The 91,541-nt window shown below is 70.6% G+C and carries 83 protein-coding genes and 1 tRNA gene; 51 read left to right on the top strand and 33 right to left on the bottom strand.

All coding sequences use genetic code 11. The features are described from left to right. Positions 1–193: 193 nt before the first annotated feature. The gene (locus tag ASE56_RS16940; RefSeq protein WP_156371668.1) at positions 194–358 is read left to right on the top strand and encodes a hypothetical protein; all 165 of its coding nucleotides are present in this window, start codon (positions 194–196) and stop codon (positions 356–358) included. A gap of 9 nt (positions 359–367) precedes the next feature. Here ASE56_RS16940 and ASE56_RS10300 read toward each other — a convergent pair whose 3' ends face one another. Genes ASE56_RS10300 through ASE56_RS10285 form a run of 4 tightly spaced genes read right to left on the bottom strand, consistent with a single transcriptional unit; the run spans position 368 to position 3,655 of the window. After that, complete coding sequence (locus tag ASE56_RS10300) at positions 368–1,291, bottom strand: nucleoside hydrolase (RefSeq protein WP_056228815.1); 924 nt, start codon at positions 1,289–1,291, stop codon at positions 368–370. Then, positions 1,288–2,121, bottom strand: a complete 834-nt coding sequence (locus tag ASE56_RS10295) for a ribokinase (RefSeq protein WP_056228811.1) — start codon at positions 2,119–2,121, stop codon at positions 1,288–1,290. Before ASE56_RS10295 ends, ASE56_RS10300 begins: the two co-directional genes overlap by 4 nt. A 15-nt stretch (positions 2,122–2,136) precedes the next feature. Further along, the gene (locus ASE56_RS10290; protein ID WP_056228805.1) at positions 2,137–2,622 is read right to left on the bottom strand and encodes a hypothetical protein; all 486 of its coding nucleotides are present in this window, start codon (positions 2,620–2,622) and stop codon (positions 2,137–2,139) included. 7 nt (positions 2,623–2,629) lie between these two features. Further along, positions 2,630–3,655, bottom strand: a complete 1,026-nt coding sequence (locus ASE56_RS10285; RefSeq protein ID WP_056228802.1) for an FUSC family protein — start codon at positions 3,653–3,655, stop codon at positions 2,630–2,632. Positions 3,656–3,787: 132 nt separating this feature from the next. Between ASE56_RS10285 and ASE56_RS10280 the strand changes: the two genes are divergently transcribed. Next, the gene (locus tag ASE56_RS10280; RefSeq protein WP_056228798.1) at positions 3,788–4,252 is read left to right on the top strand and encodes a DUF3817 domain-containing protein; all 465 of its coding nucleotides are present in this window, start codon (positions 3,788–3,790) and stop codon (positions 4,250–4,252) included. Positions 4,253–4,268: 16 nt separating this feature from the next. Here the strand turns inward: ASE56_RS10280 and ASE56_RS10275 are convergent, their stop codons facing one another. The 4 genes from ASE56_RS10275 to ASE56_RS10265 all read right to left on the bottom strand — a co-directional run bounded on the left by ASE56_RS10275 (position 4,269) and on the right by ASE56_RS10265 (position 7,061). Continuing rightward, positions 4,269–4,838 (bottom strand): hypothetical protein, encoded by a 570-nt coding sequence (locus tag ASE56_RS10275; protein WP_056228795.1) that lies wholly within the window; start codon positions 4,836–4,838, stop codon positions 4,269–4,271. 76 nt (positions 4,839–4,914) lie between these two features. Then, positions 4,915–6,018 carry a class I SAM-dependent methyltransferase gene (locus ASE56_RS10270; RefSeq protein ID WP_056228794.1) on the bottom strand — a complete coding sequence of 368 codons (1,104 nt, stop codon included), beginning with the start codon at positions 6,016–6,018 and terminating at the stop codon, positions 4,915–4,917. Positions 6,019–6,071: 53 nt separating this feature from the next. Continuing rightward, positions 6,072–6,221 (bottom strand): hypothetical protein, encoded by a 150-nt coding sequence (locus ASE56_RS17320; RefSeq protein WP_164481596.1) that lies wholly within the window; start codon positions 6,219–6,221, stop codon positions 6,072–6,074. A gap of 24 nt (positions 6,222–6,245) precedes the next feature. After that, positions 6,246–7,061, bottom strand: a complete 816-nt coding sequence (locus tag ASE56_RS10265; RefSeq protein ID WP_056228793.1) for an EI24 domain-containing protein — start codon at positions 7,059–7,061, stop codon at positions 6,246–6,248. A gap of 103 nt (positions 7,062–7,164) precedes the next feature. Between ASE56_RS10265 and ASE56_RS10260 the strand changes: the two genes are divergently transcribed. From ASE56_RS10260 to ASE56_RS10245, 4 genes are all read left to right on the top strand, one after another. Further along, positions 7,165–7,995 (top strand): hypothetical protein, encoded by an 831-nt coding sequence (locus ASE56_RS10260; RefSeq protein ID WP_056228792.1) that lies wholly within the window; start codon positions 7,165–7,167, stop codon positions 7,993–7,995. An 87-nt stretch (positions 7,996–8,082) separates the two neighbouring features. Beyond that, on the top strand, positions 8,083–10,599 hold the full coding sequence (locus tag ASE56_RS10255; RefSeq protein ID WP_056228790.1) for an ATP-dependent Clp protease ATP-binding subunit: 2,517 nt from the start codon (positions 8,083–8,085) through the stop codon (positions 10,597–10,599). Between the two features lie 235 nt (positions 10,600–10,834). After that, a complete protein-coding gene (locus ASE56_RS10250) occupies positions 10,835–11,716 on the top strand; it encodes an LLM class flavin-dependent oxidoreductase (RefSeq protein WP_056228786.1) in 882 nt (293 codons plus the stop codon). Continuing rightward, positions 11,713–12,489 (top strand): LLM class flavin-dependent oxidoreductase, encoded by a 777-nt coding sequence (locus ASE56_RS10245; protein WP_056228784.1) that lies wholly within the window; start codon positions 11,713–11,715, stop codon positions 12,487–12,489. Before ASE56_RS10250 ends, ASE56_RS10245 begins: the two co-directional genes overlap by 4 nt. 22 nt (positions 12,490–12,511) lie before the next feature. Here the strand turns inward: ASE56_RS10245 and ASE56_RS10240 are convergent, their stop codons facing one another. Then, positions 12,512–13,003, bottom strand: coding sequence for a GNAT family N-acetyltransferase (locus tag ASE56_RS10240; RefSeq protein WP_056228781.1), 492 nt, complete (start codon positions 13,001–13,003; stop codon positions 12,512–12,514). A 63-nt stretch (positions 13,004–13,066) separates the two neighbouring features. On the opposite strand from ASE56_RS10240, the gene ASE56_RS10235 reads away from it, so the two are divergent. Continuing rightward, entirely contained in the window at positions 13,067–13,672 is a 606-nt protein-coding gene (locus ASE56_RS10235) for a DUF1349 domain-containing protein (RefSeq protein WP_056228779.1), read from the top strand. Positions 13,673–13,708: 36 nt separating this feature from the next. After that, positions 13,709–14,116 (top strand): hypothetical protein, encoded by a 408-nt coding sequence (locus ASE56_RS10230; RefSeq protein WP_056228775.1) that lies wholly within the window; start codon positions 13,709–13,711, stop codon positions 14,114–14,116. Between the two features lie 11 nt (positions 14,117–14,127). On the opposite strand, the gene ASE56_RS10225 is transcribed toward ASE56_RS10230, so the two are convergent. Further along, positions 14,128–15,777, bottom strand: a complete 1,650-nt coding sequence (locus tag ASE56_RS10225; protein WP_056228771.1) for an ATP-dependent DNA helicase RecQ — start codon at positions 15,775–15,777, stop codon at positions 14,128–14,130. A 203-nt stretch (positions 15,778–15,980) separates the two neighbouring features. On the opposite strand from ASE56_RS10225, the gene ASE56_RS10220 reads away from it, so the two are divergent. Both ASE56_RS10220 and ASE56_RS10215 read left to right on the top strand, forming a co-directional pair. Beyond that, a complete protein-coding gene (locus ASE56_RS10220; protein ID WP_056228766.1) occupies positions 15,981–17,528 on the top strand; it encodes an ATP-dependent DNA ligase in 1,548 nt (515 codons plus the stop codon). A gap of 4 nt (positions 17,529–17,532) precedes the next feature. After that, entirely contained in the window at positions 17,533–18,159 is a 627-nt protein-coding gene (locus ASE56_RS10215) for a hypothetical protein (protein WP_056228763.1), read from the top strand. 10 nt (positions 18,160–18,169) lie between these two features. Here ASE56_RS10215 and ASE56_RS10210 read toward each other — a convergent pair whose 3' ends face one another. Both ASE56_RS10210 and ASE56_RS10205 read right to left on the bottom strand, forming a co-directional pair. Then, positions 18,170–19,030, bottom strand: a complete 861-nt coding sequence (locus ASE56_RS10210) for an NYN domain-containing protein (RefSeq protein ID WP_056228758.1) — start codon at positions 19,028–19,030, stop codon at positions 18,170–18,172. Between the two features lie 47 nt (positions 19,031–19,077). Continuing rightward, complete coding sequence (locus ASE56_RS10205) at positions 19,078–20,061, bottom strand: Gfo/Idh/MocA family protein (RefSeq protein ID WP_056229793.1); 984 nt, start codon at positions 20,059–20,061, stop codon at positions 19,078–19,080. A gap of 110 nt (positions 20,062–20,171) precedes the next feature. Between ASE56_RS10205 and ASE56_RS10200 the strand changes: the two genes are divergently transcribed. The 8 genes from ASE56_RS10200 to ASE56_RS10165 all read left to right on the top strand — a co-directional run bounded on the left by ASE56_RS10200 (position 20,172) and on the right by ASE56_RS10165 (position 30,060). Next, a complete protein-coding gene (locus ASE56_RS10200) occupies positions 20,172–21,494 on the top strand; it encodes a M20/M25/M40 family metallo-hydrolase (RefSeq protein ID WP_056228755.1) in 1,323 nt (440 codons plus the stop codon). 152 nt (positions 21,495–21,646) lie between these two features. Further along, the gene (locus ASE56_RS10195) at positions 21,647–22,672 is read left to right on the top strand and encodes a LacI family DNA-binding transcriptional regulator (RefSeq protein WP_056229790.1); all 1,026 of its coding nucleotides are present in this window, start codon (positions 21,647–21,649) and stop codon (positions 22,670–22,672) included. A 329-nt stretch (positions 22,673–23,001) separates the two neighbouring features. After that, positions 23,002–24,105, top strand: a complete 1,104-nt coding sequence (chvE, locus tag ASE56_RS10190; RefSeq protein WP_081349887.1) for a multiple monosaccharide ABC transporter substrate-binding protein — start codon at positions 23,002–23,004, stop codon at positions 24,103–24,105. A 160-nt stretch (positions 24,106–24,265) separates the two neighbouring features. Further along, positions 24,266–25,792, top strand: a complete 1,527-nt coding sequence (mmsA, locus tag ASE56_RS10185; RefSeq protein WP_056229786.1) for a multiple monosaccharide ABC transporter ATP-binding protein — start codon at positions 24,266–24,268, stop codon at positions 25,790–25,792. Further along, positions 25,779–27,044 (top strand): multiple monosaccharide ABC transporter permease, encoded by a 1,266-nt coding sequence (gene mmsB, locus ASE56_RS10180; RefSeq protein ID WP_235556977.1) that lies wholly within the window; start codon positions 25,779–25,781, stop codon positions 27,042–27,044. Before mmsA ends, mmsB begins: the two co-directional genes overlap by 14 nt. Positions 27,045–27,257: 213 nt before the next feature. After that, on the top strand, positions 27,258–28,586 hold the full coding sequence (locus ASE56_RS10175) for a histidine kinase (RefSeq protein WP_081349880.1): 1,329 nt from the start codon (positions 27,258–27,260) through the stop codon (positions 28,584–28,586). After that, complete coding sequence (locus ASE56_RS10170) at positions 28,574–29,239, top strand: response regulator transcription factor (protein WP_056228746.1); 666 nt, start codon at positions 28,574–28,576, stop codon at positions 29,237–29,239. The genes ASE56_RS10175 and ASE56_RS10170 overlap by 13 nt, the downstream gene beginning before the upstream one ends. Next, complete coding sequence (locus ASE56_RS10165; protein WP_056228743.1) at positions 29,236–30,060, top strand: hypothetical protein; 825 nt, start codon at positions 29,236–29,238, stop codon at positions 30,058–30,060. The genes ASE56_RS10170 and ASE56_RS10165 overlap by 4 nt, the downstream gene beginning before the upstream one ends. A gap of 15 nt (positions 30,061–30,075) precedes the next feature. Here the strand turns inward: ASE56_RS10165 and ASE56_RS10160 are convergent, their stop codons facing one another. Next, entirely contained in the window at positions 30,076–30,963 is an 888-nt protein-coding gene (locus ASE56_RS10160) for a DMT family transporter (RefSeq protein WP_056228740.1), read from the bottom strand. A 39-nt stretch (positions 30,964–31,002) separates the two neighbouring features. Between ASE56_RS10160 and ASE56_RS10155 the strand changes: the two genes are divergently transcribed. Continuing rightward, positions 31,003–31,494 carry a MarR family winged helix-turn-helix transcriptional regulator gene (locus ASE56_RS10155; protein WP_056228737.1) on the top strand — a complete coding sequence of 164 codons (492 nt, stop codon included), beginning with the start codon at positions 31,003–31,005 and terminating at the stop codon, positions 31,492–31,494. 63 nt (positions 31,495–31,557) lie between these two features. Here ASE56_RS10155 and ASE56_RS10150 read toward each other — a convergent pair whose 3' ends face one another. The 3 genes from ASE56_RS10150 to ASE56_RS10140 form a co-directional block, all read right to left on the bottom strand. Continuing rightward, positions 31,558–35,823 (bottom strand): DUF3418 domain-containing protein, encoded by a 4,266-nt coding sequence (locus ASE56_RS10150; protein ID WP_056228734.1) that lies wholly within the window; start codon positions 35,821–35,823, stop codon positions 31,558–31,560. 158 nt (positions 35,824–35,981) lie between these two features. After that, a complete protein-coding gene (locus tag ASE56_RS10145; protein WP_156371667.1) occupies positions 35,982–37,133 on the bottom strand; it encodes a glycoside hydrolase family 3 N-terminal domain-containing protein in 1,152 nt (383 codons plus the stop codon). Positions 37,134–37,197: 64 nt separating this feature from the next. After that, positions 37,198–38,451, bottom strand: coding sequence for an LCP family protein (locus ASE56_RS10140; protein ID WP_056228731.1), 1,254 nt, complete (start codon positions 38,449–38,451; stop codon positions 37,198–37,200). A 104-nt stretch (positions 38,452–38,555) separates the two neighbouring features. Between ASE56_RS10140 and ASE56_RS10135 the strand changes: the two genes are divergently transcribed. Then, the gene (locus ASE56_RS10135; protein WP_056228728.1) at positions 38,556–39,392 is read left to right on the top strand and encodes an aldo/keto reductase; all 837 of its coding nucleotides are present in this window, start codon (positions 38,556–38,558) and stop codon (positions 39,390–39,392) included. 19 nt (positions 39,393–39,411) lie between these two features. Further along, positions 39,412–41,229: a thioredoxin domain-containing protein gene (locus tag ASE56_RS10130; RefSeq protein WP_056228725.1), complete on the top strand. Its 1,818-nt coding sequence runs from the start codon at positions 39,412–39,414 to the stop codon at positions 41,227–41,229. 6 nt (positions 41,230–41,235) lie between these two features. On the opposite strand, the gene ASE56_RS10125 is transcribed toward ASE56_RS10130, so the two are convergent. Both ASE56_RS10125 and ASE56_RS10120 read right to left on the bottom strand, forming a co-directional pair. Then, entirely contained in the window at positions 41,236–41,997 is a 762-nt protein-coding gene (locus tag ASE56_RS10125) for an AAA family ATPase (RefSeq protein WP_056228721.1), read from the bottom strand. A gap of 106 nt (positions 41,998–42,103) precedes the next feature. Beyond that, positions 42,104–43,675 carry a dolichyl-phosphate-mannose--protein mannosyltransferase gene (locus ASE56_RS10120; RefSeq protein ID WP_082450403.1) on the bottom strand — a complete coding sequence of 524 codons (1,572 nt, stop codon included), beginning with the start codon at positions 43,673–43,675 and terminating at the stop codon, positions 42,104–42,106. A 23-nt stretch (positions 43,676–43,698) separates the two neighbouring features. Here ASE56_RS10120 and rsmI point away from each other — a divergent pair, with 23 nt between their 5' ends. The 3 genes from rsmI (at position 43,699) to ASE56_RS10105 (ending at position 47,235) form a co-directional block, all read left to right on the top strand. Continuing rightward, the gene (gene rsmI / locus ASE56_RS10115) at positions 43,699–44,517 is read left to right on the top strand and encodes a 16S rRNA (cytidine(1402)-2'-O)-methyltransferase (protein ID WP_056228713.1); all 819 of its coding nucleotides are present in this window, start codon (positions 43,699–43,701) and stop codon (positions 44,515–44,517) included. A 145-nt stretch (positions 44,518–44,662) separates the two neighbouring features. Then, on the top strand, positions 44,663–46,237 hold the full coding sequence (gene metG / locus ASE56_RS10110) for a methionine--tRNA ligase (RefSeq protein ID WP_056228710.1): 1,575 nt from the start codon (positions 44,663–44,665) through the stop codon (positions 46,235–46,237). A gap of 107 nt (positions 46,238–46,344) precedes the next feature. Continuing rightward, the gene (locus ASE56_RS10105) at positions 46,345–47,235 is read left to right on the top strand and encodes a TatD family hydrolase (protein ID WP_056229775.1); all 891 of its coding nucleotides are present in this window, start codon (positions 46,345–46,347) and stop codon (positions 47,233–47,235) included. Between the two features lie 97 nt (positions 47,236–47,332). On the opposite strand, the gene ASE56_RS10100 is transcribed toward ASE56_RS10105, so the two are convergent. Further along, a complete protein-coding gene (locus ASE56_RS10100) occupies positions 47,333–48,793 on the bottom strand; it encodes a sugar porter family MFS transporter (protein ID WP_056228707.1) in 1,461 nt (486 codons plus the stop codon). Positions 48,794–48,860: 67 nt separating this feature from the next. Between ASE56_RS10100 and rsmA the strand changes: the two genes are divergently transcribed. Together rsmA and ASE56_RS10090 are read left to right on the top strand one after the other, a co-directional pair. Continuing rightward, positions 48,861–49,703 (top strand): 16S rRNA (adenine(1518)-N(6)/adenine(1519)-N(6))-dimethyltransferase RsmA, encoded by an 843-nt coding sequence (gene rsmA / locus ASE56_RS10095; RefSeq protein ID WP_056228703.1) that lies wholly within the window; start codon positions 48,861–48,863, stop codon positions 49,701–49,703. Between the two features lie 288 nt (positions 49,704–49,991). Further along, entirely contained in the window at positions 49,992–50,927 is a 936-nt protein-coding gene (locus ASE56_RS10090) for a phosphodiesterase (protein WP_056228699.1), read from the top strand. Here ASE56_RS10090 and ASE56_RS10085 read toward each other — a convergent pair. After that, positions 50,878–52,458: a stealth family protein gene (locus tag ASE56_RS10085; RefSeq protein WP_056228695.1), complete on the bottom strand. Its 1,581-nt coding sequence runs from the start codon at positions 52,456–52,458 to the stop codon at positions 50,878–50,880. The genes ASE56_RS10090 and ASE56_RS10085 overlap by 50 nt on opposite strands. 241 nt (positions 52,459–52,699) lie before the next feature. Between ASE56_RS10085 and ASE56_RS10080 the strand changes: the two genes are divergently transcribed. The 7 genes from ASE56_RS10080 (at position 52,700) to ASE56_RS10050 (ending at position 59,324) form a co-directional block, all read left to right on the top strand. Further along, the gene (locus tag ASE56_RS10080) at positions 52,700–53,632 is read left to right on the top strand and encodes a 4-(cytidine 5'-diphospho)-2-C-methyl-D-erythritol kinase (protein WP_056228692.1); all 933 of its coding nucleotides are present in this window, start codon (positions 52,700–52,702) and stop codon (positions 53,630–53,632) included. Between the two features lie 135 nt (positions 53,633–53,767). After that, a complete protein-coding gene (locus tag ASE56_RS10075; RefSeq protein ID WP_056228689.1) occupies positions 53,768–54,070 on the top strand; it encodes a DUF427 domain-containing protein in 303 nt (100 codons plus the stop codon). Positions 54,071–54,084: 14 nt separating this feature from the next. Then, the gene (locus ASE56_RS10070) at positions 54,085–54,909 is read left to right on the top strand and encodes an ABC transporter ATP-binding protein (protein ID WP_056228686.1); all 825 of its coding nucleotides are present in this window, start codon (positions 54,085–54,087) and stop codon (positions 54,907–54,909) included. Beyond that, complete coding sequence (locus ASE56_RS10065; protein WP_056228682.1) at positions 54,906–55,586, top strand: ABC transporter permease; 681 nt, start codon at positions 54,906–54,908, stop codon at positions 55,584–55,586. The genes ASE56_RS10070 and ASE56_RS10065 overlap by 4 nt, the downstream gene beginning before the upstream one ends. Then, the gene (locus ASE56_RS10060; RefSeq protein ID WP_056228679.1) at positions 55,583–56,344 is read left to right on the top strand and encodes an ABC transporter permease; all 762 of its coding nucleotides are present in this window, start codon (positions 55,583–55,585) and stop codon (positions 56,342–56,344) included. The genes ASE56_RS10065 and ASE56_RS10060 overlap by 4 nt, the downstream gene beginning before the upstream one ends. 38 nt (positions 56,345–56,382) lie before the next feature. Then, the gene (locus tag ASE56_RS10055; RefSeq protein WP_056228676.1) at positions 56,383–57,300 is read left to right on the top strand and encodes an ABC transporter substrate-binding protein; all 918 of its coding nucleotides are present in this window, start codon (positions 56,383–56,385) and stop codon (positions 57,298–57,300) included. A 230-nt stretch (positions 57,301–57,530) separates the two neighbouring features. Then, the gene (locus ASE56_RS10050; RefSeq protein ID WP_056228673.1) at positions 57,531–59,324 is read left to right on the top strand and encodes an ABC-F family ATP-binding cassette domain-containing protein; all 1,794 of its coding nucleotides are present in this window, start codon (positions 57,531–57,533) and stop codon (positions 59,322–59,324) included. A gap of 67 nt (positions 59,325–59,391) precedes the next feature. Here ASE56_RS10050 and ASE56_RS10045 read toward each other — a convergent pair whose 3' ends face one another. Beyond that, positions 59,392–61,059, bottom strand: a complete 1,668-nt coding sequence (locus tag ASE56_RS10045) for a PHP domain-containing protein (RefSeq protein ID WP_056228668.1) — start codon at positions 61,057–61,059, stop codon at positions 59,392–59,394. A gap of 154 nt (positions 61,060–61,213) precedes the next feature. On the opposite strand from ASE56_RS10045, the gene ASE56_RS10040 reads away from it, so the two are divergent. Then, positions 61,214–61,951: a hypothetical protein gene (locus ASE56_RS10040; RefSeq protein ID WP_056228666.1), complete on the top strand. Its 738-nt coding sequence runs from the start codon at positions 61,214–61,216 to the stop codon at positions 61,949–61,951. Positions 61,952–61,998: 47 nt separating this feature from the next. Here the strand turns inward: ASE56_RS10040 and ASE56_RS10035 are convergent, their stop codons facing one another. After that, the gene (locus ASE56_RS10035) at positions 61,999–62,511 is read right to left on the bottom strand and encodes a hypothetical protein (RefSeq protein WP_056228662.1); all 513 of its coding nucleotides are present in this window, start codon (positions 62,509–62,511) and stop codon (positions 61,999–62,001) included. Further along, positions 62,508–63,005, bottom strand: a complete 498-nt coding sequence (locus tag ASE56_RS10030; RefSeq protein ID WP_143017973.1) for a MarR family winged helix-turn-helix transcriptional regulator — start codon at positions 63,003–63,005, stop codon at positions 62,508–62,510. Before ASE56_RS10030 ends, ASE56_RS10035 begins: the two co-directional genes overlap by 4 nt. A gap of 103 nt (positions 63,006–63,108) precedes the next feature. Between ASE56_RS10030 and ASE56_RS10025 the strand changes: the two genes are divergently transcribed. From ASE56_RS10025 to ASE56_RS09995, 7 genes are all read left to right on the top strand, one after another. Further along, a tRNA-Gln gene (locus tag ASE56_RS10025) sits at positions 63,109–63,180 on the top strand. A gap of 1 nt (position 63,181) precedes the next feature. Continuing rightward, the gene (gene glmU, locus ASE56_RS10020; RefSeq protein WP_056228659.1) at positions 63,182–64,630 is read left to right on the top strand and encodes a bifunctional UDP-N-acetylglucosamine diphosphorylase/glucosamine-1-phosphate N-acetyltransferase GlmU; all 1,449 of its coding nucleotides are present in this window, start codon (positions 63,182–63,184) and stop codon (positions 64,628–64,630) included. Then, the gene (locus ASE56_RS10015; protein ID WP_056228656.1) at positions 64,620–65,654 is read left to right on the top strand and encodes a ribose-phosphate diphosphokinase; all 1,035 of its coding nucleotides are present in this window, start codon (positions 64,620–64,622) and stop codon (positions 65,652–65,654) included. Before glmU ends, ASE56_RS10015 begins: the two co-directional genes overlap by 11 nt. A 208-nt stretch (positions 65,655–65,862) precedes the next feature. Beyond that, on the top strand, positions 65,863–66,360 hold the full coding sequence (locus ASE56_RS10010; protein WP_056228651.1) for a hypothetical protein: 498 nt from the start codon (positions 65,863–65,865) through the stop codon (positions 66,358–66,360). A gap of 5 nt (positions 66,361–66,365) precedes the next feature. Then, entirely contained in the window at positions 66,366–67,244 is an 879-nt protein-coding gene (locus ASE56_RS10005; RefSeq protein WP_056228647.1) for an FAD:protein FMN transferase, read from the top strand. A gap of 48 nt (positions 67,245–67,292) precedes the next feature. After that, entirely contained in the window at positions 67,293–68,846 is a 1,554-nt protein-coding gene (locus ASE56_RS10000) for an FAD-dependent oxidoreductase (protein ID WP_056228643.1), read from the top strand. A 45-nt stretch (positions 68,847–68,891) separates the two neighbouring features. Further along, complete coding sequence (locus tag ASE56_RS09995; RefSeq protein WP_056228640.1) at positions 68,892–69,848, top strand: S41 family peptidase; 957 nt, start codon at positions 68,892–68,894, stop codon at positions 69,846–69,848. Positions 69,849–69,867: 19 nt separating this feature from the next. Here ASE56_RS09995 and ASE56_RS09990 read toward each other — a convergent pair whose 3' ends face one another. The 6 genes from ASE56_RS09990 to ASE56_RS09965 all read right to left on the bottom strand — a co-directional run bounded on the left by ASE56_RS09990 (position 69,868) and on the right by ASE56_RS09965 (position 75,644). Then, positions 69,868–71,490, bottom strand: coding sequence for an ATP-binding protein (locus ASE56_RS09990; protein ID WP_327037363.1), 1,623 nt, complete (start codon positions 71,488–71,490; stop codon positions 69,868–69,870). Continuing rightward, on the bottom strand, positions 71,487–72,221 hold the full coding sequence (locus ASE56_RS09985) for a response regulator transcription factor (RefSeq protein ID WP_056228637.1): 735 nt from the start codon (positions 72,219–72,221) through the stop codon (positions 71,487–71,489). Before ASE56_RS09985 ends, ASE56_RS09990 begins: the two co-directional genes overlap by 4 nt. A gap of 5 nt (positions 72,222–72,226) precedes the next feature. Beyond that, positions 72,227–72,694 carry a VanZ family protein gene (locus ASE56_RS09980; RefSeq protein WP_056228634.1) on the bottom strand — a complete coding sequence of 156 codons (468 nt, stop codon included), beginning with the start codon at positions 72,692–72,694 and terminating at the stop codon, positions 72,227–72,229. 16 nt (positions 72,695–72,710) lie between these two features. Next, positions 72,711–74,306: an NADP-dependent phosphogluconate dehydrogenase gene (gene gndA, locus ASE56_RS09975; protein ID WP_056228630.1), complete on the bottom strand. Its 1,596-nt coding sequence runs from the start codon at positions 74,304–74,306 to the stop codon at positions 72,711–72,713. Between the two features lie 88 nt (positions 74,307–74,394). Further along, on the bottom strand, positions 74,395–74,913 hold the full coding sequence (locus ASE56_RS09970) for a gluconokinase (RefSeq protein WP_056228625.1): 519 nt from the start codon (positions 74,911–74,913) through the stop codon (positions 74,395–74,397). Between the two features lie 35 nt (positions 74,914–74,948). Further along, entirely contained in the window at positions 74,949–75,644 is a 696-nt protein-coding gene (locus ASE56_RS09965; RefSeq protein ID WP_056228622.1) for a FadR/GntR family transcriptional regulator, read from the bottom strand. Between the two features lie 143 nt (positions 75,645–75,787). On the opposite strand from ASE56_RS09965, the gene ASE56_RS09960 reads away from it, so the two are divergent. From ASE56_RS09960 to ASE56_RS09950, 3 genes are read left to right on the top strand one after another with little or no spacing between them, the layout of a single operon-like run. Then, complete coding sequence (locus ASE56_RS09960) at positions 75,788–77,176, top strand: GntP family permease (RefSeq protein WP_056228618.1); 1,389 nt, start codon at positions 75,788–75,790, stop codon at positions 77,174–77,176. Continuing rightward, positions 77,173–77,952, top strand: coding sequence for an SDR family oxidoreductase (locus tag ASE56_RS09955; RefSeq protein ID WP_056228614.1), 780 nt, complete (start codon positions 77,173–77,175; stop codon positions 77,950–77,952). Before ASE56_RS09960 ends, ASE56_RS09955 begins: the two co-directional genes overlap by 4 nt. A 17-nt stretch (positions 77,953–77,969) precedes the next feature. Next, entirely contained in the window at positions 77,970–78,971 is a 1,002-nt protein-coding gene (locus ASE56_RS09950; RefSeq protein ID WP_056229763.1) for a zinc-binding dehydrogenase, read from the top strand. 66 nt (positions 78,972–79,037) lie between these two features. Here ASE56_RS09950 and ASE56_RS09945 read toward each other — a convergent pair whose 3' ends face one another. After that, positions 79,038–79,916, bottom strand: a complete 879-nt coding sequence (locus tag ASE56_RS09945) for an NAD(P)-dependent oxidoreductase (RefSeq protein ID WP_056228610.1) — start codon at positions 79,914–79,916, stop codon at positions 79,038–79,040. A gap of 101 nt (positions 79,917–80,017) precedes the next feature. Here ASE56_RS09945 and ASE56_RS09940 point away from each other — a divergent pair, with 101 nt between their 5' ends. The 4 genes from ASE56_RS09940 to ASE56_RS09925 all read left to right on the top strand — a co-directional run bounded on the left by ASE56_RS09940 (position 80,018) and on the right by ASE56_RS09925 (position 84,529). Then, complete coding sequence (locus ASE56_RS09940) at positions 80,018–81,082, top strand: D-2-hydroxyacid dehydrogenase (RefSeq protein WP_056228607.1); 1,065 nt, start codon at positions 80,018–80,020, stop codon at positions 81,080–81,082. Between the two features lie 41 nt (positions 81,083–81,123). Continuing rightward, positions 81,124–81,918, top strand: coding sequence for an IclR family transcriptional regulator (locus ASE56_RS09935; protein ID WP_056228602.1), 795 nt, complete (start codon positions 81,124–81,126; stop codon positions 81,916–81,918). Between the two features lie 363 nt (positions 81,919–82,281). After that, positions 82,282–83,691 (top strand): MFS transporter, encoded by a 1,410-nt coding sequence (locus ASE56_RS09930; protein ID WP_235556976.1) that lies wholly within the window; start codon positions 82,282–82,284, stop codon positions 83,689–83,691. A 121-nt stretch (positions 83,692–83,812) separates the two neighbouring features. Next, positions 83,813–84,529 (top strand): fumarylacetoacetate hydrolase family protein, encoded by a 717-nt coding sequence (locus ASE56_RS09925; protein WP_235556975.1) that lies wholly within the window; start codon positions 83,813–83,815, stop codon positions 84,527–84,529. 12 nt (positions 84,530–84,541) lie between these two features. On the opposite strand, the gene ASE56_RS17830 is transcribed toward ASE56_RS09925, so the two are convergent. Further along, a complete protein-coding gene (locus ASE56_RS17830; protein ID WP_256335604.1) occupies positions 84,542–84,667 on the bottom strand; it encodes a hypothetical protein in 126 nt (41 codons plus the stop codon). 293 nt (positions 84,668–84,960) lie between these two features. On the opposite strand from ASE56_RS17830, the gene ASE56_RS09920 reads away from it, so the two are divergent. Both ASE56_RS09920 and pth read left to right on the top strand, forming a co-directional pair. Beyond that, positions 84,961–85,599 carry a 50S ribosomal protein L25/general stress protein Ctc gene (locus tag ASE56_RS09920; protein ID WP_056228590.1) on the top strand — a complete coding sequence of 213 codons (639 nt, stop codon included), beginning with the start codon at positions 84,961–84,963 and terminating at the stop codon, positions 85,597–85,599. A gap of 151 nt (positions 85,600–85,750) precedes the next feature. Next, positions 85,751–86,335 carry an aminoacyl-tRNA hydrolase gene (gene pth / locus ASE56_RS09915; RefSeq protein ID WP_056228585.1) on the top strand — a complete coding sequence of 195 codons (585 nt, stop codon included), beginning with the start codon at positions 85,751–85,753 and terminating at the stop codon, positions 86,333–86,335. Positions 86,336–86,529: 194 nt separating this feature from the next. On the opposite strand, the gene ASE56_RS16935 is transcribed toward pth, so the two are convergent. Both ASE56_RS16935 and ASE56_RS09905 read right to left on the bottom strand, forming a co-directional pair. Then, positions 86,530–87,036, bottom strand: a complete 507-nt coding sequence (locus ASE56_RS16935; protein ID WP_056228581.1) for a hypothetical protein — start codon at positions 87,034–87,036, stop codon at positions 86,530–86,532. A 128-nt stretch (positions 87,037–87,164) separates the two neighbouring features. Next, a complete protein-coding gene (locus ASE56_RS09905; RefSeq protein ID WP_056228578.1) occupies positions 87,165–87,650 on the bottom strand; it encodes a hypothetical protein in 486 nt (161 codons plus the stop codon). An 81-nt stretch (positions 87,651–87,731) separates the two neighbouring features. Between ASE56_RS09905 and mfd the strand changes: the two genes are divergently transcribed. Further along, complete coding sequence (gene mfd / locus ASE56_RS09900; RefSeq protein WP_056228575.1) at positions 87,732–91,319, top strand: transcription-repair coupling factor; 3,588 nt, start codon at positions 87,732–87,734, stop codon at positions 91,317–91,319. Positions 91,320–91,541: the final 222 nt, after the last annotated feature.

Raw genomic sequence — 91,541 nt, 5'->3', positions numbered from 1 at the left:
AACCACGACTTCTTCAGTGGCTCGGGCTCGTCATACGTCATCGGCAAGGCTGAGGCGACCGAGGACGACGACTGGGACTTCTGAGTCCCGACGCCCACGACGAAGCCCGCCCCGCATCGCGCGAGGGCGGGCTTCGTCGTTCCCTCCGCCGTCGCCGGCGCTGACCCCGGCCGACGCTCGTACCCTGGACACCATGGCCGACGACGAGCACGACGATCAGGAACAGCGAGCCCTCCGCTCGATCGAGGCCATCAACGCGGGCGCCGACATCGGCGACGAGGCGTTCCGGCTCGCGAACGAGTTCACCGACCACCACACGTCGCGGTTCACGGCGTGGCTGAAACGCCGCCGCCGCTAGAGCGAAGCCTCAGGCGGGCCACTCCCGCGACTCGAGCCGCTCCAGCAGCACCTCGGCCGCCGAGCCCTCCATGGCGCGGACCCAGCGCTGCGTCTCGGATCCGCTGCTCGACACCGTCCGCCCGCGTTCGCCGCGTTCGAGCCGCACGTCGACGTGGCCCGACGCGACGCTGACGCCGCGCAGCGCCCCCGCGGCCACCATCGCGGCGAGCGGGTCGTGCAGCGCGCAGCGCCGGTCGGGGAAGACCCCGGCGTAGAAGTCGAGGTAGTGCGGCAGCATCCGCGCGAGCGCCTGCGGCACGGCACCCGGGATCGCCTCGAGACGCACGAGGTCGGCGGCATCCAGGGTCTGCGTCATCGTGACGTCGAGGGGGACGAGGGTGGTGTCCCAGTCCTGCGCGAAGACCACCGCCGCGGCCTCGGGGTCGTTGTGGATGTTCGCCTCTGCCCACGCCGTGACGTTCCCCGAGTGGGCGAAGGCGCCGCCCATGACGACGAGGCGGTCGAACAGGGCGACTCCCGGTGCCTCGGCGTAGGCCGCGAGGTTCGTCAGGGGCCCCAGGGCGAGGACGGTGAGGTCCGGATGCCGCGACGCCAGGTGGTCGATGAGCTCGACCGCCGCGCGGGCATCGTGCGCGCGGGCCGCGGCGCTCAGCGCGATGCCGCCGAGGCCGTCGTCCCCGTGCACGTGCGGCGCACCCCCGGCGTACGCGCGGGCGCGGAAATCATGGGCGCCGATCGCGACCGGGATGTCGTCCTCGCCGGCGAGCTCGAACAGCGACAGGGTGTTGGCGGCCGCGCGGGCGGCATCCGTGTTCCCCGAAACGGTCGTCACGCCCACGACCTCGACCGAGGGCTCGGCCAGCAGGTACGCGAGGGCGAGGGCGTCGTCGATGCCGGTATCGCAGTCGACGAGGATCGGGCGGCGGCTCATGCGGGGACTCCGTACGTGTCGAGGGCGGCGAGTGCCGGTTGCGAGGCGTCGTCGGCCACGGCGGCCGAGCCCACCGCGCAGGCGCGCGCGAGGGCATCGGCTTCGTCGTCGCCGCGAAGAAGCCCGACGACGAGGGCTGCGCAGAACGCGTCTCCTGCGCCGACGGTGTTGCGGACGGTGGTCGGCACCCCGGCCGCCGAGGCGACGAGCTCGCCCCGGCGGGAGAGTCGCGCGCCCTCGGCGCCCAGCGTGACGCACAGCAGGGGCGCGTCGTGCACCTCGGGCAGCTGCGCGTACTCGGTCTCGTTGACGATCACGAGATCACACCGCTCGAGGACGTCGGCCGGAAGCGCGCGGGCGGGGGCGGCATTGACCGCGAGGAACCCGGCTGCGCGTGCGGCGGCCGAGACCACGGCATCCGACACCTCCAGCTGCAGCAGCACCGCCGCTCCCGGTTCGATGCCGAGCGCGTCCGCGTCGATCGCGGCGTTCGCCCCGGCGCAGACGACGATCGAGTTCTCGCCCGTCGCGTCGACGACGATCAGGGCGGTGCCGGTCGCGGCATCCGCGGTCTGCACGCCCGAGGCATCGACTCCGATCGATGCGAAGCGGTCCCGGATGCCGTGGCCCTCGGCGTCATCGCCGACGGCGCCGATGAGCCGGACGTCGGCGCCGAGGCGGGCAGCGGCGACCGCCTGATTCGCGCCTTTGCCGCCCGGGCCGCGGTCGAGGACGCCGTCGGCGACCGTTTCGCCGGGGCCGGGGGAGCGCTGGACGCGAGCGGTGAGGTCGACGTTGATCGCGCCGACGACGGTGAGCTGAGCAGTGATGAGGAAGCCTTCCGGTCAGTGAAGCAGGAGCTTCGCGACGATGAGCAGCGCCGAGACGAGAGCCGCCCCCACGGCGGTGATCACGACGACGAGGGGAGAGTAGCCGCGCAGGCGCGCGCCGGCGGTGGCGACGACCACGAGGTAGGTCATGGCCACGCCCACGCCCCACAGCAGGGCGGTGGCGAGGCCCACTCCGAAGGCGACGAGCAGAACCACCACCAGCAGGGGCAGGAACGTGACCGACACCATGGGCGCGCTCACCCGCATGTGGTGTCGGAAGATCCTCGACGGCCGGTCGGCCGAGGTGTCGCCGAGCGTGTACGCGAAGACGTGGGTGGCAAGATACACGACGTTCGTCAGCGCGACGACGAGGATCACGTCGCTCAGGTCGGCTTCGCCGAGACCGATGAGGGTGGATGCCGAGACCAGGGCGCCGTAGCAGCCCGCGCTGATGCGTTCGGCGGTGTCGGTGGAGAGACGGCGCTGTCGATCGGTGTCCATGTCGGGCTCAGCTTCTCGCGGATCGGCGTCGCAGCCCCGCAGACACGATGGCGACGATCGTTCCGACGGCGACGCCGATGACCGTCTCGATCACGCGGTCGCGCAGCAGCATCTCGGGCGTCGCCGGTGAGGCGAGCGAGATCATCAGCAGAGCGAGCGGGGTGATGAAGATCATCGCGATGCCGTAGTTGCGGCCGACGTACAACTCCGAGGCCGCCTGCAGCGCCACGGCGATGATCAGGACGAGCCAGGGTGGAAGGTGCAGGGCGAGCAGACCCGCCGCGATCAGCACGCCGAGGAGCGTCCCGACGAGCCGCTGCACGCCTCGGATGAGGCGGGCCGTGACGTGCGCGCCGCCGACCGCGGCGACGGCTCCGACCATCGCCCAGTACCAGTGCGTACCGACCAGGAGCGCCCCCGCGATGCCCGCGAGCAGGGCGGCCGTGCCGACCGTCGCCGTCATCTCCCACGCGACGGGGCCGATCGCGGGCCGTGAACGCGTCGGGCGCGCCCACGATCCGCGGCGGACGATCACGAAGGTGACGGTGACGAGAAGGCTCCACGCCACGCTCGCGCCGCCGACGACGAGGACGAGCGGCAGCGATGACCATGTCGCGGGAAGGCTCGCGGTCGCGCCTCCGGCGAAGACCGCGAAGAGCGCTCCGGGCGGATGCCACTGAGCCCGGTAGGCGAAGAGGGTGACGGCGGCGGCGATCGCGGCGACAACGATGACGCCCACGACGGCGGGGCTGCCGAGTGCCGAGACGATCGTGCCGATGAGCATGGCCGAGACGAGGATCGCGCCCGCGGTCGCCTGCATGATGACGCGGGGACGCGGCGCGTCCATTCGGCCGTAGAGCGCCGCGAAGGCTCCGAAGCTGGCGTAGACGCTGAGGTCGAGGCGGCCGACCAGCAGCAGGGCGACGAGGGGCACCCCGACGCTGAGCACGGCGCGCAGGGCCACGCGGTGATCGCCCGCGCGGGGGCCGACGCGGATGACCCCGGTCCATACGCGCCCCCGGGATTCCGCCATCCCTCCAGCCTACGCGTCGCTCGACGCGGCCGATCTGCCGATCGGGTGTCGTCTCGACGTCGAACCGAGAAGCCCGGGTGGTCGCCGCGTCTTCCGTAGGGTGGGAAGCCCCCGACCCGAACGAGGAGAGACGTGTTCCGCACGCCCCTGACCCTGTTTCGCACCCTCGCGATCGCCGAGGCGATCTCGTGGACGCTTCTGATCGGCGGGTTGATTCTTCGCGCCGTCGCCGACCTTCCCATCGCGGTGTCGATCGGGGGTGGCATCCACGGCTTCGTGTTCCTCGCCTACGGGGCCACCGCCGTCCTCGTGGCGCTGAACCAGCGCTGGGGCCTCGGGCCGACCGCGCTCGCGGTGGTGAGCGCCGTCATCCCCTACGCCACGATCCCCACCGAGATCTGGCTGCACCGCACCGGACGCCTCCGCGGGGCGTGGCGGCTCGACGACAGCGGCGACCCGCGCGATCGACGGCCGCTCGACCGGTTGCTGCGGGTCTTCCTCCGCCGGCCCTGGGCGCTCGCGCTGGTGCTCGTCGCGGTGGTGGTGGTCGTGTTCGTCGTGCTTTTGGTCGTGGGTCCTCCCGGCGGCAAGGGCTGACACCGCACGATGAGCCTCAGCGCACGAGGATGCGCACGCTCGCCGGAACGATGCGGCACGTGGCGGTAAAGGTCTCGACCGACCCGGAGAGGGTGGCCGTGGCGCGGCCCACCCCGAGGAAAGCGACCGTCCCGTCGTGCGCATGCACGCTGGGCGAGCGGTCGGAGAAGTGGCGCATCTCTCCGCCCGCGTGGCTTGCGAACGCGAGGTCGAGTTCGACGGCGACGATCGGTCCCGTCTCGGAACTCACCCGCCAGTCGATCGCGGCCAGCCCGCCGCCGCGACTCGTCATCGTCAGCGTCGCCGAGCCGCATTCCTCGCCGCCGACGAGCTCGGTGCGCAGGGGCTGCGACGCGGGCGTCGAGTCGGCGCCGCACAGACCGATGCCGTGCAGTCGGGCGTAGCCGCGACCGTTGTCCGTGATGCTCGAGCAGTCCGCGAGCAGGGGCGCCGTGAGGGCGTCGGACAGGGGATCGGCGCGCACGGTCGGCGACGCGGGGGCTCCGGCCGCCGACGCTCCCGTCGCGAGCACCGCCGCGAGGGCAGCGACGAGGGCGAGCAGCGGAGCAGCGGTTCGGATCCGCACGGCGCACCTCCTTGTCGACGTCAGACGGAATCTACGCCGGGAACAGCGCGCTCGCCACGGGTCGACGGCGGGCGGGTCAGCGTTTGGTCGACACCGTGACCGTGAACTTGCGGTCGCGAGCGACCTGACGGGTCGGGCCCACGAGTCGCTCGAGAGCGGGGCGGTACTGCAGCGACGAGTTCCACACGGTCCAGAGCTCACCGCCGGGGGCGAGCACCCGAGCCGCGTCGGCGAACATCCGGGGAGCGAGACCCTCGTTGATGGCGGATCCGGCGTGGAACGGCGGATTCAGCGCGATGAACGACGCCGTGGCATCCGGCTGCCCCCTCAAGACGTCGTCGCGGACGACGCTCACGCGATCGGACACCCCGTTGGCCTCGGCGGTGGCCCGGGCGGACGAGACCGCGATCGCCGATTGATCGCACGCGATGACCCGGAGGGAGGGATGCCGCGTCGCCAGGGCCGCGGCGACCACTCCCGTCCCGCACGCCAGGTCGATCGCCTCACCGCCGCGCGGCGACGGGAGGTGGGCGAGCAGCAGCCGCGTGCCGATGTCGATCGATGCGCCCGCGAAGGCGCCGCCGAAAGCGCGGACCGCGATGCCGTCGACCTCGGCGCTCTCGGGGACGGGCTCGGCGCCGTCGTGGGGGCCGCGCGCGACGAGGACCCGCGACTTCTGCCGCGCATGCGTGACGTCGAGCCGGGAGAAGAACCGCCGCAGCACGTCGTTCATCGACGGGGTCATGTGCTTCAGGCGACCGCCGGCGTAGACGACGACCTCGGGGTGCGCATGAAGAGCGATCAGCCCGGCGATGTCCGAGAGAGCCTGGAGCGACCGGGGGAGACGCAGGAGGACGACCCGCGCCCCGGTGAGAAGCACGGCATCGAGCGGGTGCGAGACGAAGGAGTCCTCTAGCCCGGTGTCGCGGGCGTTGAGCGCCAGGGCTTCCTCGCCCAGCAGTTCGTCTTGATGGACCCGGATGCCGCGACCTCCGGCATCCGCTGACGCCAGCGTGAGCGCCCCGTAGGAGTCGCCGATCACGACGAGCTCGTCATCGTCGACCTGGGCTCGGGCGTCCGCTGACTCGTCGAGGATCAGGCGGTCGGCGGCGTCGACCGCCAGGAGATCGGGGCCCTCGAGATCGGGGCGGCGACGCAGGGCGTCGAACGAGAAAGGCACCGGTCCACGCTACCCGGGGGTGACGTGGGGCGGTGCCGATCCGAGTTGCGGGCTCAGCGGGTGCCGAAGTGGAACGGCAACGCCAGGGAGGCCGAGACGAGGATGATGCCGAGCGCGAAGAACAGCGCGGGGGCGGCAAGCGAGAACGAGATGCCGGTCAGCAGCATGCCGCCGACGAACAGGATGAGCGAGACGATGAACATGAGGATCCCTTCGGTCGCTCCAGGCTATCGTGCCGAGTCCGCGCGCCGGTTCGCCGGCGGGGTGGGTTGCGCCGTCGCGGGAACGGCGTCGCGAACGGCGGGATGCGGCCGTGGCGTGACTCCCAGGGCGGCGTGCGCCCACAGCGTGCTGCCGGCGACGGCCGCGGGCATGACCGCGACCGCCCCCAGCGGCACGAGGAAGCACAACTGCGTCGCCACCCCGAACCCGAGGGCACGCGCGCGATGGGTGCGCAGTAGTCGGCGGCGCGCCTGTCTGTCGAGGCCACGCGCCGAGAGCGCACGCGAGGTGAGCTCGTCGGCCAGCAGCCAACCGGTCAGGACCACGCCGGTGACGAAACCCAGGACGCCCCCGACGAAGGGGATGAGTCCGATGAGCCACGCGAGGGCGGCCGCCAGGATGCCGCGGAGGATGAGCCGGACGCTGTCGCCGACGGCCCTCCAGAACCCGTACTCCGCGTCGGGGACCGTGCCGGTCGCGCTCCTCTCGGTCGCCCGCCAGATGCGGTCGTAGAAGGGCTCGCCCACGGCGAGGGTGACGGCCGTGAACGACACGATCACCACGAGGACCGCGGCGCCGAACGAGGCCACGCCGATCGCGGTGCGCAGGGCGCCGGCCCAGAACGGCATCCAGGCGTCGGCGAACGGCGTCCAGTCGTCGACGAGGCCCGGGAGGACGAGACCCCACGTCACGAGGGCGGCGCCGAAGACCAGACCGACCAGGGTTCCCGGAATGAGCCCGAGCGCCATCGCGCCGGGCGTCCGGCGCCATTGACCGAGGCCGCGTGCCAGCAGGGCCGCTCCGGCGAGGAATTCGCGCATGCCGGGATTCTGGCAGACGCCTCCGACATCGGCGGAGGCGTCTGCGTCCGGTTCGCCGGCCCCGTCCCGTCGCGATGTCGGAGAGGGATGCCAGGATGCCGCTATGCGCATCCGCACCACCTCGACGCAGCGCACCTACCGGTACGTGCGATTGGGCCTGATCGGCGCGACGGCCCTTCTGGCAGTCGGGGTGGGGCTGGAACTGCCGAGCGGCGAGGGATTGCCGTCCGTCAGCGCGGCCTACTACACCCCCGCGGGTCCGATCTTCGTCGGCTCGTTGACCGCGATCGCCCTCGCGCTGCTCGCCCTGTCGGGTCGGAGCCTCGAGCAGGGCCTGCTCGACATCGCCGCGGTACTGGCCCTCGCGATCGCCTACGTGCCGACGACCGTCGCGTCGGGTGCCTGTCTCGACGCGGCGCGGTGCGTGCCGCCCGCGGTGCGGCCGACCGTGGCGAACAACGCCGTGGCGGTGGCATCCGTGGTCCTGCTCGGGGTGATCGCGGCGGCGATCCTCGCCCGGGTGCAGAGCACCGCGAGTGCCGGGGTGGCGGCGACGATCGGGGTGGTCGTCGTGATCGTCGCCGGAGGGGCGACGTGGGCGCTGATCGCGCCCGAGGCGTTCTTGGCGGGGGCGCACCAGATCGCGGCGGTCGCCTTCTTCGTGCTGATCGCAGCGGTGGCGGCGGTGGCGGCCTGGCGACCGCGGCGGACCGGGCGCCTTCGCCGAGGGGTGCGCATCGCGTATGCGACCGTGGCCGTCGGGATCGTGGTGACCCTCGTTCTGCTCCTGGTCGGCGTGATCTCGGGGCTCGAGCGCGCGGGTGTCCCGGTGGTGCTCGTGGGGGAGTCGGTGGCCCTGGCGCTCTTCGCGGTGTTCTGGCTCGTGCAGACGGTGGAGCTGTGGAACGAGGCCGACCCGACGCTGCGGGAATAGACCCGGGACCCCCGCGTTGAACTTGATACGACGGCGCTCAAGAAGCAAACTTGAGCGAACCGCACTCACGTATCTCAGGAGACGGAATTGCCCGAAGACTTCACCCCCGGCGACGGCGCCCAGTCGTTCGACGAGTTCCTCGCCCGCTACCTCGCGGGCGAGCAGGCGCGCGCCGAGCGCTCCATCGACCTCAGCCGATTCCTCAGCGCCCGCACCCAGGATGCCCTCCAAGAGGCCGGACGCTTCGCGCTCGGCCGCGGTCAGCGCGAGCTCGACGCCCTGCACGTGCTCCACGTCCTGGTCGGACGATCGCCCGCGAAAGAGGCCGTCGCCCGACTCGGCGCCGACCCAGCCGCCATCGCCCGCGCGGCCGAGAGCCGCCTCCCCGCGGCGGCGACCCCCGCGAACGTCGACGGCGCCGTCGTCGCCGGCTCCGTGCAGCGCGCGCTCTTCCACGCCTTCCAGGTCGCGCGTGCCGCGGGCTCGACCTACGTCGACCCCGACCACCTCTTCTTCGCGCTCGTACTCGCGCAGGACGCGCCCGCCGGGCAGATCCTCGCTCAAGCCGGCGTCACCGCCGAGGCCCTCACCCAGGGGGTGCGCGAGACCGTCATGGGCGGCGAGCAGGACGAGATGACCGGGGAGTCGGCATCCGTCACCCCGAACCTCGACCGTTTCGGCACCGACCTCACCGCCCGCGCGGCGGCCGGCGAACTCGACCCGGTCATCGGTCGCTCCGACGAGATCGAGCAGACCATCGAGATCCTCAGCCGTCGCACCAAGAACAACCCGGTGCTGATCGGCGAGGCCGGCGTCGGGAAGACCGCCGTCGTCGAGGGTCTCGCGCGCGCGATCGTCGCGAACGAGGTTCCCCAGCAGCTGCGCGAGACCCGCGTCGTCTCGCTCGACCTCGCCGCGATGCTCGCGGGCGCCCGCTACCGCGGCGACTTCGAAGAGCGCCTCACTCAGACGATGGACGAGATCGCGGCCTCCGACAAGCTCGTCGTCTTCATCGACGAGGTGCACACGCTCGTCGGCGCCGGTGGCAGTGGCGACGGATCGATGGACGCCGGCAACATCCTCAAGCCCCGCCTCGCCCGCGGCGACGTGCACCTGATCGGTGCGACGACCCTGCGCGAATACCGCACGATCGAGAAGGACCCCGCCCTCGAGCGGCGCCTGCAGCCCGTGCGTGTCGGTGAGCCGTCGATCCCGGATGCCGTGGAGATCCTGCGCGGACTCCGCTCGGCGTACGAGGAGCACCATGCCGTCACCTACACCGACGACGCCCTGCGCGCCGCGGTCGAGCTCAGCGACCGGTACCTGCCCGACCGCGTGCTGCCCGACAAGGCCATCGACCTGATCGACCAGGCCGGGGCGCGACTACGCCTGCGCCTCGGTGTGGCGGTCGACACCTCGTCGCTGCTCGAGCGTCTCGCGACCCTCGAGGCCGACAAGAACGCCGCCGTCTCGGCCGAGCACTACGAAGAAGCCTCGCGCCTGCGCGACGAGATGGTCACCGTGCAGCAGCGACTCGACGAGGCGACCAGCGGCCCGCGCGCCGCCGCCGTCGTCGACGAGCCCGAGATCGCCGCGGTGATCAGCCGGGCCACCGGCATCCCCGTCGCACGCCTCACCGCCACCGAGCGGGGCCGCCTCGCCGACCTCGAGGCCGAGCTGCACGCTCGCGTGATCGGTCAGGACGACGCGGTCGCCGCTGTTGCCAAGGCCGTCCGTCGCAACCGCACGGGCATGGGCGACGAGAACCGCCCGGTCGGGTCGTTCCTGTTCCTCGGCCCCACCGGCGTCGGCAAGACCGAGCTGGCGAAGGCCCTGGCCGGGTCGCTCTTCGACGACGACGGCGCCGTGATCCGCTTCGACATGAGCGAGTTCGGCGAGCGGCACACCGTGTCGCGCCTGATCGGCGCCCCTCCCGGATACGTCGGCTACGACGAGGCCGGCCAGCTCACGGAGCGCGTGCGCCGTAACCCCTACGCCGTCGTGCTGTTCGACGAGATCGAGAAGGCCCACCCCGATGTGTTCACCCTGCTGCTGCAGGTGCTCGACGACGGCCGCCTGACCGATGGCCAGGGCCGCACGGTCGACTTCCGGAACACCGTCATCGTGATGACGTCCAACCTGGGCGCCGAGTTCCTGGCATCCCGGTCGGGGGCCATCGGCTTCACCACCACGGGGCGCGAGTTCGCCGACGACGACCTGCGCGACCGCGTGATGGGCAAGCTGCGCGAGGCGATGCGGCCGGAGTTCCTCAACCGCATCGACGACATTGTGCTGTTCCGCAAGCTCGAGAAGGCTCAGCTGCGCCAGATCGTGCGTCTGCTGCTGAACGCGACCTCGCGCCGGCTCGCCTCTCGCGAGGTCACGCTCGAGGTGACGGATGCCGCGATCGACCGTCTCGCCGAGGTCGGCTACGAGCCCGAGTACGGCGCGCGGCCGCTGCGCCGCGTCATCCAGCGCGAGGTCGACGACCGCATCGCCGACCTGTTCGTCTCGGGTGAGTTGAGCGATGGGGGAGCGGTGACGGTGGATGCCACTGCCGCGGGCTTCAGCGTCTCGGCCGCCGTGCAGGCGCTCGCCGCGTAGAACGTCATGATGAACGCCCCGGGGCTTCGGCTCCGGGGCGTTCGCCGTGCGCGCGGACTGTTCGCCCTCGAGCGGACGCGCACGTGACGAGGACGTATAGGTTCGGCGAGGACGCACCCGGTCGGCCGCGCTCTTCTACGTCCTTGACGAACGAATGCGGTTTCGGCATGTGCGAGCACCTGCGACCCGCGTGCTGTCGCGCCCCGATGTCCGAGGTTGGCGGCAGAGTAGAACCATGAGTCGTATCGGCACGATCTTCAGCCCGTACCCGCATCCGCCCGAGCAGCTGCGCGACGCCGCGCGCGCGGCCGAAGACGCCGGTGTCGAAGAACTCTGGCTCTGGGAGGACTGCTTCCGCTCCTCGGCCTGGGCCGCGGCCGCCGCGGCGCTCGCCGTGACGGATCATCTGCGCATCGGCGTCGGTATCGCCCCGCTTCCGGTGCGCAACATCGCCGCTTCGGCCATGGAGGTCGCCACGATCGAGCGCATGTTCCCCGGTCGCCTTCTTCCCGGCTTCGGTCACGGTGTGCAGGACTGGATGCGACAGGTCGGGGCGAAAGCCGCGTCTCCCTTGACGCTCATGCGTGAGCACCTGCCCGCGCTGCGTTCCCTGCTCGCGGGCGAGACCGTCACCACGGAGGGACGTTACGTGAGACTCCGCGACGTCTCCCTCGACTGGCCGCCCGCCCAGGCTCCCCTCGTCTATGCCGCCGCCGAAGGGCCCAAGACTCTGAGCCTCGCCGGCGCCGTGGCCGACGGGGTGGTACTCGACAGTCGGCACACCGTCGCCGAGATCGCCACCGCCGTGCAGACCGTGCAGGCCGGGCGCGCAGAAGCCGGTCGAGAAGGCCGCGCCGACATCGTCGCGTACGTGCTGACCGCGTTCGGTCCCGATGCGCGAGAGCGCGCGACGGCGGTCATGTCCGATCGCGAGGACGCGACCGACCGCGTGCTCGCGGGATCGGTGGGCGAGGTCGCCGAGGGCGTTGCGCGCTTCCAAGCGGCGGGCGTCGACGACGTCGTGCTGCTGCCGACCGACGACGTCGATCTCGCCGCGTTCTTCTCGGCCGTCGGCCAGGTCGCTCAGGCAGTTCCCCACGCGGGAGGCGTGTCGTGACGCGCGGAACCGTTTCGCTGGGTCTCGCCGGCTCCCTGGGCCCCGACGCCGTCGCCCGGATCGCCCCGGTCGTCGAAAGCGCCGGCTTCGACACGCTGTGGATCAACGACACCCCCGACGGCGACGCCCTGGCGGCGCTGGCGGCCGCAGCGCGCGTGACCGACCGGCTCCGTCTCGCGACCGGGGTCGTGCCCGTCGACCGCAGACCCGCCGAGGCGATCGCCGCCGACGTGGCATCCCTGGCTCTTCCCCTCGACCGGCTCACGCTCGGCATCGGCTCGGGCATGGCGAAGCAGGGGGCTCTCGCCCGGGTGACCGAGGCCGTCTCGGTGCTGCACGAGGCCGGGGTGCCGCGCGTTCTCGTCGGGGCCTTGGGCCCCAAGATGCGACGAACGGGCGTCGAGTTCGCCGAGGGCGTCCTGCTCAACTGGGTGCCCCCGACCGAGGCCCGCGACCAGGCCGAGGCGCTGCACGCGATCGCGCCGGACGCGCACATCGCCGTCTACGTGCGCACGGCGATCGCCCCCGCGGCGCGCGAACGGCTCGAGGCGGAGACAGCCCGATACGCCTCGTTCCCGAATTACGCCGCGAACTTCGAGCGGATGGGGGTGGATGCCGCAGACACGACGATCCGCGACGTCACCGAGCTGGGGGATGCTCTCGAGGCCTACACCGCGGCCGCCGACGAGGTCGTGCTGCGGGCGATCGTGGCGGAGGACACCGTCGAGGCGTATGTCGACTTCGGGAGGAGGACGGCGCCGTCGCCGCGCTGAGCATGACCCGCGATCGACGCGGTCAGCGCACCAGGCGCACCGTGCGGGGGATCGGGCCGAACGACGACTCCGCGCCGTCGGGACGGAACCCGTTGCGGAGATAGAACGCGTGAGCGCGCGGGTTGTCCGCCGCGACCCACAGCGACGCGGGCCGTTCCCCGAGGACCGCGTCGAGCAGCGCCTGGCCCGCTCCGCTCCCGTGCGAGGACTCGACGGCGTAGAGCATCTGCAGTTCCTCGGGGCGGACCGCGTCCGCCCCCGGGGTGAGGTGCGTCGCGGCGAAGCCCACGATGGACCCGTCGGCGTCGGCGACGACGACGTTCAGCTCCTCTTCCTCGAGTGAGGAACGCCACATCCCGATCCGGCGCCCGACATCGAACCACGGGTTCGTGTCGGGATCGTCGACGAACCGTCCGTAGGTCTCGCGCCACGACTGGGCGTGCACGGTCGCGATCGCGACCGCGTCGGCCGGGATCGCGGGTCGGATCCGGAGGGTCGCGCGCGATCGTTCCATGACGCGAGTCTAGGAACACCGCCCGATGGGGTCCGCGCGAGGCGCGCTGGATAGTCTCCCCTCATGACGCTGTCGCTTCCCGACCTTCCCGACCTGCACTGGACCGGCGTCGAGGGCGACGCCCGCGTCGACGCTCGCGGCGCGTTGACGCTGACATCCCGGGGCGGGGTCGACTGGACGAACGACGCGACCGGCGGTCCGGCCCAGCACGCCGCGACCGCCTTGGCCTTCGCGGCTCCCGAGGGAGATTTCACCCTGTCGGCCCGGGTGCGCGTGACGGGGGAGCGCTCGACGTTCGATGCCGGAGCGCTCGCGCTGTGGTCGGGTCCGCAGAGGTGGGCGAAGGTCTGCAACGAGTTCTCACCCCAGGGCGACAGCATGGTCGTGAGCGTCGTGACGAACGACTTCTCCGACGACGCCAACGGCGCGGTCTTCGCGACCGACGCGGTCTTCCTGCGAATCGCTCGTGTCGGGGCGGCCTTCGCGTTCCACTACTCGCTCGACGGCGAGTCCTGGCCCTTCCTGCGCGTGTTCCGTCTGGACGCCGACTCCTCGACCCTCTCGGTCGGCTTCCTGGCTCAGGCGCCGATGGGAGCGGGGGCGACCGCCGTCTTCGACGAGATCCGGTTCGATCGCTCATCGCTCCGCGACCTGCGCGACCTGAGCTGAGGCCCCAGCCGAGCATACGGATGACAGACTGACCGGATGCCGCGTCGCACAGGTCTCACCGTCCGCTCCGTCGCCCGCGGGGCACTCGCCCTGCTGCTCATCGGGGCCGGCGTCAGCCATGTCACGTGGGGTCGCCGTGGCTACCGGATCGTCGTTCCCGGGTGGGCGACGCGGCTGCTCCGCACCGACAAGGACGCCATCGTCGTGGCATCCGGGGCCGTCGAAGTGATCCTCGGCGTCGCTCTCGTCGCGTTGCCGCAGGAGCGGGGGCGCATCGGCGCGGCCATCGCCGCGTTCTTCGTCGCGGTGTTCCCCGGCAACGTGCACCAGTGGCGGACCGGGCGTTCAGCGCCCGGATTGAACACCGACCGCTCGCGCTTCCTCCGACTGTTCCTCCAGGTGCCGCTCGTCGCGTGGGCCTGGTGGTCGACGCGCCGGCGCTGACGGCCTCGCGCCTACGCCGCCTCGCCGAGCTCGAGGATGCCGTTCTCGAACGCCGCGCGGGCCAGCACCTTGTAGCCGTGGTCGGCGAAGAAGACCGTCAGCCGGTCGTCCTCGATGGCCATGACCGTACCGGTACCGAACTCACCGTGTTCGACGGTGGAATCGATGCGGATGCCGCCGGACTCGGCGTCTTCGGCCGAGGGCTCGACCGGCACCACCGCGCCGGCGTCGCACCGGTCGCATGAGGCGCACTGGCTCGGCGTCTCGACGCCGAAATACTCGAGCAGCGCCCGCCGTCGGCAGTGAGTCGTCTCCGCGTACCCGCGCATGATCTCGATGCGAGAGGCCCGGATGCGCTCTTCGGCCTCGTCGCGCTCGCGCACGGCGCTCACCGCGTCGCCCGCCGAGACCTTCGCAAGCGCCGACACTCCGTCGGGGCCCGACACGGCGAGCTCGCAGGCCACGAGCTGGTTCAGCACCCGGCCGATCGCCCGGACCGAGCGGCCGCTCTCGTCGGCGACGTCTTTCGCGCGCACCGGCGTGCTGGTCCGCTGCAGAACGTCCCAAACGCCCGCGATGTCGGCTCGTTTGGTGTGGCCGCCCGCGAAGAACGAGCGCAGCGAGAAGTCCTCGGCGCGGTAGTGCAGGATCGCCCGCGCGGGCTGCCCGTCGCGGGCGGCGCGTCCGATCTCCTGGGCGTACGAATCGAGCGACTCCGTGACATCGGCGTGCACGACCAGGCGCACGTCGCTCTTGTCCACTCCCATGCCGAACGCCGAGGTCGCCACCACCACGTCGAGCTCTCCCGCGCTCCACGCGGAGTGCACCTCGTCGCGCTTCTTCTGCGCCATGGCTCCGTGGTACGCCGCCGCCCGCAGGCCGAGTTCGCGGAGTTCTTCGGCGTAGGAGTCGGTACCCTTGCGCGTCGCCACGTACAGCAACACCGGGCCGCCGGCATCCTGGACATCCGCCACGACCGCGCGGCGCTTGTCCGCGTCGTGCTCGTGCCGGCGGACGGCCATGTGGATCTCGGGACGATCCATGCCGCGCACCTCGAGGTGGGGCTCGCGCATGCCGAGGCTCGAGACGATGTCGTCGCGGACGGGAGCGGATGCCGTTGCGGTCAGCGCCAGCACCGGGGGATGGCCGAGGGCTTCGATGGCGTCGCCGATGCGCGCGTAGTCGGGGCGGAAGTCGTGGCCCCACGCCGAGACGCAGTGGGCTTCGTCGATGACGACGAGGCGTACATCCGCCTTCGCGAGACGATCGAACACCTCGGCGTTGGCGAGCTGTTCGGGGGCGAGGAAGGCGTAGACGGCGTCGGGTCCCTCGATCGCGGCCCACGCGGCTTTCTTGGCGGCGGCGCCGGCGCGCGAGTTGAGCGCGACCGCGGCGGGGGCATCGGGGGCGGCGTCGATCGAGTCGATCTGGTCGCGCTGGAGGGCTAGCAGGGGCGAGATGACCACGGTGGTCCCGCCCAGCTCACATCCGGCGATCTGGTAGACCGCCGACTTGCCTGCTCCGGTCGGGAACACGACGAGAGTGTCGCGGCCGCTCACCACCGCGTCGATCGCCTCGGCCTGACCCGGCAGCAGGTCGTCCCATCCGAACACCTCACGGGCGGTGCGGGCGGACTGTTCGAGTGTGGCGGGAGCGTTCACGAAGCCTCATTCCTGGGAGAGGTCTCAGCACACCTCAGACTTCCGACACCGCCCCGGGGGTTGCGAGGGCGGCCCGGATCTGTTCTCGCGAGGGGGTGGCCGTGGAACGCTGAAGGTCTCCGAAAAGCGCCGTGGTCATGGCACTCGCGCCTGATCCGCACAAGCGTCCACCCGATGTCGGAGGGGGATGCCAGGATGCCGACATGCTCTTCGGCGACATCGAGACCGCGCTCGCGACGGTGACGAACACGCGCTCGCGCCTGGCGAAGATCGAGGCCCTCGCGGCGCTTCTGCGCGGGCTCGATCCCGACGAGATCGAGCCCGCGGTGGGATTGCTCACCGCGGCCCCGCGCCAGGGACGCCTCGGCGTGGGGTGGCGGACGCTCTCCGCCCGCGCCGGTGATCACGCCGACACCTCGAACCTGACGATCGGCGACGTCGACGACGCGTTCAGCGCGCTCACCGGGATCGGTGGGGCGGGTTCCGCGGCCGTCCGAACGCGCCTCCTCGACGACCTCGCGGGGCGCGCGACGGTGACGGAGTGGCACCTGCTCGTTCGCATCGTGACGGGCGAGTTGCGCACGGGCGCCCTCGAGGGAGTGCTCCTGGATGCCGTGGCCCGAGCCGCCGAGCGGGACGGTGCCCTGGTGCGTCGTGCCGCCATGCTGTCGGGAGATCTGGGCGGGACGACCCGCATCGCCCTGACCGGGACCCCCGAGGATCTCGCCGCGGTCGGGCTCGTGGTGGGGCGCGGCGTGCAGCCGATGCTGGCGTCTCCCGCGACGAGCGTCGCCGAGGCGATGGCTGTGACGGGCCGAGCCTCGGTGGAGTACAAACTCGACGGGGCCCGGGTGCAGGTCCATCGCCACGGCGAAGAGGTGCGCGTCTTCACCCGCACACTCGCCGACATCACCCACCGGGTGCCCGAGATCGTCGAGGTGGCGCTCTCGCTCCCCGTCCACGACATCATCCTCGACGGCGAGACCCTCTCGCTCGACGAAGACGGCGGGCCTCGCCCGTTCCAGGACACGATGGCCCGCTTCGGCGCCGAGACGGCTCGAGAGATCGCCCTACGCCCCTGGTTCTTCGACCTGATCCATCTCGACGGTCGCGACCTCGTCGACGAACCCCTCGCCACGCGCCTCGCCGAGCTCGAACGGGTGGCGGCGGAGCACCGCATCCCCGCCGTGCTCACGGACGACGTCGACGTCGCCGACGCCTTCGCGCGCGACGCTCTCGCCGCCGGCCACGAGGGAGTGATGGTGAAGGGGCTCGACGACCCCTATACCGCGGGGCGCCGCGGCAAAAGCTGGCTGAAGGTCAAGCCGGTGCACACCTTCGACCTCGTCGTCCTCGGGGTGGAGTACGGATCGGGCCGACGCTCCGGCTTGCTGTCGAACCTGCATCTCGGAGCGCGGGATCCACACGGCCGCTTCGGCGACCCGGGCAGCTTCGTGATGGTCGGCAAGACGTTCAAAGGACTGACGGACGAACTGCTGCAGTGGCAGACGGCGCACTTCGCCGAGAGGCAGACCGCAGACCTGCCGGGCGGCATCCGCGTGGCGCCCGACACCGTCGTCGAGATCGCGATCGACGGGGTGCAGCGGTCCGTGCGGTATCCGGGCGGCGTGGCGCTGCGCTTCGCCCGGGTGAAGACCTACCGTTCGGACAAGACCGCGGCAGAGGCCGACACCATCGAGACCCTGCGCGCGTTGCTGCCCGGCGGCGGCGAAGCGGCGACGGAAGGATGAAGCCATGAGTCTGGCCCCCTGGCTCGACGGCGAGCTCGGCTACCGCAGTTTCGGAACCCCGGGAGCCCCGCGGGCCGTGTTCGTCCTGCGCACGGGCGATATCGCGACCACCGATCCCGATGCCCGCGTCACCTCGGGTTTCGACGTGCGGATCGTCGCGGTCGGCCTCGATGCGCCCGAGCTCGAGGACCCACCGGTCTTCGGTGGGCAGACCCCGGCCGGGCTGACGGTCGAGGCGCTGAAGGCGTTGCTCGAACGCGAAGCGCCCGGGGCCACCGTGGGAGTCGTCGGCGAAAGGGCCGCCGGACCGATCGCCCTCTACCTCGCCGCGGCGATGGGTGGTGTCGTCGATCGGGTCGCGATCGTCGGCGTCGAGAGCCCCTCCGACCCGCTGAGCCGCGACCTGCGGACCCCCCTGCTCGACGAGCTCGCGGCCGAGGTGCTCGTCGTCGTGGGCGGCGACGGCCCCGCGGGGCGAAGCGATGCGACGTGGTACGTCGATCGCCTCCGCGCGGGCACCGCCGAGGTCGTCCATCCCGATCAGACCGGCTCGGTCGACGGTCAGGTCACGCTGACGTCGGTGTGGTCACGCGTGTTGGCGCACGTCGCCCCGGGCACCGAACGCCGCTGAGGCCCGCCCTTCAGCCGCGCGCGACGGCCTTGACCTGCACGACGTTGGATTCTTCATCGACCTCGACGTGGTCGGTCTGCGCCTTCAAGAAGTCCGAGAAGCTGCGGAACCCGAGCGCCTTCTCGCTGAACGAGGGGTCGAGGCGCTTCATCAGGTCCTTCACGGCCGAGGCGTGCAGCCACTCGCCGTCGGCGCGCTCCGCCTCGAGCTGCATGGCGCGCTCGAGCAGGTCGACCGCCGGATCCTTAGAGCGCTTGCGTGCGCGCGGCCGCGAGGGAGCGGCGTCCTTCTTCGTCTCGGCGAGATTCGGGATGCCGGGGAGCGAGTCGTACGCGTCGAAGCGGTCGCACGCCGCGGCCAGGGACTTCGCCGTGGACCCGGCCACCCCGACCCCGACGACGTAGCGACCGAGCCGCTTGCAGCGCTGGGCGAGGGGAACGTAATCGCTGTCGCCGGCGACGATGACCACGTGCGACAGGTCGGGGAGGCGGAACATGTCCTCGACGGCATCCACCGCGAGTCGGATGTCGGCGCCGTTCTTGGCGTAGGCGGCGGCGGGGAACAGCTGCACCAGGTCGACGGCGCGCGCGACGAGCTGCGAGCGGTACTCGGCATTCACCGGCGACGACCAGTCCGCGTAGGCCCGAGTGAGCACCAGGGTGCCGAAGGACGCGGCGTAGTCGATGACCGCGCCGACGTCGATGGTCGCCTTGGTCAGGCGCTCGGCGATGTCGGGATCGGTCGGGTTCTCGGCGATCTTCTGCCGGTCACGCGAGTAGGCGTTCCTCCCGTGCACACGGTCGTACCAGGACATGACGATGTTGTCGAAGTCGAGGTAGACGGCGACGCGGGCGGTCTGGGTGTCGGGCATACGTCCAGTCTGACCCGTCGCGCCCGCGACCGGGTAGCCCTCGCCCCTCACCGTTCGCCGGGGTAGACCACGCCGATCTGGCGGCGCACCTCGTCGAGCACGCCCATGATCGCCACGGTCTCGTCGATCGACAGGATGTCGTCGGCGTCCGCTCCCGCGGCGACGAAACGCTCGGCGGCCTGGGCCTGGAACTGCATGCCGCGCCCCGGAACCTCGGAGGTGAACTCCTCGATCACGTCTCCGTCGTGCGAGACGACGCGGAACGACGTCGGGGTGTACCAGACGCGGTCGATCTCGATGCGAGCCTCGGTCCCGACGATCTGCGCGACGTTCATTCCCGCTCCGCGCGACGACGACACGCTGGTCGACAGGGCACCGCCCGCGTGGATGAAGCTGGTCGCCACTTCGGCGTCACTGCCTGCGTCGGACAGACGAGCCAGGGCGGTGATGCGCTCCGGCAGGCCGAGGACGTCGATCGCGAACGAGATCGGGTAGATGCCCAGGTCGAGCAGGGCACCCCCGCCCAGCGCCAGATCGTTGAGTCGGTGCGCCGGGTCGGTGGAGATCTTCTGGGTGTGGTCGGCCGACACGACGCGGATCTCGCCGAGGGTGCCCGCGGCGAGGATCTCGCGGATGCGCACCATGTGCGGCAGGTACCGGGTCCACATCGCCTCCATGGCGAGGAGACCCTTCTCGGCCGCTTTGTCGCGGATGGCCGCCGCCTCGGCGGCGTTGAGGGTGAACGGCTTCTCGACCAGCACGTGCTTGCCGTTGTCGAGGGCGAGCAGGGCGTTCTCGAGGTGCCCGGGGTGCGGGGTCGCGATATAGACGATGTCGACGTCCGGATCGGCGACCAGTTCTTCGTACGAGCCGTGCGCGTGCGCGATGTCGTACTGCTCGGCGAAGGCCCGAGCGCTGTCGATGCGGCGGGAGCCGACGGCGGTGACGTCGAGGCCCGCGGTGCGCAGGTCGGAGGTGAAGGCGTGGGCGATGCCGCCCGTCGCGAGGATGCCCCAGTGCAGTCCGGTCATGCGCTCCACCGTAGCGGCGCCCGCCGACATCGGCGTCGCGCGAGTCTCGAAGGGCCCCGGATGCCGGCATCCCGTGTCTCATGATGCCGGCATCGTCCTAGGCTCGTCGCATGACGGCCGTCGAGCGCTTCCGCGAGCTCCTGTCCATCCCGACGGTGTCGCGTGTCGACCCGGCGGAGGTCGACGATTCGGCCTTCGAAGACTTCCACGCGGCTCTCGAACGGCTCTATCCGCTCGTCCACGCGCGTCTCGAGCGAGAGGTGGTCGAGGGACGGTCGCTGCTCTACCGCTGGGCGGGGGAGAGCCCCGTCGAGCCCCTGGTGCTCCTCGCCCACCAGGACGTGGTGCCCGTGGACGGGCAGGAGTGGGGGCACCCGCCTTTCGCCGCCGACCTCGTCGGTGAGGAAGCGGAAGCGACGATCCATGCGCGCGGCGCGATCGACGACAAGGGGGCGCTCGTCGCGATCCTCGAGGCGGTCGAGGGGGCACTGGCCGAGGGGATCACGCCGCGAACCGACGTGTGGCTCGCCTTCGGGCACGACGAAGAGACGCGCGGCACCGGCGCCCGAGCGATGGCGGCGCTGCTGGCTGCGCGCGGCATCCGTCCCGCTCTGGTGCTCGACGAGGGGGGAGCGGTCGTCGAGGGCGCCGTCCCGGGGGTGGCTGCGCCCACGGCGATGATCGGTGTCGCCGAGCGCGGCGTCGCCACCTTCGACCTCGTGACCCGAGAGGCCGGCGGGCATGCCTCGACCCCGCCGCGCATGCCGGCGACGGCCCGATTGGCCCGCGCGATCGATCGCCTTCGCCGTCGCCCGTTCCCCCGACGACTTGTCCCGCCCGTCCGGGCCATGCTCGCCACGGCCGCATCGCACGCCGGGGAGCCCCTGGCGACGCTTTTCCGCCGCACGTCCGTGTCCGCTCCGGCCGTGACCGCGGCCCTGTCGCTCCTCGGTCCCGAGACCAATGCGCTCGTTCGGACCACGGCCGTCGTCACGCGTCTCGAGGGCTCGGCGGGCGAGAACGTGCTCGCCACCTCGGCGCGCGCGAGCGTGAACGTGCGCCTGCTCACCGGCGACACGCTCGCCGATGTCTCGATCCACCTGCGCCGAGCGGTCGCCGACCCGCTCGTCGACATCGAGCTGCGCCACGGCGACGACCCCTCGCCGGTCTCGCCCTGGCAGGGGGAGGCGTGGAGGCGGCTGTCCCGCGCCGTCACAGACACCCTCGGCGCGGACACCGTCCCCCTGCCGTATCTCCAACTCGGGGCCAGCGACAGCCGCTTCTACACGGGTCTCACCGACGCGGTGTATCGGTTCGCGCCGTTCCACCTCACGAGGTCCGAACGCGACGCGTTGCACGCTCCCGACGAGCGCATCCGCGTCGAGGTGTGGCTGCGTGGCATCCGGTTCTATCGCGCGCTGATCGAGGGCTGACGCGGGCCGAGACCACCGAGTGCGGAGGACCGCGAGGCCGCCGTTCCGCGCCGAAGGGGCGATTCTTCTTCCGCGGCGGGCGATTCTGCTGGCGTCGGTTATTCTCGTGTGACCGGTCACGCAACAGCGCGCGACCCGCAATGAGGCGGATGATGAGCGACACCGATACCCCGGAGGCCACGGGGCGTGCCCCGAGCATCCGCGACGTCGCCCGGCTCGCGGGAGTGTCGTACCAAACCGTCTCGCGGGTGATCAACAACAGCACTCAGCTCCGCCCCGAGACCGCGGCCAAGGTGCGCTCGGCGATCGCCGAGTTGAAGTTCGTCCCCAATCAGGCCGCGCGCGCCCTCGCCACGAGCCGCTCGCGCCTGATCGGTGTGCTGGGACCGCGAGCGACGACCCACGGCACCTCGGCGATGGTGCAGGCGATCGAGTCGGCGGCGCGGTCCGCCGGGTACCGCCTCACCCTCACGAACCTCGCCACCAGCGCCCCCGACGACGTGCGCTCCTCGATCGACCACCTCATGCAGCAGTCCATCGAGGGACTCATCGCCGTCGCACCGCAGACGCGGGTGGTGCCGATCCTCGACGAGCTCAAGCTGCCCGTTCCGGTGCAGATCGTCACCTCGACCGGCACCTCGACGACCCGCAACGACCAGAGCGCCGGGGCGCGAGCGGCCGTCCGCCACCTCATCGAGCTCGGGCATTCGCGGATCCTTCACATCGCGGGTCCGCGCGACTGGGTCGAGGCCGATCACCGCATGCGCGGGTATCTCGCCGAGATGGATGCCAACGACCTCTCGCCGCGTCCCCCCATCCTGGGCGACTGGACGGCGCAGTTCGGATTCGAGGCGGGCCTCGAGCTGCTGCGGACGGAGGATGCCACCGCGGTCTTCGCGGGCAACGACCACATGGCGCTCGGCTTCATGCATGCCGTCCGGGCCATAGGTCGCTCGGTACCGGAGGACCTCTCGGTGGTCGGCTTCGACGACGTGCCCGAATCCGCCCACCTCTGGCCGCCGCTGACCACCGTCCGACAGGACTTCGTGGGTATCGGCACGCGTGCCGTCACCGACCTGCTGGCATCGCTCGGCGAGAGCGGCGACGACGCACGAGTGGCCGAACCCGACCACCTCCGCCTCATCGTGAGGTCATCGACGGCCCCGCCGCGGTCCTGATCCGCGACGCGCTCACGTCACGTTTCGGCAACGGCTGGAGTTCGAGCGCGTCGGGACTTGACAGTCGTGCCGTGCTTGGAGGTAGCATCGCTCACACAATGTGAACGGTCACATGACCGGGTCACACGGCCGACGGGACTCGCTGCGGAGCGGATCCGTCGAGACGAAGACGTTTCGAACGACGCGGGTTGACCGCCTCGCCGAGGGCCTTTCGTTTCGCCCCCGAGACCGTGCGCCCGACCTGCGCCGTCAGCACTGCCCGCGGTGTGCTCCAGGGGGAGCGCCGCGACAAACACCCAATGGAGGGAACCAGAGTGAAGAAGCACAGCATGCTCAAGGCGATCGCGGGAGCGGGCGTCCTCGCGCTTGGCATCGGTCTCGCCGGTTGCGCCGGTGACCGTACCGGCGCCGGCAGCGGAGACTCGCAGGAGGCCGGCGGCACCATCGGTGTGGCCATGCCGACCCAGCAGTCGGAGCGATGGATCGCCGACGGCAACAACGTCAAGTCGCAGCTCGAAGAGCTCGGCTACCAGGTCGACCTGCAGTACGCGAACGACGACATCCCCACCCAGGTCTCGCAGATCGAGAACATGATCACCACGGGCGCCAAGGCCCTGATCGTCGCCTCGATCGACGGCACCACGCTCACCGACGTGCTGCAGCAGGCCAAGGACGCGAACATCCCCGTCATCGCGTACGACCGCCTCATCAACGGCACCGAGAACGTCGACTACTACACGACGTTCGACAACTACAAGGTCGGCGTCCAGCAGGCCACCTCGCTCCTGACCGGCCTCGGCGTCCTCGACGCCTCGGGCAAGGAGACCGGCGCCGCCGGCCCCTTCAACGTCGAGCTGTTCGCCGGTAGCCCCGACGACAACAACGCCACGTTCTTCTGGAACGGCGCGATGGACACCCTCAAGCCCTACATGGACAAGGGTGTGCTGAAGGTTCCCTCCGGCCAGACCGAGTTCGGCCAGGCGGCCATCCTCCGCTGGCTGCCCGAGACGGCGCAGAAGCGCATGGAGAACATCCTCACCGTCATCGGCGGCACCAAGCTCAACGGTGTGCTCTCGCCCTACGACGGTCTGTCGATCGGCATCATCTCGGCCCTCACCTCGGGTGGCTACTCGGCTAGCGACCTCCCCGTCATCACGGGTCAGGACGCCGAGGCCGGCTCGATCAAGTCGATCATCGCGGGCGAGCAGTACTCGACGATCTTCAAGGACACGCGCGAGCTCGCCAAGCAGGCCGTGACCATGGTCGACGACATCCGCAAGGGCGAGAAGCCCGAGGTCAACGACGAGAAGACCTACGACAACGGCAAGAAGGTCGTTCCCTCGTACCTCCTGCAGTCGACGATCGTCACCAAGGACAACTACAAGGAAGTCCTCATCGACAGCGGTTACTACACCGAGGCCGACCTGAAGTAATCCCCCGGAGGGGCTCCCCGTCCCTCCGCCCCGCCTCCGCCGCGGCCCCCCGGGTCGCGGCGGAGGCTCCTGCGGGTCCGCGGCATCCCGCGCCCGCCCCACATTCCGACCGGCCACGCGCCGGTTCTGCAAGGAGGACCTCGTGAGCACCATCCTCGAGATGCGCTCGATCACCAAGGAGTTCCCCGGCGTCATCGCGCTCGCCGACGTGTCACTGACCGTCGAGCGCGGGACGGTTCACGCCATCTGCGGCGAGAACGGCGCCGGCAAGTCCACCCTCATGAAGGTGCTCAGCGGTGTGTATCCCGCGGGCGACTACCGCGGCGAGATCGTCTTCGACGGCAACACCGTCGAGTTCAAGGACATCCGCGACAGCGAAGCGGCCGGCATCGTCATCATCCACCAGGAGCTCGCCCTGAGCCCCTACCTCTCGATCGCCGAGAACATCTTCCTCGGCAACGAGATCACGCACCGCGGTCTCATCGACTGGGATGCCACGAACCGCGAAGCGGCCAAGCTCCTCGCCCGCGTGGGCCTGGGCGACAGCCCCGACGTTCCCGTCAACGAGATCGGCGTCGGCAAGCAGCAGCTCGTCGAGATCGCCAAGGCGCTGTCGAAGGACGTCAAGCTCCTCATCCTCGATGAGCCGACCGCGGCGCTCAACGACGACGACTCCGAGCACCTGCTGGATCTGATCCGCCACCTGCGCGGCCAGAACATCACGTGCATCATCATCAGCCACAAGCTCAACGAGATCCGCGCGATCGCCGACGAGGTCACGATCATCCGTGACGGTCGCACGATCGAGACGCTCGATGTGGCCACGGGCGGCACCAGCGAAGACCGCATCATCCGCGGAATGGTGGGCCGCGAGCTCGAGAACCGCTACCCCGACCGCGACGTCGAGATCGGCGACGAGGTCCTGCGCATCGAGGATTGGAACGTCAGCCACCCCACCGACGCGAACCGCACCGTCATCCACCAGGCCAACCTGAACGTGCGCGCGGGCGAGGTCGTCGGCATCGCCGGCCTGATGGGCGCCGGACGCACCGAGCTCGCGATGAGCGTGTTCGGCAAGAGCTTCGGCTCGAAGATCTCGGGCAACGTCTACATCCGCGGTCAGAAGGCCGACACCTCGACGGTGCCCGCCGCGATCCGTAGCGGTCTCGCCTACGTGACCGAGGACCGCAAGGGCGCCGGTCTCAACCTGATCGACACGATCAAGCGCAACATCTCGCTCGCCGGGATGCGCAAGCTCGTCAAGGGCGGTTGGGTCGACGGCGACGAGGAGTACCTGGTCGCCAACCGCTACCGCAAGTCGATGAACATCAAGGCGCCCAGCGTCGATGTCGTCGTCGGCAAGCTCTCGGGCGGCAACCAGCAGAAGGTCGTGCTGTCGCAGTGGCTGTACTCCGACCCGGAGGTGCTCATCCTCGACGAGCCGACCCGCGGCATCGACGTCGGCGCCAAGTACGAGATCTACACGATCATCAACTCCCTCGCGGCGCAGGGGAAGGGGGTGCTGGTCATCTCTTCGGAGCTGCCCGAGCTCCTCGGCATCTGCGACCGCATCTACACCCTCAGCGAAGGCCACATCACCGGCCAGCTGCCCATCGAAGAGGCCACTCCCGAGGCACTCATGGTGCTCATGACGAAGGAAAAGGAAGCCGACCATGTCAGCGCTTGACAACACCGTGACCCCACAGGGTCCCGCCACGCCGAAGGGCCCCGTCGGCGGCGCCGCCGGCAGCGGTGCCGGCGGCATCGTGCAGTTCTTCACGTCGCGCCTGCGCGAGATCGGCATCTTCATCGCGTTGATCGTGATCGTGCTGCTCTTCCAGGCGTTGACCGGCGGGCGTCTGCTCACCGCGGGCAACGTGTCGAACATCATCGTCCAGAACAGCTACATCCTGATCCTCGCGATCGGCATGGTGATGATCATCATCGCCGGCCACATCGACCTGTCGGTCGGATCGGTCGCCGCCTTCGTCGGTGCCGTCTCGGGTGTGCTCATCGTGCAGTGGGGCCTGCCCTGGTGGCTCGGCATCGCCCTCTCGCTGCTCCTCGGTGCCGTGGTCGGCATGTGGCAGGGCTTCTGGGTCGCCTACATCGGCATCCCCGCGTTCATCGTGACCCTCGCGGGCATGCTCCTCTTCCGCGGTCTGACGCAGATGACCCTGGGCAACACGCAGATCACGCCGTTCCCGACCGAGTACCGCGCGCTCGGTGGCGGATACCTGTTCCCCGACCTGTTCCCGGCGGCGACCTCGCCCGCCGAGTGGATCACGGTCGCCCTCGGCGCCCTGACCCTCGTCCTCTTCGTCGTGTCGCAGGTTCGCCAGCGCGCGAAGCGCGCCGCGCTCGAGCTGCAGAACGAGCCGCAGGTGGCGTTCCTGGTCAAGGTCATCGGTGGCGGCGCGCTGATCGCCTACCTCACCTACCTGCTCGGTGTGGCTCCCGGATCGCGGGGCACGCCCATCGTGCTCGTCGTCCTGGCGCTGCTCATCATCGGCTACTCGACGGTCATGAGCCGCAGCGTCTTCGGCCGCCACATCTACGCCCTCGGCGGCAACCGCACCGCCGCGAAGCTCTCGGGTATCAACACCCGTCGCGTGGACTTCATGCTCTTCGTGAACATGGGTGTCCTCGCGGCTCTCGCCGGCATCGTCTTCACGGGTCGCCTGAACTCGGCCGGCCCGGGTGCCGGTAACCTCTTCGAGCTCGACGCGATCGCCGCCTCGTTCATCGGTGGAGCGGCCGTCCAGGGTGGTGTCGGCCGCGTGGTCGGCGCGATCGCCGGTGGTCTGGTCATGGGTGTGCTCAACAACGGCATGTCGCTGATGGGCATCTCGACCGACGTGCAGCAGTTCATCAAGGGCCTCGTGCTCCTGCTGGCCGTGGCCTTCGACGTGTGGAACAAGAACCGCACGCGCGGTTGATCCACGCTCTTTCGTCGAACGCCCCGTCGCCTCGTGCGGCGGGGCGTTCGTTCGTGCGCGGCCGCTGCCCGCGCGAGGGGTCGTTTCGTGTCGCCGAGGGTCGCCCTCGGCGACCGGAACCGACCCTTCACGCGGATCTTTCGGGATAACCCGAAAGCGCGCGGGGGCTGACCGGGCGGCGCCGGCGCGGGGCCCACCTCTAGCGTGGAACCCATGACCACGGCATCCGTTCTTCCGCCTCCTCCGCCGACGCCCGCGCCCGTCGCCGGCGCTCCCGTTCCGAGGGTGGACCAGCCCCTCGCGCCGCGGGTGCGCATCGCCTCGCCCGGTCGCATCGCCGGTGCGGTGGTGCATCTCGCCGCGCTCGGCGTCATCGGCCCCGGCATCCTGGGAACCCTGTTCGGGCTCTTCGGCGCCGGCGTGGGGCTGCTCGCCGCCCTCTTCATCGGGGTGATCGCCCTGGTCGCCCTCGTCTACGCGCTCTTCGCGATCGCATGGTTCGAACGCGCCCGTCTCGACGGCCTCTACCGCCTGGGTCTGCCGCCCCTGCGTCCCCGCCACAGCCCGCGCACCGGGTTCACCGGCGTCGCGCACACCATCTGGTTGCAGGCCATCGATCCGGGTCAGTGGCGGGCGGTGGCATCGTTCACCATCGCGACGATCCTGGGTCTCGCCACGCTCGGCGTCGCCGGGCTCACCTCGTGGGGGCTGGGTCTGATGATCAGCCCGATCTTCGGGTGGTCCCACCCGCGTCTGCTCGGTTTCGTGCCCCTGCAGGGAGTGGCAGCTCCCCTCGTGGGTCTGCTCGTCTTCGTCGCCTCGCTCGCGGCGATCGTGGGCCTAGCGGTGCTCCACGGGGTCATCTCGCGCGCGATCCTCGTCCCCTCCCGCGAGGCGCAGCTCGAAGAGCAGGCCCGCACCTCCGACACGCGCCGCGCCGGGGCCGTCCGGGCGGCCGAGGTCGAACGCACCCGTATCGAGCGCGACCTGCACGACGGAGTCCAGCCGCGGCTCGTCTCGATCGGCATGACGCTGGGCCTGGCGCAGACCAAGATCGACGACGATCCCGAGGCCGCGAAGGCCCTCGTCGCCGAGGCGCACGCCTCGACCAAATCGGCCATCACCGAGCTGCGGCAGCTGGCTCGCGGCATCCATGCCTCGGTCCTGGACGATCGGGGACTCGATGCCGCCCTCTCGGCGCTCGCGTCACGATCTCACATCCCGGTGACACTCGATGTGCGAGTGCCGCGGCGGTGCTCGCGTCCGGCCGAGGCGGCGGTGTACTTCGTGATCGCCGAGGCGCTGACGAACGCGGCGAAGCACTCCCGGGCGACCGGATGCCGTGTCCACGTTCGACTGCGCGATGACGGGACCCTGTGGGCCCGGGTCGAGGACGACGGCCTCGGCGGGGCGCGGATCGTGCCCGGTGGCGGCCTCGACGGCATCGTCAACCGGGTCACCGCGGCCGGCGGCACCGCCCGCATCGACAGCCCGCAGGGCGGGCCGACCACGGTGGAGGTGAGCGTCCCGTGCGCATCCTGATCTGCGAGGACTCGGTCCTGCTGCGCGAGGGGCTCGTGCGCCTGCTCGCGGACGACGGCCACGAGGTGGTCGCGGCGCTGCCCGATGCCGAGGGCCTCGAGGCCGCGCTCACGGAGACCACCCCCGACCTGTGCATCCTCGACGTACGTCTGCCGCCGACCTGGACCGACGAGGGCATCCGTGCTGCGATCGCGCTGAGGTCCCGGCATCCCGGTCTCTCGGTCCTCGTCCTGTCGCAGTACGTCGAGGAGCAGTACGCGAGCGACCTGATCGCCGACGGGCAGGGCTCGCTCGGGTACCTGCTCAAGGACCGGGTCGCCGACGTGCGCGACTTCCTCGACACGGTGGCCCGCATCGCCGGGGGAGCGACCGTGCTCGACCCCGAGGTCGTCGGCCAGCTGCTGGCGCGGCGCCGCCGCGACGAGCGGCTGCAGAGCCTCACCGAGCGCGAACGCTCCGTGCTCTCGCTGATCGCCGAGGGGCGCTCGAATCAGGCGATCGCCCAGGCGCTGTTCGTCTCAGAGGCCAGCGTCGAGAAGTACATCACCGCCATCTTCACCAAGCTCGGACTCGAGCAGGACGAGACCGGCAACCGCCGCGTCATCGCCGCCCTCGTGCACCTGGGCCACGACCACACCGGAGCCACCTCATGACCTCGCCGACCCCTCTCACGCCGCCGACCGCGCCCTCTCGTCACGGGGTTCCCTTCTTCGTCTCGCTCGCCACGATCGTCGTCGGGGCATGCGTGCTCGCGGGCACGGTCATCGGGACGGGCGTGACCGCGGCCGCGACGCTGCGCGACAGCGGGTCGGGGTACGCGATGAGTGAGACCTCGACCGACGGACTCACCGATCTCGACGTCGATGTGGCGGGCGGTTCGCTCACCATCGCGTACGGCGACGTCTCGGAGGCGCAGCTCGACGTCGGGAGCGGGGCGGACGGGTGGACGTTCGAACGGAAGGGCAGCACCCTGCGGGTGAGCTCTCCGCAGACGAACTTCGTCGGCTGGTCGAACGGCGCCGGATCCGCCACCCTGGTGCTGCCCCGGGCCTCCGCCACGACGAACCTCGACGCGCGGATCCAGGTCGCCGGCGGCGCCCTGTCGGTCGACGCCGACTTCGGGTCGTTGAACGTGCAACTCGCCGGAGGTGACGTGGATCTCGCCGGAGACGTCCGCACCCTCGACGTGTCGGTCTCGGGCGGGTCGGCGTCGGGGACCCTCACGGGGGTGGGGGACGCGACCTTCGAGGTCGCCGGCGGCAGCCTCGCCTCGACGCTGGCGGGAGACGCCCCCGCGCGCACCAGGATCACGGTCACCGCCGGCTCCGCCGACATCACCCTGCCCGACGAGGAGTACAACGTCACCACCGACAGCGGTCTCGGTCGGATCGACAACCGCCTGCGCACCTCGTCGTCGGCGACGGCGGTCGTGGACGTCGAAGCGTCTCTGGGGCAGGTGTCGCTGCGGTCGTGACGACCGCGCGAGGGGTCATGATCTGTCGCCGACGGACCGTTCGGGTGACAGATTCCGACCCCTCGCGCCGCTCGTGACGGCGATCGCCGCGAGCACCAGCACGATGCCCCCCACCTGCGGCACAGCGAGCGACTCGCCGCCCACCGCCACCCCGAGCAGTACCCCGGTCACGGGGTTCAGCAATCCGATGAGCCCCACGGTGCCCGCGGGCAGGTGACGCAGTCCGGTGAACCAGCACACGAACGCCAGTGCCGTCGCGATGACCGCGATGCCGACGTAGGCCAGCAGGCCCGCGGCATCCACTCGGGGTGGTCGGCCCTCGACCATCGCCGCCACCGCGACCAGGGCGACACCCCCGGCGGTCAGCTGCCACGAGGTGGTCGCGAGCAGGGGCGTCTCGTCCCTCCAACGGGTGGTGAGGATCGCTCCCAGCGACGACGCCAGCAGTGCGATCACGGATGCCACGACCCCCGCGACCGGGATCGTTCCGGTGCCGAGCCCCACCACCGACAGCACGCCGACGAGACCCAGGAGCGCGCCGACGGCCCATCGCGCCGTGGGCCGTTGCGAGAGCAGGGGCCAGGCGAGCCCCGCGAGAGCCAGGGGGGCCAGCGCCATGATCGACGCGGCGATCGAGGACGGCAGCAATTGCGCCGCGATGTAGACGAGCACGAAGAAGGCGCCGAAGTTCAGCAGACCGAGAACGGGCGCCTTCCACCACCAATCGCCGCGCGGACGACGGCGTGCGAGCGCCCAGAGCAACAGGCCGGCGGGGAGGGCCCGCAGTGCGGCTCCCCACAGCGGAGCGTCGGCGGGCAGCAGGTGTCGGGTCACCGCGTAGGTCGCGCCCCAGGCCACGGGAGCGACGGCGGTGATCGCGACGAGACGCCACTTATCTTCCATGGAAGACAGTCTAGCTTCCGTGGAAGATAGAATGGGGAAATGGATGCCGACCACGTCGACGAGATCGTCCAGCACTGGGCCGCCGAACGCCCCGACGTCGACGCCTCACCCATGCAGGTCATCGGTCGGCTGAGCCGCATCGCCGCTCACCTCGACGCGGAGTTGCTCGAGGTCTTCCGCCGGTTCGGCCTGGGCGAGGGGGAGTTCGACATCCTCGCGACCCTCCGCCGCGGCGGCGAGCCGTTCGCGCGCACGCCGGGTGAGCTGGCGCGTCACACGATGGTGACCACGGGCGCGGTGACGAAACGCGTCGACCGGCTCGTGGCATCCGGTCTCGTGTCCCGGAGCGCCAGCGACGACGACGGGCGCGGACGCGTGATCTCGCTCACCGCGAAAGGCCGCCGGGTCATCGACGAGGCCGTCGTCGCCCACCTGACCAATGAGGAGCGGCTGTTGTCCGGGCTCGACGCCGATCAGCGGCGCACGCTCGAGGCGCTGCTGCGAGAGTGGGGACGGGCGCTCGGCGTCTGACCCCTCGTGCGCCTCGACGGATTCTGTCGCCTCCCGGCCCCGGAAGCGACAGAAGACGGCGGATCAGGCGCTCTTGAGCGCCTTGGCGATACGCTGCGGCGACACGGGCTCTGCCGTGCCGAGGCGCTGAGCGAACAGGCTGACGCGCAGCTCTTCGAGCAGCCAGCGCGTCTGCACGAGGTTCGCCGTCGCATCGGCGGGAAGCGGAACCGCGCCCCCAGCCTCGACGAAGCCCGTGGCCGCGCGCTCGTACTCGGTCATGCGCTGGCGATCGCGACCGGGGTTGTCGGACAGCGTCTTCACCCGCTCCAGCGCTCCGGCGAGATAGCGCGGGAGGTGCTGCAGGCGCGCGAGGCCCGTACGCGAAAGGAATCCCGGGAAGATCAGGCCCTTCACCTGCCCGCGCACGTCGTTCAGCGCGCCCAGCAGCGTGATCGACGAGGCGTCCTTCATCGCGCGGTCGACCTCCCGTTGCGCGAGCAGGATCCTCGCCGCGAGCGACACCGTCTGGAAGGTGCGGTCGACGGATGTTGTGGAGAAGGCGTCGCGCACGCGTTCGAAATCCGCCTTCGTGCGCACGACGCCGCTCGGCGCCTCGCGCAGCAGGACGTCGTCGGCGAGGGCCACGCGCGCATCCTCGATGAGCGCCTTGGCGTTCTGGTACGGCGAGGCAGCCAGCGCGAGCTTCTCGTTCGCGGTGAGGTGGTCGAGCACGTAGGTCGCGGGGGAGGGGACGGCCAGCAGCAGGAGACGCCGGATGCCGGCTCGCGTGTGCCGCGCCGCGTCTTCGGGGGTCGCCTCCACGCGCAGGGCCACGCTGTCGCCCTCATCGACCAGGGCGGGGTAGCCGCGCACGACGCCACCGGCGACGGGGGTGTCGACGACTTCGGTGAGTTCGTCGAGATCCCAGGTCGTCAGCTTCGAGCGCGACGCGAAAGCGGGGGAGGCCTCGGCGACTTTCGCGGCTCTCTGCGCCGGGCGGGCGATCGTCGACTCGACGCTGGACCGGGCCTTGTCGGCGAGACGGCGCTGCAGGGTCGCCAGGTCGCGGTCGCTGCCGATCGCGCGGCCGCGGGCATCCACGGCGCGGAACGACGGCGTGAGGTGGCCGGGAACCCGCTCGAGCTCGAAGTCGGCGGCGCTCACCCGCTGGTTCGCCACGCGCTGCACGAGGGCGGCGAGGGCGTCGACGAGCGTCGTCTTCGGCAGGCCGTTCGCGTGCTCGGGGCCCTTCTCGGCGAGTTCGGCCGAGAATTTCTCCGCCCAGTCGGCGGCGGGCACGACGTTGCGGCGGATCGTCTTCGGCAGCGCGCGCAGCAGAGCGGTGACCAGCTCGTCGCGCATGCCGGGGACCTGCCAGTCGAACCCGTCGGGCCGCAGCTGCGCGAGCAGGGGCAGCGGCACGACCACCGTCACGCCGTCATCGGGGGCTCCCGGCTCGAAGCGGTACGCGAGGTTGAGCGTCTGATCGCCCTGGCGCCAGCGCGCGGGGAAGGCCCGGTCGTCGCCCTGGGCGCGGTCGCCGGTGAGGTCGGACTCGCGCAGGTCGAGCAGGTGCGGGGTGCGGTTCGAAGCGTCTTTCCACCACGTCTCGAACGAGCGCACGTCAGTGACGTCGGCCGGGATGCGGGAGTTGTAGAACGCGAACACGGCTTCGTCACCGATGAGGATGTCGCGGCGACGCTCGCGCTCCTCGATCTTCTCGAGCAGGCGGCGCTGCTCCTGGTTGCGGCGGAGGAACGCGGTGAGGCGCTTGTCGAGCACCGACGGGTCCCACTCGCCCTCGACCAGCGCGTGGCGCACGAACATCTCGCGCGCGAGCGGCCGGTCGAAGCGCGCGAGCTGCACCCGGCGACGCCCGACGAGCTCGACCCCGAAGAGGGTGACCTTCTCGTAGGCGGCGGCGGAGCCGGCATCCTTCGACCAGTGCGGCTCGCTCAGCGAGCGCTTGACCAGGTCGGGGGCGAGATCCTCCGCCCACGCCGGGTCGACGGCGGCGACCGTGCGGGCGAACAGGCGCGAGGTCTCGACGAGCTCGGCGGCCATGACGGCCGAGGGGCGCTTCTTCTTCAGCCCCGAGCCCGGGAAGATCGCGAACCGCGCCCCGCGCGCGCCGATGTACTCGCCCTTGGTGGGGCGGGCATCACCCGGCGCCTTGCGGTCTTTGGCCTGCGCCATGGTTCGGGGATCCAGGATGCCGAGGTGCGACAGCAACCCGGAGAGGATCGCGCGGTGGATCGCGTCGCCGGCGGCGTGCCCCTCGGGGGCGGCGTTCCGGTCGGCGGCTGTCGAACCATGTCCCGATTTTCGCGCTGCATGTCCCGAATTGTGCGGCCTGGAGGGGTCTGAACCAGCCGAAAGTGGGACATGGTTTCTCGAGCGCCCGCCGCGACGGCCTCCGTCGCCGGAGTCCCGCGCGCCGCCGTCGCCCGACCCACGCGCGCCGCCCTCGCCCGACCCGCGCTCGCCGCCGAGCGATCGGAGCTGCCGGTGCACGTCCATCCACTCGCGCACGCGCACGTAGTTGAGGTGCTCGCTGCGGCACAGTCGCCGGAACGCGCTCGAGCCCAGCTCGGCCTGCTTCTCCTGCAGGTAGTCCCACAGGTTCAGCAGAGAGAGGAAGTCGCTGGTGGGATCGGTGAACCGCGCGTGGAAGCGGTCCGCCTCTTCGCGGCGCTCCTCGGGCCGTTCGCGCACGTCCTGGATCGACATGCCCGACACGATCGCGAGCACCTCGGGCTGCACGTCGTTCCGGCGCGCCTCGATGAGCATGCGGGCGAAGCGCGGGTCGATCGGCAGGCGCGCGATCTCGCGGCCGATCTCGGTGAGGCGGGGGCCGTCCTCGCGCGGACCCCGTCCGCCGCGGTGCCGGGACGGGTCGCCGTCGCCGCGGACGTCGCGCTCGCGTGAGGTGTCGGCACCGCGCCTGCCGGGGGCGGGCAGCTTCACCGCGCCGAGCTCGACGAGCAGGTCGAACGCGGCCTTCACGCCCCGCGAGTCGGGCGGGGTGAGGAACGGGAAGGCCTGGATGTCGCCGAAGCCGAGCGACAGCATCTGGAGGATGACGGATGCCAGCGAGGTGCGCAGGATCTCGGGCTCGGTGTACTCGGGGCGACGCGTGAAGTCGTCTTCGGAGTAGAGCCGGATCGCGATACCGGGCGAGGTGCGCCCCGCTCGCCCCGAGCGCTGCTGCGCCGACGCCTGCGACACGGCCTCGATCGGCAGGCGCTGGATCTTCGACCGGTTGCTGTAGCGCGAGATGCGGGCGGTTCCGGTGTCGACGACGTACCGGATGCCGGGGACGGTGAGACTCGTCTCGGCGACGTTCGTGGCGAGGATGACGCGGCGACGCACGCCCGCGACGCTCGAGCGCTCGAACACGCGGTGCTGTTCAGCCGCGGACAGGCGCCCGTACAGGGGCAGGACCTCGGTGGGGGAGGTGTCCTTCTGGTACGCCCCGCGGATGGCATCCGCTGCATCGCGGATCTCGGCCTCTCCGGGGAAGAAGACGAGCACGTCGCCCGGGGCCTCGCGATCGAGCTCGCGGAGGGCCGCGACGACGGCTCCGACCTCGTCCCCGTCGTCGTCGGAGCGCCCCGGCTTGGCGGCCGGTCGGGCCGGGCTGCGGGGCTTCTTCGGCTGCGGCGCCGGGGTCCCGGCATCCGGGGTCTCGTCGTCGGCGTCGTCGGAAACCTCATCCGCGCCGTCCACCGGCCGATACCGGATCTCGACCGGATACGTCCGGCCCGACACCTCGATGACCGGCGCCGGGGTCGGCTCGCCGCCCGGCTCGGTCGGAGCCGCCGCGAAATGCCGCGCGAAGCTCTCGGGGTCGATGGTCGCCGAGGTGACGATGACCTTGAGGTCGGGGCGCTTCGGCAGGATGCGGCGCAGGTAGCCGAGCAGGAAGTCGATGTTGAGCGAGCGCTCGTGCGCCTCGTCGACGATGATCGTGTCGTAGCGGCGCAGCAGTCGGTCGCGGTGGATCTCGTTGAGCAGGATGCCGTCGGTGACCAGCGCCACGCGCGTGTCGGCCGACACCTTGTCGGTGAAGCGCACCTTGTAGCCGACGGTCGAGCCGAGGGGAACCTGCATCTCGTCGGCGATGCGCTCGGCGATCGTGCGCGCGGCGATGCGGCGCGGCTGCGTGTGAGCGATCGAGGTGCGGCCCAGTTCGAGGCAGATCTTGGGCAGCTGCGTGGTCTTGCCCGAGCCGGTGGCCCCGGCGACGATCACGACCTGGTGGTCGCGGATCGCGCGCGCGATCTCGTCCCGCGCGGCGCTGACGGGCAGCTCGGGCGGGTAGACGATGACGGGTTCGACAGACACAGCCTTCCAGCGTATCGCCCACCCATCGCGTGAGTCGCCAATTTCCGTCGCTTGGGGCTGCTCGAAGCGACATTTCCTGGCGACTCGCGCGAGGGGCCACTTCCTGTCGCCTGGCCCGTGCCTGGGCGACATAAAGCGACCGCTCACGGGGGGAGCGCCTACGGCATCGACGCCTTCTGCTCGACGATCCGCCGGGCCGCGGCATCCACCTTCGCGGCGAACGCGGGGTCGCTCTCGGCGCGCGACAGCACCGCCTGGTGCATGTCGGGGTACACCGAGGGGTCGGCCGAGACCAGCAGCAGGTCGACCCCGGCGTCCACGGCGAGGGTGGCGCGATCGGCCGGAGACCAGGGCTGCACCTGGCGCGCCGCCGACAGGTCGTCGACGGTGATCACGCCGTCGAACCCGACGCGGTCGCGCAGCACGTCCACCACCGCGGGTGAGAACGCGGCGGGCGCGCTCGGGTCGATCCGGGCGTAGATCGCGGTCGACATCATGACGATCGCGTCCCCTTGGGGCAGGACGCTCGCGTACACGCCCACGTCTGCGCCGTCGGCGGTGACCGTGTCGTCGGTGACGCCCGTGCGGGTGTCGGTGTTCTCGTCGACGTGCCCCAGGCCCGGGAAGTGCTTGAGCGTGGGCATCACGCCGCCGTCGCGCATGCCGGCGGCGAACGCGCCGACCTTGGTGGCGACAGTGGTCTCGTCGTAGCCGTACTCGCGCGCGAGCGCGCCGATCGGAGGATTGGATGCCGCGAACTCCGGGCTCGTGACGATGTCGGCGACCGGAGCGAGGTTCATGTTCACCCCCGATTGCGCGAGTTGCGTGCTCCAGGTCGCGGCGGAGGAACGCAGGGCCGCGTCGGTCTGGGCGGCCTGCTCGACGGCCGAGGGGATGCGGTCGAAGCCCGGACCCTTCAGCACCTGGACGGTGCCGCCCTCCTGGTCGGTGGCGACCCACAGCTGCGGAGCGGCCGCGCCGACGGTGGAGGTGAACTGCCCGATCAGGTCTGCGGCGGCCTGGGTGCCGGCATCCGACCTTCCGTGCAGGAAGATCCCGCCCACGTGATCGTCGCGCACGGCGGCGAGGGTCGTGGGGTTGGCGCCCTCCACCGACGTGCCGACCATGAACATCTGGCCGACCTTGTCCTGCAGGCTCATCCCCGCGAGGGGATCCGGGGTCGCGGTGGGCGTCGGCGTCGGGGACGGAGAGGGGGATGCCGTCGGCGCGGGCGCCGCGGCCGGGGCGCACGCGGTGAGGGTCAGGGCCGCGAGCAGGAGGAGGGTCGTCGAGCGCGTGGCGGTTTTCACCCCTCGATCGTCGCCGATGACTCTGGACGGTCCCCGGGTCTTGACGCTGATCCGCGCGCGGCGATCACCCGTTGCCGGCGGAGCAGGTGGCCTGGTTTGCCTTCGTTCCGCTGACGTTGCTCGGCAGTTCGACGACGCCCGGCGCGGCGCTGGAGTCCGTGGCATCCGGTGCGGGGGTGCTCGCCTCGGGGGCGGGCTCGCTCGGCGCGGGGGTCGGGGCCGAGGGGTCGGTGATGACTCCGCCGTTGGCTCCCTCTTCGCCGGTCAGTTGCAGAGGGGCGTTGGTGTCGAGCGCCTCCCACAGGGTTGCGGCCGACGCCTGGTCGGGGATCACGTGGTTGTTGTCCGCGGGGTCGTCGACCACCGGGAACTGCACGAACGTGATGTCGCTGAACGGCACGTCCTTGAGGGTGTAGGCCAGCTGAGCGATGCGGATCGGGTCGGCGAGGCTCTCGCTCGGTTCGATGTTGTTCACCGCGGTGTTGGCGAGCCCGATGAGGGTGCCGGGGTTCGAGAGCACCTCGTCGCTGCGCAGCTTGTTGATCAGCCGCGAGAGGTACTGCTGCTGGTTTCCGATGCGGGCGAGGTCGCTGCCGTCGCCGATGCCCTTGCGTGTGCGCAGGAACGCCAGGGCATCGTAGCCCTTGACGACGCGCGGGCCCGGCTCCCAGTCGATCCCCGCGTCGGGGTCGTCGATGCCGTCGCCGCCGATGCAGACCTCCACGCCGCCGATGGCGTCGGTGATGTTGACGACGTTTCCGAAGCTCACCTTCGCGGCGAACGGGATGCTCTGTCCGCTCAGCTCCGAGACCGTGTCTGCGACGCAGGTCAGTCCGCCGGCTTCGTACGCGGAGTTGATCGGGGCCTTGTACGACGCCGACGAGGTCGAGCCGTCGGCTCCCGTGCATTCCGGGATGCCGATCTGCAGATCGCGGGGGAACGAGACGACGGTGACGCGACGGGGGTTCGTCGAGACGTGCACGAGCATGTTGACGTCGTTGCGGGTGCCCTCGTTGCCCGGGTCGGAGCAGCGCGCGCCGAAAGCCGCCTTCACCTGGTCGTCGCACTCGTCGGTACCGACGACGAGCACCGAGAAGGGTTCGTTGTAGGCGCTCAGCGCGGGCGGTTCGGCCGGGGCGTCCTTGAGGGGAACGGCGGCGTCTTGCAGACGCTGCGACAGCGAGAACGCGTAGAACCCTCCGACCGCCACGGCCGCGACGAGCACGACGGTCACGGCGATGGCGACGAGCTTCGCTCCCCGACGCCAGGCCGAGGAGGGGTCGCGTCGAGCGTGCCGGGTGGGAGGCTGCGGCGTCATTTCGGTAGTCAACCACGCCGGCGTGCGAGAAGGCGGGGGATAAAGGACTCGACCCGCGCGTCAACCCCGAGAACCCTTCGAGACACCGCTCCTAGGCTCTTCTCATGACCGTTCCTTCAGTTCAGCTCAACGACGGAAACTCCATCCCCCAGCTCGGCTACGGCGTGTTCCTCGTGCCCGCCGACGACGCCGAGCGTGCCGTGTCCGAGGCCCTCGAGGTGGGCTACCGCCACATCGACACCGCCGCGATCTACAAGAACGAAGAGGGTGTCGGCCGCGCGATCGCGGCCAGCGGCATCCCTCGTGACGAGCTCTTCATCACCACCAAGCTCTGGAACGACCGCCACGACGGCGACGAGCCGCTCGCCGCGATCGACGAGAGCCTGCAGAAGCTCCAGCTCGACGCCGTCGATCTGTACCTCATCCACTGGCCGACGCCGAAGAACGACAACTACGTCCACGCGTGGCAGAAGATGATCGAGATCCGCGAGGCCGGCAAGGCCCGCTCGATCGGCGTCTCGAACTTTCTCGTGCCGCACCTCGACCGCATCGTCGCCGAGACCGGTGTGACCCCCGTGGTCGACCAGATCGAGCTGCACCCCGCCCTCAGCCAGCGCGAGATCGCGGCCTGGGGCGCCGAGCACGACATGCACATCGAGTCGTGGGGTCCGCTCGGCCAGGGCAAGTACGACCTTTTCGAGCTCCCCGCGGTGAAGGATGCCGCCGAAGCCCACGGCAAGAGCCCCGCTCAGGCCGTGCTGCGCTGGCACATCCAGCACGGGTTCATCGTGTTCCCCAAGTCGGTGCGCCGCGAGCGCCTCGAGGAGAACTTCGACCTGTTCGACTTCGAGCTCACCGCCGACGAGATGGCCGCGATCGACGCGGTCGACCCGGGCGACGGCTCGGGCCGCGTGGGCACGCACCCCGACGACCTCAACTGAGGTCGGCGCACCCGCGCGCATGAACCGCCTCGCGAACGCCTCGAGCCCCTACTTGCGGGCCCACGCCGACAATCCCGTCGCGTGGTTCCCCTGGGGGGCCGAGGCGTTCGCGCTCGCGGCCGAGAGAGACGTCCCCGTGATGGTCTCGATCGGGTACAGCACCTGTCACTGGTGTCATGTGATGGCGCGCGAGTCGTTCCAAGACCCCGAGACCGCTGCCGAACTCAACGCCGGCTTCGTGTCGATCAAAGTCGATCGCGAGGAGCATCCCGACGTCGACGCCGCCTATCTCGACGCGGCATCCGCCTTCACCCCGCACCTCGGGTGGCCCCTGACGGTCTTCGCCTCGCCCGAGGGGCGCGTTTTCTACGCCGGCACCTACTTCCCGCCGGCCCCGCGCCCTCCCCAGCCCTCGTTCCGTCAGGTGCTCGCCGCGGTCCGCGAGGCGTGGACCGAACGCCGGAACGAAGTGGATGCCACGGGCTCCTCCCTCCGCGAGGCTCTGGCCGCCGCCGCCACCGCAGCGGCAGACGCTCCTCCCTCCCTCGAGCAACTCGCCGCCGCGGCGCGGACCGTCGTGGCCCGCGAGGACCGCGAGTACTCCGGCTTCGCCGCCGGGCCCGCGTTCGAGACCCCGAAGTTCCCGAACACTCCCGTTCTGCGCTTCCTGCAGCACCCGGCTCTGACGGCGGATGCTCGGGATGCCGCTGACGTGGCATCCCGCGCCCTCTCCGCCATGGCCCGCTCCGACCTGCACGACCTGGTCGAGGGGGGCTTCTTCCGCTACGCCACCCGCCGCGACTGGAGTGTGCCGCACTACGAGCGCATGCTCACCGACAACGCGGGTCTCGTCGAGGTGGCGCTCGCCGCGGGCGACGACGCCGTCGCCACCGATGCCGCGCGGTTCCTCGTCGACGTGCTGCAGCTGCCCTCGGGCGGAATCGCCGCAGCCCAGGACTCCGAGTCGGTGATCGACGGGGTCCGCACCGAGGGCGGGTACTACCGCGCCTCCGATCGCTCGGGGCTGCAGCCTCCGGCGCTCGACGCGAAGGTCGTCACCGGCTGGAACGGACACGCGATCGCCGCTCTCGCCGCCGCCGGAACCCGCACCGACCCGCGCTTCCTCGAGGCGGCCCGGTGGGCCGCCGACGCCGTGCTCGAGAGCAACGTCGCCGACGACGGAACCCTCCGACGGGCTTCGCTCGACGAGGTCCGCTCCGCAGCCCCGGCGACGCTGGAGGACTACGGCGGTCTTGCTCGAGGCCTCCTGGCGCTCGCTCGCGCGACCGGCGAGGTCGCCTACGCGTCGCGGGCCCGGGCGTTGGTCGATCTGTGCCTCGGCGCAGACGGCATCCATCCTCCGGGCGGCGGCGACCCCGTGCTCGTCGCTCAGGGCATGCAGTCGCACGCCGTGCCCACCGACGGCGCCTCGCCCTCGGGCCCGTCGGTGTTCGCCGCGGCCGCTCTCGACCTCTGGCGCCTCGGGGCGGGGGAGTCGTACCGCACCGCGGCCGAGACGCTCGTGCGCGCCGCCGCCGATGCCGCGCTGGCGTCGCCGCTGGCGCACGGAGCGATCCTCGAGGTCGCCCTCGGCCTGGCGTCGGCCCCGCGCCAGCTTGTCGTGGTGGGCGAGACGGATGCCGAGATCGCGGAGGCCGCGCGCCGCGTCGCGGCCGATGTCGTGGCGGTGGTGTCGCCCGCGCAGGCTCTCGCCTTCGCCGAGGCCGGGTTCACGCTGTTCGAGGGCAAGGTCGCACTCGGCGGCGAGGCGACGGCGTACGACTGCCGCGCCTTCGCCTGCGCGCTGCCGACGACGGATGCGGGGCGGCTGGGCTGAGGGCGGTCACTCCAACAGATGCCGCAGGTACCTCCCCGGCGACTCGAGGAACCCGCGCTGCAGCCGCACCAGCTCCAGGTCTTCCCAGGCGCTCTCGCGGATGCCCCAGTCGCCCAGCTCGAGGATCGTCGCCCCGGGCAACGCGGCCAGCACGGGGGAGTGGGTGGCGCAGATCACCTGGGTGCCGCGGGAGCGCATGCGGTCGAGGGAGGCGAGCCAGCGCAGCGTCGATGAGAACGACAGCGCCGCCTCGGGCTCGTCGAGGCAGGCGAGGCCCGAGACATAGTGCGGGTGGTCGAGCGTCTCGTCGAGCAAGGCGTTGAAGGACTCGCCGTGGCTCATCGTGTGCAGGCTCGGGGCCGGGCCGTCCAGGTCGTCCCTCCAGCTGTAGTAGCCGTGCATCGTCTCGGCCCGCAGGAAGAACCCCCACCGCGGGGCGCGCGGGCTCCGCTCGATGCGCAGCCACTCGCCGAGCGGACTCTCGGTTCGCCGAGTCTCGCCGCCGCCGTTGGTCGAGCCGCCCTCGGCCGGCAGGCCGGCCGCCTCGGCGATGCCCTCGATGAGCGTCGACTTGCCCGACCCGTTCTCACCGACGAGGAAGGTCACGCCGGGCCCGAACTCCCATCCCTCGCCGCTAGCCACCTCGAGGAACTGCGCGACCGCGGGAACGGTGGCCGGCCACGCGGCGGGGTTCACGGCGGCATCGCTGAACGCCTTGACCCGCTGCACCGGCCGCGGATCGTTCAGCCACTCATCCCCGCGGGTCATCGCCCCCACCCGGTGGTCGGTCGGTGGCGAGCAGAGCGGCGGATGCCGAGCCCCCGGCGCGCCGGATGCACTCCACCCGTCCGCTCCCGCCGCCCGCTCATCCGGCTCAGATCCAGGTCGGCAGCCAGTTGTGCAGGCGCCAGAACTCGTACGGGACGGGAAGACCCGCCCACACCGGGTACCAGAACGCCGAGATGACGAGGCAGAGTCCCAGGAACACCAGCACGAGGACCTGCCCGCTCGCTCTCGAGGCGTCCTTCACCCCGCGGGCGACATCGCGCAGCGCGAAGGCGAGGGCGAGCACGAGGAACGGCAGCATCGCCACCGTGTAGAACTGGAAGATCGTGCGCTCGGGGTAGAGCAGCCACGGCACGTAGGTGGCGGCGAGCCCGGTCAGCACGAGAGCGAAGCGCCCGTCGCGGACGACGACGAATCGTACGAGCAGGTAGAGGGATGCCGCGACCCCGGCCCACCAGATGATCGGGTTCGCGATGCTCGAGATGGCCTCGGTGCACCCCGTCGGCAGGGCGCACCCGTTGACCCCGGTCTGGTCCTGGTGCCAGTACATCGAGGTGGGGCGGATGAGCAGCGGCCACTGCCAGGCGGGGCTCGCGTAGCTGTGCGGGGTGACGAGTCCGACGTGGAAGTTGTACATCTCCTGGTGGTACGCCCACAGCTGTCGAAGCGGCTCGGGGATCCACCCCCAGATACCCGTCGCGGCGACCGGGGTGCCGCGCATCCACCCGCCGGTGGTGAACAGCCAACCCGACCAGCTCGCCACGTACACGACGACCGCGACCGGTACGAGCAGCACGAACGATGCGAGCCCCTGGCGGACGGCATCCATCGGCCATTGATCGATCCCCGCGCGGCGACGGGCGAGCGCGTCGGTGATCACGGCGTACAGGCCGACGGCGGCCAGCACGTACAGCCCCGACCACTTCACGGCGGTGGCGGCTCCGGCGGCGGCTCCCGCGGCGACCAACCACGGACGGTTCCACAGCACGGGGCCCCAGGTGTGCCGTTCGCCCGGAAGGGCCGCGATCGCGGCCCGCAGGCGGTCGGCGGTGCGGCGGTGGTCGAGCGCGACGAACCAGAAAGTCAGCACGACGAAGAACGTCAAGAAGATGTCGAGCAGCGAGATGCGGCTCAGGACGATGCCGAGGCCGTCGATCGCGATCAGACCGGATGCCACGGTCGCGAACGGGATCGAGCGGGTGAGCGTGTGCGCGAGCAGGTACACCAGCAGCACGGTCGCGGTGCCGAAGACCGCGGCCGAGATGCGCCAACCGGTCGCGGAGTCCGGGCCCAGCAGCGCCATGCCCGCGCCGATGAGGATGCGCCCGAGCGGGGGGTGCACGACGTAGCTGCCGATGCCGGTGAAGACGTCGGTGTCACCCGCGACGAAGCTGGCGTCGGCGCCGTCGGGCCAGGTGGAGGGGTAACCGAGCACCCACTGGCTCCACGAGTCCTTCACGTAGTAGGTCTCATCGAACACCAGCTGGTGCGGGTTGCCGAGGTCGATCAGCCGCAGCACCGCCGCGACGACGGTGACGAGCAGGGGAGCGAGCCAGCGCCACAGGCGGGATCCGCGGGGGCTCGCGAGCAGGGCGTCGCGCCACCGGTCGATGCGCGTCTGCTCGACGACGGGGAGCAGCGGAGGGACGGCGGTGGTCACGGGCCCCAGCCTAAGGTGGAACGGTGATCATCCTCGCGGCGACCCCCATCGGCAACCTGGGCGACGCCTCGAAGCGTCTGATCGAGGCGCTCGAGAACGCCACGGTCGTCGCGGCCGAAGACACCCGCACCACGCAGCGCCTGCTCGCCGGCCTCGGGGTCGAGAACCGCCCGCGCCTGATCGCCCTGCACGACCACAACGAGAAGGAGCGCGCGGCCGAGCTCGTCGAACTCGCGCGCGAAGACGACCTGCTCGTGCTGAGCGACGCGGGAATGCCCACCGTCAGCGACCCGGGCTTCGGGCTCGTCGCGGCTGCGGCTGCCGCCGGCGTGACCGTCACGGCCATCCCCGGGCCGAGCGCCGTCGTCACCGCGCTCGCGGTCGCCGGGCTCCCCACCGACCGCTTCGCCTTCGAGGGCTTCCCGCGTCGCAAGCCGGGGGAGCGCCGCAAGGCCTTCGCGCAGCTCGCCTCGGAGGAGCGGACCCTCGTCTTCTTCGAGTCGCCCTCGCGCCTGGCATCCACTCTCGAAGATCTCGCGAGCGCGTTCGGCGCCGATCGTCCCGCCGCCGTCTGCCGCGAGCTCACGAAGCTGTACGAAGAGGTCAAGCGCGGCACCCTGGCCGAGCTCGCCGCGTGGGCGGCCGAGGGCGTGCGTGGGGAGATCGCGATCGTCGTCGGCGGCGCCTCGGCGCGCGAGGTGGCGTTCCCGGATGCCGTGACCCAGGTGCTCGAGCTCGTGCGCGGCGGCACGCGGCTCAAAGAGGCCGCCGCGGAGGTGGCGTCGCAGACGGGTCACTCGTCGCGCGAGCTGTACCAGGCCGCGCTCGCCGTGAAACGCTGAGCGTCTCCGCGCGTCTTCGCGTGAGGGGTCGATATGTGTCGCCTGGCGCGCTTCTCGGCGACACCAACTGACGCCTCACGCGCGAGGAGCGCCGGCGGGCCCGTCACACGGTCGGCCGTGTCGAAGGCTCCCGTAGAATCTCCAGGTGACTTCCGGCCGATCCTTCTACATCACGACGCCGATCTACTACCCCAGCGATCTGCCCCACATCGGGCACGGGTACACGACCGTCGCCGTCGACACGCTCGCCCGCTGGCATCGCCAGGCGGGGGACGACACCTGGATGCTGACCGGCACCGACGAGCACGGGCAGAAGATGCTCCGCGCCGCCGCCGCCAACGGCGTCACCCCGCAGGAGTGGGTCGACAAGCTCGTCACCGAGTCGTGGTTCCCGCTGCTCGAGACGCTCGACGTCGCCAACGACGACTTCATCCGCACCACGCAGCCCCGCCACGAAGAGCGGGTGCAGCAGTTCGTGAAGGCGCTTTTCGACCGCGGCTACATCTACGCGGGCGAGTACGAGGCGCTGTACTGCGTCGGCTGCGAGGAGTTCAAGCCCGAGGCCGAGATCGTCGACGGAACCGGCCCCTTCGAGGGCCTCAAGGTCTGCGCGATCCACTCCAAGCCCCTCGAGCTGCTGCAGGAGAAGAACTACTTCTTCAAGCTCAGCGAGTTCCAGGACCGGCTGCTCGAGCTGTACAAGACGGAGCCCGACTTCGTGCGCCCCGAGTCCGCGCGCAACGAGGTCGTGTCGTTCGTTCGTAGCGGTCTGAAGGACCTCTCGATCTCGCGTTCGGCGTTCGACTGGGGCATCACGGTTCCGTGGGACCCCTCGCACGTCATCTACGTGTGGGTCGACGCCCTGCTCAACTACGCCACCGCCGTCGGCTACGGCACCGACCCCGCCGAGTTCGAGCGTCGCTGGCCGGCGTTCCACGTGGTCGGCAAAGACATCCTGCGGTTCCACGCCGTGATCTGGCCGGCCATGCTGATGGCCGCGGGCCTCGACGTGCCGCGCGGCGTCTTCGCGCACGGATGGCTGCTCGTCGGCGGCGAGAAGATGTCGAAGTCGAAGCTCACCGGCATCGCGCCCACCGAGATCACCGACGTCTTCGGCTCCGACGCGTACCGGTTCTACTTCCTCTCGGCGATCGCGTTCGGCCAGGACGGTTCGTTCTCGTGGGAAGACCTGTCGGCCCGCTACCAGGCCGAGCTCGCCAACGGCTTCGGCAACCTGGCCTCGCGCACGGTCGCGATGATCTCGAAGTACTTCGAGGGCGTCGTGCCGGCGCCGGCCGCGTACACCGACAGCGACCTGACCATCCAGAAGATCGTGGCGGATGCCGCGACCACCGCCGACGCGGCCATCGAGCGATTCCGCACCGACGAGGCGATCGCGGCGATCTGGACGATCGTCGACGCGCTGAACGGCTACATCACCGAGAACGAGCCGTGGGCCCTGGCCAAGGACGTGTCGACGCGCGAGCGCCTGGGCACGGTGCTGTACACCGCGGCCGAGGGCCTGCGCGCCCTCGCGGTGCTGCTGTCGCCGATCATGCCCGAGTCGACGTCGAAGCTGTGGGTCGCGCTGGGCGCGGCCGACGGCCTAGGCGCTCTCGTCGCGCAGCCGATCCGCCAGGCGGGCGCCTGGGGCCTGCTGCCCGCGGGCGCCACGGTCACGTCGCTCACCCCGCTCTTCCCGCGCGTCGAGCAGGCGTGACGCAGGTGCCCTCCGAGTCGGCGGCGGCGGTCCCTGGGTCCGTCGAAGGATCCTCCGCAGCGGCCGCCGCCCCCGGCTCGACGCCGGTCGAGCGTCCCCGCGACACGATCGGCGACGGCGATCCGAGCCAGTACGTGCGCGAGCGTTCGGTCGACGGGCGTCGCGACGTCAGCTATCCGCCGGCGCCCGAGCCTCTCGGCATCCCGGTCTACGACAATCACACGCACCTCGAGATCGAAGACGGCGAGACCGGCCTCTCGTTGGACGAGCAGCTCGAGCGCGCTCTCGCGGTCGGCGTGCACGGGGTCGTGCAGGCGGGCGGCGACATCGACTCCTCGCGGTGGTCGGCGTGGGCCGCGCGCTCGCACCCGCGCGTGCTCGCAGCCGTGGCGATCCATCCGAACGAGGCTCCCGCGTACGAGCAGGCGGGGGAGTTGGATGCCGCGATCGCCGTCATCGACGAGCTCGCCGCCGAGCCGCGGGTGCGGGCCGTCGGCGAGACGGGGCTCGACTTCTTCCGCACCGAGGCCGACGGCATCCCGGCCCAGATCCGCTCGTTCGAGGCGCACATCGCGCTGGCGAAGAAGCACGGGATCGCGATGCAGATCCACGACCGCGACGCCCACGACGCCGTGCTCGAGACCCTGCTGCGCGTCGGTGCTCCCGACAAGACGGTCTTCCACTGCTTCTCGGGCGACGCCGGCATGGCGCGCATCGCCGCCGACCGCGGCTATTACCTCTCGTTCGCCGGCAATGTCACGTTCAAGAACGCGCAGAACCTGCGCGACGCGCTCGCGGTGACGCCCCTCGACCGCATCCTCGTCGAGACCGACGCCCCGTTCCTGACGCCCGTGCCGTACCGCGGCCGCCCCAACGCGCCGTACCTGATCCCGGTGACGCTCCGCTTCCTCGCGGCAGAGCTGGCGATGGATGCCGACGAGCTCGGCGCCCAGGTCGCCGCGAACACGCTGGAGGTCTACGGCGCGTTCGAGGACTGAGCGCGCGCGGATCTCCGTCGGGGTTTCGCCCTCGACGCCACCCTGAGAACGACGAAGGCCGGAACCCCGCGGGGCGCCGGCCTTCTGGCATCCGGGATCAGGCCTTGGCCTTGTCCTTCGGCTTGCGGACGAAAAGGGTCTCGGTCTGCTCGAGCTCCATGCCCTTGGTCTCGGGAATGCGCAGCAGCACGTAGACGAACGACAGCCCGGCGAACAGCGCGTACATACCGTAGGTGAGCGGGAGCGACCAGCTCGACATCGCCGGGAACGACACCGTGATGGCGAAGTTGGCGATCCACTGCGCGCCGGCGGCGACACCGAGCGCCTTGCCGCGGATGCGGCTCGGGAAGATCTCGCCGAGCAGCACCCATACGAGCGGGCCCCACGAGGCTCCGAAGCCGACGACGAAGACGTTCGCGGCGACGAGCGCGACGCTTCCCCACGGGGCGGGAAGCGAGACGTCCTGGCCGGAGCCGGTCGCGAACGCGAACGACAGGGCCATGGCTCCGAGCGAGACGGTCATGAGGATCGAGCCGGTCAGCAGAATGGGCTTCCGGCCGACGCGGTCGACCAGGAAGATCGCGACGAAGGTGACCACGACGTTGGTGATCGAGGTGATCACCGAGATCAGCAGCGAGTTGCTCTCGTCGAAGCCGACGGCCTTCCAGAGCGTCGTGGAGTAGTAGAAGATCACGTTGATGCCGACGAACTGCTGGAACATCGACAGCAGGATGCCGGTCCAGACGATGCCCTGAAGGCCCAGCACGGGTCCGCGCAGCGACACGTTCTTGTTCTTGCGATCGGCCTCGATCGTGTTCGACAGCTCGTTCATCGTCTTGTCGAGATCGGCCGGCGGAACGAGGCGCGCGAAGATCGCCTTCGCCTCGTCGCGCTTGCCCTTGGCGAGCAGGTAGCGCGGCGACTCGGGGACGGTGAACGACAGGATGCCGTAGACGGCGGCGGGGATCACGCCCACCAGGAACATCCAGCGCCAAGCCTCGAGGCCCAGCCACAGCTGGTTCGCCGCACCGCCGGCCGAGTTGGCGAGCAGGGCGTCCGACAGCAGCGCGCCGAAGATACCGAGGGTGATGGCCAACTGCTGCAGTGACGCGAGCGAGCCGCGGATCTGGCGGGGCGCGACCTCGGCGATATACGCGGGAGCGACCACCGAGGCGATGCCGATGCCCAGGCCGCTCATCACGCGCCAGAGGATCAGGTCGGGCACGCTGAAGGTGAGGGCCGCACCGATCGACGACACGAAGAACAGCACCGCGCCGAGCAGCATGACCTTCAACCGGCCCCAGCGGTCCGAGAGGGCGCCGGCGATGATGGCTCCCACCGCGCAGCCCAGCAGGGCCACCGCGACGACGAAACCGGTGAGCACCTGCCCCAGCTCGAAGTTGCCGTCGACCGCGTCGACCGCGCCGTTGATGACGGAGGAGTCGAAGCCGAAGAGGAAACCGCCCACCGCGGCCGCGACCGAGAGGCCGATGGCTCGTCGCCCGTAGGGGCTTCTGAGGGTGAAGGCGTTCGAGGGGATGGACTGCGTTTGACTCACCTCATCACGCTACTCCTGCGTATGCGACGCGGCGGGTACTGGCGGGATCGCTGACTACAGTGGAACAATGCCCGTTTCCCTGCTCGGTGCCGCCGAGATCCGTCGGCTCGCCGCCGACCTCGACGTCACTCCCACCAAGAAGCTCGGGCAGAACTTCGTCGTCGACGCCAACACCGTCCGCAAGATCGTGCAGGCGGCCCAGGTGACGGCATCCGATCGTGTCGTCGAGATCGGTCCGGGCCTCGGATCCCTCACTCTCGCGATCCTCGAGACGGGCGCCTCGGTCGTCGCCGTCGAGATCGACCACCGCCTCGCCGAGCGTCTTCCGGCCACGGCGGCCGCGCACGACGTTCCCGCCGATCGCCTCACGGTCATCGACGCCGATGCCCTGCGCGTCGACGAGCTCCCCGGTGAGCCGAGCGTGCTGGTCGCGAACCTGCCGTACAACGTGTCGGTGCCGGTCCTCCTGCACTTCCTCGAGACCTTCCCCTATCTGCAGCGCGGTGTCGTGATGGTGCAGGCCGAGGTGGGGGAGCGCCTGGCCGCCCCTCCCGGGTCGAAGGTCTACGGAGCCCCGAGCGTCAAGGCCGCCTGGTACGGCTCGTGGCGTCTGGCCGGCACGGTGTCGCGTCAGGTGTTCTGGCCCGTGCCCAACGTCGACAGCGTGCTGGTCGGTTTCGATCGGGATGCCGAGCCCCGGGGCACCGAGGAGCACCGGCTGCGCACCTTCCAGATCGTGGATGCCGCCTTCCAGCAGCGCCGCAAGATGCTCCGTCAGGCGTTGTCGGGCGTGCTCGGCGGCACCGCGGCCGAAGCCTCGGCGCGCCTCGAGGCGGCCGGGGTCGACCCGACCCTCCGCGGAGAGCAGCTCACGGTCGAGGACTACGCCCGCATCGCCGCGTCGTCCTGACGGTTCGGCTGATCGCGGCCGCCGTGCCGGGGCGCGGCAGGCGGCCCGCGTGTGCCCGACGGCGGGGCGTTCGGCGACTCGCCGTGCGGGCCGGCCGGTACGCGGCGTGTCGACGACGACGTCCGCGGTTGTGCTCAGCCCACTGCGCTGCGGCCGAGCCAGATCCGGCGCGGGGTGAATTCCCGCCGTGTTCATCACGCGTTCCCGAAACATGTCTGTAACATTTCGAGCCAACCGGGAGCATCACGCCGGTGACGAGGTCGTACCCGACGGCCCGAGAGGATCGAGATGCGTTACGCCGAGTACCCCCGAGCCGAACGTGTGCTGCTCCACCTGAGCGACACCCATCTCCGAGCCGGCGGTGCACCGCTCTACGACGACGTCGACTCCGAGGCCTACCTCGCCCGCGCGGTGGAGGCGATCGAGACGTCGGGAATCCGCCCCAACGCCCTCGTCTTCACCGGCGACCTCGCCGACTTCGGTGAGACCGACGCGTACGACCGCGTCCGCGCCCTCGTCGAGCCGCTCGCCGAGCGCCTGCGGACCCGCGTGGTGTGGGTGATGGGCAACCACGACGATCGAGCGGCTTTCCGGTCGCGGCTGCTTCCCGCCGACGACGCCGAGGCGACCGCCCCGGTCGATCGCGTCGACGAGTTCGACGGCCTGCGCATCGTGACCCTCGACACCTCGGTGCCCGGGTCGCACCACGGCGAGGTCACCGCCGCGCAGCGCGAGTGGCTCGCCGAGGTGCTCGCGACGCCGGCCCCGCTCGGCACGATCCTCGCGATGCACCACCCGCCCGTACCCAGCGTGCTCGACCTCGCAGCCTCCGTCGAGCTGCGCGACCAGCGGAGCCTCGCGGGGGTGCTGCGCGGCAGCGACGTGCGCGCGATCCTGGCCGGTCACCTGCACTACTCCACGTTCGCCACGTTCGCAGGAATCCCCGTGTCCGTGGCATCCGCCACCTGCTACACGCAGGACCTCATGGTCCCGGTCGGCGGGACGCGCCCTCAGGACGCGGCCCAGGGCTTCAACATCGTGCACGTCTACGACGACACGGTGGTGCACTCGGTCGTGCCCCTGGCCGCCAGCGCGGCCCTCCAGTACGTGGATGCCGAGGAGTCCCAGCGTCGATTGCGCGATGCCGGGATCGTCGTCCCGACCTCGCGGGCGTTCAGCGGACCGGTGTCGCCGCCGACGACGCCGCTGCCGATCCTTCGCTGACCGAGGTCTTCTCCCACGGGGCGGCGACCGGGAAGTAGCGCTCGAGGCACGCCCGGAGCGCGGGGACGCGCACCTCTTCGGGGATCTCGGGCACGCTGCCGTCGTTGAGGCAGAACATGTCGGTGTCGCGGCGCGAGACGAGACGCTCCATGGTGCGCAGCGAGTCGAGCTGCGTGGTCTGTACGTAGCGGGTGCGGGGCTCGGTCGTGATGATCGCGCGCCCGGTCGCCAGCGCGTAGTAGTGGTACAGGCTGTTCGTCACCGAGATGTCGGTGGCCGAACGGAACCGGCTCGCGGCGGTGCGGGCGTAGTCGTCGGCGAACTCCTTCTCGAGCTCGAACGCCACCGAGCGACGCAACGGGGTGGCGCAGTGCTCGAGGTCGAGCGTGATGACCCGGCCGAAGCGTTCCCTGAGCAGTGCGCGGTTCACGCGCAGGCCGTTGTCGTGGCCCGAGCGCTCGATGTGCGCCGGGCCGCTGCCGATGCGCACGCCGCTCTCGACGAACCGGCTGACCCCACCGCCGCTGAAGAACAGCTCGGGGGTGACGGGGCGGCCGAAGAACATGTCGTCGTTGCTGTACAGGAAGTGCTCGGCCAGCCCGGGGATGCGGTGCAGCTGCGCCTCGACCGCGTGGGAGTTGTGCGTGGGCAGCACCGAGGGATCGGCGAAGAACTCCTCGCTGCGCACGATCGTCACCTTGGGGTGGTCGGCGAGCCACTCGGGGGTGGGGGAGTCGGTCGCGATGAAGATGCGGCGCACCCACGGCGCGTACATGTGCACGCTGCGCAGCGCGTAACGCAGCTCGTCGACCTGGCGGTAGCGCGCGGCGTTGTCGTCGCCGTCGCCGACGACGTAGCCCTTCATGCGAGCGGCACGCTGGCGTTGGAACTCGCTCGACGAGCCGTCGACCCACGAGAAGACCATGTCGACGTCGGCCGTGAACTCGTTGGGGTGCGGGTCGAACATCCCCGAGACGGTCATCCACCGGCGCCCGTACCGCTCCACCTCGACGAGGTCGAGGTCGGCCGCGGCGAACTTGCGGCGGGTGAGGGCGCTCGGGCGCGGGGCTTCGATGGTCTTCTCGCCGAAGCGCCACAGCTCGAGTCGCGGAGCGAGAGAGGCACCGTAGCGGTACGACCCCTCGGTCGAGGTGCGCGGGCGGAACACCGCGTACGCCTGGACCGATCCGGGCGCGGGGTGCACGCTGTGCGCGGGTACGGGGTCCTCGCCGCGGGCCTTCAGGTACACCGGGCCCAGCTCGGGGTCGCGCAGAGCGGTGAGCGCCGCCTCGGCATCCGCCGTGTCGACGACGAGCTTGGGGCGACGGTTCGCGTCGCGCACGAGGAGCACCTTCACACCGGCCGCCTCGATCGCGGACGCCGCGGTGAGCAGGTCGTCGCGCTCGGCCATCGCGGGCGTCGACGAGTCGTCGACGACGTGCAGGATGCCGTCGTGCATGCGGATGTCGGACCGGGACAGCAGGGCGCGCCAGGGGTCGGTGTCGATCGACAGGGGGACCATCGGGCGCATTCTGCCTCCTCGGGGGTGGGTGCATGGGATCCGGTCACCGTATGGTTCCGGGGTTACGAAGACGTTTCGGCCTCAGCGCCGAACGACGGGGAGCGGAGCACTACTGTCGAAGAGTGACTCAGATCGCTCGCTCCGGCCCGGACCTCCCCGTACCGCCTTGCGAGCGACGGCGGGAAGCAGGCCGACGTTCCAGTTTCGCACACGGCGAGAGCCCCCGGCGCGCAGGACGGCGGTCGTCGCGATGAGTGCGCAGACTCCGGCATCCGTCCGCGTCCGCGCCCCCGGCAAGATCAACGTGTTCCTCGAGGTGGGTGACGTCCAGGACGACGGGTATCACGAGCTCGCCACGGCGTTCCAGGCGGTCTCGCTCTACGAAGAGATGGTCGCAACGCCCGCGGACGAGATCACGATTGACGTCTCGGCGCGCGGTCCGGTCGACATCGAGGGCGTCCCCACCGACGATCGCAACCTCGCCGTCCGCGCGGCTCGACTTCTGGCGCAGACCGCGGGCATCGACCGCGGTGCCCACCTCGCCGTCCGCAAGGCCGTTCCCGTCGCGGGCGGCATGGGCGGCGGTTCCGCCGACGCGGCCGCCGCACTGATCGCGTGCGATGCCCTCTGGGGACTCGGGATGCCGACGAGCGAGCTCGTCCGGTTGGCCGCTCGCCTCGGCGCCGACGTGCCCTTCGCCCTGCTCGGCGGAACCGCCGTCGGAACCGGTCGCGGCGATCAGCTGAGCCCGGCGCTCGCGCGCGGACGCTTCGACTGGGTGCTGGTGCCGAACGAGACGGGCATGTCGACCCCCGTCGTCTACGGCGAGCTCGACGCGCACCGTCGGCGCCACGCCGTCGACATCGGGCCCGCGCCCCGCGTTCCCGCGGTCGATCGCGACGTCCTGCACGCTCTGCGCCAGGGCGACGCCGGGATGCTCGCCGCAACCCTTCGCAACGACCTCCAGGCGCCGGCCCTGCACCTGCGTCCAGACCTCGCCCGCGTCCTCGAACGCGGAGAGAGCTCGGGAGCGCTGGCCGGGATCGTGTCGGGATCCGGCCCGACCCTCGCGTTCCTGGCCGCCGACGAATCCTCCGCGATCGACCTGCAGGTCACCCTCAGTGCCGCGGGCCTCGTCGCTCTGCACGTGCACGGGCCCGTGCCGGGTGCTCGAGTGGTCTGACCGCGCCGCACCATAGCCGAGGTCGACACACGGAGCAATGTTCGCTTTTCATGCCGACCACCTGGTTAGCCTCAGTCGAGGTGGACCGCCACCGCTGGGTGCCGTGCCCGCGGGGTGCCACGAAGGGGGTTTCCCATGAAGGCAGTGCTCGACGGCGTCGTGATCGCCGAAGCAGACCGCGACGACCTGGCCTCGATCGAGGGGAACTGGTACTTCCCGCCGCAGTCCGTCCGCGAGGGCGCGCTGCACAAGAGCCCCACCCCGTACACCTGCCCCTGGAAGGGTGCCGCCCAGTACTGGAACGTCTCACTCGACGGTGCCGAGCTGACCGACGGCGCGTGGTCGTACCCCGACCTCTACCCGGGAGCCGTGGAACGAGTGGGCAAGGACTTCGCCGGATTCGTCGCGTTCGACCGGAAGGTCGTGGTCTCCGACTGAGGTCGGGTGAGCACATGATCGAGTTCTCGGCCGTCTCCAAGGTCTTCCCCGACGGCACCCGCGCCGTCGACGACTTCCACCTCGTCATCCCCTCGCGCAAGACCACGGTCTTCGTGGGCTCGTCCGGTTGCGGCAAGACGACCCTGTTGCGGATGATCAACCGCATGGTCGAGCCCTCGTCGGGCACGATCGCCATCGACGGTGCCGACATCGGCGGCAAGCCCGCGGTGCAGCTGCGTCGCAGCATCGGCTACGTCATGCAGAACTCGGGTCTGCTGCCGCACTTCACCGTGGCCGACAACATCTCGACCGTCCCCGTGCTCCAGGGCCAGAGCCGCAAGGCCGCCCGCACGCGTGCCCTCGAGCTCATGGCGACGGTCGGTCTCGACAGCGCCATGGCCGACCGCTATCCGAGCCAGCTCTCGGGCGGGCAGCAGCAGCGCGTGGGCGTGGCCCGCGGTCTCGCCGCCGACCCCAACATCCTGCTCATGGACGAGCCTTTCGGCGCGGTCGACCCGATCGTGCGCGACGAACTGCAGCAGGAGCTCATCCGGCTGCAGAGCGAGATCGGAAAGACCATCGTCTTCGTCACCCACGACATCGACGAAGCGTTCCTCCTCGGCGACCAGGTCGTCATCCTCGAGAAGGGCGCGAAGATCGCCCAGGTCGGCACGCCGAGCGAGATCGTCGAGAACCCCGCCAGCGACTTCGTCGCGAGTTTCATCGGAGCGGTGAAGGGAAAGCGCGCGCTGCACCTGAAGCAGACCCCGACCGGGACGGTCGTCGTCGATGCCGAAGGTCGCACGCAGGGTGCGCTCGTGGAGGACTCCCACCCGTGAACTGGGTAGGCAACAATCTCGACCTCATCGGGGAACTGACGCTGATCCACCTGCGTCAAAGCATCGTCGCGTTGATCGCGGGCTTCGTGCTGAGCGTTCCGCTCGGGTGGGTCGCGTGGCGCTATCGGCTCGTGCGCAGCGGCGTCATCACGATCACCGGGCTGCTGTACACGATCCCGTCGCTGGCCCTGCTGATCCTCGTGCCCGTCGTCACCGGCTGGTACAGCATCGTCAGCGAGACGAATCTCATCGTCGCCCTGGCCATCTACGCCGTCGCGATCCTCGTCCGCGCGGTCGCCGACGGACTCGACTCGGTGGACGCCGGGGTGCGTCAAGCCTCCACCGCCATCGGCTACGGCTCCTTCCGGCGCTTCTGGGCGGTCGAATTCCCCCTCGCCGGTCCCGTCGTGCTGGCGGGGCTGCGCGTCGCCTCGGCGAGCACGATCGCTCTGGCCACCGTCGGCATCCTCGTCGGCATCCAGAACATCGGCTACCTGTTCACGAACGGGCTTCAGCGGCGCATCATCCCCGAGGTCTTCGCGGGCGTCGTGGCGGTCGTCGTGCTCGCCCTCGTGATCGACCTGCTGCTGGTGATCGCGGGGCGCCTGCTCATGCCGTGGACGCGCGGGACGAAGACCGTCTCACGGCAGGCCAACCGGACGTTGGTGAAGGCATGAACCTCCTCGGCGACGCGATCGGGTGGATCTTCTCGGGCGACCCCGGTCGAGGTTTCGACGCCATCCCCGTCGCGATCGGCGTGCAGTTGCTCTACACGGTCGTCGCCGTGCTCATCGCCGGCGCGATCGCCGTCCCGCTGGGGTGGTACATCGGTCACACCGGCAAGGGACGCGAGACGGCCGTTGCGATCTCGGGCGCCGCTCGTGCCATCCCGTCGTTCGGTCTGCTCATTCTGCTGACGCTCCTTCTCGGTGTGCTGCACAAGCCGGAAGCGGCGATCATCTCGTTCGTGGTCCTCGCCATCCCGTCCCTCCTCGCCGGGGCCTACACCGGCTTCGAGGCGATCGACCGCCGCGTGATCGACGCGGGTCGATCGATGGGGATGACCGAGTCGCAGATCCTGTGGCGTATCGAGGTGCCCCTCGGGCTGCCGCTCCTCGTCGGGGGCATTCGCGCGGCGACCCTGCAGGTGCTCGCCACGGTGACGATCGCGGCGTACATCGGTCTCGGCGGGCTCGGCCAGTACATCATCGCCGCGATCCCCCTCCGCCGCTTCGACATCCTGATCGGCGGGGCGATCCTCGTCGCCGTCCTCGCGCTGGTCATCGACGGCCTCTTCGCCCTTCTCCAGCATCTGGTCGTCCCCCGTGGCATCCGTGCCGCGGGGTCCGCCCAGCCGCAGCCGCGCTCCGCTCGTCAGCGTCGCGCGGAAGCCCTCGCCGTCGGGGCGCCCACGGCGCCTCCGGCGACCCCTTGACCCACCCGATTCCCGAATCACCAGAAAAGAGAGCACCCATGTTCACAGCACGAACCAAGAAGGGCCTCGGCCTCGTCGCAGGCCTCGCGGTCGCCTCCCTCGCCTTCGCCGGTTGCAGCGGCGGATCGAGCGACCCCCTCAGCAACGGCGGCGGTGACGCCTCGGCGTCGTCCGACACGATCGTCGTCGGCTCGCAGGCCTACTATTCGAACGAGATCATCGCCGAGATCTACGCTCAGGCGCTCGAGGGCGCGGGCAAGACCGTGAAGCGTCAGTTCCAGATCGGTCAGCGCGATGCGTACATCCCGCTGCTCGAAGACGGCACCGTCTCGGTGTTCCCCGAGTACACCGGCAACCTGCTGCAGTTCTTCCAGAAGGACACCACCGCCCGCACGTCCGATGACGTCTACGCGGCTCTCCCGGCGGCTCTGCCCCAGGGTCTCGAGGTCCTCGACCAGTCGCAGGCCACCGACCAGGACTCGTACACCGTCACGAAGGCCTTCGCCGACGCCAACGGCCTCACCTCGATCGCCGACCTGTCGAAGGTGACCTCGGGCCTGACGCTCGGTGGCAACGCCGAGCTCGCCGAGCGTCCGTACGGGCCGGCCGGACTGCAGTCGACCTACGGGGTCAACGTCCAGTTCTCGCCCACGGGCGAGACCACGGTCGACGACCTCGTGGCGGGCACCATCCAGGTCGCCAACGTCTACACGGCCGATCCCCGCATCAAGACCGACAACCTGCTCACGCTGACCGACCCCAAGGGCCTGTTCCTGGCGTCGAACGTGGTGCCGGTCGTCAACTCGAACGTCGCCTCCGAGGTGTCGGATGTGCTCAACAAGGTCAGCGCCGCCCTCACCGAGGACGCGCTGGTCGCGATGAACGTCGAGTCCACGGTCGACCAGAAGTCGTCCGCCGACATCGCCAAGGAGTGGCTCTCGGCCAACGGCTTCTGAGTCTCTTCGTCGTGCGGGGTCGTCCGGGGTACCGGGCGGCCCCGCCGTCGTTTTCGCCCGCGAGACGGCACCCCGCTGACATGTCGGCATCAGATCGCGCCTGATTCGTCAGGAGGTTGCCGTCTCGGCGCAGGGAAACCCGCCCGAGCGCCTCGCACGGGGAGGGCCGGGTGGATGCCGGCACCCCGGCGCGCGCGATCGCCTCGGGCACCGCGTAGCCTGGGACGGATATGGCACATCTGCTCGGGGGCGAAGCCCTGCACCTGGAATACCCGACCAAGATCGTCTTCGACTCCGTCTCGCTCGGCGTGAACGAGGGCGATCGCATCGGGATCGTCGGCCGCAACGGTGACGGCAAGTCGAGTCTGCTCGGCATGCTCGCCGGTATCCGCGAGCCCGACGGCGGGCGCGTGACCGTGCGCGGCGGGGTGACCGTCGGCGTGCTCGACCAGCAGGACACCCTCGACGACGACGACACCATCGGCCACGCGGTGGTCGGCGATCGACCCGAGCACGAGTGGGCGGGCGACTCCCGTACGCGCGACGTGATCGCGGGCCTGCTCGGCGATCTGCCCTGGGACGCCCGTCTGGGGGACCTCTCGGGTGGTCAGCGGCGCCGTGTCGCGCTGGCCAAGCTCCTGTCGGGCGATTGGGACGTGCTGTTCCTCGACGAGCCCACCAACCACCTCGACGTCGAGGCGATCACGTGGCTCGCGGGTCACCTCAAGAAGCGGTGGGCGCCCTCGGCCGGCGGCCTGCTCGTCGTCACGCACGACCGGTGGTTCCTCGACGAGATCTGCACCGCGACGTGGGAGGTGCACGATCGGATCGTCGAGCCCTTCGAGGGCGGCTACGCGGCGTACATCCTGCAGCGCGTGGAGCGCGACCGGCAGGCGGCATCCATCGAACAACGCCGTCAGAACCTGGCCCGCAAGGAGCTCGCGTGGCTGCGCCGCGGGGCGCCGGCGCGCACGTCGAAGCCGAAGTTCCGCATCGACGCGGCGAACGAGCTCATCGCCGATGTGCCCGAGATCCGCGACAAGGTCGCCCTGCAGTCGCTCGCGGTCGCCCGCCTGGGCAAAGACGTCGTCGACCTGCTCGACGCGGGGGTCACCTTCGGCGACAAGACGGTTCTGAAGGACGTGGAGTGGCGGATCGCGCCGGGGGAGCGCACCGGCATCCTGGGCGTGAACGGTGCGGGCAAGTCCACGCTGCTCAGCCTGGTGACCGGCTCCCTCGAGCCCACCAGCGGCCGCGTCAAGCGCGGCAAGACGGTCAAGGTCGCCACCCTCACCCAGCGCCTCGACGAGCTCGACCAGCACCTGAACGACCCCGTGCGCGTGGTCATCGCCGGGTTGCGCACCACCTACGCGTTCGGCGCCGGCTCGAAGTCGCAGGAGCTCACCCCCGGGCAGTTGCTCGAGCGCCTCGGCTTCTCGAGCGCGCAGCTCTCGACGCCGGTGAAAGACCTCTCGGGTGGCCAGAAGCGGCGCCTGCAGCTGCTGCTGGTCATCCTCGATCAGCCGAACGTGCTGATCCTCGACGAGCCCACCAACGACCTCGACACCGACATGCTCGCGGCGATGGAAGACCTGCTCGACTCGTGGTCCGGCACCCTCATCGTCGTTTCGCACGATCGCTATTTCCTCGAGCGCGTCACCGACCAGCAGTACGCGATCCTCGATGCCAAGCTCCGTCATCTTCCCGGGGGCGTGGACGAGTACCTGCGTTTGAGGGCGCTGCAGGATGCCGAACCCTCGCGGTCCGCGACGTCCTCCGGTGCCTCCGCGACCCCGGGCCTGCAGGGCGCCGAGCTCCGCGCCGCGCAGAAGGAGGCGTCCGCCGTCGAACGCCGTATCGAGAAGCTGCAGCAGCAGATCGACAAGGCGAAGGCGGCGTTGGCCGACCACGACCAGGCGGACTACGAGGGGCTCGGCAAAGAGATGCAGCGCATCTCGGCCCTCGAGGGCGAGCGCGACGAACTCGAGATGACCTGGTTCGAGCTCACCGAATCCATCGGCTGAGCCCTCGGGACGCCGCGACGGCGAACGGCCCGTCCCCCGGAGGGAACGGGCCGTCCTCGATCGACGATCAGCGCACCGACACGAAGATCGGGTTCGTGTAGAGCCACGTGTCAAGCCAGGGGTTCCCCTGACCGGCCGCGTGCGGCTGCGGGGCCCGCGGGTCCACGTCCGCCCCGCGCGGGCCGGTGCCGTGCACCTTGCCGTCGCTTCCGCGCACGCGCACGTAGCCGTCGACGTCGGCGGTGCCCACTGGGATCACGATCTGGAACGCCGAACCGCTGCGGTCGCTCACGTCGCGCAGCTCGATGACGCGGGTTCGGGGAGCGACCATCGTGTCGCGGTCGCTCGCGGCGCCCGTGATCTCGCCGCGGATCACGTCGAGGTGCGCGAGACGGGGCAGGATGCCGGCGGAGTTGCGCTCCGTGGTGGGCTCGACGTCGATGACGATCTCGATCTTCGTGCCCGTCGGTACGCGCAGGGTCCCGCCGAGTGTGGCGGTGTTGGCGGTGTCGTCGGCCGCGCGCAGGGTGACCGCGAGTCCGGCGACGAGGTGCCCGTGGTCGACCCACATGCGTCCCGCGCGCACGGCGTCGAGGACGGCGGTGTGCGTCTTGTCGGCGGCGCCGACGTGGGTGCGGCTGAACTCGCCCGGCCACAGGTCGCTGCCGCCCTGCGGGGAGGCGGTCGACACGGGGTCGGGTCGGCGACCCGCGCGGTTGAAGTTGGCCAGCGTGGCCCCGTTGTCCCACCCCGAGCCGGTGGGGAAGTCGCCCACGCGGGTGTTGTCGAAGTTCTTCAGGTGCAGGTCGCTGTTCGTGGTGATCCACCAGCGTCGGCCCTCGCTGAGCAGGGCGTCCCACATGCCGCCGACGACCGCGGTCATCCAGTCGAATCCGCCGTGCGCCCGGTACGCGCTCGCGGGGAATCCCGGGAACGAGTAGTCGCTGCGGGAGTTCTCGTACTCGCCACGCTGCGAACGGTCGGTGGTGTTCGCCGCGAGACCCGAGGCCTGCGCCCCCGGAGCCCCCTCGAAGCCCACGAAGACGTCGGGGTCGGCATCCTGCCACGCGCGCAGTTCGCCGGGGGAGTCGATGCCGAGTCGGCTGGGATGGTTGGCCAGGACGAGCACGTCGTCGACCACGCCCGCCTTGCGCTGCTGGCCGAGCCACGAGATCCCGTCGACGGCGTGCTGCAGCCAGTCGGCGGCGTCGCTCGTGTTGGGTCGGGGCTTCTCCCACTGGTTGAGCTTGCCGTCGTAGGTCAGCTCGAAGTGGCGCAGCACCTCGGTCACGCGGGGGCCGGGGGCGACCAGCACGGTGCCGTGCTCGGCGGCCGGGATGTACCACTCGAGGCCCTGGAAGACGAGGAGATCGGGTCGGGCGGTTCGCGCCGCCTCGATCTCGCGCGCCGCGTTGAAGACGCCGCCGACGTTCGCGTGGCCGACGTTGCTGTGCTCGGTGAAGGCGATGGCATCCACCCCGAAACGCTGCGCCTGGTCGAGGATCGTCGTCATCGCGTACTTGGCGTCGTGCGAGTAGACCGAGTGCACGTGATGGTCGAAGACGAGCCAGCGCAGGGCCTTCGGGTCGGTCACGGCCGTGGGCGTGGTCGCGGCCACGGCGCTCGCGGCGGCTGCGGGCCCGAACGACGATGCGGCGGACGCGGTCGTGACCGCGGCGGCGGCTGCGGCGAGGAAGGTGCGGCGGGAGAAGCCGGATGGGGTGTGAGAGGGCATCGCAGACTTTCGTGAGAGGGGTCGCCGGGAACGTAGGGGCCGCGGATGAATCGCGGGTGGACGCGCGGTGATGTTGACGTCACCATCCATTCACCCGGTGGACCGCACGGTGCGGCACAGTCCGTTCGACCTCACCACCCGATCGAGAGCAGCCATGTCGTCCACCCCCGTGCCCACCCGCCTCCTCCCTTTCGCCGCAGCCGCGGTCCTCGTCACGGGTCTCGTGCCGCTCGGTGCCCTGGCCGCGTCCGCGGCGAGCCCCCTCGTGCTGCGGGATGCCGCGGGCACGGCCGTCTTCTCGGGTGACGCCGCCGCGTATCCCTCCTTCGGCATCGCGACCTTCGCCGACGGCTGCCCCTCCGGAACGAGCGATGGGGCGCGCCTGTCGGTGGCGGCCGGAGGCAGCACCGTCGTCGTCTCGGCGACCGTGCCGGTCACCGTGGGCGCGGCGGTGAGCGTCCCGATGGGCTCCTCGTTCACGGCGGTCGTTCCCATGGGCACGACGAGCGCGACCCTGAGCCTGGAGTGCCTCGCGCTGTCGTCCGGGGTGCCCTCGTCGATCCTCCCCGTCGCCAGCCTGCCGGTCACCCTGTCCGCGTCGGGTTGGGCGGTCCCCGGTCAGCCGAGCCCCTCACCGACCACGTCGCCGACCGGCCCCGCGCCGTCCCCGTCGGCCTCGGGATCGGCCGCCCCCGACCCCGCGGCAGCCGCCTCGGCCACCCCTGGCCCCTCGACCTCGGCCACCCCGGTTGCGGCCGCGGCCTCCGGCTCGGACCTCGCGGTCACGGGTGCACAGGTGGCGGGCGTTGCGGGCGTCGGCGCCGTGCTCGCCGTCGCCGCCGGTCTCGTGTTCCGTGCGCGCGCTCGTCGTCGCGCGGCGGCGCAGGACTGATCGCCCGTCCGCTCGGGGTCCTCGCCGCTGCGGCGGCCCCGTCGGCGTCAGTGGACCGCGTACTCCAGCACCACGATGAAGACGCCGAGGCAGGCGGTGGCGAAGGCGCCGAGGAGTCGGACGGGGATCGACGCCTTCCGCCGGGCGTACGCGCCGTAGCCGAGCAGGGCGAGCACGGCGAAGGTCGCCCACATGCACAACTCGAACGCGTCGCTCACCGAGACGCCGGTCATCCCGGCCCAGACGAGAACGAGGATCGAGGGGATTGACGCGTAGAGCATCCCGGCCCCGTGCCGCATGCCCTCGCGGGTCGCGCGGCGGAGCCCGTGGGTGGCGTGCTCGGTCAGGGTGTGCGCGAACACGTGCGCGATGAAGAAGACGACGAGCGACAGCGAGGCGCTGCCGATCACCTCCCACACGTTCTCGGTGTGGTCGTCGGCGATCGAGACGAACGCCGCGAACACGATCAGGCCGTAGATCGCCGCGGGGGAGCGGAAGCGGACGCCGAACCACGCCCGGACGCGCGCCCAGCGCGACAGCGACTCCGCCGGCGCGCTCACGCGTCGAATCCCAGGCTCAGTTTGCGCAGCAGGGTGGCGAGTCGTTCGCGGTCGCCGCGCGAGAGTCCCTCGAGCAAGAGGGCCTCGGCGTCGACGAGGCGGGTGATCGCGGCATCCACCCGTACTCGTCCGTCGTCGGTCAGCGTCACCAGAATGCTCCGTCCGTCTCCGGGGTCGGCCTCGCGACGCACGAAACGGCGGGCGACGAGACGATCGATACGGTTCGTCATCGTGCCGCTCGAGACGAGCGTCTGCTGCAGCAGCTGCTTCGGGCTCAGCTGGTACGGCTCGCCCGCCCGGCGCAGCGCCGAGAGTACGTCCCACTCCCACGACTCGATGTCGCTGCGGCGGAACGCCTCTTTGCGGGCGAAGTCGAGGTGTCGCGACAGGCGTGCGACGCGCGAGAGCACCTCGAGGGGCGAGAAGTCCAGATCGGGGCGCTGACGCATCCACGCATCGACGATGCGGTCGACTTCGTCGCTGTCCCGGGTCACGGTCTCATTATGTCGAGTGCTCGGCAGGTCGGTCGGCGCGCGCGGGCGGGCGGAACGCCCGGCGTCCGGGTCTGGCAGACTTGACCGGTGCCCTCGGGCACGGTCCGCCGTGGTGTAACGGCAGCACGACAGCCTTTGGAGCTGTTAGGTCCAGGTTCGAATCCTGGCGGCGGAGCATGACATCACCGACCGAGTTGGCCGTCGTCGTCCTCGCTGCGGGTCAGGGAACGCGCATGCGCTCCCGCACACCGAAGGTCCTGCACCCGGTCGGCGGTCGCCCGCTCGTCGGTCACGTGCTCGACACCGCGGCATCCCTCGATCCGGCCCGCATCGTCGTGGTCGTGCGTCACGAGCGCGAGATGGTCGCCGAGACCGTGGCGGAGCTCGCCCCGGGCGTCGTGATCGTCGATCAGGACGAGGTGCCCGGCACGGGTCGCGCGGTCGAGGTCGCCCTCGACGCGCTGGACGGCTTCGAGGGCGATGTCCTCGTGCTCAGCGCCGACGTGCCGTTGCTCGAGACCGGCACGCTCACCGAATTGCTCGCGACCCACCGCAGCGGCGGCACCGCCGTCACCCTGCTGAGTGCGCGGGTCGACCAGCCCTTCGGTTACGGCCGGATCCTGCGCGACGAGACCGACGGCGTGCGCCGCATCGTCGAGCAGAAGGACGCCACGGCCGACGAGGCCGCGGTCACCGAGATCAACGTGGGGGTCTACGTCTTCCGGGCCGGTCCGCTGCGTGCGCAGCTCGCCCTCGTCGGGACCGCGAACGCCCAGGGCGAGAAGTACCTCACCGACGTGGTCGGGCTCCTGCGCGACGCGGAGATGGGGGTCGCGGCGTCCGTCACCGACGATGCGTCCGCCGCACTCGGCGTGAACGACCGTGTACAGCTGTCCGAGGCCGGGCGCACGCTCAACGCGCGCACGGTGCGCCGCTGGCAGCTCGAGGGCGTCACGGTCGTCGACCCGGCGACGACGTGGATCGACGTGACCGCGACCCTCGCCCCCGACGTCACGATCCTCCCCAACACGCACGTGCGCGGGGCGACCGTCATCGCCTCGGGCGCCACCATCGGCCCCGACACGAGCCTCGTCGACTGCGAGGTCGGCGAGAACGCGACGATCACCCGCACCGACGGCACCCTCGCGGTCGTCGAGGCCGGCGCCACGGTCGGCCCGTTCGCCTACCTCCGCGCGAACGCGCGCGTCGGCGTGAACGGCAAGGTCGGCACCTTCGTCGAGGTGAAGAACTCCTCGATCGGCGAGGGGAGCAAGGTCCCGCACCTGTCGTACATCGGCGACACCGAGATCGGACGCGGCGTCAACCTCGGTGCCGGTGCGATCACGGCGAACTACGACGACATCGCCAAGCACCGCACCGTCATCGGCGACGAGGTCCACAGCGGATCGCACAACGTCTTCGTCGCGCCGGTTACGATTGGAGCGGGCGCCAAGACGGGTGCCGGCGCGGTGATCCGCAAGGATGTCCCGGCCGGTGCGCTGGCGCTCAGCGTGGCACCCCAACGCAACGTCGAGGGGTGGGTCGAGAAGAACCGACCGGGCACCAGAGCGGCCGACGTGGCCGCTCTGGCTCGGGCTGAACAGGAAGCGGCCGATGGCTCGTAAGAAGAATCGTGTAGACCTCGACCGCGACAACGGCATCGCCCCCGGGCTCGTCGCCAAGACCAAGAAGCGACTCGTCGTCGCCTCGGGCCGCTCGCACCCCGAACTCGCGAAGCAGGTGGCCGAGCACCTCGGCACCGAGCTCGCCCCCACCGAGCACCGCACCTTCGCCTCGGGTGAGATCTACACCCGCTTCGAGGTGTCGATCCGCGGCTGCGACGTGTTCGTCGTCCAGTCGTTCGGTCCTCCGGTCAACGAGTGGCTCATGGAGCTGCTCATCATGCTCGACGCCCTCAAGCGGGCCTCGGCCAAGCGCATCACGGTCGTCGCGCCGTACTTCCCGTACTCGCGTCAGGACAAGAAGGGCCGCGGTCGCGAGCCCATCAGCGCCCGCCTGGTCGCCGACCTGCTCAAGACCGCGGGTGCCGACCGCATCATGAGCGTCGACCTGCACGCCGCGCAGATCCAGGGCTTCTTCGACGGTCCGGTCGACCACCTGTTCGCCAAGCCGGTGCTGCTCGACCACTTCGAGCGGGGCCTCTCCGCCGAAGACCGCGAGACCCTCACCGTCGTGTCGCCCGACATGGGCCGCGTGCGCGTGGCCGACACCTGGTCCGACAGCCTGGGCGCCCCCCTCGCGATCATCCACAAGCGTCGCGACCCGAAGGTCGCCAACCAGGTCTCGGTGCACGAGATCGTCGGTGACGTGAACGGCCGCACCTGCCTGCTGGTCGACGACATGATCGACACCGGCGGCACCATCCAGAAGGCTGCTCAGGCCCTCAAGGCCTCGGGCGCCCGCAAGGTCATCGTCGCCGCGACCCACGCGATCTTCAGCGACCCGGCCACCGAGCGTCTGCAGGACCCCGCGATCGACCAGGTCGTCGTCACCGACACCGTGCCGATCTCGGCCGAGCGTCGGTTCGAGCGTCTCGAGGTGCTGCCGATCGCGCCCCTGCTCGCGCGCGCGATCCACGAGGTCTTCGAGGACGGCTCGGTCACGAGCATGTTCGGCGGCGACGCCTGACCACCGCCGTTCCGTTCGCATCCGGCCGTCTTCCCCAGGGGGAGGCGGCCGAATGCGTTCCGTCCGAGGGTCGATTCTCGAGGCAGGCCCCTCCGGCGGCGTCCGTCCTCGCACAGCTCGCACAAAAGAATGAACCCGGTGGCGGCCAAGGTCGTGTCCCTACCGTGAGCACGTACGCGCCGCGAGGCACGACCGAAGGAGGACCCTCATGATCCGCACCACAGCCGTACCCCGTCCCGTCCGTATCGGCACCGCTCTGCTGGGTGTCGCCGGCATCGCCACCCTCGCCGGGTGCGCCGGCGGCGCGACCACCGGCGACGCCGCCCCCGCCGACACCGCGGCCCCCGCCGCGAGCTCGGCCCCCGCCACGACCTCGGATGCCGCCGCCGGTGGCTCGACCGCGTCGGGCACCTACAAGGACGGCGAGTACGAGGCCACCGGCCAGTACGCGACGCCCGAGAGCGTCGAGACCATCGACGTCACCCTCACGATCGCCGGCGACACCGTGACCGCGGTGAAGGTGACCGGCGACCCGCAGGCCGCGGAGTCCAAGCGCTACCAGGGCGAGTTCATCGGCGGCATCCAGAGCGAGGTCGTGGGCAAGAAGCTCAACGAGATCTCGGTCAGCAAGGTGGCCGGTTCCTCGCTCACGAGCGGCGGCTTCAACAAGGCCGTCGACTCGATCAAGTCCGAGGCCAAGGCCTGACAGCCATGAGCACGCCGCTCGCCACGGGGTCGATCTGGACCTTCGACGCGATCGGTACGTCGTGGGCGATCGAGACGGCGCATCCGCTGCCCTCGGTCGCCCGCGACGCGGTGTCGACGCTCATCGAGCGGTTCGACCGCGAGTGGTCGCGATTCCGCGACGACTCTCTCGTGTCCTCGCTCGCCGAGGGGCGTACCGCGTCGGTTCCCGCTCCTCGAGACGCGGGTGCCATGTTCTCGCTCTACCGCGAGCTCGATGCGGCGACCTCCGGTGCCGTCAATCCGCTCGTCGGCGACGCGTTGGCGCGCCTGGGATACGACGCCCGGTTGACTCTCGCTCCGTGGGGAGCGCCGCAGCCGGCGCCCACCTGGAGCGAGGTCCTCACGTGGGACGACGACCACGTGCGGGTCACCGCTCCCGCCACCATCGACGTCGGAGCGCTCGGCAAAGGGCGGCTGGTCGACCTGGTGCTCGACGCGGTGAGATCCCACGTGGACGGCGACGCCGTCGTCGACGCGTCGGGAGACCTCGCCGTCCGCGGGGCGCCCGTGCGCATCGGTCTCGAGCACCCCTACGACCCGACCCGCGCCATCGGAGTGGTCACCGTGGCGGGCCGGTCGCTCTGCGCCTCGGCGATCAATCGCCGCGCGTGGGGGGACGGTCTTCACCACGTCCTCGACGCCCGCACCGGTGCGCCCGTCCGGGCGTACGCCGCCACGTGGGCCCTCGCCGAGACGGCGATGCGCGCCGACGCCCTGGCGACCGCGTTGTTCTTCGACGGTGGGCCCGAGTTGGCGGCATCCTGGGATGCCGAATGGGTGCGCATGCGCACCGATGGCCGCGTCGAGTGGTCTCCCGGCTTCTCCGGCGAGATCTTCTCCTGAGCCCGTCCTTCCCATCCCCCCGTTTCGCCTCCTCTGAAGGGTTCCCCCATGAGCACCACGCTCACCGCCGGTTCGACCCGCGTCCTCGGCCTCATCGGTCGCGTCTCGATGTACCGGCTCGTCATGGCGTCGCTCGGTCTTCTCGCCGTCTTCTCGCTCGTCCTGTCGTTCGCGGGCCTCGTGGTCCCGCAACCTCTCGCGATCGTCGCGAGCGCCGTGGTGCTCGCCGCCGCGTGCGCCCTCACGGATCTCGTCGCGCAGAGTCTGCTCCGGATGCCGCGACGCCTGGAGTCCTCACTGATCACGGCCGGGATCCTGTTGTTCGTCCTGCGTCCGTCGGTGGAGCCGATGGGCCTGGCCGGCCTCGTTCTCGCCGGTGTCGTGGCATCCGCCTCGAAATACGCGCTCGCCTGGCGCGGTCGGCACATCTTCAACCCCGCGGCGACCGGCGCGACCGTCTTGACGATCGTGAGCATCTGGGCGCCCGACCTGGGGTCTTCGGCGTGGTGGGTCGGTTCGCCGTGGCTCGCGGCACCCGTCCTGGTGCTGGGAGTGCTGCTTCTGCTCCGCACCGACAAGTTGCCGATCGTGGTCGTCTTCTGGGTCGTCGCGATGGCTGTCGCCTTCCTCCGCACGAGCGTGCAGTTCCAGGCCGCGGGATTCCCGGTCGATGTGCCGAGCGTGCTGCTGCAGGTGGCGGTCTCCTCGCCCTTCCTGTTCCTGGGCGCGTTCATGCTGTCCGAGCCCCTGACCCTTCCGCCCCGTCGCGTGCAGCAGTATCTGGTGGCGATCGTCGTCGGCGTCCTGGCCGGGTGGCCGCTGCCGGTGGGCGAGATCACGCTCGGTCAGGAGCGCGCGCTGCTCGTCGGCAATCTGCTCGCCTTCCTGTTCTGCCTGCGCGCGGCCGTGCGCCTGCGCGTGGACCGTCGGCGCGATGTCACCCCGACGGTGCGCGAACTCTCGTTCCGGGCCGCCCGGCCCTTCGCGTTCCACCCCGGGCAGTACCTCGAACTCGACGTCCCGCACCGCCGACCCGACGCTCGGGGAACGCGCCGCGAGTTCTCGATCGTCTCCGCGCCGGAAGACCTGCCCGAGGTGCGGATCGCCTTCAAGGACGGTTCGCAGTCGTCGTACAAGCGGGCCCTGGCCGCCGTCGAGCCGGGGGCGACCCTCGCCGTCACGGGGGTGTGGGGCGACTTCGTGCTCCCCTCGCGGCCGACCTCGCCCGTGCTGCTGGTCGCGGCCGGGATCGGTGTGACCCCGTTCGTCTCGCAGCTGCGCCACCTCGTGGCGACGAACCAGGACCGCGACGTCGTTCTCGTGTACGTGGTGTCCGAGGCGTCCGAGCTCGCCTTCCGCGACGAGATCGCCGCCGCGGGGATCCCCGTGATCGTCTTCTCGCGCGACGAGCCGCGCGATCTGCCCCAGCGCTGGGTGTGGGCCGGACCGTATCGAGTGGATGCCGAGGCGCTCCTGCGGACCGTCCCCGACATCGCACAGCGCGCCGCGTACGTCTCGGGCCCGCCGCGACTGATCTCGGCGCTCGCGCCCGCCCTGGGCAAGGCGAGGTCGCTGACGACGGACGCGTTCGCGGGGTACTGAAGCGGAAGGGTGGCGGGGAAGGGCTCGACAGGCGAGGGTGGCAGGATGCCGCTTCCTCGACGCGCTGTCGCCCTCATCGGCGTGATGGTCCTGCTGAGCGGCTGCGCGGTCGACGCTCCGAACGACGACGTCGCCGCCTACGTCGACGCGGCGATCGCCGAGATGCGCGACGGCATCCACGCCGACACGGACGAGTTCCGGGATGCCGTGGCGCAGGCCGCGCCCGAGCTGAGGGCGAAGCCGACGATCGCCGAGACCTACCGGGGTCTCGACCAGCTCGCCGCCGCCGCGGGCGGACCGCATTCGTGGCTGCAGACGCCGGCCGATGTCGCGTCCATCACCACGCAGAACGCTCCGGGCGCGCCTTTTCCCGTCCCCACCGTGTCGACGCGCGACGGAATCAGCATGCTGACAGTGCCCGGGTTCCAGGGGGAGGACCGCGACGCGATCGAGCAGTATCAGTCCGCGGGCCTCGAGGCGATGCGCGCTGCGGCCCCCTCGACGACGTGCGGCTGGATCATCGACCTGCGGACCAACGGCGGGGGCAGCGCGTGGCCCATGCTCGCGGTGGTCGCTCCTCTCCTCGACGACGGCGATGTCGTCGGGCTGAAACGAGTCGAGACGGTGCACTGGGCGACGGTGGCGAACGGCGGTGTCGTCTCGACGCCCGGGGGAGACGACACCGCGACACCGGGCGGATTCCGCGTCGACGCCCCCGTCGCCCTGCTCACCTCCGGCATGACGAACAGTGCCGCCGAGATCGTGGCTATCGCGTTCGCCGGCCAGACCGACGCTGTCCGCGTCGGGAAACCGACCTCGGGGATGACGACGGGCAATCAAGTGAGAGAGCTCAGCGACGGCGCCCGCATCATCCTCACCACCTCGTACGACGTCGACCGCACCGGTACCGTCTACGACGGCCCCCTCGCGCCCGACATCGAGGTCGCGCCCGGCCCCGACCTCGAGGCGGCGCGGGCGGCGGTCAGATCGCGGTGCGCCTGACCTCCGGCATCCCGTGGTCTCAGACCGTGTCCGCGATCACCGGATCGGCGGGCTTGGCCGGGAGGCGCACCTCGAAGGTCGTGTCGCCGGGAGTGCTCGTGACCGAGATCGTTCCGCGGTGCGCGTCGACGATCGCTCGCGCGATCGACAGGCCCAGGCCGGTACCGCCGGTCTTGCGGTCGCGCGAGCGATCGGCGCGGGCGAACCGCTCGAAGAGCTGCGAGGCGACCGAGGGATCGATGCCGGGACCGTTGTCGTGCACCCGGAGCACGGCTTCGGCGCCCTCGTGGGCCACCGACACGTTGACCTCGCTGCCCGCGGGCGTGTGCGTGCGGGCGTTGGCGAGCAGGTTCGCCACCACCTGGTGAAGGCGGGCGGCGTCTCCGGCGAGCTCGACGGGCGTATCGGGGACGTCGATGGTCCACGAGTGGTCCGGCCCGGCCGGGCGGGCATCGCCCACCGCCTCGACGGCGAGGCGCGTCAGGTCGACCGACCCGTAGACGAGCTCCTGGCCCTCGTCGAGTCGCGCGAGCAGCAGCAGATCCTCCACGAGCGTGGTCATGCGCAGGGACTGCGCCTGGATGCGCTCGAGCGACTGTTCGGTCGTCTCGACGGCCAAAGAGATGCGCTGGCGACTCTCGTCGTCCTGCGCCTGACGCATGGCACGCAGCGACAGCTCCGAGAAGCCGCGAATGGATGCCAGGGGCGTACGCAGTTCGTGGCTGGCGTCGGCGACGAATCGGCGCATCAGCTCTTCGTTGCGCTGGCGGGCGCTGAGGGAGGCGTCGACGCGGTCGAGAAGGGTGTTCAGGGCCGTGCCGACCTGACCGATCTCGGTGTGGTCGTCGACCTGGTCGGCGGGCACGCGCTCGGTGATCGAGACGTCGCCCTGATCCATGCGCAGCGACGCCACGCGGGTGGCCGTCTCGGCGACGGCGCGCAGCGGTCGAAGTCCCAACCGGATGACGATCGCGATGATGACAGCCAGGAGCAGCAGGCCGCCCGTGGTGACCAGGGCGACGGTGGTCAGGATCGCGCCGATGGTGCTGGTGACGCTCGAGAGGGGGAGTCCGACCAAGAAGATGCTGTCGCTGCCGGGCGTCTGGAAGGGGCGGACGAGGTACTCGCCGAGGTTCGGCAGGTCGACGGTCTGGGCGTTCGGGTCGGCGGCGGCGGCCTGCAGACTGTCGGCGATCCGGCCGAGGTCGTCGGTGGTGAGCGCACGGGCGCCGTTGTCGCCGACCACGGCGCCCGTGATGCCCGTGCCGCGCGAGTTCATGACGAGCAGAGTGCCGGAGTCGAAGAACCCCGACTCCAGGACCTGTTCCGCCGAACTCTGGAAGGCGGCACGCGGTTGGATGGACGCGGCCGCCTCGTCGACTTGGGCGCCGAGGTTGACGTAGAGCACCTGGCTGAGGATGGCGCTGGTCGAGATCCCGATCATCACGAGGATGAAGGCGACCATGCCGATGACCGCGGTCATCAAGCGCGCCTGGAGCGTCCAGGGACGACGGAGCCTCAGCGACAGAGGCTCCTTCTTGGGCTTCGGGGTCGACTCCTGCGGGGAGTCGGCGTCGGGGGCGTCGGTCTCCCAGACCTCGGCGGGGGGAACGGGGGGAGCAGGTCGCGGCGGGGTACTCACTGAGGGGCTTTGATCATGTAGCCCACGCCGCGCACGGTGTGGATGAGCGGGTCGTTCCCGGCGTCGATCTTCTTCCGCAGGTACGAGATGTAGAGCTCGACGACGCTGGACCGACCGCCGAAGTCGTAGTTCCACACGCGATCGAGGATCTGCGCCTTCGACACCACGCGGCGCTGGTTGCGCATGAGGAAGCGCAGCAGCTCGAACTCGGTGGCGGTGAGCTCGATCTCCTTGCCGCCGCGGATGACCTCGTGGCTGTCTTCGTTCAGCGAGAGGTCGCCGACGCGCAGGATCGGCTCCGAGTCGCGCGTCAGGGCCGTGCCGGCGCGACGCATGAGGCCCCGCAGACGCGCGACGACCTCTTCGAGGCTGAACGGCTTGGTGACGTAGTCGTCGCCGCCGGCGGTCAGACCCGCGACGCGATCGGCCACGGCATCCTTCGCGGTGAGGAAGAGCACGGGCACGTCGTTGCCCGAGTGGCGCAGGCGCTGGAGGACGGCCATGCCGTCGAGGTCGGGCATCATGATGTCGAGCACCATGGCATCCGGCTCGAAATCACGTGCGGACTGCAGGGCGTCGAAGCCCGATCCGGCGGTCTTGACGTCCCAGCCCTCCATGCGCAGCGCCATCGACAGCAGGTCGGTGAGCATCTGCTCGTCGTCCACGACGAGGACGCGGAGGGCACTTCCGTCGGGGCGGGTGAAGGTGGGGGCGGCGGCGGTCGCGGTCATAGAACTCATTGTGCTCTCGTATCTATGAGCTTTCTATGGCGAGCCTTATGGGAATCCTGGGAACGCGAGATCCGGCGGCTGAGAACGCGCCCCACGAGCACCCCGATCGTCGCCCCGAGAGCGTTGGCCGCCACGTCGCCGACGTCGGCCACACGCGTCGGCAGGAAGAGCAGTTGCGTGATTTCGATCGCGCAACTCACGGTCAGGCCGAGCAGGATGCCGTGCCACCGGCGCCCCCGCCACGCGATCACGAGCAGACCCAGCGGCACGAACATGACGACGTTCGACAGGGATTCGACGACGTCGAAGGTGATCCACGCCGTCGCGGGGGACTTCCGGAGCGCGTCGAGCAGACGACCCAGGATGCCGCCCACCTCGGCGTCGTAGATCGAGGGGCGCAGCGTCATCCACCACACCGCGACCGCGTAGACACACGAAGCGGCGACGAGCCATGCCCGTCGCCGCTTCGTCACCGTCGATCCCTCGGGATCAGTGGGTGTCTTCGGCTTCGATCTCGGTGCGGTCGCCCGACCAGAGGGTGTGGAAGGTGCCCTCCTTGTCGATGCGACGGTAGGTGTGCGCACCGAAGAAGTCGCGCTGGCCCTGGATAAGGGCGGCGGGCAGACGCTCGGCGCGCAGGCCGTCGTAGTACGCCAGCGACGAGCTGAAGGCGGGGGCCGGGATGCCACTGGCCGCCGACAGCGACACGATGTGGCGCCATGCGTCCTGGGCGCGGCCGAGCGCCTCGACGAAGTACGGAGCGGTCAGCAGCACCGGCAGCTCGGCTTCGGCGTCGTACGCCTCGGCGATGCGGTTGAGGAACTGCGCGCGGATGATGCAGCCGCCGCGCCAGATCTTCGACACGGCGCCCAGGTCGATGCTCCAGTCGTACTGCGCGGCACCGGCGCGGATCTCGTCGAAGCCCTGCGAGTACGCGACGATCTTCGAGGCGTACAGCGCCAGGCGCACCTGCTCGATGAACGCGTCGGCGTCCTCTCCCGACAGCACCTCGGTGCCCGAGGGGCCGGGGAGCTCGCGCGAGACCGAGCGCTGCTCGGGGTGGCTCGACAGCGACCGCGCGAAGGTGGCCTCGGCGATGCCCGACACCGGCACGCCCAGGTCGAGGGCGGTCTGCACCGTCCACGCGCCGGTGCCCTTGGCGCCGGCCTGGTCGAGGATCACGTCGACGAGCGGCTTGCCCGTGTCGGCGTCGGTCTGGCGCAGCACCTCGGCGGTGATCTCGATGAGGTACGACTCGAGCTCGCCGCGGTTCCAGTCGGCGAACACGTCGGCGATCTCGGCCGGGCTCTTGCCCGTGGCGCGGCGGATGAGGTCGTAGGCCTCGGCGATGAGCTGCATGTCGGCGTACTCGATGCCGTTGTGCACCATCTTGACGAAGTGGCCGGCGCCGTCGTGGCCCACGTGCGTGACGCAGGGCTCGCCCTCGGCGACCGCGGCGATCGACTTCAGGATCGGGCCGAGCGTGGCCCAGGCCTCGTCGGAGCCGCCGGGCATGATCGAGGGGCCGCGCAGCGCGCCCTCTTCGCCGCCCGAGACGCCCATGCCGACGAAGTTGATGCCGGTGTCGCGCACGGCCTTCTCGCGGCGGATGGTGTCGGTGAACAGGGCGTTGCCGCCGTCGACGATGATGTCGCCGGGCTCGAAGACCTTGACGAGCTCGTCGATGACGAAGTCGGTGGGGCGGCCGGCCTTGACCATGATGATCGCGGTGCGCGGCTTCGACAGCGACGCGGCGAAGTCCTCGTACGAGAACGAGGCGACGAAGTTCGCCTCGGGGTGCTGCTCGAGCACGTGCTCGGTCTTGTCCTTGCTGCGGTTGAAGATCGCGACCGTGTTGCCCTCGCGGCTCGCGAGGTTGCGGGCGAGGTTCGAGCCCATGACCGCGAGGCCCACGACGCCGATGTTGGCGCGGCCGTCGCCCTCGCCCTCGGGGCGGGAGTCGGCCTCGGCGGTGGGACGATCCACCTCTTCGATGCCGGGTGCACCCTCGTGCACCTGTGCGGCCGTGTGCGGGGCCTGATCCTGGTCGCTCGAGGGTCCGGTCGGGGAGGGGGTCGACGTCATTCGTTGCTCCGTGTTCAGGTGCGAGGAAGGGGTGGGCGGGCTCACGCGGGCCGCCTCCGCCACTTTATCGGCTTGGCCCGCGTGTGTTTCAGGACGGGGTAGGGGTGAGCTGAAGGCGGTCGACGACCTGCTGCACCTGCTCCTGCGGAGTGAGGTCGAGGTCGACGCGGATCGCTTGCTCATCGGCATCCGGCATCTCGAGGGTCTCGAACTGCGAGGTGAGCAGCGAGGGCGGCATGTAGTGCCCCTGGCGGCGCAGCAGGCGCTCGAGCACGAGCTTCGGGTCGCCCATCAGCAGCACGAAGGTGACGTCGTCGCGGCGCAGCACGTCGCGGTAGCTGCGTTTGAGGGCCGAGCACGTGATGATGCCGGGGCGACCGGCGGCGATCCGCCCGTCGATCCACCCGGCGACGCGATCGAGCCAGGGCCAGCGGTCGTCGTCATTAAGGGCGTGACCGGATGCCATCTTGGCGACGTTCTCGGCCGGATGCAGGTCGTCGCCCTCTTGGAAGTCCCAGCCGAGACGACCGGCGAGCATGCCGGCGACGGTGGACTTGCCGGTGCCGGCGGGGCCCATGAAGACCAGGACGGGAACGGGAGCGGTCATGGAATCTCTCTTCGTCGAAAGCGATCGGTTCGGTGTCAGATGGTGCGGCGGACTTCGGTGAGCACCGCGGCGACGTACAGGCGCGTGTGCTCCTCGGCGGCGTCGGCGTCAGCGCGTCCGATCGCCTCGGCCGTGGCGACGTGGTTGTCGAGCGCGTCGGGGTTGGGGACCCCCGGGGTGAGCCCGTGCATCGCGCGTCCCTCGATCGCGGCGGCGATCGGGGCGCGGGCCGCGGCGAGCATGAGGTTGCCGCTCGAGATGAGGATGAGGTCGTGGAAGGCGATGTCGGCCGCGAGGTACTCGGGGGAGTTGCCGAGGCCGGCCGCGCCGAGGCGGGCGAGTTCGTCGGCCAGACGCAGGATCTCACCGCGCTGAATGTCGGTGGCGCGCCGGGCGCTCAGCCGAGCGGCGACGGGTTCGACCGCCGCGCGCAGCTCCGTGGTGTTGACGATCAACTGGTCGCGCCGGCGACCGGCGAGCTGCCACCCGATGAGGCGGGTGTCGAGGGCGCTCCAGTGCTCGGGCTCGCGCACGGTGAGTCCGACGCGACGGCGTTGCGAGAGCAGGCCCATCGCTTCGAGCGAGCGGACGGCCTCGCGCACGACGGTGCGCGAGACGGCGTACTCGGCCTCGAGGGCGGCGAGGGTCAGGACGGTGCCCGGCGGCAGGTCGCCGTCGACGATGCGGATGCCGATCGCGTCGACCAGCGAGCCGTGCGTCGCTCGAGCCATTCCCCCTCCTCGGGTCTTAGGTACGACCTTATCTTGTCAAAGATATGATCATTGTGTGAAGATGCCCTGACCGCTCCGGCGGATGCGGGGCGGACACAGCATGCCCGATGACGCGTCCGACGGCTTGAATCAACGGAGATCTCTTGGACGACTGGACTCAGACACTCGGCACGGCGCCCCTGCTCGCCATCGCCGCGGGCGCCATCGCGCTCATCCTCGTGCTCATCATCTGGCTGAAGGTGCACGCCTTCCTCGCCCTCATCATCGTGTCGCTCGTGACGGCGTTCGTCGCGGGCATCCCGGTGTCGGCGATCGTGTCGACGCTCACCGGAGGGTTCGGCGGAACCCTCGGCACCGTGGCCCTGCTGGTCGCCCTGGGTGCGATGCTCGGTCGACTGATCGAACACTCCGGCGGCGCGCAATCGTTGGCCGAGACGTTCGTGCGCGTCTTCGGAGAGAAGCGCGCCCCCTTCGCCCTCGGCATCGTCTCGCTGATCCTCGGGTTCCCGATGTTCTTCGACGCCGGGCTCGTCATGATGCTGCCCATCATCTTCGCCATCGCGCGCCGGGTGTCGGGCAACAACGTCCTGCTGTTCGGCCTGCCGGCCGCTGCCGCGTTCTCGGTGATGCACGTCTTCCTCCCGCCGCACCCGGGCCCGGTGACCGCGAGCGAGCTGTACGGCGCCAACCTCGGCCTGCTGCTGATCGTCGGCCTCATCATCGCCTTCCCGATCTGGTACCTCTCGGGTTACCTCTGGGGCAAGTTCATCGCCCGTCGCATCGCCCTCCCCGTGCCGCTGCTGTTCGGTGACGTCGACGCCGACCAGCCGAAGAACCCGCCCAAGCCCCTCACCGTCATCCTGGTGCTGCTGCTGCCGATGCTGCTGATCTTCCTCAACACCGGCCTCACCACCCTCGGCTCGGCCGGAGTGGTCGACACCGACAACACCGTCATCCAGGTGCTCGTCCTGCTCGGCAACTCCCCGGTCGCCCTGCTCATCACCGTCCTCGTCGCCACGATCGTCTTCGGCTTCCGCCGGGGCGAGAACGGCACCGCGCTCGAGAAGGTCGTCGACTCGGCCCTCGGCCCGGTCTGCTCGGTCATCCTCATCACCGGCGCCGGGGGCATGTTCGGCGCGGTCCTGCGCGCCTCGGGCATCGGCGACGCCCTCGCCGACAGCCTCGGCGACCTGGGACTGCCGGTCATCGTCGCGGCGTACATCATCGCCGTCATCCTGCGTCTGGCGCAGGGCTCGGCCACGGTCGCGCTCGTGACCGCCGCGGGTCTCGCCGCCCCCGCCGTCATGGCCGGCGACTTCTCGCCGCTGCAGGTGGTGGCGATCACTCTCGCGACCGCCGCCGGCTCGGTGTTCGCCGGTCACGTGAACGACTCGGGCTTCTGGCTCGTCGGCCGCCTGATGGGCATGGACGTCAAGACCACCCTGAAGACCTGGACCGTGCAGCAGGCGATCGAGTCGGTGCTCGGTTTCGTCGCGGCCCTGGCCGTCTTCGGCATCGGAGCGCTGCTGTGACGGGCTCGAACGCCGACTTGTTCGACGTCTCCGACCGACTCGCGCTCGTCACCGGTTCCTCGCGTGGCCTCGGCCGCGCGCTGGCCCTCACCCTCGCGCGCGGCGGTGCCCGGCTGATCGTGCACGGTCGAGACGCGGATGCCGTGGAGCAGACCCGCGCCGAGGCCGAAGAGCTGTCGGGTCGGCCCGCCCACGCCGTCGTCTTCGACGTCACGGATGCCGCGGCCGTCGAGGCTGCGATCTCCGGGGTGGTCGAGGCGGTCGGCGTCCCCGACATCCTCGTCAACAACGCCGGCGTCCAGCGCCGCGCGCCGATCCACGAGTTCGCGGTCTCGGACTGGGACGACATCGTGGCGGCGAACCTCTCGGGCGTCTTCTACGTCTCGCGCTTCGTCACCCCCGCCATGGTCGCCCGCGGGTCCGGCAAGGTCGTCAACGTCGCGTCGGTGCAGTCGCGCCTTGCGCGCCAGACCATCGCGCCGTACTCGGCCACCAAGGGCGGCGTCGCGCAGCTGACCGCCGGCATGGCGGCCGACCTCGCCCGCCACGGCATCCAGGTCAACGCCCTCAGCCCGGGCTATTTCGCGACCGAGATGAACCGCGACCTCGTCGACGACCCCGAGTTCACCCGCTGGTTGACCCAGCGCACGCCGGCCGCCCGCTGGGGCGACTTCGACGAACTGCGTGGGGCGCTGCTCTTTCTGGCATCCGACGCCTCGAGCTTCGTGTCGGGGCAGAACATCTTCGTCGACGGCGGAATGACGGCGGTCGTCTGATCGTGGAGGAGCACACCATGAAGTCGCTGCTGATCGAGTCGGCTCGCACCGCCGCCGTGCGCGAGGTCGCCGTGCCTGAACCGGGCGAGGGGCAGGTCCGCCTGCGGGTCGCCTACGTCGGCATCTGCGGATCCGACCTGCACTACTTCTTCGACGGCGCGAACGGCGCGTTCGTCGTGCGCGAGCCGCTCGTTCCCGGGCATGAGCTATCGGGCGCCGTCGATCTCGACCCCTCGGGAACCTTCGCTGCGGGCACGCCCGTCACGGTGCACCCCGCGCGCTTCGGAACTCCGCGCGAGGGCATCGAAGACGCCCCGCACCTGTGGCCCGGCGGCTCGTACCTCGGCAGTGCCTCGACCTGGCCGCACACCCAGGGCGCGGCATCCGAGTACCTGATCGTCGAGAGCGACATGGTGCGCCCGCTGCCGGCCGACCTGCCGGTGCGCCGGGCCGTTCTCGCCGAGCCACTCGCGGTCGCCCTCCACGCCCTCGGCAAGGCGGGCCCGGTGGAGGGTCTCGAGGTTTTGGTCACCGGATCCGGTCCGATCGGTCTGATGGCCGTCGCCGCGGCCACCGCCGCGGGGGCGCGCGTCACCGCGACCGATGTGCTCGCCGGTCCCCTCGAGCGGGCCCGGACCCTCGGCGCCCAGGCGACGATCGACGTCTCGACCGAGGTCGTCGAGGCCGGTGCGTACGCGGTCGTGCTCGAGTGCTCGGGCGTGCCCGTGTCGATCTCGACGGCCCTGAAGGCGGTGCGGGCGGGCGGCACGGTCGTGCAGGTCGGTATGCTCCCTGACGATGCGCGGCCGGTGAACCTCGCGCCCTTCATCTCGAAGGAGGTGCGCTACTTCGGCGCCTTCCGCTTCCGCGACGAGATCGACGCGGCGGTGGAGCTGCTCGCGGCGAATCCGGCGATCGAGAGTGCGATCACGCACGAGTTCGCGGTGGCAGATGCCGGCGAGGCCTTCGCTGTCGCGCGCGACTCCGAGCGCTCGGGCAAGGTGGTCTTCGCCCTCTGATCCGAACGACGAAGCGGAGCGACCCTCGGGCCGCTCCGCTTCGTCGTTCTCGGAGTGGTTCCGGCGTCAGCGGCTGCGCTCGGCGGTGAACCGGCGCGTCACCGCGATGTCGCGGTCGCCTAGGTCGCGCTCGACGATCTCGTCGAACGCGGCGCGCAGCGCGGGCAGCAGGGCGGGCCGGGTCGACGTCGCCTCGGCGATGTCGGCGGCGAAGCGCAGGTCTTTCACCATGTACGAGGCGACGCCGCTGGGGGAGTCGTCGCCGCTGACGAGCTTCTCGCGCCGGCTCTGCAGCAGGTTCGACCCGGCGTAGCCGCCGCCGAGCAGGTCCCACAGGGCGGCGGGATCGACGTCGGATCGCGCGGCCAGTTCGGTCGCCTCGCCGAGGGCGAGGATCGTCGCCGCCACCACCATCTGGTTGCAGGCCTTCGCGACCTCTCCCGCGCCCAGAGGGCCGAGCCGCACGGGGGTGCCGCACGGAGCGAGCAAGGCGGCCGCCCGGTCGGTGTCGGCCTCGTCGCCGCCGAGCATGATCGACAGCGTCCCGGCCTTCGCGCCGTCTTCGCCGCCCGAGACGGGGCAGTCCACGATCCGGATGCCGCCGGGCAGGCGGTCGGCGAGCTCCCGCACGCCGACGGGTGACGATGTCGAGCCGATCATGAGCAGGAAGTCCCGTTCGCCGACGCCGGCGAGCAGTCCGTCAGGGCCGTCGAGGTGCTCTTCGAGCTGCGGGAGGTCGGGGAGCATCACCAGCACGGCATCCGTCGCCTCTGCGAGCTCGCGGGCGGTGGCCGTCCAGTGGGCTCCGGAGTCGGTGAGTCCGGGTCTTTCTCGCCGCGCGTGAACCGTGAGGGATCCGCGGACGGAGAGCAGGTGGTGGGCCATCGGCTCGCCCATGGCGCCGAGGCCCCACACGCCGAGTCGCACGTCATCGAGCGTCGTCATGAGTCCATCCTATCGGCTGGACAACAGGTTGAACAGGGTTCAATATGGTGAACAGAGTTCGAGAGAGACCGCTGCGGGGCGCACCCGCGGCGGCGGAGGGAATGACGACGATGTCGACACGGTCCAGTCTTCGCGCAGTAGTCGCGGTACCCCTGAAAGAGGAGCACTGCCGGCTCATCGAACGTCTCGAGCCGCGCCTCGAGCTCGTGCGCGATCCCTCGCTCACGCACCCGATGCGCGGACCGGCCGACTGGTCGGGCGACCCGGACCACGAGCGTACTGCCGAACAGCAGCGGGCCTTCGACGAGATGGTCGACTCCGCCGAGGCGCTCTTCGGCATCCCCGACGTCGATCCCGCGGCTCTCGCCCGGACGGTCGCGGCCAACCCGCGCCTGCGCTGGGTCATGACCACCGCGGCCGGAGGCGGGGGACAGGTCAAGGCCGCCGGCCTCGACCGTGAGGCCCTCGACCGTGTCACCTTCACCACCAGTGCCGGCGTGCACGGCGGACCCCTTGCCGAGTTCGCGGTCTTCGGCGTGATGGCCGGGGCCAAAGGGCTGCCTCGCCTCGCGCGCGACCAGGCCGAGAAGCACTGGAGCGAGCGCTGGGAGATGCGCCAGGTCGACGAGATGACGGTGCTCGTGGTCGGTCTCGGCGGCATCGGTGCCGAGTGCGCGCGGCGCTTCCATGCGCTCGGCGCGGAGGTGTGGGGGACCACGCGCAGCGGCGCCCCCGTCGAGGGGGTCGATCGCCTCGTGCCGCTCGACGAGCTGGTGTCGGCCGTCGCCGAGGTGGATGCCATCGTCGTCACTCTCCCCGGCACCGACCAGACGCATCACCTGATCGGCGCCGACGTGCTCGCCGCGGTGAAGCCCGGCGCGATCATCGCCAGCGTGGGGCGCGGCACGGTGATCGACGAGGACGCCCTGCTCGCGGCCCTCGAGGACGGCCGGGTGTCGTTCGCCGCTCTTGACGTGTTCGAGGTGGAGCCCCTTCCTTGGGACTCGCCGCTCTGGCGGCATCCGTCGGTCCTGGTGAGTCCGCATACCGCCGCGCTCAGCAGTAAAGAGGAGGAGCGCATCGCCCGCCGCTTCGCCGAGAACGCCACGCGCCTCATCGACGGCGAGCCGATGCAGGCCGTTGTCGATACGGTCGAGTTCTACTGAGGTGTCGCGATCCGCGATGCCGGCGAGACGAGGGGGCCGCGGTGAGCGACGACGACGTGAGTGAGATCGCGCGCGATCCGGCGCCGGCTGTGGGGCGCAGCATCCGGCTCCTGGGCCTGCTGGCCGAGGCGGGGCGCACCCTGACCCTCACCGAGCTCGCCGCGGGTCTCGGTCTGGCGAAGTCGTCGACGGCGAACCTCTGCCTCTCGCTCGAGGCGGGGCGCATGATCGAGCGCGTCCCCCTCGGCTACCGTCTCGGCATCCGCACCGCCGAGCTGGGCGGTGCCTTCGCCGCGCAGTTCAATCAGGTGCGCGAGTTCTACGCCGTGTGCGAGACGTCGCCGGTGCTCGCGAGCGAGCTCGTGCAGGTCGCCGTGCTCGACGATGCCGACGCGCTGTACCTCGCCCGCTATGAGGGCTCGCGCTCGATCCGCATGGGCACGCCCCTCGGCTCGCGCCTCCCCGCGGCGCTGTCGGCCACGGGCCGCGCACTGCTCATGACCCGCACCGATGACGACGTGCGGGCTCTTCTCACGCACGGACGCCCGCTGCCCAAGCTCACCGACCACAGCACCCTCGACGTCGACGCCGTGATCGCCAAGATCGCCGCCTCGCGCGAACGCGGGTGGTCGGTCGACGAAGAGGAGTCGTTCCGCGGCATCGTCGGTGTCGCGGTGCCCCTCGAGGGGTGGGCGCCCGGCGACCCGCAGCTGGCGCTGGGGGTCGGTCTTCCGGCGGCGGATGCCACGCCCGAACGCATCGCGCGCGTCGGCGCGGCACTGCGCGAGGCCGCCGCGGCGCTGACCAACCCATTCAGCGCGTCCCGCGCAGGCTGACCCGCGACAGCGCCGCCCCACTCGACGCGCGCACGCCGTGCGCGCCCTCGTCGCCGCGCCACGCGCGTCGCGCCCCGCCGGTGCCCTGCCGGGCACGCCGCGCGCCTGCCGGGCACGCCGCGCGTCCCCAACGCCTCATCGCGACCGATGAGCGTGCGCGTCGCGCTCGCCGCGCCCCGCGCGCCGTTCGGGGCGGATCCCGTCGTTCCTGGCGGAAATGTCCCGTTCCCATCGACGAATGACGCCCGAACCCGCGCTGCCCACACCTCGCCCCTCGAATTCTGTTCAACATGTTGAACTCTGTCCACTCCGTTGGTACAGTCGGCCGAGTCGCAAGACCCCAGCCGATCGAAGGAGATGGCCGTGACCACTTCATCCACCACGACGACGCAGCCAACGGATGACCCCGAATACGCAGCGAATCTCCGCCGCGCAACGCTCGCCTCGAGCATCGGCAGCGCGCTCGAGTACTTCGACTTCGCGCTCTACGGCCTCTCGACGGCGTTGATCTTCAACGTCCTGTTCTTCTCGCAGGACAATCCCGCCCTCGCCACGGTCGCAGCCTTCGCCACCTACGGCGTGGGCTTCCTCGCGCGCCCGTTCGGCGGACTGTTCTTCGGCGTCCTCGGCGACAAGCTCGGACGCAAGTGGGTGCTGGTCATCACGATCCTGCTGATGGGCGGCGCCTCCACGGCCATCGGACTCCTGCCGACGTACGAGGCGGTGGGCGTTCTCGCGCCCATCCTGCTCGTGATCATGCGCCTGCTGCAGGGCTTCGGCGCCGGCGCCGAGCAGGCGGGGGCCACGGTCCTGATGGCCGAGTACGCCCCGGTGAAGCGCCGTGGCTTCTTCTCGGCGCTGCCCTTCATCGGCATCCAGGCGGGTACCCTCCTGGCGGCCGTCGTGTTCAGCCTCATCTCGCTGCTGCCCGAAGACCAGCTGCTCAGCTGGGGCTGGCGCGTGCCGTTCCTGGCGTCGTTCGCGCTCATCCTGCTCGCGCTGTTCATCCGCATGCGCCTGCGCGAGACGCCGACCTTCATCGAGCTCGAGAAGCACGAGCAGATCGCCGAGCGACCCATCCGCGACATCTTCACGCGCGGTCTTCCGGGAGTCATCGTCGGCATCGGCCTGCGCATGGCCGAGAACGGCGGCTCCTACATGTTCAACACCCTGGCGCTGACGTTCTTCGTCGCGACGGTCGGCGGCCAGGCCGACCGCAGCCTGCTGACGTGGGGTGTCACGCTCGGCTCGCTCATCGGCATCTTCTCGGTGCCGCTGACGGGCGCCCTGTCCGACCGCATGGGTCGTCGCACCGTCTATCGCATGGGCGCGGTGTTCATGCTGGTCTTCACCTTCCCGGCCTGGTGGCTGATGTCGCTCGGCAGCTACCCGATCACTATCGCGGTCATCGCGATCGGCATCGGTGTGGCCGTCAACTCGATGCTCGGACCCCAGTGCGCGATGCTCCCCGAGCTGTTCGGCAACCGTCACCGCTACCTCGGCGTCGCGATGGCCCGCGAGCTCTCCGCCGTGCTCGCGGGTGGTCTCGCCGGAGTCCTGGGCGCCTACATCATCGCCGTCAGCGGGGCGAACTGGCTGCTGCTGGCGATCTACATGGGCACGCTCGCCCTCGTCACCACCGCGTCGACCTTCCTCGTCCCCGAGACGCTTCGTCGCGACCTCACCCGCATCGACGACGCGATCAAGGTGTCGCGCGAAGAAGCGGGCGAGGGCGTGGATGCCACGACCGTGACCGTCCGGACGATCCGGTGACGCACGACAGGCGGGGGAGTGCCGGCAGCCTGGTGGGGGCTCCGGCGCTCCTCGCGGACACCGCGGAGGGGTTCCGCCTCGAGGTACGCGGGGCGGTGCGCTGATGCGGATCGCTCGATTGATGACGGCCGAGGGCCCGCGCACCGTCCGCGTCGAGGGGGCGGGCTTCGTCCCGATCGGCGACCCCTACGCCGCGTTCGCCGCGGGTGTCGACCCCGCCGACGAGGGCGCCGCGATCACGGGGGTCTTGCTGGCCCCGTGCCAGCCGACCGTCGTGGTCGGCATCGCGCAGAACGGCCCGGGCCACGCCTCTCCCGTGCAGGCGTGGCTGAAGAGCCCGCGCACGGTCACGGCATCCGGAGTCCCGGTCCGCCTGCGCCGCGACGCCGGTGCGACCGTGGCCGAGGCCGAGATCGCCGTGGTGATCGGCCGCGACACGACCGGACTGACGATCGAAACGGCGCACGAGTTCGTGTGTGGCATCACTGCGGTGAACGACCTCTCGAGCCCCGACCGCGCGGCCTTCGATCCCCGCAACTTCGAGTCGAAGTCCGGAGAGGGCTACACCCCGCTCGGACCCTGGGTCGACACCGCCCTCTCGATCGACGGCGATCTGCCGATGCGACTGTCAGCCGACGGCGAGGTGCGCGCCGAGACGTCGTCGCACCGCCTGCCGATGACGCTGCGCGAGTGCCTCGCCTACGTCGCGGGCTGGACCACGCTGGGGCCGGGCGACGTCGTCATGATGGGCGCGCCGTTCTCGCAGGCGCCGGTTCGTCCAGGGGAGACGGTCGAGGTCGTCATCGCGGGCATGCGGCTCACGACGCCGACGTCGTAGAGCGACGGTGCGTCAGTGCTTCTTGTAGTTCGCGTTGCGGCCCATGGTGAAGAGCGCGCCGACGGTGCCGATCAGGCCGAACGCGGCGATGCCGCCGATGACCCAGAGCACGACGTGAGAGAAGAAGCCGCTGTCCATGATGATCCTCCGGGTGGGTTGTGGCCGTTCGATCCTACCGTCGCTCGGCGCGCGCTCCCGTCGCCGTCCGAGGTCGGGTCGTGGTTCTCCCTCTTGCGCTGGTAGACTTCCGGGGAACTTCGGCGAGGGATGCCGCTTCGCGTGCCGCACGGTGCGCAGGCGTCCGTGATCGACGCAGTGATGCAGGCTCCCGGCTTTCCTCACGCGCTCGCGTTCGAGTCGAATCCAGACCACACAGGTGCGGACCATGTCCGCTCACAAGCTGCGGGACACGAGCCCGCGAGGAGAACATCATGTCGGAAGACAACAAGGTCGTCGCGGAACTCCGCGAGAACTTCGGCAAGGGCTTCGCCCGTCGCCTCCGCGCCGCGGGCAAGATCCCGGCCGTCATCTACGGTCACGGCACCGAGCCCCAGCACGTGGCGCTCCCCGGCCACCAGGTCGCCCTGCTCATCCGTCGCGCCAACGCGCTGCTCGACCTCGACATCGCTGGCAAGGACCAGCTCGTCCTCGTCAAGGACGTGCAGAAGGACCCCGTGCGTCAGATCATCGAGCACATCGACCTCATCGTCGTGAAGAAGGGCGAGAAGGTTCAGGTCGACGTTCCCGTCGTCATCACCGGTGAGCCCTTCTCGGGCACCGTCGCCATGCTCGACGCGACCTCCGTGTCGCTCGAGGTCGAGGCCACCCACATCCCCCAGAACATCGAGGTCTCGGTCGAGGGCGCCGAGGACGGCACGCAGATCACCGCTGCCGACCTGACCCTGCCCAAGGGCGCCACCCTCGTCACCGAGCCCGAGACGCTCGTGGTGGGTGTCTCGGTGCCGCTCGACACCCTCGCTGCCGACGAAGAGATCGCCGAGGCCGATGCCGAGGTCGCCGAGGAGCAGTCCGAAGAGGCCGAGTCGGCCGAAGAGGGCGACGACAAGTAATTCCCGAGGGCCGTTCCACGGCCCGACGACGAGGGGGCGCGATTTCGCGTCCCCTCGTTCGTTTCTCCGCGCGGGTGGCGCGCGGGGTCCCGTCACCTGACGACCGCGTCGTCGCGCACGGTCCGCACGCGGACCCGGAAGGATGGATGCCATGGCAGACACCTGGCTCATCGTGGGTCTCGGCAACCCGGGCCCCCGTTACGAGGCGACTCGACACAACATCGGTCAGATGGTCGTCGACGAGCTCGCCGCCCGCCGCCGCGAGGCCTTCCGCGCCCACAAGGCCAACGCGCGGGTGGTCGAGACGTGGCTGCGCCCGGGAGCGGACAAGCTCGTCCTGGCGAAGCCGAACAGCTTCATGAACGTGTCCGGGGGCCCGGCGGCCGGGCTCGCGCGTTTCTACGGCACCGCGCCCGAGCGCATCGTCGTCGTCCACGACGAGCTCGACATCCCCTACGACACCATCAAGCTCAAGACCGGGGGCGGTCACGGCGGGCACAACGGGGTGCGCGACATCGCGAAGGCCCTCGGTACGCCGGAGTTCCCCCGCGTCCGCGTGGGCATCGGGCGTCCGGTCGGGCGCCAGGATCCCGCCGACTGGGTGCTCGATCCGTTCAGCTCGACCGAGCGTCAGACGCTCCCGATCCTCGTCTCGGATGCCGCGGATGCCGTGGAACTCCTGGTCGACGAGGGATTGGTCGCCGCCCAGCAGCGCTTCCACGCCCCGCGCGCCTGACGCGCGGCACGGCAGCTGGCCGAGCGCCGGCGTGCCGTGACCCCCGCCGTCCGTCCAGCCGGTGAACGGTTCACCCGTCGCGTCCCCGGGCGCAGTCCCGCGCGCTCCCGCGCCGTCCGGGGATGAGAGCGCCGGAAACGACGATCGGCCCCGGTCACGAGGAACCGGGGCCGATGGTCGTGCCGAACGTCACGTCACGCGGAGACGCCGATCGCGGCGCCCGCGGCCAGCGCGCTGCCGACCACGATGCCGCCGAGAAGCGACAGGGCGATCGCGCCGATCGCCCATCCGCGACCGCGGTTCTTCACCGCGGCCACGATTCCCTGGATGAACCCCCAGAGTCCGAAGACCGCGTACACGACGAAGGCGACGACGGTCAGGATGCCGAAGACGATGGCCGCCTGCTGGACTTCCGGGGGAAGCGTGTTCGGTTCCATCTGCTGGCCGCCGTCGGCATACGGGGCGAGGCTCGCGCTCTGCATCCCGGCGATGAAGGCGATGATCGAGCCGCCGACGACCGCGATGAGCGAGACGACGAAGGCGACAAGTCCGAGCTTCTTCGGGCCCTTCGGCTTGCTGGTGGTGGGCGGGACGTAGGCGGGTGCGGCGGGAGCGCCCTGTGCCGACGGGGTGGTGCCGGAGGAGTCGCCACGCGTGACGGGCTGTTGGTACGGCTCGGGGGGCGGGGGTGTCGTGCTCACGAGATGCTCCTCTGGTCGTCGGTGGGCGTGGACCGCCCGTTCCCGGAGTCTGAGAAGCGTCCCGCGCCGGGGCGTGGGGCTGGACGCCCGTCCGCGCGGCGCGGTATCGGCGCCGGCCCGGGGCGGGGTCAGACGGGCGCACCGCCTGCGGGCACGGTGGCCAGCCCCGCGACGATCGCGATGGCGGTCAGCACACCGAAGAAGATCGGGCCCAGCACCGAGAGGACGAGTCCCGCGATCCCGGCACCGCGCCCCGACCGCCGGACGATGGCGACGATTCCCAGCACGAGGGCCGTGATGCCGATCGCCGTCCCCGTCCAGAACGCGACCTCCCCCAGCAGCACCAGCTCGCGCACGGGGGAGAGCACGCGCCAGTCGAAGCCGTTCGACGACATCGTGGTCAGCCCGGGGGCCGCGCCGCGCGCCGAGCGGAACGCCGCGAAGCCGCCGACGGCCGGGGCCAGGACGGCCGCGACCACGGAGAGCGCGAGCGCCCAGGTGCCCAGGGGGCGACCTCGGCGGGAGGGCGGCGGGGGAGTGAGGAGCGTCCCGACGGGCGGTGCCGCATGAGGGGCGGCGAAGACCGGACCGTTCGGGGCGCTCGGCGTCGTCATGCGGCAAGCCTACGAGAGGTGGCACCCGGGCGCGTTGTCCACCCCGGCCCGATGTCGGAGCCCCCGCGTAGACTCTTTCGAGTGACAGTTCCCGGGATCGTTCGCGCCCTCGAGCAGGCTGAGTCGTACCGTGAAGCCGCTTCGGCGGCCTCCTCCGACCTGTCGCTCTCTCTCGTCGACGGCCTCGACGCCCCCGTCGTCGCGGGCCTCGTCGAGCGTCGCCGTGCCGCGGGTGATCCCGGCGCCGTGCTGGTGATCGCGCCCACCGGTCGACGTGCCGAGTCCCTCGGCCCGGCTCTCGAGGCCGTTCTGCCCGGCGCGCAGGTCCTCCACTTCCCGGCCTGGGAGACGCTGCCCCACGAGCGGCTCAGCCCCAGTCCCGAGACGGTCGGTCGCCGTCTCGACGTCCTGCGCCGGATCGCCGCGTGGGACCGCACCGCGCCGCTCGTGGTTACCGCGTCGGTGCGCAGCGCCCTCCAGCCGCTGGCCCCCGGTCTGGGTGACGTCGAACCGGTCGAACTCTCGGTCGGGGGGCGCGGGCGTGAGCTCGAGGTCGTCACGACGCGCCTCGTCGAGCTCGCGTACCACCGCGTCGACATGGTCTCGCGCCGCGGAGAGTTCGCGGTGCGCGGCGGCATCCTCGACGTCTTCCCCCCGGTGGCGGATCACCCCTACCGCGTCGAGTTCTTCGGCGACGAGGTCGACCAGATCCGCGCCTTCTCCGTCGCCGACCAGCGCTCGCTACCCGGGGAGGTGCCCGCGGTGACGCTCGTGCCCAGCCGAGAGCTTCTGCTCACGGCGGAGGTGCGCGCGCGCGCCGCCGAACTCCGCGACGGCTATCCCGGGCTGCGTCAGTTGCTCGAGAAGATGGCCGAGGGGATTCCCGCCGAGGGCATGGAGTCGTTGATCCCCGTGCTGGTGGACGACCTCATCACCCTGGTCGACTATCTCCCCGGCGCGAGCGCGGTGGCGCTCGTCGATCCGGAGCGTTCGCTCGCTCGTGCCACCACGCTCGGCGACACCAACCGCGAGTTCCTCGAGGCGGCGTGGTCGGCGGCGACGGCGGGGGCGGACACTCCGGTCGATCTCGGGTCCGGTGACTTCGTCACCCTCGACGACCTGCACGAGAGAGCCAGCGGTCGAGGCGGCGTCTGGTGGCAGTTGAGCGCTTTCGACTCGGGAGCGGCGGATGCCGAAGACGAGGGGCTCGTCGTCGGCGATGACTCCGCTCATCGCATCAAGGCCGATCCGGTGCCGTCGTTCCAGGGGAACGTCGAGGGTGCGACTGCTCACGTCGGCGAGCTTCTGCGCGACGGGTGGTCGGTCGTCGTCACAGCATCCGGTCCCGGAATGGTGGATCGTGCCCGAGACGTCCTCTCCGAGCGCGGGATCGCCGCCCGCCGCGTCGACGATGTGAAGTCGGCCCCCGAGGCCGGAGTCGCCCATGTCGTCTGCGCTCCTCTCGAGCGGGGCTTCCAGCTGACCGAGGCGAAGTTCGCCGTCATCACCGAGACGGAGTTCTACGGGCGCTCGGTCAGTGGCGACAACCGCGGCGTCAAGAAGCTCGCCTCGCGTCGACGCAACGTGGTCGACCCGCTGCAGCTCAAGCCCGGCGACGTCGTCGTGCATGCGACCCACGGCATCGGTAAGTTCCTCGAGCTCACGCAGCGCGAGGTGTCCAGCGGCGGTCGCAACGCGGTGAAGACCACGAAGGAGTACCTCGTCCTCGAGTACGCGCCGGCCAAGCGCGGTTACCCGGGCGACAAGCTGTTCGTCCCCACGGATCAGCTCGACCTGCTGTCGAAGTACGTGGGCGGCGAAGCGCCGACCCTGTCGAAGATGGGCGGAAGCGACTGGGCGGCGGCGAAGGGGCGAGCCCGCAAGGCCGTCCGCGACATCGCGGTCGAGTTGGTGAAGCTGTACTCGGCACGCATGGCGTCGAAGGGGTACGCGTTCGGTCCCGACACCCCGTGGCAGCGCGAGCTCGAAGAGGCCTTTCCCTTCGCCGAGACCCTCGATCAGCTGCAGACGATCGACGAGATCAAAGCCGACATGGAGAAGCCGATCCCGATGGATCGACTGCTTTCGGGCGACGTCGGATTCGGCAAGACCGAGGTCGCGGTGCGGGCGGCGTTCAAGGCCATCCAGGACGGCAAGCAGGTCGCGATGCTGGTTCCCACCACGCTGCTGGTCAAGCAGCACCTCGAGACCTTCGCCGAGCGTTTCGCGGGCTTTCCCGTCACGGTCCGGCCGCTGTCGCGCTTCCAGACCGACAAAGAGGTGAAGGCCACCCTGGCCGGCCTCACCGACGGCACGGTCGACATGGTCATCGGAACCCATCGCATACTGACCGAGAAGGTCATTTTCAAAGACCTCGGGCTGATGATCATCGACGAGGAGCAGCGGTTCGGCGTCGAGCACAAAGACCAGCTGAAAAAGCTCAAGACCAACGTCGACATCCTGGCGATGAGCGCCACCCCGATCCCGCGCACCCTCGAGATGGCGGTCACGGGGATCCGCGAGATGTCGACCCTCGCGACCCCGCCGGAGGATCGGCATCCGATCCTGTCGTACGTGGGCCCCCGCAACGACAAGCAGATCGCCGCCGCGATCCGCCGGGAGTTGCTGCGCGAGGGCCAGATCTTCTACGTGCACAACAGGGTCTCGTCGATCCAGCGCGTCGCCGCGCACCTCGCTGAACTGGTGCCCGAGGCCCGGATCGTCGTGGCCCACGGGCAGATGGGGGAGCACGCCCTCGAGCAGGTCGTCGATGACTTCTGGGAGCGTCGTGCCGATGTGCTGGTCTCGACCACGATCATCGAGACCGGGCTCGACATCTCGAACGCCAACACGATCATCATCGACCGCGCCGATAAGTACGGGCTGTCGCAGCTGCACCAGCTCCGCGGACGCGTGGGGCGTGGGCGCGACCGTGCGTACGCGTATTTCCTCTACGACGAGATGAAGCCGTTGTCCGAGACCGCGGCCGACCGGCTCGAGACGATCGCCGTGAACAACGACCTCGGCTCGGGCATGCAGGTGGCGCTGAAAGACCTCGAACTGCGTGGCGCCGGAAACCTCCTCGGTGCCGAGCAGGCCGGACACATCGCGGGTGTCGGTTTCGACCTGTACCTGCGCATGATCGGCGAAGCCGTTTCCACGTTCCGTGGCGAAGACGTCGACGGTCCCACCGAACTCCGCCTCGAGCTCCCCGTCGATGCTCGATTGCCGGAGTTCTACATCGACAGCGAGCGTCTGCGTCTCGAGGCGTACCAGAAGCTGTCGGCCGCGGCTTCCGCGACGGCGAAGAGCGATGCGATCGACCTCGTGGTCGAGGAGCTTCGGGATCGATACGGAGAGCCGCCGGCCGAAGTCGAGGGACTCATCGCCGTGGCGCGCCTGCGCCGCCGGGCCGCTCAGGCCGGTCTGGCCGATGTGGTCGCGATGGGTTCCAACCTGCGCATCGCCCCCGCGAACCTTCCGGACTCGATGCGGGTGCGTCTGCAGCGGCTGTACCCGAAGGCGAAGCTCGTCGCCGGCGGGGACGCCATGGTGGTCCCGCTCCCTCAGGATGCGGACGATGCGAACCTCATCGCGTGGGTGCGCCAGCTCCTCGACGCGCTGTGGCCGTTGCCCGTCTCAGAGAACGCCGAGACCGCGAACGCGTGATGACGGCTCCCTCCCGGAGCGCAGACGATCAGGCCCGACCGATACCCGTCGGTCGGGCCTTCGTCGTAGATCCGCGTGATTCCGGGCTTCAGAGTCGACGACACGCCCGGGGTGAAGGGACGATTCGACCGACGCGGGGTCCCGACGTAATGTTTTACCTGTTCGCCCCACAGGGGAGAGCGGAGAGGCCGAGAGGCCCCGCATCGTCTCAAGTGGCGGACC

The organism is Microbacterium sp. Leaf203 (assembly GCF_001421275.1).
GTDB classification, from domain to species: domain Bacteria; phylum Actinomycetota; class Actinomycetes; order Actinomycetales; family Microbacteriaceae; genus Microbacterium; species Microbacterium testaceum_A.
Note: the sequence above shows the minus strand (reverse complement) of the source record. Positions and strands in the feature narration are given on the sequence as shown.

Excerpts from the sequence above, each read along its gene's own strand:
- ASE56_RS10160 (WP_056228740.1), bottom strand. The coding sequence starts at position 30,963 with ATGGAAGATAAGTGGCGTCTCGTCGCGATCACCGCCGTCGCTCCCGTG.
- ASE56_RS10175 (WP_081349880.1), top strand. The coding sequence starts at position 27,258 with ATGACCACGGCATCCGTTCTTCCGCCTCCTCCGCCGACGCCCGCGCCC.
- ASE56_RS09995 (WP_056228640.1), top strand. The coding sequence starts at position 68,892 with ATGCCGCTTCCTCGACGCGCTGTCGCCCTCATCGGCGTGATGGTCCTG.
- ASE56_RS10195 (WP_056229790.1), top strand. The coding sequence starts at position 21,647 with ATGAGCGACACCGATACCCCGGAGGCCACGGGGCGTGCCCCGAGCATC.
- ASE56_RS10140 (WP_056228731.1), bottom strand. The coding sequence starts at position 38,451 with ATGACGCCGCAGCCTCCCACCCGGCACGCTCGACGCGACCCCTCCTCG.
- ASE56_RS10155 (WP_056228737.1), top strand. The coding sequence starts at position 31,003 with ATGGATGCCGACCACGTCGACGAGATCGTCCAGCACTGGGCCGCCGAA.
- ASE56_RS10250 (WP_056228786.1), top strand. The coding sequence starts at position 10,835 with ATGAGTCGTATCGGCACGATCTTCAGCCCGTACCCGCATCCGCCCGAG.
- ASE56_RS10285 (WP_056228802.1), bottom strand. The coding sequence starts at position 3,655 with ATGGCGGAATCCCGGGGGCGCGTATGGACCGGGGTCATCCGCGTCGGC.
- ASE56_RS10235 (WP_056228779.1), top strand. The coding sequence starts at position 13,067 with ATGACGCTGTCGCTTCCCGACCTTCCCGACCTGCACTGGACCGGCGTC.
- ASE56_RS10045 (WP_056228668.1), bottom strand. The coding sequence starts at position 61,059 with ATGCCCTCTCACACCCCATCCGGCTTCTCCCGCCGCACCTTCCTCGCC.
- ASE56_RS09985 (WP_056228637.1), bottom strand. The coding sequence starts at position 72,221 with ATGACCGCGACCGCCGCCGCCCCCACCTTCACCCGCCCCGACGGAAGT.
- ASE56_RS10210 (WP_056228758.1), bottom strand. The coding sequence starts at position 19,030 with ATGCCCGACACCCAGACCGCCCGCGTCGCCGTCTACCTCGACTTCGAC.
- ASE56_RS10220 (WP_056228766.1), top strand. The coding sequence starts at position 15,981 with ATGCTCTTCGGCGACATCGAGACCGCGCTCGCGACGGTGACGAACACG.
- ASE56_RS09945 (WP_056228610.1), bottom strand. The coding sequence starts at position 79,916 with ATGACGACGCTCGATGACGTGCGACTCGGCGTGTGGGGCCTCGGCGCC.
- ASE56_RS17320 (WP_164481596.1), bottom strand. The coding sequence starts at position 6,221 with ATGTTCATCGTCTCGCTCATCCTGTTCGTCGGCGGCATGCTGCTGACC.
- ASE56_RS10060 (WP_056228679.1), top strand. The coding sequence starts at position 55,583 with ATGAACCTCCTCGGCGACGCGATCGGGTGGATCTTCTCGGGCGACCCC.
- ASE56_RS10075 (WP_056228689.1), top strand. The coding sequence starts at position 53,768 with ATGAAGGCAGTGCTCGACGGCGTCGTGATCGCCGAAGCAGACCGCGAC.
- ASE56_RS10205 (WP_056229793.1), bottom strand. The coding sequence starts at position 20,061 with ATGACCGGACTGCACTGGGGCATCCTCGCGACGGGCGGCATCGCCCAC.
- ASE56_RS09920 (WP_056228590.1), top strand. The coding sequence starts at position 84,961 with ATGTCGGAAGACAACAAGGTCGTCGCGGAACTCCGCGAGAACTTCGGC.
- ASE56_RS10260 (WP_056228792.1), top strand. The coding sequence starts at position 7,165 with ATGCGCATCCGCACCACCTCGACGCAGCGCACCTACCGGTACGTGCGA.
- glmU (WP_056228659.1), top strand. The coding sequence starts at position 63,182 with ATGACATCACCGACCGAGTTGGCCGTCGTCGTCCTCGCTGCGGGTCAG.
- ASE56_RS09970 (WP_056228625.1), bottom strand. The coding sequence starts at position 74,913 with ATGACCGCTCCCGTTCCCGTCCTGGTCTTCATGGGCCCCGCCGGCACC.
- ASE56_RS10085 (WP_056228695.1), bottom strand. The coding sequence starts at position 52,458 with ATGCGCCCGATGGTCCCCCTGTCGATCGACACCGACCCCTGGCGCGCC.
- ASE56_RS10040 (WP_056228666.1), top strand. The coding sequence starts at position 61,214 with ATGTCGTCCACCCCCGTGCCCACCCGCCTCCTCCCTTTCGCCGCAGCC.
- gndA (WP_056228630.1), bottom strand. The coding sequence starts at position 74,306 with ATGACGTCGACCCCCTCCCCGACCGGACCCTCGAGCGACCAGGATCAG.
- ASE56_RS10015 (WP_056228656.1), top strand. The coding sequence starts at position 64,620 with ATGGCTCGTAAGAAGAATCGTGTAGACCTCGACCGCGACAACGGCATC.
- chvE (WP_081349887.1), top strand. The coding sequence starts at position 23,002 with ATGCTCAAGGCGATCGCGGGAGCGGGCGTCCTCGCGCTTGGCATCGGT.
- ASE56_RS10215 (WP_056228763.1), top strand. The coding sequence starts at position 17,533 with ATGAGTCTGGCCCCCTGGCTCGACGGCGAGCTCGGCTACCGCAGTTTC.
- ASE56_RS10125 (WP_056228721.1), bottom strand. The coding sequence starts at position 41,997 with ATGACCCGCGGGGATGAGTGGCTGAACGATCCGCGGCCGGTGCAGCGG.
- rsmA (WP_056228703.1), top strand. The coding sequence starts at position 48,861 with ATGCCCGTTTCCCTGCTCGGTGCCGCCGAGATCCGTCGGCTCGCCGCC.
- ASE56_RS10005 (WP_056228647.1), top strand. The coding sequence starts at position 66,366 with ATGAGCACGCCGCTCGCCACGGGGTCGATCTGGACCTTCGACGCGATC.
- pth (WP_056228585.1), top strand. The coding sequence starts at position 85,751 with ATGGCAGACACCTGGCTCATCGTGGGTCTCGGCAACCCGGGCCCCCGT.
- ASE56_RS10050 (WP_056228673.1), top strand. The coding sequence starts at position 57,531 with ATGGCACATCTGCTCGGGGGCGAAGCCCTGCACCTGGAATACCCGACC.
- ASE56_RS10055 (WP_056228676.1), top strand. The coding sequence starts at position 56,383 with ATGTTCACAGCACGAACCAAGAAGGGCCTCGGCCTCGTCGCAGGCCTC.
- ASE56_RS10200 (WP_056228755.1), top strand. The coding sequence starts at position 20,172 with ATGACGGCCGTCGAGCGCTTCCGCGAGCTCCTGTCCATCCCGACGGTG.
- ASE56_RS10090 (WP_056228699.1), top strand. The coding sequence starts at position 49,992 with ATGCGTTACGCCGAGTACCCCCGAGCCGAACGTGTGCTGCTCCACCTG.
- ASE56_RS10165 (WP_056228743.1), top strand. The coding sequence starts at position 29,236 with ATGACCTCGCCGACCCCTCTCACGCCGCCGACCGCGCCCTCTCGTCAC.
- ASE56_RS10080 (WP_056228692.1), top strand. The coding sequence starts at position 52,700 with ATGAGTGCGCAGACTCCGGCATCCGTCCGCGTCCGCGCCCCCGGCAAG.
- ASE56_RS09905 (WP_056228578.1), bottom strand. The coding sequence starts at position 87,650 with ATGACGACGCCGAGCGCCCCGAACGGTCCGGTCTTCGCCGCCCCTCAT.
- ASE56_RS10265 (WP_056228793.1), bottom strand. The coding sequence starts at position 7,061 with ATGCGCGAATTCCTCGCCGGAGCGGCCCTGCTGGCACGCGGCCTCGGT.
- ASE56_RS09950 (WP_056229763.1), top strand. The coding sequence starts at position 77,970 with ATGAAGTCGCTGCTGATCGAGTCGGCTCGCACCGCCGCCGTGCGCGAG.
- ASE56_RS10000 (WP_056228643.1), top strand. The coding sequence starts at position 67,293 with ATGAGCACCACGCTCACCGCCGGTTCGACCCGCGTCCTCGGCCTCATC.
- ASE56_RS09925 (WP_235556975.1), top strand. The coding sequence starts at position 83,813 with ATGACGGCCGAGGGCCCGCGCACCGTCCGCGTCGAGGGGGCGGGCTTC.
- ASE56_RS10230 (WP_056228775.1), top strand. The coding sequence starts at position 13,709 with ATGCCGCGTCGCACAGGTCTCACCGTCCGCTCCGTCGCCCGCGGGGCA.
- ASE56_RS10240 (WP_056228781.1), bottom strand. The coding sequence starts at position 13,003 with ATGGAACGATCGCGCGCGACCCTCCGGATCCGACCCGCGATCCCGGCC.
- ASE56_RS10130 (WP_056228725.1), top strand. The coding sequence starts at position 39,412 with ATGAACCGCCTCGCGAACGCCTCGAGCCCCTACTTGCGGGCCCACGCC.
- ASE56_RS09965 (WP_056228622.1), bottom strand. The coding sequence starts at position 75,644 with ATGGCTCGAGCGACGCACGGCTCGCTGGTCGACGCGATCGGCATCCGC.
- ASE56_RS10300 (WP_056228815.1), bottom strand. The coding sequence starts at position 1,291 with ATGAGCCGCCGCCCGATCCTCGTCGACTGCGATACCGGCATCGACGAC.
- ASE56_RS10135 (WP_056228728.1), top strand. The coding sequence starts at position 38,556 with ATGACCGTTCCTTCAGTTCAGCTCAACGACGGAAACTCCATCCCCCAG.
- ASE56_RS16940 (WP_156371668.1), top strand. The coding sequence starts at position 194 with ATGGCCGACGACGAGCACGACGATCAGGAACAGCGAGCCCTCCGCTCG.
- ASE56_RS10010 (WP_056228651.1), top strand. The coding sequence starts at position 65,863 with ATGATCCGCACCACAGCCGTACCCCGTCCCGTCCGTATCGGCACCGCT.
- ASE56_RS10290 (WP_056228805.1), bottom strand. The coding sequence starts at position 2,622 with ATGGACACCGATCGACAGCGCCGTCTCTCCACCGACACCGCCGAACGC.
- ASE56_RS17830 (WP_256335604.1), bottom strand. The coding sequence starts at position 84,667 with ATGGACAGCGGCTTCTTCTCTCACGTCGTGCTCTGGGTCATCGGCGGC.
- mmsA (WP_056229786.1), top strand. The coding sequence starts at position 24,266 with ATGCGCTCGATCACCAAGGAGTTCCCCGGCGTCATCGCGCTCGCCGAC.
- ASE56_RS09940 (WP_056228607.1), top strand. The coding sequence starts at position 80,018 with ATGACGACGATGTCGACACGGTCCAGTCTTCGCGCAGTAGTCGCGGTA.
- mmsB (WP_235556977.1), top strand. The coding sequence starts at position 25,779 with ATGTCAGCGCTTGACAACACCGTGACCCCACAGGGTCCCGCCACGCCG.
- ASE56_RS10070 (WP_056228686.1), top strand. The coding sequence starts at position 54,085 with ATGATCGAGTTCTCGGCCGTCTCCAAGGTCTTCCCCGACGGCACCCGC.